The sequence below is a fragment of the Pseudomonas sp. efr-133-TYG-23 genome (genome assembly GCF_030209215.1).
In the GTDB taxonomy this organism is placed as follows: domain Bacteria; phylum Pseudomonadota; class Gammaproteobacteria; order Pseudomonadales; family Pseudomonadaceae; genus Aquipseudomonas; species Aquipseudomonas rhodesiae.
In genome coordinates this window covers 1-111,623 of sequence record NZ_JARVSL010000015.1, presented here as the reverse complement: position 1 = coordinate 111,623, position 111,623 = coordinate 1, and the positions used below count along the sequence as shown (strand labels likewise).

At 61.1% G+C, this 111,623-nt stretch carries 111 protein-coding genes and 1 riboswitch (1 of these 112 running past the window's edge); of the genes, 79 read left to right on the top strand and 32 right to left on the bottom strand.

The window, feature by feature from the left end:
- Positions 1 to 121, top strand: partial view of an FMN-dependent NADH-azoreductase gene (locus QRN41_RS10315; RefSeq protein ID WP_034114781.1) — the 3' portion only. Its footprint begins 479 nt before the window's first position; only the last 121 of its 600 coding nucleotides appear in the window; its start codon lies beyond the left edge, outside the window; the stop codon is at positions 119 to 121.
- Between the two features lie 202 nt (positions 122 to 323).
- The gene (locus tag QRN41_RS10310; protein ID WP_285421524.1) at positions 324 to 1,193 is read left to right on the top strand and encodes a carboxylate/amino acid/amine transporter; all 870 of its coding nucleotides are present in this window, start codon (positions 324 to 326) and stop codon (positions 1,191 to 1,193) included.
- On the opposite strand, the gene QRN41_RS10305 is transcribed toward QRN41_RS10310, so the two are convergent.
- Positions 1,190 to 2,488, bottom strand: coding sequence for a mechanosensitive ion channel family protein (locus QRN41_RS10305; protein ID WP_285421523.1), 1,299 nt, complete (start codon positions 2,486 to 2,488; stop codon positions 1,190 to 1,192). The two genes, QRN41_RS10310 and QRN41_RS10305, sit on opposite strands and share 4 nt — an antisense overlap.
- 193 nt (positions 2,489 to 2,681) lie before the next feature.
- Between QRN41_RS10305 and QRN41_RS10300 the strand changes: the two genes are divergently transcribed.
- A complete protein-coding gene (locus tag QRN41_RS10300) occupies positions 2,682 to 4,028 on the top strand; it encodes a DEAD/DEAH box helicase (RefSeq protein WP_016979359.1) in 1,347 nt (448 codons plus the stop codon).
- A 49-nt stretch (positions 4,029 to 4,077) separates the two neighbouring features.
- Here QRN41_RS10300 and QRN41_RS10295 read toward each other — a convergent pair whose 3' ends face one another.
- Complete coding sequence (locus tag QRN41_RS10295; RefSeq protein ID WP_285421522.1) at positions 4,078 to 4,353, bottom strand: hypothetical protein; 276 nt, start codon at positions 4,351 to 4,353, stop codon at positions 4,078 to 4,080.
- Between the two features lie 155 nt (positions 4,354 to 4,508).
- Here QRN41_RS10295 and QRN41_RS10290 point away from each other — a divergent pair, with 155 nt between their 5' ends.
- On the top strand, positions 4,509 to 4,910 hold the full coding sequence (locus QRN41_RS10290; RefSeq protein WP_034114778.1) for a hypothetical protein: 402 nt from the start codon (positions 4,509 to 4,511) through the stop codon (positions 4,908 to 4,910).
- Between the two features lie 33 nt (positions 4,911 to 4,943).
- Here the strand turns inward: QRN41_RS10290 and QRN41_RS10285 are convergent, their stop codons facing one another.
- The 3 genes from QRN41_RS10285 to QRN41_RS10275 form a co-directional block, all read right to left on the bottom strand.
- The gene (locus QRN41_RS10285) at positions 4,944 to 5,810 is read right to left on the bottom strand and encodes a DUF6279 family lipoprotein (protein WP_034099628.1); all 867 of its coding nucleotides are present in this window, start codon (positions 5,808 to 5,810) and stop codon (positions 4,944 to 4,946) included.
- 66 nt (positions 5,811 to 5,876) lie between these two features.
- The gene (locus tag QRN41_RS10280) at positions 5,877 to 6,599 is read right to left on the bottom strand and encodes a TorF family putative porin (protein WP_285421521.1); all 723 of its coding nucleotides are present in this window, start codon (positions 6,597 to 6,599) and stop codon (positions 5,877 to 5,879) included.
- A gap of 206 nt (positions 6,600 to 6,805) precedes the next feature.
- Positions 6,806 to 6,985, bottom strand: coding sequence for a PFL_1563 family small protein (locus tag QRN41_RS10275; protein ID WP_003193095.1), 180 nt, complete (start codon positions 6,983 to 6,985; stop codon positions 6,806 to 6,808).
- 322 nt (positions 6,986 to 7,307) lie between these two features.
- Between QRN41_RS10275 and QRN41_RS10270 the strand changes: the two genes are divergently transcribed.
- From QRN41_RS10270 to QRN41_RS10260, 3 genes are all read left to right on the top strand, one after another.
- On the top strand, positions 7,308 to 8,144 hold the full coding sequence (locus tag QRN41_RS10270; protein WP_285421520.1) for a CvfB family protein: 837 nt from the start codon (positions 7,308 to 7,310) through the stop codon (positions 8,142 to 8,144).
- Positions 8,145 to 8,196: 52 nt separating this feature from the next.
- Complete coding sequence (locus tag QRN41_RS10265; protein ID WP_034138904.1) at positions 8,197 to 8,595, top strand: DUF2177 family protein; 399 nt, start codon at positions 8,197 to 8,199, stop codon at positions 8,593 to 8,595.
- Positions 8,596 to 8,790: 195 nt separating this feature from the next.
- On the top strand, positions 8,791 to 10,233 hold the full coding sequence (locus QRN41_RS10260; RefSeq protein ID WP_285421519.1) for an NCS1 family nucleobase:cation symporter-1: 1,443 nt from the start codon (positions 8,791 to 8,793) through the stop codon (positions 10,231 to 10,233).
- On the opposite strand, the gene QRN41_RS10255 is transcribed toward QRN41_RS10260, so the two are convergent.
- Entirely contained in the window at positions 10,145 to 11,350 is a 1,206-nt protein-coding gene (locus QRN41_RS10255) for an MFS transporter (RefSeq protein WP_285421518.1), read from the bottom strand. The two genes, QRN41_RS10260 and QRN41_RS10255, sit on opposite strands and share 89 nt — an antisense overlap.
- Before the next feature lie 104 nt (positions 11,351 to 11,454).
- Here QRN41_RS10255 and ptrR point away from each other — a divergent pair, with 104 nt between their 5' ends.
- From ptrR to QRN41_RS10240, 3 genes are all read left to right on the top strand, one after another.
- Positions 11,455 to 12,348: a putrescine utilization regulator PtrR gene (ptrR, locus tag QRN41_RS10250; protein WP_094064969.1), complete on the top strand. Its 894-nt coding sequence runs from the start codon at positions 11,455 to 11,457 to the stop codon at positions 12,346 to 12,348.
- Positions 12,349 to 12,507: 159 nt separating this feature from the next.
- Positions 12,508 to 12,630, top strand: coding sequence for a PA1414 family protein (locus QRN41_RS10245; RefSeq protein WP_003193089.1), 123 nt, complete (start codon positions 12,508 to 12,510; stop codon positions 12,628 to 12,630).
- 220 nt (positions 12,631 to 12,850) lie between these two features.
- A complete protein-coding gene (locus QRN41_RS10240) occupies positions 12,851 to 14,422 on the top strand; it encodes a Rossmann-fold NAD(P)-binding domain-containing protein (RefSeq protein WP_285421517.1) in 1,572 nt (523 codons plus the stop codon).
- A 51-nt stretch (positions 14,423 to 14,473) separates the two neighbouring features.
- Here the strand turns inward: QRN41_RS10240 and QRN41_RS10235 are convergent, their stop codons facing one another.
- From QRN41_RS10235 to speB, 4 genes are read right to left on the bottom strand one after another with little or no spacing between them, the layout of a single operon-like run.
- Positions 14,474 to 15,856, bottom strand: a complete 1,383-nt coding sequence (locus QRN41_RS10235) for a sodium:solute symporter family protein (RefSeq protein WP_034138900.1) — start codon at positions 15,854 to 15,856, stop codon at positions 14,474 to 14,476.
- Positions 15,857 to 15,880: 24 nt separating this feature from the next.
- A complete protein-coding gene (locus QRN41_RS10230) occupies positions 15,881 to 17,377 on the bottom strand; it encodes a purine-cytosine permease family protein (RefSeq protein WP_285421516.1) in 1,497 nt (498 codons plus the stop codon).
- A 21-nt stretch (positions 17,378 to 17,398) separates the two neighbouring features.
- Positions 17,399 to 17,821: a YybH family protein gene (locus QRN41_RS10225; protein ID WP_034099612.1), complete on the bottom strand. Its 423-nt coding sequence runs from the start codon at positions 17,819 to 17,821 to the stop codon at positions 17,399 to 17,401.
- The gene (gene speB / locus QRN41_RS10220) at positions 17,821 to 18,771 is read right to left on the bottom strand and encodes an agmatinase (protein ID WP_034099610.1); all 951 of its coding nucleotides are present in this window, start codon (positions 18,769 to 18,771) and stop codon (positions 17,821 to 17,823) included. Before speB ends, QRN41_RS10225 begins: the two co-directional genes overlap by 1 nt.
- A 149-nt stretch (positions 18,772 to 18,920) precedes the next feature.
- Between speB and QRN41_RS10215 the strand changes: the two genes are divergently transcribed.
- The 7 genes from QRN41_RS10215 to QRN41_RS10185 all read left to right on the top strand — a co-directional run bounded on the left by QRN41_RS10215 (position 18,921) and on the right by QRN41_RS10185 (position 26,665).
- Complete coding sequence (locus tag QRN41_RS10215; protein ID WP_034099609.1) at positions 18,921 to 19,814, top strand: LysR family transcriptional regulator; 894 nt, start codon at positions 18,921 to 18,923, stop codon at positions 19,812 to 19,814.
- A 7-nt stretch (positions 19,815 to 19,821) separates the two neighbouring features.
- Complete coding sequence (locus tag QRN41_RS10210) at positions 19,822 to 20,427, top strand: tRNA-uridine aminocarboxypropyltransferase (protein WP_034138897.1); 606 nt, start codon at positions 19,822 to 19,824, stop codon at positions 20,425 to 20,427.
- A 184-nt stretch (positions 20,428 to 20,611) separates the two neighbouring features.
- Positions 20,612 to 21,514 (top strand): cysteine synthase CysM, encoded by a 903-nt coding sequence (cysM, locus tag QRN41_RS10205; RefSeq protein ID WP_034099607.1) that lies wholly within the window; start codon positions 20,612 to 20,614, stop codon positions 21,512 to 21,514.
- On the top strand, positions 21,514 to 22,866 hold the full coding sequence (gene rlmD / locus QRN41_RS10200; protein WP_285421515.1) for a 23S rRNA (uracil(1939)-C(5))-methyltransferase RlmD: 1,353 nt from the start codon (positions 21,514 to 21,516) through the stop codon (positions 22,864 to 22,866). The genes cysM and rlmD overlap by 1 nt, the downstream gene beginning before the upstream one ends.
- A 139-nt stretch (positions 22,867 to 23,005) precedes the next feature.
- Positions 23,006 to 25,252 carry a GTP diphosphokinase gene (relA, locus tag QRN41_RS10195; RefSeq protein ID WP_034099604.1) on the top strand — a complete coding sequence of 749 codons (2,247 nt, stop codon included), beginning with the start codon at positions 23,006 to 23,008 and terminating at the stop codon, positions 25,250 to 25,252.
- 8 nt (positions 25,253 to 25,260) lie between these two features.
- Entirely contained in the window at positions 25,261 to 26,094 is an 834-nt protein-coding gene (gene mazG, locus QRN41_RS10190; protein WP_034099603.1) for a nucleoside triphosphate pyrophosphohydrolase, read from the top strand.
- 25 nt (positions 26,095 to 26,119) lie between these two features.
- Positions 26,120 to 26,665, top strand: coding sequence for a DUF2058 domain-containing protein (locus QRN41_RS10185; RefSeq protein ID WP_034099601.1), 546 nt, complete (start codon positions 26,120 to 26,122; stop codon positions 26,663 to 26,665).
- Between the two features lie 87 nt (positions 26,666 to 26,752).
- Here QRN41_RS10185 and QRN41_RS10180 read toward each other — a convergent pair whose 3' ends face one another.
- The 7 genes from QRN41_RS10180 to purM form a co-directional block, all read right to left on the bottom strand.
- A complete protein-coding gene (locus QRN41_RS10180) occupies positions 26,753 to 28,873 on the bottom strand; it encodes a TonB-dependent receptor (protein ID WP_285421514.1) in 2,121 nt (706 codons plus the stop codon).
- Positions 28,870 to 30,096: an MFS transporter gene (locus tag QRN41_RS10175; RefSeq protein ID WP_285421513.1), complete on the bottom strand. Its 1,227-nt coding sequence runs from the start codon at positions 30,094 to 30,096 to the stop codon at positions 28,870 to 28,872. Before QRN41_RS10175 ends, QRN41_RS10180 begins: the two co-directional genes overlap by 4 nt.
- A complete protein-coding gene (locus tag QRN41_RS10170; protein ID WP_285421512.1) occupies positions 30,086 to 32,011 on the bottom strand; it encodes an IucA/IucC family protein in 1,926 nt (641 codons plus the stop codon). Before QRN41_RS10170 ends, QRN41_RS10175 begins: the two co-directional genes overlap by 11 nt.
- A gap of 371 nt (positions 32,012 to 32,382) precedes the next feature.
- Complete coding sequence (locus tag QRN41_RS10165) at positions 32,383 to 32,571, bottom strand: hypothetical protein (protein ID WP_034099600.1); 189 nt, start codon at positions 32,569 to 32,571, stop codon at positions 32,383 to 32,385.
- A gap of 275 nt (positions 32,572 to 32,846) precedes the next feature.
- Positions 32,847 to 33,560, bottom strand: a complete 714-nt coding sequence (locus QRN41_RS10160) for a DUF3108 domain-containing protein (RefSeq protein WP_034138891.1) — start codon at positions 33,558 to 33,560, stop codon at positions 32,847 to 32,849.
- An 8-nt stretch (positions 33,561 to 33,568) separates the two neighbouring features.
- Positions 33,569 to 34,219, bottom strand: a complete 651-nt coding sequence (purN, locus tag QRN41_RS10155) for a phosphoribosylglycinamide formyltransferase (protein WP_034099598.1) — start codon at positions 34,217 to 34,219, stop codon at positions 33,569 to 33,571.
- Positions 34,219 to 35,277, bottom strand: a complete 1,059-nt coding sequence (gene purM, locus QRN41_RS10150; protein WP_285421511.1) for a phosphoribosylformylglycinamidine cyclo-ligase — start codon at positions 35,275 to 35,277, stop codon at positions 34,219 to 34,221. The genes purN and purM overlap by 1 nt, the downstream gene beginning before the upstream one ends.
- A gap of 357 nt (positions 35,278 to 35,634) precedes the next feature.
- Here purM and QRN41_RS10145 point away from each other — a divergent pair, with 357 nt between their 5' ends.
- The 5 genes from QRN41_RS10145 to QRN41_RS10125 all read left to right on the top strand — a co-directional run bounded on the left by QRN41_RS10145 (position 35,635) and on the right by QRN41_RS10125 (position 40,216).
- Positions 35,635 to 36,666 (top strand): DUF2066 domain-containing protein, encoded by a 1,032-nt coding sequence (locus QRN41_RS10145; RefSeq protein ID WP_285421510.1) that lies wholly within the window; start codon positions 35,635 to 35,637, stop codon positions 36,664 to 36,666.
- A gap of 44 nt (positions 36,667 to 36,710) precedes the next feature.
- Positions 36,711 to 37,784 (top strand): AI-2E family transporter, encoded by a 1,074-nt coding sequence (locus QRN41_RS10140; protein ID WP_034099592.1) that lies wholly within the window; start codon positions 36,711 to 36,713, stop codon positions 37,782 to 37,784.
- Between the two features lie 204 nt (positions 37,785 to 37,988).
- The gene (hda, locus tag QRN41_RS10135) at positions 37,989 to 38,693 is read left to right on the top strand and encodes a DnaA regulatory inactivator Hda (protein ID WP_034099591.1); all 705 of its coding nucleotides are present in this window, start codon (positions 37,989 to 37,991) and stop codon (positions 38,691 to 38,693) included.
- Positions 38,694 to 38,902: 209 nt separating this feature from the next.
- Positions 38,903 to 39,532: a C40 family peptidase gene (locus tag QRN41_RS10130; protein WP_034099590.1), complete on the top strand. Its 630-nt coding sequence runs from the start codon at positions 38,903 to 38,905 to the stop codon at positions 39,530 to 39,532.
- Between the two features lie 144 nt (positions 39,533 to 39,676).
- Positions 39,677 to 40,216 carry a C40 family peptidase gene (locus QRN41_RS10125; RefSeq protein WP_034138887.1) on the top strand — a complete coding sequence of 180 codons (540 nt, stop codon included), beginning with the start codon at positions 39,677 to 39,679 and terminating at the stop codon, positions 40,214 to 40,216.
- A gap of 47 nt (positions 40,217 to 40,263) precedes the next feature.
- On the opposite strand, the gene QRN41_RS10120 is transcribed toward QRN41_RS10125, so the two are convergent.
- Positions 40,264 to 41,577 (bottom strand): PQQ-dependent sugar dehydrogenase, encoded by a 1,314-nt coding sequence (locus tag QRN41_RS10120; protein ID WP_285421509.1) that lies wholly within the window; start codon positions 41,575 to 41,577, stop codon positions 40,264 to 40,266.
- Between the two features lie 99 nt (positions 41,578 to 41,676).
- A riboswitch (cobalamin riboswitch) is annotated at positions 41,677 to 41,929 on the top strand.
- A 79-nt stretch (positions 41,930 to 42,008) separates the two neighbouring features.
- On the opposite strand from QRN41_RS10120, the gene cobO reads away from it, so the two are divergent.
- The 14 genes from cobO to QRN41_RS10050 are packed head-to-tail and all read left to right on the top strand — an operon-like array spanning position 42,009 to position 53,243.
- Positions 42,009 to 42,620: a cob(I)yrinic acid a,c-diamide adenosyltransferase gene (gene cobO, locus QRN41_RS10115; RefSeq protein WP_236216472.1), complete on the top strand. Its 612-nt coding sequence runs from the start codon at positions 42,009 to 42,011 to the stop codon at positions 42,618 to 42,620.
- Positions 42,617 to 43,966, top strand: coding sequence for a cobyrinic acid a,c-diamide synthase CobB (locus QRN41_RS10110; protein WP_285421508.1), 1,350 nt, complete (start codon positions 42,617 to 42,619; stop codon positions 43,964 to 43,966). Before cobO ends, QRN41_RS10110 begins: the two co-directional genes overlap by 4 nt.
- A complete protein-coding gene (bluB, locus tag QRN41_RS10105) occupies positions 43,963 to 44,613 on the top strand; it encodes a 5,6-dimethylbenzimidazole synthase (protein ID WP_034138883.1) in 651 nt (216 codons plus the stop codon). Before QRN41_RS10110 ends, bluB begins: the two co-directional genes overlap by 4 nt.
- Entirely contained in the window at positions 44,610 to 45,518 is a 909-nt protein-coding gene (gene cbiB, locus QRN41_RS10100) for an adenosylcobinamide-phosphate synthase CbiB (protein WP_094064960.1), read from the top strand. The genes bluB and cbiB overlap by 4 nt, the downstream gene beginning before the upstream one ends.
- Positions 45,511 to 46,500: a threonine-phosphate decarboxylase CobD gene (cobD, locus tag QRN41_RS10095; protein ID WP_034138881.1), complete on the top strand. Its 990-nt coding sequence runs from the start codon at positions 45,511 to 45,513 to the stop codon at positions 46,498 to 46,500. The genes cbiB and cobD overlap by 8 nt, the downstream gene beginning before the upstream one ends.
- Positions 46,497 to 47,963 carry a cobyric acid synthase gene (locus QRN41_RS10090; protein WP_285421507.1) on the top strand — a complete coding sequence of 489 codons (1,467 nt, stop codon included), beginning with the start codon at positions 46,497 to 46,499 and terminating at the stop codon, positions 47,961 to 47,963. The genes cobD and QRN41_RS10090 overlap by 4 nt, the downstream gene beginning before the upstream one ends.
- Positions 47,951 to 48,472 carry a bifunctional adenosylcobinamide kinase/adenosylcobinamide-phosphate guanylyltransferase gene (gene cobU / locus QRN41_RS10085; RefSeq protein ID WP_167416901.1) on the top strand — a complete coding sequence of 174 codons (522 nt, stop codon included), beginning with the start codon at positions 47,951 to 47,953 and terminating at the stop codon, positions 48,470 to 48,472. The genes QRN41_RS10090 and cobU overlap by 13 nt, the downstream gene beginning before the upstream one ends.
- Positions 48,469 to 49,524 carry a nicotinate-nucleotide--dimethylbenzimidazole phosphoribosyltransferase gene (gene cobT / locus QRN41_RS10080; protein ID WP_285421506.1) on the top strand — a complete coding sequence of 352 codons (1,056 nt, stop codon included), beginning with the start codon at positions 48,469 to 48,471 and terminating at the stop codon, positions 49,522 to 49,524. The genes cobU and cobT overlap by 4 nt, the downstream gene beginning before the upstream one ends.
- A complete protein-coding gene (cobC, locus tag QRN41_RS10075; RefSeq protein ID WP_034138877.1) occupies positions 49,521 to 50,096 on the top strand; it encodes an alpha-ribazole phosphatase family protein in 576 nt (191 codons plus the stop codon). The genes cobT and cobC overlap by 4 nt, the downstream gene beginning before the upstream one ends.
- Before the next feature lie 2 nt (positions 50,097 to 50,098).
- On the top strand, positions 50,099 to 50,827 hold the full coding sequence (locus QRN41_RS10070) for an adenosylcobinamide-GDP ribazoletransferase (protein ID WP_034138876.1): 729 nt from the start codon (positions 50,099 to 50,101) through the stop codon (positions 50,825 to 50,827).
- A 42-nt stretch (positions 50,828 to 50,869) separates the two neighbouring features.
- Positions 50,870 to 51,274, top strand: coding sequence for a MarR family winged helix-turn-helix transcriptional regulator (locus tag QRN41_RS10065; RefSeq protein WP_034138875.1), 405 nt, complete (start codon positions 50,870 to 50,872; stop codon positions 51,272 to 51,274).
- 54 nt (positions 51,275 to 51,328) lie between these two features.
- Positions 51,329 to 52,537: an MFS transporter gene (locus QRN41_RS10060; protein WP_034138874.1), complete on the top strand. Its 1,209-nt coding sequence runs from the start codon at positions 51,329 to 51,331 to the stop codon at positions 52,535 to 52,537.
- Positions 52,534 to 52,656, top strand: a complete 123-nt coding sequence (locus QRN41_RS10055) for a hypothetical protein (protein ID WP_259743746.1) — start codon at positions 52,534 to 52,536, stop codon at positions 52,654 to 52,656. The genes QRN41_RS10060 and QRN41_RS10055 overlap by 4 nt, the downstream gene beginning before the upstream one ends.
- 35 nt (positions 52,657 to 52,691) lie before the next feature.
- On the top strand, positions 52,692 to 53,243 hold the full coding sequence (locus tag QRN41_RS10050) for a glutathione peroxidase (protein WP_285421505.1): 552 nt from the start codon (positions 52,692 to 52,694) through the stop codon (positions 53,241 to 53,243).
- A gap of 66 nt (positions 53,244 to 53,309) precedes the next feature.
- On the opposite strand, the gene QRN41_RS10045 is transcribed toward QRN41_RS10050, so the two are convergent.
- From QRN41_RS10045 to QRN41_RS10030, 4 genes are all read right to left on the bottom strand, one after another.
- A complete protein-coding gene (locus QRN41_RS10045) occupies positions 53,310 to 54,590 on the bottom strand; it encodes an OmpP1/FadL family transporter (protein ID WP_034138873.1) in 1,281 nt (426 codons plus the stop codon).
- 146 nt (positions 54,591 to 54,736) lie between these two features.
- Positions 54,737 to 55,219 carry a hypothetical protein gene (locus QRN41_RS10040; RefSeq protein ID WP_034099561.1) on the bottom strand — a complete coding sequence of 161 codons (483 nt, stop codon included), beginning with the start codon at positions 55,217 to 55,219 and terminating at the stop codon, positions 54,737 to 54,739.
- A gap of 281 nt (positions 55,220 to 55,500) precedes the next feature.
- Positions 55,501 to 55,725 carry a hypothetical protein gene (locus QRN41_RS10035; RefSeq protein WP_007898912.1) on the bottom strand — a complete coding sequence of 75 codons (225 nt, stop codon included), beginning with the start codon at positions 55,723 to 55,725 and terminating at the stop codon, positions 55,501 to 55,503.
- Between the two features lie 441 nt (positions 55,726 to 56,166).
- Positions 56,167 to 56,472, bottom strand: a complete 306-nt coding sequence (locus tag QRN41_RS10030; RefSeq protein ID WP_034099558.1) for a hypothetical protein — start codon at positions 56,470 to 56,472, stop codon at positions 56,167 to 56,169.
- Positions 56,473 to 56,928: 456 nt separating this feature from the next.
- On the opposite strand from QRN41_RS10030, the gene QRN41_RS10025 reads away from it, so the two are divergent.
- Both QRN41_RS10025 and QRN41_RS10020 read left to right on the top strand, forming a co-directional pair.
- Complete coding sequence (locus QRN41_RS10025) at positions 56,929 to 57,252, top strand: SEL1-like repeat protein (RefSeq protein ID WP_034099557.1); 324 nt, start codon at positions 56,929 to 56,931, stop codon at positions 57,250 to 57,252.
- A 175-nt stretch (positions 57,253 to 57,427) separates the two neighbouring features.
- Positions 57,428 to 58,792: a DNA recombination protein RmuC gene (locus tag QRN41_RS10020; protein ID WP_285421554.1), complete on the top strand. Its 1,365-nt coding sequence runs from the start codon at positions 57,428 to 57,430 to the stop codon at positions 58,790 to 58,792.
- A 20-nt stretch (positions 58,793 to 58,812) separates the two neighbouring features.
- On the opposite strand, the gene QRN41_RS10015 is transcribed toward QRN41_RS10020, so the two are convergent.
- The 3 genes from QRN41_RS10015 to QRN41_RS10005 form a co-directional block, all read right to left on the bottom strand.
- Entirely contained in the window at positions 58,813 to 62,283 is a 3,471-nt protein-coding gene (locus tag QRN41_RS10015) for a hybrid sensor histidine kinase/response regulator (RefSeq protein WP_167416903.1), read from the bottom strand.
- Between the two features lie 119 nt (positions 62,284 to 62,402).
- A complete protein-coding gene (locus QRN41_RS10010; protein ID WP_034099551.1) occupies positions 62,403 to 62,786 on the bottom strand; it encodes a YbaN family protein in 384 nt (127 codons plus the stop codon).
- Between the two features lie 20 nt (positions 62,787 to 62,806).
- Complete coding sequence (locus QRN41_RS10005) at positions 62,807 to 63,394, bottom strand: UPF0149 family protein (RefSeq protein WP_034099550.1); 588 nt, start codon at positions 63,392 to 63,394, stop codon at positions 62,807 to 62,809.
- Positions 63,395 to 63,668: 274 nt separating this feature from the next.
- On the opposite strand from QRN41_RS10005, the gene recQ reads away from it, so the two are divergent.
- Both recQ and QRN41_RS09995 read left to right on the top strand, forming a co-directional pair.
- A complete protein-coding gene (gene recQ, locus QRN41_RS10000; RefSeq protein ID WP_034138868.1) occupies positions 63,669 to 65,795 on the top strand; it encodes a DNA helicase RecQ in 2,127 nt (708 codons plus the stop codon).
- A gap of 121 nt (positions 65,796 to 65,916) precedes the next feature.
- Entirely contained in the window at positions 65,917 to 66,351 is a 435-nt protein-coding gene (locus QRN41_RS09995; RefSeq protein ID WP_034099546.1) for a MarR family transcriptional regulator, read from the top strand.
- An 86-nt stretch (positions 66,352 to 66,437) separates the two neighbouring features.
- Here the strand turns inward: QRN41_RS09995 and QRN41_RS09990 are convergent, their stop codons facing one another.
- Positions 66,438 to 68,627, bottom strand: coding sequence for a patatin-like phospholipase family protein (locus tag QRN41_RS09990; RefSeq protein ID WP_285421504.1), 2,190 nt, complete (start codon positions 68,625 to 68,627; stop codon positions 66,438 to 66,440).
- An 84-nt stretch (positions 68,628 to 68,711) separates the two neighbouring features.
- On the opposite strand from QRN41_RS09990, the gene QRN41_RS09985 reads away from it, so the two are divergent.
- Complete coding sequence (locus QRN41_RS09985) at positions 68,712 to 68,999, top strand: Rdx family protein (protein WP_034099542.1); 288 nt, start codon at positions 68,712 to 68,714, stop codon at positions 68,997 to 68,999.
- Between the two features lie 36 nt (positions 69,000 to 69,035).
- Here QRN41_RS09985 and QRN41_RS09980 read toward each other — a convergent pair whose 3' ends face one another.
- From QRN41_RS09980 to QRN41_RS09970, 3 genes are all read right to left on the bottom strand, one after another.
- Positions 69,036 to 69,317, bottom strand: coding sequence for a hypothetical protein (locus QRN41_RS09980; protein ID WP_285421503.1), 282 nt, complete (start codon positions 69,315 to 69,317; stop codon positions 69,036 to 69,038).
- Positions 69,318 to 69,447: 130 nt separating this feature from the next.
- Positions 69,448 to 70,332, bottom strand: coding sequence for a DMT family transporter (locus tag QRN41_RS09975; protein WP_285421502.1), 885 nt, complete (start codon positions 70,330 to 70,332; stop codon positions 69,448 to 69,450).
- Between the two features lie 100 nt (positions 70,333 to 70,432).
- Entirely contained in the window at positions 70,433 to 71,182 is a 750-nt protein-coding gene (locus QRN41_RS09970; RefSeq protein ID WP_285421501.1) for a helix-turn-helix transcriptional regulator, read from the bottom strand.
- A gap of 137 nt (positions 71,183 to 71,319) precedes the next feature.
- On the opposite strand from QRN41_RS09970, the gene QRN41_RS09965 reads away from it, so the two are divergent.
- The gene (locus tag QRN41_RS09965) at positions 71,320 to 72,138 is read left to right on the top strand and encodes a UDP-2,3-diacylglucosamine diphosphatase (RefSeq protein ID WP_034099534.1); all 819 of its coding nucleotides are present in this window, start codon (positions 71,320 to 71,322) and stop codon (positions 72,136 to 72,138) included.
- A 120-nt stretch (positions 72,139 to 72,258) separates the two neighbouring features.
- On the opposite strand, the gene QRN41_RS09960 is transcribed toward QRN41_RS09965, so the two are convergent.
- The 3 genes from QRN41_RS09960 to phhA form a co-directional block, all read right to left on the bottom strand.
- Complete coding sequence (locus QRN41_RS09960) at positions 72,259 to 73,452, bottom strand: amino acid aminotransferase (RefSeq protein WP_285421500.1); 1,194 nt, start codon at positions 73,450 to 73,452, stop codon at positions 72,259 to 72,261.
- Positions 73,452 to 73,808 carry a 4a-hydroxytetrahydrobiopterin dehydratase gene (locus QRN41_RS09955; RefSeq protein WP_034099530.1) on the bottom strand — a complete coding sequence of 119 codons (357 nt, stop codon included), beginning with the start codon at positions 73,806 to 73,808 and terminating at the stop codon, positions 73,452 to 73,454. The genes QRN41_RS09960 and QRN41_RS09955 overlap by 1 nt, the downstream gene beginning before the upstream one ends.
- A 99-nt stretch (positions 73,809 to 73,907) precedes the next feature.
- Entirely contained in the window at positions 73,908 to 74,699 is a 792-nt protein-coding gene (gene phhA / locus QRN41_RS09950; RefSeq protein ID WP_285421499.1) for a phenylalanine 4-monooxygenase, read from the bottom strand.
- Positions 74,700 to 74,957: 258 nt separating this feature from the next.
- Between phhA and QRN41_RS09945 the strand changes: the two genes are divergently transcribed.
- From QRN41_RS09945 to QRN41_RS09765, 37 genes are all read left to right on the top strand, one after another.
- Positions 74,958 to 76,520 carry a sigma-54-dependent transcriptional regulator gene (locus QRN41_RS09945; protein ID WP_123478896.1) on the top strand — a complete coding sequence of 521 codons (1,563 nt, stop codon included), beginning with the start codon at positions 74,958 to 74,960 and terminating at the stop codon, positions 76,518 to 76,520.
- A gap of 415 nt (positions 76,521 to 76,935) precedes the next feature.
- Entirely contained in the window at positions 76,936 to 77,676 is a 741-nt protein-coding gene (locus QRN41_RS09940; RefSeq protein ID WP_034138859.1) for a flagellar basal body rod protein FlgF, read from the top strand.
- Between the two features lie 68 nt (positions 77,677 to 77,744).
- Positions 77,745 to 78,530: a flagellar basal-body rod protein FlgG gene (gene flgG / locus QRN41_RS09935; RefSeq protein WP_034099522.1), complete on the top strand. Its 786-nt coding sequence runs from the start codon at positions 77,745 to 77,747 to the stop codon at positions 78,528 to 78,530.
- Positions 78,531 to 78,582: 52 nt separating this feature from the next.
- Entirely contained in the window at positions 78,583 to 79,278 is a 696-nt protein-coding gene (gene flgH, locus QRN41_RS09930) for a flagellar basal body L-ring protein FlgH (protein WP_034099521.1), read from the top strand.
- A gap of 27 nt (positions 79,279 to 79,305) precedes the next feature.
- Positions 79,306 to 80,394: a flagellar basal body P-ring protein FlgI gene (locus QRN41_RS09925; protein WP_034139004.1), complete on the top strand. Its 1,089-nt coding sequence runs from the start codon at positions 79,306 to 79,308 to the stop codon at positions 80,392 to 80,394.
- A 4-nt stretch (positions 80,395 to 80,398) separates the two neighbouring features.
- Complete coding sequence (gene flgJ, locus QRN41_RS09920; protein ID WP_285421498.1) at positions 80,399 to 81,670, top strand: flagellar assembly peptidoglycan hydrolase FlgJ; 1,272 nt, start codon at positions 80,399 to 80,401, stop codon at positions 81,668 to 81,670.
- Between the two features lie 13 nt (positions 81,671 to 81,683).
- Positions 81,684 to 83,732 carry a flagellar hook-associated protein FlgK gene (gene flgK / locus QRN41_RS09915; RefSeq protein WP_285421497.1) on the top strand — a complete coding sequence of 683 codons (2,049 nt, stop codon included), beginning with the start codon at positions 81,684 to 81,686 and terminating at the stop codon, positions 83,730 to 83,732.
- Positions 83,733 to 83,746: 14 nt separating this feature from the next.
- Positions 83,747 to 85,351 (top strand): flagellar hook-associated protein 3, encoded by a 1,605-nt coding sequence (locus tag QRN41_RS09910; protein WP_167416911.1) that lies wholly within the window; start codon positions 83,747 to 83,749, stop codon positions 85,349 to 85,351.
- A 280-nt stretch (positions 85,352 to 85,631) separates the two neighbouring features.
- Positions 85,632 to 86,561 (top strand): ketoacyl-ACP synthase III, encoded by a 930-nt coding sequence (locus QRN41_RS09905; protein WP_034138855.1) that lies wholly within the window; start codon positions 85,632 to 85,634, stop codon positions 86,559 to 86,561.
- Between the two features lie 275 nt (positions 86,562 to 86,836).
- Entirely contained in the window at positions 86,837 to 88,252 is a 1,416-nt protein-coding gene (locus QRN41_RS09900) for a flagellin N-terminal helical domain-containing protein (protein ID WP_167416912.1), read from the top strand.
- Between the two features lie 74 nt (positions 88,253 to 88,326).
- The gene (locus QRN41_RS09895; RefSeq protein ID WP_034138853.1) at positions 88,327 to 88,677 is read left to right on the top strand and encodes a flagellar protein FlaG; all 351 of its coding nucleotides are present in this window, start codon (positions 88,327 to 88,329) and stop codon (positions 88,675 to 88,677) included.
- 81 nt (positions 88,678 to 88,758) lie between these two features.
- Positions 88,759 to 90,165 carry a flagellar filament capping protein FliD gene (gene fliD, locus QRN41_RS09890; RefSeq protein ID WP_285421496.1) on the top strand — a complete coding sequence of 469 codons (1,407 nt, stop codon included), beginning with the start codon at positions 88,759 to 88,761 and terminating at the stop codon, positions 90,163 to 90,165.
- Positions 90,166 to 90,305: 140 nt separating this feature from the next.
- Positions 90,306 to 90,710, top strand: coding sequence for a flagellar export chaperone FliS (gene fliS, locus QRN41_RS09885; RefSeq protein ID WP_034138851.1), 405 nt, complete (start codon positions 90,306 to 90,308; stop codon positions 90,708 to 90,710).
- A gap of 25 nt (positions 90,711 to 90,735) precedes the next feature.
- Positions 90,736 to 91,032: a flagellar protein FliT gene (gene fliT / locus QRN41_RS09880; RefSeq protein WP_167416913.1), complete on the top strand. Its 297-nt coding sequence runs from the start codon at positions 90,736 to 90,738 to the stop codon at positions 91,030 to 91,032.
- A 169-nt stretch (positions 91,033 to 91,201) separates the two neighbouring features.
- Positions 91,202 to 92,677 carry a sigma-54 dependent transcriptional regulator gene (locus QRN41_RS09875; RefSeq protein ID WP_034099504.1) on the top strand — a complete coding sequence of 492 codons (1,476 nt, stop codon included), beginning with the start codon at positions 91,202 to 91,204 and terminating at the stop codon, positions 92,675 to 92,677.
- 110 nt (positions 92,678 to 92,787) lie between these two features.
- Positions 92,788 to 93,999 carry a sensor histidine kinase gene (locus QRN41_RS09870; protein ID WP_169902456.1) on the top strand — a complete coding sequence of 404 codons (1,212 nt, stop codon included), beginning with the start codon at positions 92,788 to 92,790 and terminating at the stop codon, positions 93,997 to 93,999.
- 6 nt (positions 94,000 to 94,005) lie between these two features.
- Complete coding sequence (locus QRN41_RS09865) at positions 94,006 to 95,382, top strand: sigma-54-dependent transcriptional regulator (protein ID WP_034099501.1); 1,377 nt, start codon at positions 94,006 to 94,008, stop codon at positions 95,380 to 95,382.
- 128 nt (positions 95,383 to 95,510) lie between these two features.
- Positions 95,511 to 95,840, top strand: coding sequence for a flagellar hook-basal body complex protein FliE (gene fliE / locus QRN41_RS09860; RefSeq protein ID WP_034099500.1), 330 nt, complete (start codon positions 95,511 to 95,513; stop codon positions 95,838 to 95,840).
- Between the two features lie 16 nt (positions 95,841 to 95,856).
- Complete coding sequence (fliF, locus tag QRN41_RS09855) at positions 95,857 to 97,635, top strand: flagellar basal-body MS-ring/collar protein FliF (protein ID WP_167416914.1); 1,779 nt, start codon at positions 95,857 to 95,859, stop codon at positions 97,633 to 97,635.
- Positions 97,628 to 98,647 carry a flagellar motor switch protein FliG gene (gene fliG, locus QRN41_RS09850; protein WP_034099497.1) on the top strand — a complete coding sequence of 340 codons (1,020 nt, stop codon included), beginning with the start codon at positions 97,628 to 97,630 and terminating at the stop codon, positions 98,645 to 98,647. Before fliF ends, fliG begins: the two co-directional genes overlap by 8 nt.
- A 10-nt stretch (positions 98,648 to 98,657) precedes the next feature.
- On the top strand, positions 98,658 to 99,422 hold the full coding sequence (fliH, locus tag QRN41_RS09845; RefSeq protein WP_083377786.1) for a flagellar assembly protein FliH: 765 nt from the start codon (positions 98,658 to 98,660) through the stop codon (positions 99,420 to 99,422).
- The gene (fliI, locus tag QRN41_RS09840) at positions 99,412 to 100,770 is read left to right on the top strand and encodes a flagellar protein export ATPase FliI (protein WP_034099493.1); all 1,359 of its coding nucleotides are present in this window, start codon (positions 99,412 to 99,414) and stop codon (positions 100,768 to 100,770) included. The genes fliH and fliI overlap by 11 nt, the downstream gene beginning before the upstream one ends.
- A gap of 3 nt (positions 100,771 to 100,773) precedes the next feature.
- Positions 100,774 to 101,223, top strand: a complete 450-nt coding sequence (gene fliJ / locus QRN41_RS09835) for a flagellar export protein FliJ (RefSeq protein ID WP_034099491.1) — start codon at positions 100,774 to 100,776, stop codon at positions 101,221 to 101,223.
- A gap of 78 nt (positions 101,224 to 101,301) precedes the next feature.
- Entirely contained in the window at positions 101,302 to 101,607 is a 306-nt protein-coding gene (locus QRN41_RS09830) for an STAS domain-containing protein (RefSeq protein WP_094064935.1), read from the top strand.
- A complete protein-coding gene (locus QRN41_RS09825; protein WP_167416915.1) occupies positions 101,604 to 103,322 on the top strand; it encodes an ATP-binding SpoIIE family protein phosphatase in 1,719 nt (572 codons plus the stop codon). Before QRN41_RS09830 ends, QRN41_RS09825 begins: the two co-directional genes overlap by 4 nt.
- A gap of 30 nt (positions 103,323 to 103,352) precedes the next feature.
- Entirely contained in the window at positions 103,353 to 103,697 is a 345-nt protein-coding gene (locus QRN41_RS09820) for an Hpt domain-containing protein (RefSeq protein WP_034138843.1), read from the top strand.
- A 102-nt stretch (positions 103,698 to 103,799) separates the two neighbouring features.
- On the top strand, positions 103,800 to 105,137 hold the full coding sequence (locus QRN41_RS09815; RefSeq protein ID WP_285421495.1) for a flagellar hook-length control protein FliK: 1,338 nt from the start codon (positions 103,800 to 103,802) through the stop codon (positions 105,135 to 105,137).
- Positions 105,138 to 105,467: 330 nt separating this feature from the next.
- Positions 105,468 to 105,971, top strand: a complete 504-nt coding sequence (gene fliL, locus QRN41_RS09810) for a flagellar basal body-associated protein FliL (RefSeq protein ID WP_034099481.1) — start codon at positions 105,468 to 105,470, stop codon at positions 105,969 to 105,971.
- A gap of 9 nt (positions 105,972 to 105,980) precedes the next feature.
- On the top strand, positions 105,981 to 106,949 hold the full coding sequence (gene fliM, locus QRN41_RS09805; RefSeq protein WP_034138840.1) for a flagellar motor switch protein FliM: 969 nt from the start codon (positions 105,981 to 105,983) through the stop codon (positions 106,947 to 106,949).
- Positions 106,950 to 106,988: 39 nt separating this feature from the next.
- A complete protein-coding gene (gene fliN, locus QRN41_RS09800) occupies positions 106,989 to 107,456 on the top strand; it encodes a flagellar motor switch protein FliN (RefSeq protein WP_034138839.1) in 468 nt (155 codons plus the stop codon).
- A gap of 1 nt (position 107,457) precedes the next feature.
- On the top strand, positions 107,458 to 107,892 hold the full coding sequence (gene fliO / locus QRN41_RS09795) for a flagellar biosynthetic protein FliO (protein WP_034099475.1): 435 nt from the start codon (positions 107,458 to 107,460) through the stop codon (positions 107,890 to 107,892).
- Positions 107,892 to 108,635, top strand: coding sequence for a flagellar type III secretion system pore protein FliP (gene fliP, locus QRN41_RS09790; RefSeq protein WP_034138838.1), 744 nt, complete (start codon positions 107,892 to 107,894; stop codon positions 108,633 to 108,635). The genes fliO and fliP overlap by 1 nt, the downstream gene beginning before the upstream one ends.
- 4 nt (positions 108,636 to 108,639) lie before the next feature.
- A complete protein-coding gene (gene fliQ, locus QRN41_RS09785; RefSeq protein WP_034099472.1) occupies positions 108,640 to 108,909 on the top strand; it encodes a flagellar biosynthesis protein FliQ in 270 nt (89 codons plus the stop codon).
- 4 nt (positions 108,910 to 108,913) lie between these two features.
- On the top strand, positions 108,914 to 109,699 hold the full coding sequence (gene fliR / locus QRN41_RS09780; protein ID WP_034114727.1) for a flagellar biosynthetic protein FliR: 786 nt from the start codon (positions 108,914 to 108,916) through the stop codon (positions 109,697 to 109,699).
- Positions 109,700 to 109,702: 3 nt separating this feature from the next.
- A complete protein-coding gene (flhB, locus tag QRN41_RS09775; RefSeq protein ID WP_034099468.1) occupies positions 109,703 to 110,839 on the top strand; it encodes a flagellar biosynthesis protein FlhB in 1,137 nt (378 codons plus the stop codon).
- Between the two features lie 163 nt (positions 110,840 to 111,002).
- Positions 111,003 to 111,203 carry a S1 domain-containing protein gene (locus QRN41_RS09770; protein WP_034138836.1) on the top strand — a complete coding sequence of 67 codons (201 nt, stop codon included), beginning with the start codon at positions 111,003 to 111,005 and terminating at the stop codon, positions 111,201 to 111,203.
- Positions 111,204 to 111,233: 30 nt separating this feature from the next.
- On the top strand, positions 111,234 to 111,434 hold the full coding sequence (locus tag QRN41_RS09765; RefSeq protein WP_034138835.1) for a cold-shock protein: 201 nt from the start codon (positions 111,234 to 111,236) through the stop codon (positions 111,432 to 111,434).
- Positions 111,435 to 111,623: the final 189 nt, after the last annotated feature.

Genomic DNA, 111,623 nt, shown 5'->3' with positions numbered 1-111,623 from the left:
CATGGGCTTTATCGGGATTCATGAGGTCGCTTTTATTCATGCCGAAGGGGTGAACCTGAGCGGTGACTTCCAGGAAAAAGGCATCAATCACGCCAAGGCCCAGCTGGCCCAGGTGGTGTGAAGCTTTAATCGCCAGATAATCCCGCGGTGTTTATATCGCTGCACGCCAACCCTTCAAGTACGCGTAACGAACCTCCCTTTGCACTTGTGCTCCTGAGTGCTCCTGCCCGACTGACGCTTTAGCGAGGTCGGGTTTTTTTTGCCCCGAGTTTCGTCCTGCGACGAAAAGCTTTAATGTCCCGCCCATTCGAAACGAGGCGCGCATGGGCTATCTACTGGTTGTCACCCTGATTCAGGCATTTTCCTTCAGCTTGATCGGCGAATACCTCGCCGGTCACGTCGACAGCTACTTCGCGGTGCTGGTGCGCGTGGTGCTGGCCGGGCTGGTGTTTATCCCGCTGACGCGCTGGCGTTCGGTGGAGCCGACGTTCATGCGCGGCATGCTGGTGATCGGCGCGCTGCAGTTCGGCGTGACCTACGTGTGCCTGTACCTGAGCTTTCGCGTGCTTACCGTGCCGGAGGTGCTGCTGTTCACCATCCTCACGCCACTGCATGTGACCCTGATCGAAGATGCTCTCAACCGCCGCTTTAATCCCTGGGCATTGCTGGCTGCCCTGGTGGCGGTGGCGGGTGCGGCAGTGATTCGCTTCGACCAGGTCACCCCGCACTTCCTGATGGGCTTTTTGCTACTGCAATTGGCCAACTTCACCTATGCCGCCGGGCAGGTCATGTACAAGCACCTGGTGGCGCGCTACCCGAGCGACCTGCCGCACTACCGACGCTTCGGCTATTTCTACCTCGGCGCATTGCTGGTGGTGTTGCCGGCGTTCCTGTTGTTCGGCAAAGCTGATTTTCTGCCGCAAGCGCCGCTGCAATGGGGTGTGCTGGTGTTCCTCGGCCTGGTCAGCACGGCATTTGGCCTGTACTGGTGGAACAAGGGCGCATGCCTGGTCAACGGCGGCACTCTGGCGGTGATGAATAACTTGCACGTACCGGTTGGGTTGTTGCTCAACCTGTTGATCTGGAACCAGCACGAGCCGCTGGGTCGGTTGGCCTTGGGCGGGCTGGTGATTGTGGGGGCGGTTTGGATCAGTCGGTTGGGCGTCAAGGCGCCCAACCGCTCGCTGGCTTAAACCGCCGGGTAATCCGGGGCTGCTAAATGACTGGCGCCCGCCACCGCCGGTAGCATCCCCGCCCGCAGATCGTTGCCACTGGGTTGCTGGTACAGGCTCAGGCCGAACTCCGGCAACACCGCCAGCAGGTAATCGAAGATATCGCCCTGGATTCGTTCGTAATCGGCCCACGCCGTGGTGCGGGTAAAGCAGTAGATTTCCAGCGGCACGCCTTGGGCGGTGGTCTGCATCTGGCGGACCATGCAGGTCATGTTCGGCTGGATGTCCGGGTGGCTTTTCAGGTAGGCCAGCGCGTAGGCGCGGAAGGTGCCGAGGTTGGTCATGCGCCGGCGGTTGGCCGACAACTGCGCGCTGTGACCCTGGGCTTGGTTCCAGGCCCTGAGTTCGGCTTGCTTGCGGCTGATGTAATCGGTGAGCAGGTGCACCTGGGTCATGCGCACTTCTTCGTCGTCACGCAGGAAGCGCACGCCGCTGGCATCGATGAACAAGCTGCGCTTGATACGCCGCCCGCCCGAGGCCTGCATGCCGCGCCAGTTTTTGAACGATTCGGACATCAAGCGCCAGGTGGGGATGGAGACGATGGTTTTATCGAAGTTCTGCACTTTCACCGTGTGCAAGGTGATGTCCACTACATCGCCGTCGGCGCCGACCTGGGGCATTTCGATCCAGTCGCCGACCCGCAGCATGTCGTTGCTGGTCAACTGCACGCTGGCGACGAACGACAGCAGCGTGTCCTTGTAGACCAACAGGATCACCGCCGACATTGCACCCAGGCCGGACAACAGTAACAGCGGCGACCGGTCGATCAGGGTGGCAACGATGATGATCGCGCCGAACACAAACAGCACCATCTTGGCCAATTGCACATAGCCCTTGATCGAACGGGTGCGTGCGTGTTCGGTGCGGGCGTAGATGTCCAGCAGGGCGTTGAGCAGGGCGCTTATGGCCAGCACCAGGAACAGGATGGTGAACGCCAGGGCCACGTTGCCGATGAACAACGTGGCGGCCTTGCTCAGGTCGGGCACCAGGTACAGGCCGAACTGAATCACCAGAGACGGTGTCATCTGCGCCAGACGATGGAAAACCTTGTTGTGCCGCAGGTCGTTGAGCCAGTGCAGGGCCGGTTGGCGCCCGAGCAGTTTGACCGCGTGCAGGATCAGGTAGCGCGCCACCCGACCCAACACCAGGGCCACCACCAGCAATACCAGCAAGCCCAGGCCCGCATGCAGCATGGGATGTTGGTCGAGTGCGTCCCAAAGGTCTTGGACGTTGCGCCAGAGCTGTTTGATATCCATGAATAAAGCAATTCCTCGGTAAGACAAGTCGGGGGCGATTAGAGCACCTGAGTGCGCCAAAGTTGACGTCGCCGACACAATCAAGCACAAAAAAACGCCTGATTGGGCCCGTTCGCGTAAAGAAACTCGGTTTGGACGCCCGAAACCGTTACCCTATGCAGCTGATATTTTGCATTTCTTCGAGGTAGCACCCGTGTTTTCCCAATTCGCCCTGCACGAACGCCTGCTCAAAGCCGTGGCCGAGCTTAAATTTGTCGAGCCTACGCCTGTGCAAGCCGCGGCCATCCCGCTCGCGCTCGAGGGGCGTGACCTACGGGTGACAGCGCAAACCGGTAGCGGCAAGACCGCCGCTTTCGTCCTGCCGGTCCTGAATCGTTTGATTGGCCCGGCCAAGGTCCGCGTCAGCATCAAGACCCTGATCCTGCTGCCGACCCGCGAGCTGGCCCAGCAGACCCTGAAGGAAGTCGAACGCTTCTCGCAGTTCACCTTCATCAAGTCCGGCATCATCACCGGCGGTGAAGACTTCAAGGTGCAGGCCGCCATGCTGCGCAAGGTGCCGGACATTCTGATCGGCACGCCAGGGCGCATGATCGAGCAACTCAACGCCGGCAACCTGGACCTCAAGGAAGTCGAAGTGCTGGTGCTCGACGAAGCCGACCGCATGCTCGACATGGGCTTTGCCGACGACGTGCAGCGCCTGGTGGGCGAGTGCGTCAACCGTCAGCAGACCATGTTGTTCTCCGCTACCACTGGCGGTTCGACCCTGCGCGACATGGTCGCCAAGGTGCTGAACAACCCGGAACACCTGCAGGTCAACAACGTCAGCGACCTCAACGCCACCACGCGTCAGCAGATCGTCACCGCCGACCACAATGTGCACAAAGAACAGATCCTCAACTGGCTGCTGGCCAACGAGACCTATCAGAAAGCCATTGTGTTCACCAACACCCGCGCCGCCGCCGACCGCATCTACGGCCGCCTGGTCGCCCAGGAATACAAGGCGTTCGTGCTGCACGGCGAGAAAGACCAGAAAGATCGCAAGCTCGCCATCGACCGCCTCAAGGCCGGCGGTGTGAAGATCCTGGTGGCCACCGACGTGGCCGCCCGTGGCCTGGATGTGGACGGCCTCGACCTGGTGATCAACTTCGACATGCCGCGCAGCGGCGACGAATACGTGCACCGTATCGGCCGCACCGGGCGGGCCGGTAACGATGGCCTGGCCATCTCGCTGATCTGCCACGGCGACTGGAACCTGATGTCGAGTATCGAACGCTACCTCAAGCAGTCGTTCGAGCGCCGCACCATCAAGGAAGTCAAAGGCACCTACACCGGGCCGAAGAAGGTCAAGGCGTCGGGCAAGGCCGTCGGCGTGAAGAAGAAAAAGACCGACGCCAAGGGCGACAAGAAGAAAACCGGCGCCAAGTCGCCGACCAAACGCAAGATCGCCAACCGCCCGAAGACCGACAACCTGTCGTTGGTAAGCAAGGACGGCATGGCCCCGCTCAAGCGCCGCAAACCCGAAGCGCCAGCTGCTGAATAAGCCTGGGGCGATATAAAAAAACCGGACGATGTCCGGTTTTTTTATGGGCTCAGTTTTCGGTCTTGGCGGCGGCCTCTTTCAGTTCTTTGAGGCGCGCGTCGATCAACTGGCATTTGTCGGGGAACTCCGCGCTCTCGGTGTCCAGGTCCATTTTCTGCAGTTCGTCGTTCATCTCCTTGGCCTTGGCTGGGTTCTGTTCGGTGAGCCGGGTCACTTGCTTGGCCAGCTCCTCGCGCTTGGCGGTGGCTTCTTCCGGCGTACAGGCCCAGGTCGGCAGGGCGGTGAGCAGAGCGGCGGCGACGGTCAGATTCATCAGGGTTTTCATGGGGCGACCTCCTTGGCGTTGGTACGCAGTTGAGGGGGCGAACGTCTGGAAAGTTCAGAGAAATGACGCCCGTCCATTCGGCTGAACGGCTGCCGACGTGACAGGTCACACCTGCTGACGGGCCACTTTTGCTCACGCCCGCAGGAGGAATCAGGATGACGACTTACAACTGGGATTTGATCGAACGTTTGCTGCACGAAGTGCAGAACGGCGAGGGCAGCTTCGCCCCACGCAAATATGCGGAGCAGGAAGCCGCCGACAAGGCCACGGCCGGTGAGTCCATTGGCAACCTGGATGCGCTGAAAAAGACCGCTGCCGACTATGAAGCGCTGCTGTTCAAGCGCGGCTTTATCGAATCGCGCCCGGAAGAACAGGGCGGTAACGGCGAGAATTTCATTTTGACCCCACGGGGAGCGAGCCTGCTGTCCCTGATTGACAGCTCCATTCCTGGCAACGCTCATCCGCGTCAGGTCATGGACGAGCAGGAAGACGCATTGGACCCTGAAACCTTTGATCGCGTGGCTTCCGAAGCGGCGATTGCAGGCGGCGCGATCTAGGATCGTTGTCGAGTTGCGATGGCAGCCCGCATTTCAACGGGCAGCGGCCTTGAGGCACTTGAGTGCCTTGAAGTCGCTGCGCACGCCGTCGATTTTCTGGGTGAGTTTTAACCGCTGTTGCGGCGTGCTATCGGCCATCAAGTCGACGATCAGGCTTCGCGCTTGCGCTTCAGTCTGGGCGTAGGCGGCGCGGTACTGCGGGGTCCATAGGCTTTCACGGTCCACCAGCAGTTGCTGCATCTTTTGCGGGAAATCGGCACTGCGGCGTTGCTGGACCGCGTCGATAAACTGCGCCTGCCAATGGGCGCGGTTGCCGATCCACTGCTCGTTCTGCTCACCCAGCGCGACCGACCAGGCCAGGACGCGGGCTTGCTGGCTGGGGCTGAGCGGGCCCATCCAGCTGTCCAGGCGCTTGCGCATGCGTTCGGCGCGCTCCTTGATCTGCTGTTGCAGCGGGGGCTTGAGGTATTCGTCCTGACGCTTGCGCAAGTCTTTGGCCAACGCGGCGTTCATGTCCTCGACCTGCTCATCGTCCAGCCCTTGCAGCAGCTCGATGGCCGACGGGGTGATTTCTCGTGCTACTTCGGCAATCGCTTGTTTGGCCTCGACGGTGCGGGTTTGCAGCGCGGCGTCCGTGACTTGATTGGCGTCGACCATCTGTTGCAGGCGGTCCAGCCAGTCCAGGTAACCCGGCAGTTGCGTGGTGCAATGCCAGGCCAGGTGTTCTTTGAGTGTGTCGTTGAACCAGCTCTTCTGCCCGGCGTTCATGTCCAGGTAGTCATTGAGGGTCCAGGGGATGATCACGTCCAGATTGCGATAGGCCAGGCCCACGCGATTGCAGCCGGCGAGCACCAGGCTCAGGGTCAGTACTACCACCAATAGTTTGAGCCGACGCAGCATGAGCGGATCCTTGCACAGAGGGGACTTGTGCATGTGAACCCTGGCCGGGTCCGACAGTTCAGCCCATCAATAAAACGAGCGCACGGCCTTGAGAGTCAGCAGGCCATCGCATTGCGCGTTGTGCCCGGAGTAGGCGGAGCAATTGCCGCCGCTGAGGCTGGAATCGCTGTAGATCAGGTCCAGGTCGATGCCCTTCCAGGCGCGGGAAAACTGCACCGACCAGTCGCTGAAACTGCTGATAGAGCCGCCATTCACCGAAACCGGCGAGCCCAACTGATGGGTGGTGTACTTCATGCTTACCCCGATCCCGAACGGCTGTGTGCCGCTGAGATCGGCAAAGAGGGTACTGTCCTGGCGGTCCGGGTCGTTGCTGAAGGAAGCGCCGAAACGATTGCCGAGCAGGTTCAGACCTCCGTAGAACTCCTGGCTGTTGAGCGGGCTGAGGGTGGGGTAGCTGTAGTGGATCAAGCCGACTTCGTAGCCCAGGGTCTGATCGAAAGGGTGTTTGAAGCCCATATAGGAATCGATTTCGAGGTTGCTGGAGGAGGATAGCCCCATGTTCGGCGAGAACTGGCCGAAATACAGGCCGCTGTCGTGGCTCAGATCCAGGCCGCCATGGAACGAATCACTGCCTGGCGACGTCGGCTTGACCAGGCCCTGAGCCATGCTGCGGCTGGGGGTTGTACCCAGTTTCAGGTCGAAGTCGCCCAATTCGCGTTGGAAGATTTGCGCTTCGGCCAGAGGGCTGGCGACCAGGGCAGTGATCAGGAATATGCAGGGTTTAAACATGCTTCACTCCATGAAAAGCGAGGAGCAGTGACGGAAAAATCGGGCAGATGCCCGCGCTAGACGCGTGCAAGGATACCGGCGAATAGCGGTCGGTGAGGCCCGTTCGTCGATTAGGGTGCTATTGAATGCAATGGGAGGGTGGTACTGACGCTAGTCCTAGCGCCTTGAAGGCAAGGCGCTTAGGGACCAGGTGTGTTGCGGGAGTGTTACTTCTTGCCCAGGCTGATCTGCTTGGACGGGCCGAAAGTCTGGCCGCTTACGCCCTTGGCAATTTGCTGGATTTCGCCACCGGATTTAAGGAACGCAGCAATCTGGCTGTTGATCGATTCGCTGGTTTCAACGGCGGGAGCTGGCTTTGCTTTGCTGTTGGATGCTTTTACACGCATGGCGGCCACTAACCTGTAGAGAATTAACTTGGCCAGGCATCGTACATGAAATACTTGACAATTGCTTGGTAAATATCCCTTGAGAATAAATCGCCAGGTTGAGAATAGGCAAAGTTGGGCCGATGAATAACCCGCTAACTTACTGTTTTAACTGGAAAGCCCTGGAACGACTGGCCTGGCGCTCCGGGCAAAATTCATCGGGATGATCTGACGAGCGGGGCAGGGCCAGTAGAAAGCCACGCAACCCCTGGATTTTTCAGGCGTGCGCGCGTGGCGCGCACAACTCGGGTAGAATGCCGCCCACGTAACGAGGGGTTTGGAAATGGCTTTAGTCGGGCGCTACAACAGCTTGCAAGTGGTTAAACACACTAACTTTGGTTTGTACCTCGATGGTGCGCAAGACGGTGAAATCCTCTTGCCTAATCGGTATATCCCCAAAGATATTCCCAGTGAAGATGAAGACTGGCTTAACGTTTTTATTTATCTGGACAGCGATGACAAACTTATCGCTACAACTGAAAAGCCCAAAGTTCAAGTGGGCGAGTTCGCCAGTTTGAAAGTAGTGGAAGTCAACAGCATTGGTGTATTCCTCGATTGGGGGCTGCCCAAAGATTTGTTGCTGCCTTACTCGGAAGAAAAGCGTCAGTTGAGCGCGGGTGAGTATTGCGTGGTGCATGTCTATCTCGACAAGCACACCAAGCGCATCACCGCCACCGCGCGCCTCGACCGTTACCTGGACAAGACACCCGCCAACTACCAGGTGGGCCAGGAAGTCGATCTGCTGGTGGCCGAAGCCACCGATATGGGTTTCAAGGCGATCATCAACAACAAGCACTGGGGCTTGATCCACAAGAACGAAGTGTTCAAATTCCTGCGACCCGGCAAGGAAGAGAAAGGCTTTATCAAGGAGATCCGCGCCGACGGCAACATCAGCCTGAGCCTGCAACCGGTCGGTCAGGAAGCAGCCTCCAGCCTGAACTCGAAGATCCTCGCCAAGTTGCGCGAAAACAACGGCACCTTGCCGGTCAGCGATAAAAGCGACCCGACGGTGATCAGCAACTTATTCGGCGTGAGCAAAGGCAACTTCAAGAAAGCCATCGGCGCGCTCTACAAACAGGGCCAGATCGTGATTCATGCCGATCGCATTGAACTAAGCTGAGGGTGTTTTGCTCTTCTGTAGGCGCTGATTGGCGCCTACAGAGGCTGTTTCCATGACCAAGAAAACCCTGTTTGCCTACCTGGGCACGTTGCTCGCCTTTTTGATTCTGGACGGCCTCTGGCTCGGCGTCCTTATGGGCCCCACCTACAAATCCCTGCTGGGCCCTCTGATGCTCGATCAACCTCGGCTGTTGCCCGCAGTGCTCTTCTATCTCTTGTATGTGCTCGGCTGCGTGGTGTTCGTGGTGCTGCCCAGTGTCAGTTGGCAGCGCGCGGCGCGCCTGGGCGCGTTGTTGGGCCTGGTGGCGTATGGCACCTATGATCTGAGCAACTGGGCCACGTTGCAGGGTTGGTCCGCTCAACTGGCAGTGATGGACATGGCTTGGGGCACCTTCCTCACGGCGGCCTGCTGCACGGTGGGTTACGTGTGTGCACATCGGGTGCACCGATGATTGTGTACAGGATAAATCTGCACCGTTGCTGAGCGAAGTGTCGCTGACTAAGGTTCGCTGATCCTCTTGGAGTGCTGTACCACAGGGATTGTGTGCCATTGGCACGTATTCTGCTGATGATCTCGTATACAAACCATGCCGCCTCCCGTATGCACCCGCTACGGCAGCGCAGGCCGGTATGACGAGGAGCCAGCGATGACCGAACAATTGCCCAACGGCTACAGCCCACGCCTATACAACCAGGACCTTGGTCCACTCCCGCAAAAGTGGACCTGGTACAACATCTTCGCCTTCTGGATGAGTGACGTGCACAGCGTCGGCGGCTACGTGTTCGCCGCCAGCCTGTTCGCGCTGGGGCTGGCCAGTTGGCAGGTGTTGATCGCCTTGCTCGCCGGCATCTGTATCGTGCAATTGATCGCCAATCTGGTGGCCAAGCCCAGCCAGCAAGCGGCAGTGCCTTACCCGGTGATCTGCCGGCTGGCGTTCGGGGTGTTCGGTGCGAATATTCCCGCGGTGATTCGCGGCCTGATCGCCGTGGCGTGGTACGGCATTCAGACCTACTTGGCGTCGAGTGCCTTGATCATCGTGGTACTGCGATTCTTCCCACAAATGGCGGTCTATGCCGAGCTGCATTTCGCGGGCCTCTCCTACCTGGGCTGGTTTGGTTTTTTCAGCCTATGGGTACTGCAAGCCGCCGTGTTCTGGGCCGGGATGGAATCCATTCGCCGTTTTATCGATTGGGCGGGCCCTGTGGTGTACGCCGTGATGTTTATCCTGGCCGGCTGGATTGTGTGGAAGGCGGGTTGGGCGAATATCAGTTTCACCCTGGCGGAAAAATCCCTGTCGGGTTGGCAGGCGTTTGGCCAGGTGATCGTCGCCACGGCGTTGGTGGTGTCGTACTTTTCTGGGCCCACCCTGAATTTCGGCGATTTCAGCCGCTACTGCCGCAGCATGCAGGACGTGCGACGCGGTAATTTCTGGGGCCTGCCGGTGAATTTTCTGGCGTTTTCCCTGGTCACCGTGGTGATTGTTTCAGGCACCTTACCGGTGTTTGGCGAGATGCTGCATGACCCCATAGCCACCGTCTCGCGGATCGATAACAGCATGGCTGTTCTGCTCGGTGCCTTTGCATTTGTAACCGCCACCATCGGCATCAATATCGTCGCCAACTTCGTGTCCCCGGCGTTCGACTTCGCCAACGTCGCGCCGAGCAAAATCAGCTGGCGCGCCGGGGGCATGATCGCGGCGGTGGCCTCGATCTTCATCACCCCGTGGAACCTGTTCAATAACCCGCTGATGATCCACTACACCCTGGATATTCTCGCGGCGTTCATCGGGCCGCTGTTCGGCATCCTGCTGGTGGACTTCTACCTGATCAAAAAACAACGGATCGATGTGGATGCGCTGTTCGATGACAGCCCGAGCGGGCGCTATTACTTCGACGGAGGTGTGAACTGGACAGCCGTCAAGGCCTTGGTGCCCGCCACGCTGGTGGGCGTTGCGATCACCTTCACCCCGGCATTGCAGGGCCTGGCCAACTTCGCTTGGTTCACTGGATGTTTGCTGGGCGGCCTGTTCTTTCTGGTGCTGGCGCGACGCGAGCAGGGTCGCGTGCCGGTGCCGTTGGTTGCGAGCTGAGGACGATCCCGCCCGCCACTAACAGACCTGCACCGGCGATTACCAACGCTGGCTGCAAACCGCCGCTCACATGGCTGCTGATCGAGGCCAGCAACGGGCCGCTCAATTGCCCGATGGCGAAGCTGGCGGTGAGCAGCCCAGTGTTGCGCTGGTAGCCGTGGGGCGCGATCTCTCGCAGACGCGCCATCACCAGCTGCATGCAGGCCAGGAACGGCCCGCCGCACAGCAGCACGCCCAAGGCCAGGCCCCAGCCATTGCCCAGCAGGCAGGCGAACACCCCGGCCGCTTGCAGCCACAAGGTCGTCATCAGCCAACGGCGGGTAGTGTGCGCATCCGTGCGGCGCAGGCTCGCGGCCACCACGCCAAGGGCCGATGCCAGGCCAAAGCAGGGCCAGAACAGATCGGCCTGCCAGGCGCCCTTCAATTGTGCACTGGCCATTTGCGACAGAAAGGTCGCCGGGATGATGTAGCCCACGCCGTACAGCACGTAAACCCAGCACAGATGCGTGATGCTGCCATTGCGGCCAGCGCTGACTTCGGCCCCTGGCGCGGCGGTTGCCTTGACCGGCGGCAGGAACGGCAGAATCGCCAGCAGCATCACCAATGCCACGCCGCCATACACCCGCCACAGTGTTGCGCTACTTTGCCCCACTTGGTTGGCGACCAGTGCCAGCACCCCCGTCAGCAGAATTCCCAGCCCCGGTCCGGCAAATACCAGTGCCCCCAAGCGCGGGCGGCCGGCGGCAAGCGCCAGGGGCTGGCTCAGGCTGGTGATCATCACCAACGCCCACGCGCTCGCCACTCCCGTGCCGAATCGGAGTAACAAATGCGCCCAAAAGCCATGGGCCCAAGATGAGGCCACGGTCAGCAGCACACACAGCCATAAGCCGCCGTACAGACGGCCGCGAATATGCTGATGGCTGCGGGCGAACATCGAATCCACCGCGCCGACGAAATAGCCCAGGTAGTTGGCGGCCGCGATCAGGCCGGCGTCGGTCAGATTGATCTGGCCTTCATTCAGTAGGTGGGGCAGTTGCGGAGTGAGCGCGAAACGGCCAATGCCCATAGCCATCATCAAGGCGATGAAGCTGGCGAGTAAGCGGATTAACGGCGACATGGTCAGGGGTTCCTGCAAGAAACGTATGACGGTCAGCCTAAGGTGCATTGACTTTCTGCAAAAATGAATAATAGTGAGCAACTTGTTCAGTTTTGGAGAAAGGTATGGAGTTCAGTCAATTGCGCATCTTCCAGGCGGTGGCCGAAGAGGGCTCCATCACTCGCGCGGCCGAGCGCCTGCACCGCGTGCCGTCGAACCTGTCGACACGCCTCAAGCAGATGGAGGAACAGCTCGGCGTCGAATTGTTCGTGCGCGAACGTCAACGCTTGCAGTTGTCCCCGGCAGGCAAGGTGCTGCTGGACTACAGCACGCGCCTGTTGGCCTTGCATGACGAAGCCCACGGCGCGGTGCAAGGCGGCCAGCCGGCTGGGGATTTTGTGCTGGGCAGCATGTACAGCACCGCGGCGATTCACCTGCCGACCTTGCTGGCGCGTTATCACAAGGCTTATCCGCAGGTGAACTTGCAGGTGCAGTCGGCGCCCAGCGGCGAATTGCTTGAAGGCCTGATCACCGGGCGCCTTGACGCGGCCTTGGTGGATGGCCCGCTGACCATCGCCTCTTTGGATGGCATCCCGTTGTGTGAAGAGCGCTTGGTGCTGATCTGTGAAGCGGACCATGCGCCAGTGCGCGGGCCTCAGGACGTGGCTGGTCGCGCAGTGTTCACCTTTCGCCGCAGCTGCGCTTATCGCGCGCGTCTGGAAAGCTGGTTTGCCCAGGATCGTGTGGCCATGGGGCGCGCTATTGAGATCGAGTCGTATCAGGGCATGCTCGCCTGTGTGATTGCCGGTTCGGGAGTGGCGTTGATGTCCGAATCCATGCTTGCCAGCCTGCCGGGCAGGGACAGTGTGTCCGTTCATCCGCTGATAGGGCAATTTGCCACTGCGACCACCTGGTTGATGTGGCGAAAGGGTATGCTCGGCGCTAACCTCAACGCATGGATAGACCTGCAGCAAACAGGCAAGGCCGAGTTGCTGTCAGACACCCGCGCCATCGCTTGAGCGATCCGTCAGGATTCAGACCTATTCGGTAATAGTTCGTTGTGCTTTGCCGCAAGCAATACGTAGTACTTAGGGCTATTATCAGTAGGAAGCGGCGATATTTTATGTAGGGCAATTCAGCTTCCGCCGATCCGCATTACCCTCAAAGGGGGCACCACCATGAAAGAGAAAATTCAAAACTGGCTCCATGATCTCGGCGTCGCCCTGGGCTTGATCGAGCCACCGCTGCAGCCGGTGCCGATTCGCACGGATGACGAACAGCGTCGCCCACGTCGCCGGTGAGCCGCGATTGAGGGAACATTGAGGATTTCGCAACTGTAGTAGCAGGCTTGCTAGGGCAAGTCTGCCACCACAGGTGTCTTAGCATGCCCTGTGTCACACGTTCGTCTCTGAGCATCGGAATCGGACTACTTGTTTGTCAGATTCGGCTGGCTTAGTTAATCCGAAAAATCAGCGTAGAAAAAATCTCCAGCGCCTACATGAATCTGCTGGAGATAAGCCCATGACGCTCTCATGTGTCCCGCCCGTCGCCGCTTCACTGATCGCCACCCTCGACACGGTTTTACACATCGCCCCTGTCTCTAGACGCTGGAGGGCCGACGCCCCCGGCAACGTCGTGTTTCTTCCCCCCACCCTGACCAAGCAGACACTGCTGTTGCATATCGCACTGTTGCGGCCGTCCGCGTTGATTATCGCGGACCAAGTCATCGATGCCGAAATCATTGAGCGGTGGCGCTCAGCCCACCCATTTGGCGATCTGTGTCTGATTCGTAGAGGCACGAGCCTGGATAAAGTACGACTGGACTTGTGCGAAGCGAACGATATTCGAGTAATCAATACCCCGGGCGTCAACGCGCCCCATGTGGCGGCGTATATGGTGCGTTGGCTGACGCTTGGCGAGGGGGCCTTGCCCTCTGAAGTGGGCGTAGTTGGCTACGGGAATGTGGGCAAGGCGCTTGTCAGATTGTTGCTTGAGCGTGACCCCCATGTGCGAATCAAGGTGCTGGGTGAGTATCAGTCCCAAGAGACCACCGACAGCAGAGTGACATTTGCGGTGGACCGGTTCGAAGCGCTGACGGGGGCCCATGCTGTCGCCCTATGCCCGACCCGGAATGACGAAACCATGCCCCGCATCGATGGGGCGTTGATTGAGTGTCTGCACCCACACGCCCGTCTGGTTTGCGTCGTCGAGCCAGACGTGTTCAGCGACGATGCGGTCCAGGCCCTGGCAGTGGCTGAACACCTTCAATTGGTGCTGGGCTGCGGGTCCGTCACATTGGGTGAGTTTCGTTCGCGCGCTCAACTGCTTGGCTGCAGTCTCGATACATGGCGCAAGCCGGTGACCTTCACCATTCAAGCCACCTCCAGCGATGCCTGCCATGGCGACCTTGACCACGCCGTCTGCGTTCAGCAGAGCCTAATAGCCGTGCGCGGCCTGCTCAAGCGGTCCCTTGCCAAATCTTTCACTATCCCGACCGTGCAAACTGATGCCGCCGCGCCATGTGTGTCGATCGTCGGCAGGGGGATCAATAGCCTGTTTCAAGCCGTGATGTTCCGCTTGGCCAACTATCAGGTCACGGTGTACGGAACCGAACGACACAGCGATGATACCCGCCTTAAGCACGTCAATACGTGGCCCATGTCAACAACGCAGCCGACGGCGGAACCAGAGCCCGACCACCGCTTGCCCGTTGAGTGTCACCGCGCAGGGCTTGAGCTGTTCGAAAAGCTGCTGGCGGACAACCCTTCGTTGGCACGATTCGCACACGGGCAGGCGACCACTGCGTTGTGGGATGAACTTGAGGCGCTCTTGGGTGCCTCTGGGGTCCGGTTTCTGCCCCAGCAGTTGAGTCCGGCTCAAACTGCCGCACTGAGTAGGCGGCACTGCGTTGTGTCGGTCTTGGAGGGTGATGATCTCGAAGAGCTATCCATCGTGTACCGCTGCGCCCACAACCGCATCGTCGCCGGCGGAACCTATGCCGCGGGCACCACGCAGGGGTTGCTGTGGGCTTCTCTGGTGCAGGAAATCATCCAAGCCAAAGCGCCTATGGTTTTGGCCATGAACGCCCAATAAAAAAGCGGGTGCGACCTCCGACGTCGCACCCGCTGAAGAAACCGCTTTGTCTCACACCGCCCGAGCTGTCACGCCTTGTGGCTTGCGCGACAGCAGGCTCACCGCGACAAAGCTCACCAGCCCCACCGCCAGGCTGTAGTAGATCGGTGTGTTCGCATCCAGGCCATCCTTGAGCATGAACACCAGCGCCGTCACAAAGCCCAGGGCCATGGAGGCGATCGCGCCGGGTGTGCTGGCGCGTTTCCAGAAGATTGCGCCGATCAGCGGGATCAACATACCGCCTACCAGCAGGTTGTAGGCCAGGGTCAGAGCGCTGATTACGTCGTTGACCACCAACGCAATGCCCAGCACTGTCGCGCCGGTCAGCAGGGTGAACAAGCGGTTGAGGCTCAGGCTCGACTGCTTGCCGCCGCGCAGGCGCGGCAGCAGGTCTTCGGTCAGTACTGTCGAGGCCGCCAGCAAACCGGCGCTGGCGGTGGACATCATCGCTGCCAGCGCTGCGGCGATCACCAGGCCGCGAATGCCGTCTGGCAGCGACAGTTTCACGATAGCGGCGAAGGCGTTGTTGACGTTGTCCAAGTCCGGGATCAGCACATGGGCCGCCATGCCGATCAATGCACAGGCCAGCCCGTAGAGCACGCAGTAGAAACCGGCGAAGGTTCCGGCATACTGCGCGACTTTTTCATCACGGGCGGTGAACACCCGCTGCCAGATGTCCTGGCCGATCAAGATGCCGAAGAAGTAGATCATGAAGTAGGTGATGATGGTGTCCCAGCCGATCGCGGTGAAGCTAAAACTCGACGCAGGCAGCTTGGCCACCAGTTCATCCCAGCCACCGACGCGGTACAGGCAGATCGGCAGCAGGATAAACATCAGGCCGACGGTCTTGATCACGAACTGCACGATGTCGGTAAGGGTCAGCGACCACATGCCGCCGATGGTCGAATACACCACCACCACGCCGCCGCCCAGTAGCACCGACACCCAGAACGGCAGGCCGAACAGCACTTGCAGCACGGTGCCGATGGCCAGGATCGAGGTGACGCCGATCATCAGCGCATACGCCAGCATGATCACCGCGCTGGCTTGGCGCGCCATGGGGTTGTAGCGTTTTTCCAACACCTGGGTGACGGTGAAGATCTTGAGCTTGAGCAGCGGCTTGGCCAGAAACAGATTCAGCGCAATGATCCCCATGCCCAGCGCCGCGCATAGCCAAAAGCCCGAGATACCATGCACATAACCCAGGCGCACCGTGCCGACGGTGGACGCGCCACCCAGTACCGTGGCGGCCATGGTGCCCATGTACAGCGACGGGCCCAGGTTGCGGCCGGCCACCAGGTAATCTTCGTGGGTCTTGGCGCGGCGCATGCCGTAATAGCCGAGCACCAGCATGCCGGCGGCGTAGATGAGTACGACGAATAAATCCAAAGCCATGACGGCGAGTCTCCGATTATTGTTTTAGGCGGTTTGCACGCGGGTAGTGGCCAAAGCCCTGGCCGACTCGGTCGGCCCATACACCGACGCCGGCTCCGGGAACACCCGCAACAGCGTCAGGTACACCACCGAAGCCAGCCCCAGGGTCACCGGCAGGCTGATGTCGATGCCGTCGGCCTGGTTGCCCAGCGGCCCGACGAATTGCCCCGGCAGGTTGACGAAGCACAACCCCACCAGCGCGCTGGGAATCCATGCCCCCAAACCGCGCCAGTTCCAGCCGTGGCTGAACCAGTAACGCCCGCCGGTCTCGCCGCGGGTGAACACTTGCAGGTCATCCGGGCAATAGAAACCGCGGCGTACGATCAGGCCGATGATCATCATCACCATCCACGGCGTGGTGCAGGTGATGATCAGCACGGCGAAGGTCGACACGCTCTGCACCAGGTTGGCGGCGAAACGTCCGATAAAGATGAAGGCAATCGACATCACGCCGATCAGCAATGTCGCCCTGACCCGAGAGAGCACGCGCGGGAATACGCTGGACATGTCCAAGCCGGTGCCATACAGCGAGGTGGTGCCGGTGGACATGCCGCCGATCACCGCGATCAGGCACACGGGCAAGAAGAACCACGTCGGCGCCACCGCCAGCAGGCCGCCGACATAGTTGTTGGCCGCGATGTAATCCGGCGCCTTGACCGCCACGATGGTCGCGGTGGCCAGGCCGAACAGAAACGGAATCAGCGTGGCGATCTGCGCGGCGATCACCGCCAGCATGATGCGCAGTTTCGGCGTCTCGCGCGGGATGTAGCGCGACCAGTCCCCCAGGAACGCACCGAAGGAAATCGGGTTGCTCATGGCCACCAGTGCCGCGCCGATAAAGGCCGCCCAGAAGCCGCTCTGGCCGAGGGCCAAGCTGCCGGCGAAATGGCTGTCGAAGGTCGGTGCGAAGGCAAAGATGCCCAGCAGGAACAGCAGGCTGGCCGCCCACACGGCAATACGGTTGACCCACAGCATGAAACGAAAGCCATAGATGCACACCGTCAGCACCAGCAGGGCAAACATGCCATAGGCCAGGCCCAGGGTCAGGTCGGTTTCCGGCAGGCCGATCAGACGTTTCGCTCCGCCGACCAGTGCATCCCCCGAACTCCACACCGACAGGGAGAAGAAGGCAATCGCCGTCAGCAATGACAGAAACGAGCCGACAATCCGCCCATGCACACCGAAATGCGCGCCGGACGACACTGCGTTGTTGGTGCCGTTGAGCGGCCCGAACAGGCCCATGGGCGCCAGGATCAGCGCGCCCACCAGCACACCCAGCACAATCGCCCACACACCGGCCTGGAATGACAGGCCGAACAGTACGGGGAAGGAGCCCAAAACGGCGGTGGCAAAGGTATTGGCACCGCCGAAGATCAGTCGGAACAGATCCTTGGGGCTGGCGGTGCGCTCGTGGTCCGGGATCTGTTCGACCCCGTTGGTTTCTATGGTGCGAATACTTTTTTGGTTGTTTTTATTATTCATGATCAGCTCCGATCATATTGGCTAAGGGGGCGGCAGCCCTTCCGGCATAGCGGACAAATGTTCGTGACAGGCCAGCCACAGGCCTTGTTTTTGTTGTGTGCCAGACCCTTGCCGAATAAACACAATGGTCTCGCGTTCCTGGCTGGAGCAGTGCTCCCCATGCATGCGCAACTCGGTGGCCACGTCATGCATAAAAATCGCCACATCCCCGTGCAGGCTGACGTGGGCATTACTCGACGTGCAGGACAGCACCTCGAATCCTTCGTCCCTGCGCCAGCTGTCCCACAACGTCTGGTACGCGTCGCGACTCAGCAACGGCTCGGGCAGGGTATAAAACACAAAGCTGGCATCGGCGGTGAATGCGTCGAAGTAGGCGGCGCGGTCATTGCGTGCGAACGCGGCCACCAGGTCGGCGGCCGCTTGCAGCACCTCGTGCGCGCTCATCAACGGTGCGCCACGCCAGGCAGCACGCAGAGCATTTCGTACAGCAGATTCGCGCCCAGCAGGGAGGTATTTCCGGTGGTGTCGTAGGGCGGCGACACTTCCACCAGGTCGCAACCCACCAAGTCCAGGCCCTGGCAACCGCGGATGATTTCGATCGCCTGAATGGTGGTCAACCCGCCGATTTCCGGGGTGCCGGTGCCGGGTGCCCAGGCCGGGTCGATGCCGTCGATATCGAAGCTCAGATACACCGGGCCGCCGCCGACTTTTTCCCGCACTTCGGCCATCAGAGGGGCGAGAGAGTGGTGCCAGCATTCTTCGGCCTGGACTACGCGAAAGCCCTGCTTGCGGCTCCAGTTGAAGTCTTCGGCGGTGTAGCCCTGCGCGCGCAGACCGATCTGCACCACGCGGTCGCAATCGAGCAGACCTTCTTCCACCGCGCGGCGGAACGTGGTGCCGTGGGCGATTTTCTCGCCGAACATATGGTCGTTGACGTCGGCGTGGGCATCGATGTGCACCAGTCCGACCTTGCCGTGTTTCTTGTGGATCGCCCGCAGGATCGGCAGGGTAATAGTGTGGTCGCCGCCCAGGGTCAAGGGGATCACGTCGTGTTCGAGGATCTCGTGATACGCCTCTTCGATAATGCGCACGGCATCCAGCAGGTTGAAGGTGTTGATTGCCACGTCACCGATGTCCGCCACCGACAGCGAGTCGAACGGTGCGGCGCCGGTGGCCATGTTGTAAGGGCGGATCATTACCGATTCGGCGCGGATTTCGCGGGGCCCAAAGCGGGTGCCGGCGCGCAGTGAGGTGCCGATGTCCAAGGGCACCCCGATAAACGCGGCGTCCAGGCCCTTGGCCGTTGGCAGGTGGGGCAGGCGCATCATGGTGGCGATGCCGGCAAAGCGCGGCATTTCATTGCCGCCCAGTGGTTGGTGAAAAATCTTGTCCACGGGAGTGCCTCATCGTTGTTTTGGTTGTCAGGGGCCGATTCTGCGAAAAGCGCGGCGTCGGACAAATCGGCTGTGGCAAATACTTAGTTCAGATTTTTCTAAACTAAAGCAGGCAGGTAGACTGCCGCTCTCAACCCTCGGAGCCGACCATGGCCAACGCCTTGCCCGACCTGAAACTCCTGCGCATCTTCGTCAGCGTCGTGCGACACCAGGGGTTCGCCAATGCCCAGCACGAACTCAACCTGTCGACATCGGCTATCAGCACCTATATGAGTCAGCTGGAATCGGCGCTCGGCCTGGTGCTGTGTCATCGGGGGCGCGGCGGCTTCAGCCTGACCAGCAAGGGCGAGTTGTTCCATCAGGAAACCCTGCGCTTGCTGGCCGAGCTGGAAGGCTTCGAGCAGTACGCCGCCGCGCTCAAAGGGGAATTGCGCGGTACCCTCAAGCTCGGCGTGCTGGACTCCACGGTCAGCGACAAGGCGCTGCCGTTCGCTGAAGTGATCGGCGCCTACAGCCAGGAACACCCGGCGGTGCACCTGCATCTGTCGGTCATGAGTCCCTACGAATTGCAGCTAGGCGTCCAGGACAATCGCCTGGACTTGGCGATTGGCGCCTTTTCCAATCGCATGAGCGGGTTGATCTATATGCCGCTGTACCGCGAGCAGCACTGGCTGTATTGCAGCTCGCGGCATCCGCTGTTCGGCGAGCGGCGTATTCCGGAACAGGTGATTACCCAGCAGCGCATGGTTGGACGCGGCTATTGGAGCCAGGCGGAACTGGCGCGCCATGGTTTTAAACACAGCGCGGCGACCGTGGAAAGTATGGAGGCACAGTTGATCCTGGTGCTGTCCGGCGCCTATATCGGTTACCTGCCGGAACACTACGCCCAGGCCTGGGCCGACAAAGGCGATCTACGGGTATTGTTGCCCGCCACTTTTGGTTATCAGGCACCGTTTTCGATGATCATGCGCCGGGGCCGCAGCCGCGAACCGTTGATCCAGACTTTCCGCGACTTACTTAAAGCTCAGCTCAATCAGGCCTGATACCAGCATGTCCAGACCCCAATGTTCCCGTTGCCTGAGGCCCGCCGCCCATTGCTTGTGTGCGCTGATTCCCCGTCTGGATAGCCGCACTCGGGTGTTGCTGTTGCAGCATCCGAGCGAGGTCAACCATGCGCTCAATACCGCGCGCCTGGCGGCATTAGGTTTGAACAATGCGCAACTGGTGGTGGGCGAGGTGTTCGATGATCTGCCGACCTTGTTGAACCCTCCCGGCTATCAGGCACGGCTGTTGTTTCCCGCTGACGACGCCCAGCCATTGCACGCCTACGGGCCCGACGACCAACCGCTGTTGCTGGTGGTCCCCGACGGCACCTGGCGAAAAGCACGTAAATTGCTGCACCTGAATCCGTTGTTGGCGGCGTTGCCACGGGTGTCGCTGGCCGAGGGCGGTGTGTCGCGCTATCGGCTGCGCAAGGCGCCAGGGCCGGGAGCCTTGTCGACGGTTGAAGCAATTGCGCAGGCATTGCAGGTGCTGGAGGCACCCACTTCTTTCGAGCCGCTGCTCAAACCTTTTGAAGCATTGATCGACGGGCAGATTGCGGCGATGGGGGACGAGGTTTTCCAGAAGAATCATGGCGGCGGGCATTGGGAGTAGGCAGGGGCGTTGCAGCATGAAAATGCGCTCGCATGTGGGAGGGGCCCGCCCCCAATAGGGCCCTCACAGCTGCCCATTTCCCTCGCTTATTCCCATAAGCCATAAGTACCGCACTTTGCGTGATATGGCCCGCCGACCTTTCCCGGTATGATGTGCGCCCCGCAGTCTGGATTGCGAATACGCCATGACCTTGCAGTACCCCACTATCGCCGATTGCGTCGGCAACACGCCCCTGGTCCGCTTGCAACGCATGGCGGGTGAAACCAGCAATACCCTGTTGCTCAAGCTCGAAGGGAACAACCCGGCCGGCTCGGTAAAAGACCGCCCGGCGCTGTCGATGATCACCCGCGCCGAGTTGCGCGGGCAGATCAAACCGGGTGACACCCTGATCGAAGCCACCTCGGGCAACACCGGGATCGCCCTGGCCATGGCCGCCGCGATCAAGGGTTACAAAATGATCCTGATCATGCCCGACAACGGCAGCGCCGAGCGCAAGGCGGCAATGACCGCCTATGGCGCCGAGTTGGTGCTGGTGACCCAGGAAGAAGGCATGGAAGGTGCCCGCGACCTCGCCGAGCGCATGGCCGCCGCAGGCCGTGGCCTGGTGCTCGACCAGTTCGCCAACGGGGATAACCCTGAGGCGCACTACACCAGCACCGGCCCGGAAATCTGGCGCCAGACCCAGGGCACCATCACCCATTTCGTCAGTTCCATGGGCACCACCGGCACCATCATGGGCAACTCGCGTTACCTCAAGGAGCAGAACCCGGCGATCCAGATCGTCGGCCTGCAACCGATGGAAGGCGCGGCCATCCCCGGCATTCGCCGCTGGCCAGAAGCCTATCTGCCGAAGATCTACAACGCCTCGCGGGTCGATCGCATCATCGACATGGCCCAGCGCGAAGCCGAAGACACCACCCGCCGCCTGGCCCGTGAAGAAGGCATCTTCTGCGGCGTTTCCTCCGGCGGTGCAGTGGCCGGCATGCTGCGGCTGTCGAAAGAAGTCGAAAACGCGGTGATCGTCGCGATCATCTGTGACCGAGGCGACCGTTACCTGTCGACCGGCATTTTCGACGAACCCAACTGATGGCCAAGCACGACAGAGGCCTGCGCTTCCAACCGACGGGCGGCAGCCGGGCCCCACAAATTCCCGTGGGCAAGAAACAGCGCCTGACCATTGAGCGCCTGGCCAACGACGGCCGCGGTATCGTGTTCTTCGAAGGACGCACCTGGTTCGTCAATGGCGCCCTGGCCGGTGAAGAGGTCGAAGCGCGGGTGTTGGGCACCCACGGCAAAGTGGTCGAAGCTCGCACCGAGCGGGTGTTCAGCGCCAGCGAACTGCGCCGCCCTGCACCTTGCGCGCATTTCGGCCGCTGCGGCGGCTGCAGCGTGCAGCATCTGGCGCATGACGAACAACTCGCCCTGAAACAGCGCATGCTCGCCGAGCAACTGTCCCGTGTGGCCGGTATCGAGCCATCGGAATGGGCGGCGCCGTTGAGTGGCCCGGAATTCGGCTACCGTCGCCGCGCCCGCGTGGCCGTGCGCTGGGACGCCAAGGCCAAGACCCTTGAAGTGGGTTTTCGCACGGTGGCCAGCCAGGACATTGTTGCCATCGATGAATGCCCGGTGCTGGTACAGGCCTTGCAACCGATCATGCAGCGCCTGCCGAACATGCTGCGCCGCTTGAGCAAACCTCAAGCCCTGGGGCATGTGGAGTTGTTCAGCGGGTCGTCCATCGCTATGTTGTTGCGGCATATGGCGCCGTTGTCCGAAGCGGACCTGCTGGTGTTGAAAGAATTCTGCGCGTTCCATAACGCTCAATTGTGGCTCCAGGGGGAGGGGCAACCGGCACCGGTGGAGCCCGATCTGACCCTGGGATTTGGCTTGGAAGCCTGGGATCTGGAGCTGGCGTATCGGCCAGGGGATTTTGTTCAGGTCAACGCCGGGGTCAATGAGGCGATGGTGGCCCAGGCCCTGGAATGGCTGGCGCCGCAACCCGACGAGCGGGTGCTGGATCTGTTTTGCGGTCTGGGCAACTTCGCCTTGCCATTGGCGCGCCAGGTGCGTGAAGTGGTCGCGGTAGAAGGTGTGCAGACCATGGTGGACCGGGCGGCGCTCAACGCCGTCAGCAACAATTTGCATAATGCGCGGTTTTTTCAGGCCGATTTGTCTCAGCCTTTGACTGACGCAGAATGGGCCAAGCAGGGCTTTTCTGCGGTACTCTTGGACCCACCTCGCGACGGTGCTCAGGAGGTGGTGCGCAAGCTCGCCACCCTGGGGGCCAAGCGTCTGGTGTATGTGTCCTGCAACCCGGCGACGCTGGCGCGGGACACGGTTGAGTTGGTCAAGCAAGGCTACCGGCTAAAACGTGCCGGGATCCTCGATATGTTTCCGCAGACAGCGCATGTCGAGGCCATGGCGTTATTTGAAGCGGGCTAGGATGCCCGTTTAATCCGACTGGCCTGCATTCTCCAGGGCCGTGATCCGCCAGGGAATCTGCAGGGTGAGCTTTAGTGATAAAGCAGGTTGGCGATGATTTTTGACGCATCGAAGGTGCGTCGTAGGGAAGGTAAGCAAGATGGTACAGGTGAGAGCACACCAGCCGATCAACACTGACGGCAGTATCAATCTCGAGGCATGGCTGGATCATGCGGTCAGTGTCGATCCGGCACTGGACCGTGAAGCCTTGAAGGCCGCCTGCGAGTTCGCCCGTGAGTCTGAGCAACAGGACAACGCGGCGAAGAACCTGTGGGCCGAAGGCACTTCAAGTTTTCGCACCGGCCTTGAGATCGCCGAGATCCTCGCCGATCTCAAGCTGGACCAGGATTCGCTGATCGCCGCCGTGCTCTATCGCGGCGTGCGCGAAGGGCATATTCCGTTGCCAACGGTCAGCCAGCGCTTCGGTGCAGTGGTGGCCAAACTGATCGACGGCGTGCTGCGCATGGCCGCCATCAGCGCCAGCCTCAGCCCGCGGCAGTCCATGGTGCTGGGTACCCAGGGCCAGGTCGAGAACCTGCGCAAGATGCTGGTGGCGATGGTCGACGATGTGCGCGTGGCCCTGATCAAGCTGGCCGAACGCACCTGTGCGATCCGTGCGGTCAAGAACGCCGACGACGAGAAACGCAACCGCGTCGCCCGCGAGGTCTTCGATATCTACGCGCCCCTGGCGCACCGCCTGGGTATCGGCCATATCAAGTGGGAGTTGGAGGACCTGTCCTTTCGCTACCTGGAGCCCGATCAATACAAACAGATCGCCACGCTCTTGCACGAGCGCAGGCTGGATCGCGAGCGCTTCATCACCGATGTGATGAACCAACTGCGTTCCGAGCTGCAGGCCACCGGGGTCGAGGCTGACATCAGTGGCCGCGCCAAACACATCTATTCCATCTGGCGCAAAATGCAGCGCAAGGGCCTGGCTTTCAGCCAGATCTACGACGTGCGTGCGGTGCGCGTGCTGGTGCCGGAAATGCGCGACTGCTACACCGCGCTGGGCATCGTCCACACCCTGTGGCGGCACATTCCCAAGGAATTCGACGACTACATTGCCAACCCCAAGGAAAACGGCTACCGCTCGCTGCACACTGCGGTGATCGGCCCCGAGGGCAAGGTCCTGGAAGTGCAGATCCGCACCCATGCCATGCACGAAGAGGCAGAGCTGGGGGTGTGTGCGCACTGGCGCTACAAGGGCACCGACGTCAAGGCTGGCTCCAATCAGTACGAGGAGAAAATCTCCTGGCTGCGCCAAGTGCTGGAATGGCACGAAGAACTCGGCGACATCGGCGGCCTGGCCGAACAACTGCGGGTCGATATCGAACCGGACCGGGTCTACATCTTTACCCCGGACGGCCACGCCATCGACTTGCCCAAGGGTGCCACGCCGTTGGACTTCGCTTACCGCGTGCACACCGAGATTGGCCACAACTGCCGGGGCGCCAAGATCAACGGGCGCATCGTGCCGCTCAACTACAGCCTGCAGACCGGTGAACAGGTCGAGATCATCACCAGCAAACACGGCACCCCCAGCCGCGACTGGCTGAATCCGAACCTGGGTTACATCACCACATCGCGGGCGCGGGCCAAGATCGTCCACTGGTTCAAACTGCAGGCCCGCGACCAGAACGTCGCCGCCGGCAAGACCCTGATCGAACGCGAACTGGCCCGCCTGGGGCTGCCCCAGGTGGACTTCGACAAGCTGGCCGAAAAGGCCAATATGAAGATTGCCGAGGACATGTTCGCCGCCCTCGGTGCCGGCGACCTGCGCCTTGCGCAGTTGGTCAACCTGGCCCAGCAACTGGTGGAGCCGGAGCGCGGCAACGAACAACTGGAACTGATCCCACGCAAAGCCACCGGCTACAAACCTGGCAAGCGCGGCGATATTCAGATCCAGGGCGTGGGCAACCTGATGACGCAGATGGCCGGTTGCTGCCAGCCGCTGCCGGGCGATGCCATCGTCGGCTACATCACCCAGGGTCGTGGCGTGAGCATTCACCGTCAGGACTGCGCTTCGGTGTTGCAGCTGGCCGGGCGTGAGCCGGAGCGCATCATTCAGGTCAGTTGGGGGCCGGTACCGGTGCTCACCTATCCGGTGGACATCATCATCCGCGCCTACGACCGTTCGGGGTTGCTGCGCGACGTCTCGCAAGTGTTGCTCAACGAGCGGATCAACGTGTTGGCGGTCAACACCCGCTCGAATAAAGAGGACAACACCGCGTTGATGTCACTGACCATCGAGATTCCCGGGCTGGATGCGCTGGGGCGGTTGCTGGGGCGGATTTCCCAGTTGCCGAACATCATCGAGACGCGGCGTAATCGCACGCCATCATGAGTAGCCCGATGTACAGCCTCGAAGACCTGCTGCACCTGATGAATCGCCTGCGGGACCCGCAATACGGGTGCCCGTGGGACATCAAGCAAACCTACGCGAGCATCGTCCCGCACACCCTCGAAGAAGCCTACGAGGTGGCCGATGCCATCGAGCGTGGCGACTTCGATCACTTGCAGGGCGAGCTCGGCGATTTGCTCTTTCAGGTGGTGTATTACAGCCAGCTGGCGCGGGAAGAAGGGCGCTTTGAATTTGCCGGGGTGGTCGACAGCATTACTCGCAAGCTGATTCGGCGTCACCCCCATGTGTTCCCGACCGGCGATCTGTATGCGCCGCTGGATGTCCCGCGACTCAGCGAAGAACACGTCAAGGAACGCTGGGAGCAGATCAAGGCCGAGGAGCGCGCGGAAAAGTCCGACGCACCGCAGCAGCTTTCGCTGCTCGACGATGTGCCCAGCGCCTTGCCGTCCCTGTCCCGTGCCGCCAAGTTGCAGAAACGCGCCAGCCAGGTCGGTTTCGACTGGCCATCGGCCTTGCCGGTGGTGGACAACGTGCGCGAAGAGTTGGATGAAGTCCTCGAAGCCATGGCCGATAACGACCCGGCGGCCATTGCCGATGAAGTCGGCGACCTGCTGTTCGCGGCGGTCAACCTGGCCCGTCACCTTAAGGTCGACCCCGAAACCGCGCTGCGTGGCGCCAATGCCAAATTCGAACGACGCTTCCGATTTATCGAACAGGCATTGCGCGAGACCCAGCGTCCCATGGAAGATTGCACCCTCGAAGAGTTGGACGCCCTGTGGGGCGAAGCCAAACGTCAGGAAAAGAACGTGTCCAGCTGCGGTTGAGCAGTTGCCTAAGTGAGTAAGCACCATGAGCCTTTCCCTTCGCGACCAGTTGCTCAAAGCAGGTCTGGTCAATCAAAAGCAGGCCAAGCAGGTCGGCAAAGAGAAACAGAAGCAGCAACGTCTGGTCCACAAAGGCCAGGCCGAAGCCGATGACACCCAGGCGCGCCTGGCCCTTGAGGCCAAGGCCGAAAAGATCAAGCGCGACCAGGAACTGAACCGCCAGCAGCAGGAAAAAGCCGAGGCCAAGGCCCGTGCGGCCCAGGTCAAGCAACTGATCGAAACCTCGCGTCTGCCCAAGCTGACCACCGAGGACTACTACAACTTCGTGGATGACAAAAAGGTCAAGCGCCTGTCAGTCAACACGTTGATGCGCAACAAACTGAGCAACGGCTCCCTGGCGATCGTGCATCACGGCGGCGGTTACGAAGTGATCCCACGGGAGGCCGCGTTGAAGATCCAGGAGCGCGCACCCGAGCGCATCGTACAGCTCAATATCCTCACCGAGAGCCAGGTGCCGGACGAGGATGATCCATACGCGGCTTACCAGATCCCTGACGACCTGATGTGGTAAGCGGCGCATCGTGCTGCAAATAACAAACCCCGCTCAATGGCGGGGTTTGTTTTTCTTGTTGAAGCGCTTCTACGAGGGGAGTTTCCCTCACCAATCCACGGCGTAACTCAAGCTGAAGGTGCGCCCCTCTGCGTTCGGATAGGGCGCGCGCGCATTTGCCTGAGCAAACATGTTCTGGTAGTTGCGATTAGTCAGGTTGTAGACCGCGCCTTCGAGGCGCCCCACCGGCAACCGCACCGATCCCAGCAGATCGGCCAACGTATAGCCCTTGATATCGCGACCGTTATTGTCCTTGAACGCGACGTCGTAGTCGGCCAGGCGCATACCTTGCAGGCGCAGGCTGTAGTCGCCGCGGTCATAGCCAATAAAGGCGGTAGTCTTGGCTGGCGCGATGCGCGTGGCCGGAAGGTCGATCCATTGGCCGTTCTGGCGCGTCTCGCCCTTGGCGTAGGCGTAGGTTCCGCCGACTGACCACTCATCGGTAACGTTATACGTCAGGCTGGTTTCGATACCGCGCACGCGTTCTTTCTGGCTGACCAGGCGCAGCACGCGGTCGTTGGCATCGTAGAACTGTGTGACGTCCGAGGTGTTTTCATACGCGGTGACATTGGCCAGCCACTTGTCCCAATTGCCACGCCAGCCCAGCTCGTAGCTATCGACTTTCAGCGCCTGGGCATTAAGGTTCTGGATATCGTATCGACTGCTCACGTCACGCAGAAAACGCTGGATATCCGGTAGGGAAAACCCCTGGCTGAAATTGACGAACACATCCTGGTTTTCGCTCAGGTGGTACACCGCGCCCAGGTTGTAGAGGGTGTCGTCATACTTGAGGGTGCCCCCCGGCAGCGTCGCGCGATTGCCGGTCTGCACGATTTCCCCGTAGGCGATGCTGTCGTCCACGTCGCTTTCGATCCATTCGCGGCGCACACCACCGCGTAGGGTCCAGTCATCAATGTCGTAGGACAGCTGCCCGAAGATGGCTTTGGTAGTGGTCTGGATGTCCGGGCCCAACTCGAAGGTAGTGCCGGTCTTGGTGTAGGTCAGGCCATTGACCCGGTACTGGTCACCGCGTTGGCGGGATGTCTCGTGATCGTAATCCGCGCCCCACACCAGGTTGCCGGTGGCGCGGCCGATGTCCGGCATTTGCGTGTCGATGGCGGCACGTAGGCCGTACACGTCCTGCACGCTGTTATTGTCCGACACCCCGGCGCGGCCCCGAGACAGGTCCGGGAAGAACAGCGCGTCGGCGCGGCGCCAGTAACTTTCCACCTGCAGGCCCTGACCGTAGAAGTCCCGGTCGGTGTAGTTGAGGTTGACGGCCTGGTTATGGGTGGACGGCTGGTCGTCCAGGTCCAGGCCTTTGACCGCAACAGCAGCGCTGGTGATGCGTGGGTTCTTGGTGTAGCGGGTATCTTGTTCGTCCTTGTAGTCCTGCAGCGACAGGCTGATCTTTTTATCGTCATCCAACTCGTAGCCGAAACGGCCTTGCAGGTCGTAGGTGTCGGTGTCCATGTTGCTGCCCTGGGACGTGTCCTGGGGGATGCGCTTGCCGTTGCCGTCGAACTGGTCGTTGCGTTGCACGGTATTGGCCGACACATACCAATCCACCGGGCCCTGGCGGCCGGTGGCGCTCTGGAATGCCTCGTAGGCAAAGCCTTTATGGTTGAAATTGTTGCCGGAGGTCATGCCGATCTTGCTGCTGAACGCCAGGTCCTCACCTTTGTTGCGCTTGGTGATGATGTTGATGATGCCGCCGGAGGCACCCGCACCGTAGACACTGCTGGCGCCGGAAATTACTTCGATGCGCTCGATGCTCTCCGGCGCCACGCTGTTGAGCTGGCGGAAGTTGTCGCGCGTGGCGTTCTGGGACACGCCGTCGATCAGGATCAGCGTATTGCGCCCGCGCAGGGTCTGGCCGAAGTTACTCATTCCGCCGCTGGAAGGGGCGATGCCCGGCACCAACTGCCCGAGGATGTCCGCGACCCGGCGCCCCGCGCCCGTTTGCTGGCGGATCTGGGCTTCGTCGATGACCTGCACCGAACCCGGGATCGCCGCGATGCTGGTTTCATTGCGCGTGGCCGAGACCACGGTTGCCTGCAACTGCAGGTTAGTGGGAGCTTCCTGGGTTTGCTCCGCGGTATCGGCCCAGGCAGCATTGCTGAGTGAGCCGAGGAAGGGCAGTAGAAGTGCCAAGTGTGTTTTGCTCATGACCTTGCCTTTGAGTTATTAGAAGTATTGACAGAAAAATCGGACGGCTCAGGCGCGCGCGCCAGCCCGCGGATCCCCCGGATGCCCACGGCCGCCACGGCATAGGTGAGCGCGACCAGCCAGAAGCTGTGCGCCAGGCCCACCATCCCCATGCCGATACCGCCAATCAACGCGCCACATAGCGCGCCGGCCTTGGCGGCGCTATTACCCAATCCAAGGGCAAACCCTTGCTGGCTGGGGGGCACGGTGCTGGCGATCAACGTATAAGCGACAGGCAGCAATGCGCCTTGCCATACGCCCCACAGCAGCCGACTGGCGAGGAACCCCAGCCACTCGCTGGCCATGGCGGTGAATGCCAGCGTCAGGGCGCAGGCCCATGTGACCCATTCGATGATGCGCAGCGTATGCGTCGGTGGGTGCCGGTCGAACAGGCGACCCCACAGCGGCGCGGAAAGCGCCAGAGTGAGCGCGCTGGCGGCATAGCTGGCGCCAATCAACCACGCCGGCGCGTGCAGCACATCGGCCACGTACAGCGCGTAGAACGGCTGCGGCATCATTTTGGCTGCCTGGATCAACACGATGATGCCAAGCATCGCGCCGAGCCAGCCCTTGGGCAGCGCGGCGCGGGTCGCGTTGCGCGCCGGTCGTGCGCGCGGTGCATCGCTGGGCAGCCACAGGCTGAGCGCTGCGCAGAGCAGGCAGACCGCAGTGGCGCTGTAGCACAGCAGGGCGAAACCCGAGACGTCCATCAGCCAGCCGCCCAATACCGGGCCTGCCAGGGAACCCACGGCGGTCGCCGATTGCAGCCGCGCGAGGATGTGCCCGCGTCCGCCGTCGCCGCAGCACGCCAGAGCGTAGGCCTGGGCCGCTGCGATAAAGCCCGCCAACGCGCCTTGCACCACCCTGATTGCCACCAGCAACCAAGGATCCTGTGCGATCGCTGCCAGCGCCTGGCACACCGCCAGCGCCAGTAGTGCGCGCAGGATCATCGGCTTGTGACCGGTGCGGTCACCCAGGCGGCCCCACATCGGTGTCAGGAGCATCGCCGCCATCATCGGCCCGGCGTACACCAGAGCTGACAGCAGCCCAGTGTAATGAGCATTGGCAACGCCGAGCAGTTTCTGGATTTGCAACGGCCAGAAAGGCCCGCTCATTTCCATGGCGCCCATCGACACCAACTGAATCATCACCAGCAACCGCAACGCCGTACGGTCAGAGCTCATTGGCGGCGGCACTCAGCGGGTTGGGCAGCCGCCCGACAATATCGGCGTGACTTTCCAACAGGCGCATGCGCATAAACGATTTGGCCGGCCATGCCTGCTCCAGCAGTGCGGCGCGTTCGGTCCGCCAGCGTTGGGGCTCGACCTGGTCGCGCAGCGCGTCGAAACACTGGCTGACCTGGGCTGACAGTTCATCCCACAGCTGCGCCTCGGGCATTTCGAAATGACGCGCGCTGAGCAGTACCAGCTCGCCCAAATGACACATGAAAACCGTGTGCAGCAACTTGTCGCGTACAAAGCTGGCGTCGTCGTACAAGGTCATTTTCGGGTCGTGCAGCTCAATGTCCAGACCCTGGGCATGCAAGGTCTTGCGGTCGATACGGATATCGCCGAAGTCGCGCAGCAACAGGCGGCTCAGTTGCCCGTCGTCGCTCATGACCATAAAGGAATTCTGCTGATGGGCCTCGAACGCGACGCCGTAGCGCAGGTACATGCCCAACAGCGCCGGCACCGTGATCGCGGCGTAATCACGGAAAAACGCGCGCATGCCTTGGGCATCGTCCCGGCCCTGGCTCAGGCGTACCCAGTGTCGCAGCAGCGGTTCGCCGTGCTGGTCGAGGGCGAACAGGCTGCCGACCGGCACAGCCATTTCCCCCGATTGCAGCTGGCTCAGCGGGTTATCGCGGTACAGCACGGCGAGGTGACGGGAATGTTCGTCGTTGGCCGGTTGCGGCTTGAAGTGCACGCCGATTCGCTCCGGTACGATGCTAAGCCGCTTGGAGATACCCGGCTCACGAGAAAGAATGCTCAACAATAGCTCGCTGATACGCGGCCCCATACGCGCCGAACGTGGTGAAACGGTACGCTGCACGCTGGTCAGGCGCAGCGAGACTGGCAGCTTGACCATCGGTGCATCGCAGCGGCCGTCCGGCAATACGGTGCGAAAAGACATGGTGGGGTGGGCTGTAAACGCGACAATCTCGGTGAGTACCAGCAGCCGGTCGCTGATCTCATTGGCGAACAGCTGTGGCAACTCCTGGCGAGCCTGCCAGGGGTGAGCGGGCAGCGGTAGATAGTCGGCGGGTGCAAGGCCTTGCGCGGTCAGCACGTCGGCCAATTCCCGGGCGGCCTGGGGAAAATGCTGTTGCCACCACGGCCAGTAATCCGCAGAACCGGCCAGCGTTTCAACGTGTGCGTATTGACGGTGCAAGGCGCACAGCAACACCGGGAAGCGCGCTTCGAACTCCGGCGAGAACGCGATCACCTGCTCGGTGCTCAAGCCCAGTTTAGTTTTGTAGTTGGGGTGCCAGGGATGGCCCAGCGTGCCCCATTGCTCCAACACGCAGGTCGGGTTGGCGACCTGTGGGTCCTGCTTGAGATAGCTGAGCAGGTTGCCCGCGTGGGCAGCTGGCATGGAGGCCTGAAGCTTCAGCGTCCAATGCGCGTGAAAGGCCAGGCACAGCGTGTCGTTCACGAAGCTGTCGTCGATTTCAGTGTTCAGACGATTCAGTACATCCGGCGCGGCAGGGGTTTGAAGCGTACTGTTGAGCAGCGTCAGCAATTGCGAGGGGAATTGCAGTTTGAGCGCCGGCTGACCCTCGCGCACATGCACGACGCGCCCGCGCAGGTCCCAACTGGCCATACGGCCTGGACGCAGATGCTCGAAGCACAGGCGCGACTGGTCCGGCAACACCAGCCAGCAATGGCCATGATCGTCGTAGGTACAGGTGTCGGGAGCCAGCAGCGCTTCGCGCAGCAGTGCCTGGAGCAGCCGTTGGAAGCTACGTTCAGCGGCGGGTTGCAAGGTGTCGGCAAGGTCTTCGAGGGTGATGTGATTCGCCTGGAAGGGCGAAGTGGCCAGTGCTTCGCTCCAACGTGCGAGCAGGGACGATTCAGGCGTCATGCTGTTTCCGTACATCGAGTCGAATTCCTTATCCTGGGTACTGAGTCGAAGGCGGCGCGATAGTATCGAGAACCATTATCAAATGTCTATTTTTTGTTACTCGAATAGGCGCCCACGTTTATTCGCGCTTGGCTGGGGCGGGGTGTCTCAAGGCAATTGTGTCGCTTTGGAGGCGGGAAGGCGGGCTTGGGAGGCTCTGGAATGGGCCCGTTCAGGGTTTTCAACGCAGCCCGTAGTACGCAGATGCAACTTTTGTAAGACGTGTCTGGTTTCTTACGGTGATTTAAAAAGTACCGTCTTGACCACGCAAAACCCCGCTCGAAGGCGGGGTTTTGTTTCGCAGGTGCTCCGTGTCGTGGACGCAGCGCCTGCGCACTATCAGCGCTTCAGGCGCTTTCTGCCTGGCGTCTCATCTCAAGCATTTCAAGCTCGTTCTTATAGTTCTGAGCGTCGCTTTCGTTATGAAACATGCCGACCAGCAGGTCTTGTTGGTGTACATCCCAGATGTGAATCCCATGGCCCAACGCTTCATGGGACATATGTGCATCGTCGCGTTCAGTTACTTTTACAGTCATCTGCTTGCTCCAATCTCTGGTGGATCTGCGGCAAGTCGTCGCAGGCCTTTGTTATATGTTTTGTTAGCTTGCTAAGTAAACCGCTTTTGCCTGCAACAATTCATTGCATGAAACGCAACAGTGCTGCAGGCCCCGTAAACCGCGACATTGCGCCGCAGAGCCGTGGGTTTGATGACAAAAGTTTCATGTGAAAGGGCTTGCTGCACCCTGTGCGAGCGAGAAAAACAGACGAAAAAAAGCCCCGCATTCGCGAGGCTTTCAGTCGTATCGATCGATCAGCTGCCTTTGACCGCGTTACCGTCAACGGTGCCGTCTTGCAGCATGATGTTGTATTCCTTGCCGTCGGTCTCGACCTGGCGCAGGGCTACCAGAATGCCGCCCTGGTCCTTGGCAAACCACATCTGTGTGATGCGCTTGCTTTGCGTCGGATCACGTACCCGCTCGACCTTGATGGCGTCGATGGAGCCGACCTTGGTCTGGACCTTTTCCGGGCCGATCACGCGGAAGTCGTAGGTGTCGACATCGGTGCCTTCCACCACGTTGTAGCTCATGCTCTTTTTGCCGGCCGCGACATCGCGCTGCAGGGCCAACTGGTAGGTCGACTTATCGAGCATGCCGCTTTGCAGGGGTACATTCACGGCATCTTTGTTTTCGAAACCGGTGACTTTCTTGGCTGCCTGATCGAAGTCCAGGTTGATTTTCTTGGCTTTGCCCAGGCCGCCGCGTTCGAAGGTGTAGCTCTTCGGTTGCAGGCTGTCCTTGTCAAACAGGATCACGCTGGTTTCGGTCAGGCTGGCAATCATCATGGAAGCCTTGAAGTTCAAGGTCCACGTGCCGTCGCTATTCTTGGTCAGGCTGCGTTCGGCCGAACCACTCATGGGCAACTGTTTCCAGTCGGCGGTGTAGCTTACGGAGAAGGGATGAAGGTCTGCCGCTTGCACCGCAGGCAAGGCGAACAGCGCAAAAGCGAAGAGCAAGGCACGACGCATAAAATCTCCTAGGTTCGAATCAAGTGGCCGCTGGCCGCGAGTAACTGGCCGTCCAATAATGCACCCTGGTCACCGAGAATCAACCGCCCCTCGGCAAACCAGCGAACCGCCAGCGGGTAAATCCTGTGTTCCTGGGTGTGAACCCGTTGCGCAAGCGTCTGCGCCGAGTCATCCGACTCTACCGGAACCACTGCCTGTACGACCAGAGGCCCGCCATCGAGTTCCTCGGTGACGAAGTGCACGCTGCAGCCATGCTCGCGGTCACCGGCATCAATGGCACGTTGGTGCGTGTGCATGCCCTTGTATTTGGGTAGCAGGGAAGGGTGGATATTCAGCAGACGCCCGGCGTAATGACGCACGAAGTCAGCGCTGAGGATGCGCATGAAACCGGCCAGTACCACGAGCTTGGGATCGAAGGCGTCGATCAGTTCCACCAGGGCGCGATCAAAAGCCTCGCGGCCGTCGAACGCCTTGTGATCCAGGGAGCGGGTTTCGATTCCCGCGTCCCTGGCGCGCTGCAGCCCATAGGCGTCGCTGCGGTTGGAGATCACCGCAGCGATGCGCACCGGGCTGTCGCCGGTGCGCGTGCTGTCGATCAGGGCCTGCAAGTTACTGCCGGTGCCGGAGAGCAGCACCACGACATCACAGGTTGCCGGCATCAGTGCGCCTTAAGGTTCTTCAGTTCAACCTGGGCCGCGCCTTCCGGAGCGGTGGCGATCTGGCCGATGACCCAAGGCTGCTCGCCGGCTTCGCGCAATACGTTCAGCGCGGTTTCCACATGTTCCTGCGCCACGCAGATGACCATGCCCACGCCGCAGTTCAGCACACGGTGCATTTCGGTTTCGTTGACGTTGCCTTGTTCCTGCAACCAATTGAACACCGCAGGACGCTGCCAGCTGGCGACGTCGACAATAGCCTGAGCGCCTTTTGGCAGGACGCGCGGGATGTTGTCCAGCAGGCCGCCACCGGTGATGTGGGCCATGGCCTTCACGGCGCCGGTGTCCTTGATCAGCTTGAGCAACGGCTTGACGTAGATGCGGGTCGGCGCCATCAGCAGGTCGGTCAGTGGCTTGCCGTCGAGCTGGGTGTTTTCGATGTCGGCACCCGACACTTCGATGATTTTGCGGATCAGCGAGTAGCCGTTGGAGTGCGGACCGGAGGATGGCAGGGCGAGCAGGGCGTCACCAGCGGCCACTTTGGAGCCGTCGATGATGTCGGCTTTTTCTACAACGCCGACGCAGAAGCCGGCCAGGTCGTAGTCTTCGCCTTCGTACATGCCGGGCATTTCAGCGGTTTCGCCGCCTACCAGGGAGCAACCCGACAGTTCGCAGCCAGCGCCGATACCGGTAACCACTTGTGCGGCGGTGTCCACGTTCAGCTTGCCGGTGGCGTAGTAGTCGAGGAAGAACAGCGGCTCGGCGCCACATACCACCAGGTCGTTGACGCACATGGCCACCAGGTCGATGCCGATGCTGTCGTGCTTGTTCAGGTTCAGGGCCAGGCGCAGCTTGGTGCCCACGCCGTCGGTGCCGGACACCAGGACTGGCTGATTGTAGCCGGCCGGGATCTCGCAGAGGGCGCCAAAACCGCCCAGGCCGCCCATGACTTCGGGGCGCGCAGTGCGCTTGGCGACGCTCTTGATGCGTTCGACCAATGCTTCACCGGCGTCGATGTCTACACCGGCGTCCTTGTAGCTCAGGGAGGGTTGCTTGCTCATGATCCAGGCCTTTAGGGGGGATTTCTGGGTAACGACCGAGCGGGCGGGGGCTTTTGTAAAAAGGCCCAGCCGTTGACGGTCTGCGAAGGCGCGCGATTTTATCAGGCTTGAGGGGCAGCGGCCATCCTCGGGCCGACGGGCAGGGCCATATCGGCTAAAAAAGGCGATTAAAAAAATGCTAATCGACTCGGCTTCAGCGCCTATTAAGGTATAGCCTTGAACCCGCTAGTACTGTGACAGTACGAAAACTTACCGAGACCCCGTGAATGTTTTACCGGTCGCCGTGGTCCCAGCCCAGGCGAAACCGAGTTCGCGCGGTCTGTTCCAGCCGCTAAATCTGTCGTTCGGGAATCTTTCATGCGTCTGTGTAATGTGTTTTTTGTGGGCTGTTTGTCGTTGGTCAGCCTGGCGAGTCATGCCGAAACCCTCAACGGCCTTTATCAAGTACTTGAACCGGTCAGCAGCCAGTCGCCCCAGGAGCGCGACCAAGCCACCCAGCGCGCGGTGCAGACCCTGGTGATCCGCCTGACCGGCGATGCCAAGGCCGCCGAAGGTCAGGGCCTGGCGGCGGTACGCAAAGACCCGCAGCAGATCATCAGCCAGTATGGCTACGACGCCGGCCCGCCGGAAAGCCTGCAAGTGGATTTCGACCCGGTGAGCACCGATCGCGCATTGCGTGACGCCGGGTTGTCTATCTGGGGCAGCAATCGGCCCTCGATCCTGGGCTGGTGGCTGAACGATTCCACCGAGGGCAGCAGCCTGGTGGGCGACGGCCAGTCCGTCGCCCAAGCGCTGCGTCGTGCGGCGCAACACCGTGGCTTGCCGCTGCGTCTGCCATTGGGCGATCTGGAAGAGCAAGTGGTGGCCACCGCGCCGAACCTGGAGAGCGCCGATTCCACGCCGCTGCGGGCTGCGTCCGAACGCTACGGCGCCGACGCGTTGCTGGCGGTGCATGCGCGTCAGGAAGGTAATCAGTGGCAGGCCAAATGGCGCCTTTGGATGGGCGACAAGGCTGATCAAGGCACCGCCGAGGGCACCGACACCGCAGCGCTGGCGGACGCGGTGATGTTGGCCGTCAGCCAGAAGCTGGCGCCGCGTTTTGCGGTCAAGCCGGGCGTCAGCACCGAGCAGTTGCTGGAAGTGCAGGGCATGAATCTGGAGCGCTACGCAACGCTTGGGCATCTGCTTGAGCCGTTTGGCGGTCAACCGCTGCTGGTCGATGGCGACCGCATTGTGTATCGCGTGAACGGCAGCGCCGAGCAATTGCGTACCCAGTTGAACCTGGCCAAGTTGCAGGAGGTTCCAGCGGCTGAAGCCCAGCCGGTGACCGACGGAACGCCACCGGCCGCTGCCCCCGAACCCCAGGCGCAACTGCGTTTTCGCTGGTAAACGTTCTTCCTTATATAGATAGAAGCAAACAGATGGAGTGGTTTATGGCGGATACGCGTCGTTGGGTGTGGCTAGGCGGGATTGTCCTGCTGTGCGTTTTTGTGTTCTTGCTGCATTCGATCCTGACGCCGTTCCTGGTCGCGTTGCTGTTGGCCTACCTATTCGATCCCGTGGTGGATCGTCTGGAAAAGGCCGGACTTTCGCGAACCTTGGGCGTGGTAACGGTGTTCGCGCTGTTCACCTTGATCGTCACGGCCCTGGTCCTGGTACTGGTGCCGATGCTGGTCAAGCAGTTGTATCGATTGTATGAGCTGGCGCCGCAAATGCTCGACTGGCTGCAGCACACGGCGATGCCGTGGGCTCAGTCCAAACTGGGGCTGTCGGATGGCTTCTGGAAGTTCGACAAGGTTAAGGCGGCCATCAGTGAGCACATGGGCCAGACCACCGATATCGTCGGTGTGGTGCTTAGCCAGGCCACCGCTTCCGGGCTCGCGCTGATCGGTTGGTTGACCAACTTGGTGCTGATCCCGGTGGTGGCGTTTTACCTGCTGCGCGACTGGGACATCATGATGGCCAAGATCCGCAGCCTGCTGCCGCGTGACCGCGAAGAGCGCATTGTGTCCCTGGCCGAAGAGTGCCATGAAGTGCTGGGCGCATTCGTGCGTGGCCAGTTGCTGGTGATGCTGGCCTTGGGTGTTATCTATGCCGCCGGGTTGATGGCCATCGGCCTGGAGCTGGGCCTGTTGATCGGGCTGATTGCCGGTTTGGCCGCGATCGTGCCGTACATGGGGTTTGTGATCGGGATCGGCGCGGCGTTGGTGGCGGGGCTGTTTCAGTTCGGCGGCGATCTTTACCCGATGCTGGGTATCGTTGCAGTGTTTATGGTCGGCCAGGCGCTGGAAGGCATGGTGCTCACGCCGCTGCTGGTGGGGGATCGCATCGGTCTGCACCCGGTGGCCGTGATCTTTGCGATCCTGGCGGGCGGGGAGTTGTTCGGTTTTACCGGCATCCTGCTGGCCCTGCCGGTGGCTGCAGTGATCATGGTGCTGGTGCGCCATGTGCATGATCTGTACAAGGATTCGGATGTCTACACGGGGGTCGAAGACCCCGACCTGTAATCGCAGTGTCACAAGCCCGGCGCAACGCCGGGTTTGTTGTTTATTCAGGCGTGGCGTCAAACAATTCGCGTAAAACCAACAAGTTAACGCAAACCTTTGATTTTGCTTGAGGTCTGCTGCATTGTGCGCCCGACGTCACGGGTATAAACTTCGCAAACTTTTCACAGAGGCCACTAACGGTTCGATGGGAGCCGTTCAGTCAGCATGAAACCGATTCAGCTGCCCTTGGGTGTGCGTCTGCGTGACGACGCCACCTTCATCAATTACTACCCAGGCGCCAACGCCGCTGCACTCGGCTATGTCGAGCGGCTCTGCGAAGCCGACGCCGGGTGGACTGAAAGCCTGATCTATCTGTGGGGCAAGCATGGCGTGGGGCGTACCCACCTGTTGCAGGCCGCGTGCCTGCGCTTCGAACAGATGGGCGAACCGGCGGTGTACCTGCCGTTGGCTGAGTTGATGGATCGCGGCGTCGGCATTTTCGACCACCTTGAGCAATACGAGCTGGTCTGCCTCGACGACCTGCAGGCCATCGCCGGCAAGGCTGACTGGGAAGAAGCGCTGTTCCATCTGTTCAACCGCCTGCGTGACAGTGGCCGACGCCTGTTGATTGCGGCCTCCACATCGCCGCGGGAATTGCCGGTCAAGCTGGCGGACCTTAAATCGCGCCTGACCCTGGCGTTGATCTTCCAGATGCGCCCCTTGTCCGACGAAGACAAATTGCGCGCCCTTCAATTACGAGCCTCCCGGCGCGGCCTGCACCTCACCGATGAGGTCGGGCATTTCATCCTGACCCGTGGCACTCGCAGCATGAGCGCATTGTTCGATCTGCTTGAACAGCTCGATCAAGCTTCCTTGCAGGCGCAAAGAAAATTGACGATCCCTTTTCTCAAAGAGACTTTGGGCTGGTAACACGTTGATTTTCAATGTTTCGACACTTTTCAGGCGCCAGAAAACCTGCGTTTGAGCCCGGCGAGCTACGCATTTTTGTCGATAAATGGAATTACGGCTTAGATGTCAGGGTCGAATCGGGAAGTCACAAAAGGCACGATTGAATTTGCAAATCGATGTGATAGAGGGCATAGTCGCGGCTTCTAAATCTATCAGCCACGGTCGTGCCCATGCTAAATCGCTTCGCACCCCTCGTGCCTCTCGCACTCGTTACCCTGTTGTTTGGTTGCGCGTCCCACCCTCAACAAGTGGCAGAACAGCAAAAACCACAGGTTCAAAACCAGGCAAAATTCGTCGCGGCGCAATCTTCCACTGTTTATGAGGAAGAAGTGGCGACCGAAAAAGAGCTGGCCGACTTCTCCGGCAGCAAGCCTTATCAACTCCCAGTGCTGGCCGACAGCATTCTTGAACGCGGCATGTCCCTGATCGGTACCCGTTACCGTTTCGGCGGTACCTCCGAGGCCGGTTTCGATTGCAGCGGCTTTATCGGCTACCTGTTTCGTGAAGAGGCCGGGATGAATCTGCCGCGTTCGACGCGCGAAATGATCAACGTTAATGCACCGTTGGTCGCGCGCAACAACCTCAAGCCCGGCGATCTGCTTTTCTTCAGTACCAGTGGCCGTGGGCGCGTCAGCCACGCCGGTATCTACTTGGGCGATAACCAGTTTATCCACTCCAGCAGCCGTCGCAGCGGCGGTGTTCGAGTCGACAATCTGGGCGACAGCTACTGGAGCAAAACCTTCATCGAAGCCAAGCGTGCCTTGGCGATGGCTCCGACTACCGTTACCGCCAGCAAGTAAAGTTAAAGTGATACTTGAAGTTTGACGTGTAAGCGCTAGAATCCCTGGACATTGTTGTAATCGGTACGCGCGAGCTTTGCTTGCGCGTTCTGGTTTTCAGCGTTCGGCAGCGAAAGCCGCATCCAGACCAGGATTGTTCTGCACATGTCGACCTCGGCCCGCCTGATTCTTATCCTCTGCGCCGCGCTTATCAGCGCCTGCGCCAGCCGCCCACAGCCCGCGCCCGTCGCGGTCAAGCCCAAGCCGGTGTTCAACTATTCCACGCAAAGTTTCTCGCCTGCCGCCGAAGACGTGCTGTTTCGCGCGCTCGGCCTGGTCGGCACGCCTTATCGCTGGGGCGGCAACACCCCGGACTCTGGGTTTGATTGCAGTGGCCTGATCGGGTTTGTGTTCCGCGATGCCGCCGGCATTTCGTTGCCGCGCACCACCCGTGAGCTGATCGTGATGCGTGCCCAAGATGTGAGCGAGCAGAACCTGCAGACCGGCGACCTGTTGTTCTTCGCCACCGGCGGCGGCTCTCAAGTCAGTCACGCCGGCATCTACGTGGGTGAAGGCCGCTTTGTACACGCACCGCAAACCGGCGGTACGGTGAAGCTGGACACCTTGTCCAAAGCCTATTGGCAGAATGCCTACCTGAGCGCAAAGCGCGTGTTGCCGGCTGAGCATTTGGCACGCAATCCTTAATCCAATGTGGGAGGGAGCAATTCCCTCCCACATGGTTTTTGCGGTGTTTATTTAGCGGCCGACACCCGCCACACCTTGTTCCCCACATCATCGGCCACCAGCAAATCGCCTTGCTGATCAATCACCACGCCCACCGGCCGGCCCATGGCTTTTTCATCTTGATCGAGGAATCCGGTCAGCACATCCATCGGTTGCCCTTTCGGCTGGCCACCCTCGAACGGTACGAAGATCACTTTGTAGCCACTGTGTGGCTTGCGGTTCCACGAGCCGTGCTGGCCGATAAACGCGCCGTTGCTGAAGGCGGTTGGCAATTTGCTCCCTTGCGCAAACGTCAGGCCCAGGGAAGCGGTATGGGGCCCCACTGCATAGTCCGGGGCAATGGCCTTGGCCACCAGGTCCGGGTTCTGCGGCGTGACGCGTTCATCCACATGCTGGCCGTAGAAGCTGAAGGGCCATCCATAGAAAGCGCCGTCTTTGACCGACGTGATGTAATCCGGCACCAAATCGCTGCCGATCTCGTCGCGTTCGTTCACTGCGGTCCACAGTTTGCCGCTCTGGGGTTCCCAGGCCATACCGTTGGGGTTGCGCAAGCCTGAGGCGAAGATGCGGTGCTGGCCGCTGGCGCGGTCCACTTCCCAGATCGCAGCGCGGCCTTGTTCGGCCTCCAGGCCATTTTCACCGACGTTGCTGTTGGAGCCGACGCTCACGTACAGCTTGCTGCCGTCCGGGCTGGCGGTCACGTTTTTGGTCCAGTGGTGGTTCAGCGGTCCGCCCGGCAGCTCGACCACCGTGGTGCCTGCGGTCTTGATTGCAGTGGCACCCGGTTGATAGGCAAAGCGCAGCAGCTTGTCCGAATCGGCGACATAGAGGTCGTTGCCCACCAGTGTCATGCCGAACGGCGAGTTGAGATTTTCCAGGAACACCGTGCGGGTTTCCGCCACACCGTCGTGGTCGGCATCGCGCAACAGGGTGATGCGGTTCGGGCTGGGTACGCCGGCGCCAGCGCGGTCCATGACCTTTTCCATTACCCAACCACGAATGCCTTTGGCGTCATCCGGCTTGGGCGGCGCGTTGGTTTCCGCCACCAGCACGTCGCCATTGGGCAAAACGTACAGCCAGCGCGGGTGATCCAGGCCTTCGGCAAAAGCGCTCACCTGCAAGCCCGGCGCTGCCGTGGGCTTGGCGCCGTCGGGCCAGCCGATGGCCGGGGCGATGTTGACGGTGGGGATCAGGGTCTTGTTCGGTTGCGGTAAACGCGGCGATGGCCCCGTGCCGTCGCTGATCTGCAACGTGGAGCTTTCACCGCAGGCGGCGAGGCTGCCGGCGAGCATGATCAGTAAGGCGAGTCTGGTTTTATGCATGGTGTTCTCCTTGATACCTGTAGGGATAGAGGAGGGCGCGGGTGCGATGGTTCAAGAACAAGGCCGGCTTTAATTGACGCTCCACCCCCAACCCACTAACCTTCGCGGCTTGTTTCAGGTGCTCTGTGACCCACGGGTCGACGGAGTGAAACAGGGAAGCCGGTGAGTGAGCGCACTTGTACACAGTGTGGCCGCGATCCCGGCGCTGCCCCCGCAACGGTAAATGAGTCAAGACGCTGCCTTTGGCCACTGTATCCCAGCGATACGGGAAGGCGCAGCGTCGGTCTGTTCCTGGTTCGCCGGGAGCGGTCCACTTATGAGCCCGGAGACCGGCCTGGATCATTCAACAGCATCACGGTGGGCGATGCTTGGCTGTCTGATTGTGTTTTTCCCTGCCCGCCGTTTTTGTCCAGCCCCAACGGAGAGCTGCCATGACCGATTCCCCCGACCGCGACGAACGCCACCTGGCGCGCATGCTGCGCAAAAAAGCCGTGATCGACGAGCGCATCGCCAATTCCCCCAATCAGTGCGGTTTGCTGCTGGTGCTGACCGGCAACGGCAAAGGCAAGAGCAGCTCGGCCTTCGGCATGCTGGCCCGGGCCATGGGCCACGGGATGCAGTGCGGTGTGGTGCAGTTCATCAAGGGCCGCCACAGCACCGGCGAAGAGCTGTTCTTCCGGCGCTTCCCCGAACAAGTGCGCTTTCATGTCATGGGCGAAGGCTTCACCTGGGAAACCCAGGACCGCCAACGCGACATCGCCGCCGCCGAAGCCGCCTGGGCTGTGTCCCGCGCGATGCTGCAAGACCCGACTATCGGCCTGGTGGTGCTGGACGAACTGAATATCGCCCTCAAGCACGGCTACCTCGATCTGGATCAAGTGCTCGGCGACCTGCAAGCCCGCCCACCGATGCAGCATGTGGTGGTCACCGGCCGTGGCGCCAAGCCCGAAATGATCGAGATGGGCGACACCGTCACCGAAATGGGCATGCTAAAGCACGCTTTCCAGGCCGGTATCAAGGCACAGAAAGGCGTCGAACTTTGAATCAGCCTCGTCATTGCCCGGCCGTCCTGATCGCCGCACCGGCGTCCGGCCAGGGCAAAACCACCGTCACTGCCGCGCTGGCCCGCTTGCATCGCAACCTGGGACGCAAGGTACGGGTGTTCAAATGCGGCCCGGACTTTCTGGACCCGATGATCCACGAGCGCGCCAGCGGTGCGCCGGTGTATCAACTGGACATGTGGATGGTGGGCGAGCAGGAGAGTCGCCGTCTATTGTGGGAAGCTGCCGGCGAGGCCGATCTGATTCTGATCGAAGGCGTAATGGGCCTGTTCGACGGCACGCCTTCCAGCGCCGACTTGGCGCGGCATTTCGGCGTGCCGGTGCTGGGCGTGATCGACGGCACCGCCATGGCCCAAACCTTCGGTGCCCTGGCCTTGGGCCTGGCGCGTTACCAGCCGGACCTGCCGTTCGCCGGGGTGCTGGCCAACCGTGTCGGTACGCTGCGTCATGCGCAACTGCTCGAAGGCAGCCTCACCGAGGGCCTGCGCTGGTATGGCGCGCTGTCCCGCGAAACCGGGATCGAGTTGCCCAGCCGCCACCTGGGCCTGGTGCAGGCCAGTGAGCTGAATGACCTGGACCTGCGCCTGGACGCCGCCGCCCAAGCCTTGGGCAGCAGTTGCGAAGTGGCGGTGCCGCCGCCGGTCACGTTCGCCGCGCCGACAATCATCGAAGCCGAACCGCTGCTGGCCGGTGTGCGCATCGCGGTGGCCCGCGACGAAGCCTTCGCGTTTACCTACGGCGCCAGCCTCGACCTCCTACGGGCTATGGGCGCCGAGTTGCACTTCTTCTCACCGATCCACGACCGCGAACTGCCCGACGCCGACAGCCTCTACCTGCCCGGCGGCTATCCGGAGCTGCATCACCAGGCCCTGGCGCAAAACACTACGATGCTGGCCGCCATCCGCGCCCATCACGCGGCCGGCAAACCGTTGCTCGCCGAGTGCGGCGGCATGCTCTACCTGCTGGACTCGCTCACCGATGTCGACGGCAACCGTGCCGAACTGGTGGGCCTGTTGCAGGGCGATGCGGTGATGCAGAAGAAACTCGCCGCCCTGGCCCTGCAAAGCGTCGAATTGCCCGAAGGCGTGCTGCGCGGCCATACCTACCATCATTCCCTGACCAGTACCGAGTGGCAGCCGATTGCCCGTGGCCAAAGCCCTAACGGTGGGCGCGGTGCCGAGGCAGTCTTCCGACAGGGGCGGATGACTGCCTCTTACGTACACTTCTATTTCCCATCGAATCCGACGGCGGTCGCCGCCTTGTTTGCCCCGGACCGAGCTGAAACCCCCTCTACTGTGGGAGGGGGCTTGCCCCCGATAGGGCTATGACCGACAACGCTTTCCCCCAGGCCGACCGCGACGCCGTCTACCGCGCCATCGCCGAACGCCGCGATATGCGCCACTTCAGCGGCGGCAGCGTCGCTTGCGAGGTCTTGCAGCGCCTGCTCCAGGCTGCGCATCAGGCGCCGAGTGTCGGCCTGATGCAGCCGTGGCGCTTTATCCGCATCAGCGACCGCGTCTTGCGTGGGCAAATTCAACAACTGGTGGAAGAGGAGCGCGTGCGCACCGCCGAGGCGCTTGGCGAGCGCTCTGACGAATTTATGAAGCTTAAGGTCGAAGGCATCCACGACTGCGCCGAAGTCCTGGTGGCGGCGCTGATGGACGATCGCGAGCGGCATATTTTCGGGCGCCGTACGCTGCCGGAGATGGACATGGCGTCGCTGTCCTGTGCGATCCAGAACCTGTGGCTGGCGGCCCGCGTCGAAGGGCTGGGCATGGGCTGGGTCTCGTTGTTCGAACCCCAGGCCCTGGCCGACCTGTTGGGGTTGCCTGCCGGTGCCAAGCCGCTGGCGGTGTTATGTCTGGGCCCGGTGGCCGAGTTTTACCCGGCACCGATGTTGCAACTCGAAGGCTGGGCCGAACCTCGGCCGCTGAGTGACATGCTGTATGAAAATGTGTGGGGAGTGAGTCGATGAGTGTGGCCTTGCTGTGTGTCGCCGCCGTGGCGCTGGATGCGCTGCTGGGCGAGCCCAAGCGTTGGCATCCGCTGGTGGCGTTCGGCAATTTCGCCGGGCGCATCGAGCAGCGTTTCAACAGCGGCGGGCGCGGCTGGCGCAGCCATGGCGTCACCGCCTGGTTTATCGCGGTGGTGCCGCTGACGCTGCTGGCCACCGCTTTATCGTGGGCGCCCTATATCGGTTGGGTGCTGGAGATTCTCGCGCTGTACTGCGCCCTCGGTATGCGCAGCCTCGGCGAGCATGTGTTGCCGGTTGCCCAGGCATTGCGCGGGGATGACCTTGATGAGGCGCGCAAACGCGTGAGTTATCTGGTAAGCCGCCAGACCAGCGAACTGGACCGCACCGAAGTCGCCCGCGCCGCCACTGAGTCGGTCCTGGAAAACGGCAGCGACGCGGTGTTTGCCGCGCTGTTCTGGTTTGTGATCGCCGGTGTGCCCGGTGTGGTGCTGTACCGCCTCAGCAATACCCTGGACGCCATGTGGGGCTATCGCAACGAACGCTTCGAACGGTTCGGCTGGGCGGCGGCAAAAATCGACGATGTACTCAACTACATTCCCGCGCGTCTGGTGGCGTTGACCTACGCCGTACTCGGCAAAACCGGCCTGGCCCTCAAATGCTGGCGCACCCAGGGCCCGACTTGGGACAGCCCCAACGCCGGCCCGGTCATGGCGTCCGGTGCCGGTGCCTTGGGCGTCGAGTTGGGCGGTGCAGCGATCTATCACGGTGAACTGCACCAACGTCCGCCACTGGGCGAAGGCCCGGCGGCGGATGCGGACGCCATCGAGCGGGGCTGGCAACTGGTGCAGCGCGGCGTATGGTTGTGGCTGCTGATCCTATGCGCGGGGGCGCAATTCTATGCTTGAACATGGCGGGCGACTGCGTAAGGCATCCATTCAATATGGGATCGCCGAAGCCAATTGGTTGGACCTGTCCAGCGGCCTCGCGCCCTGGCCTTGGCCGATCCCCGAAATCCCGCTGCGGGCCTGGGCACGCCTGCCGGAAACCGACGACGGCCTGGAGCAGGCCGCCAGCGAGTATTACGGCGCGCCCCACCTGTTGCCGGTGCCTGGCTCCCAGGCCGCGATCCAGTTGCTGCCGCGTCTGCGCCGCGCCGGCAAAGTCGGCGTGGTGTCGCCGTGCTACGCCGAACATGCCGAAGCCTGGCGCCGCGCCGGTTATGTGGTGCGCGAGGTCCAGGAGCAGGAAGTGGACTTTTTCCTCGACGGCCTCGACGTGCTGGTGGTGGTCAACCCCAACAACCCCACCGGCCTGAGCTTGAGCCCCCAACGCTTGCTGGACTGGCACGCGCGCCTGGCCCAGCGGGGCGGCTGGCTGGTGGTGGACGAAGCCTTTATGGATGTCACGCCGCATTTGAGCCTGGCGGGTCAGGCCCATCTCGTCGGCTTGATCGTATTGCGTTCGTTCGGCAAGTTTTTCGGCCTGGCTGGAGTGCGCTTGGGCTTTGTCCTGGCCGACCGTAAGTTGCTCAAGCTGCTCGCCGATCAGGTCGGGCCATGGGCGGTCAGCGGGCCGACGCGGGTGTTGGGCCAAGTCTGCCTGCGCGATGCCGAAGGGCAGGCACGCCAGCGTGCGCGTTGCCTGGAGGCCGGCGCGCGTTTGTATGCGTTGCTTGAACAGCGGGGGTTCCAGCCACAAGGCGGCTGCGCGCTGTTCCAATGGCTGATCACGCCGCATGCCGAACGCATGCATGAGTTCATGGCCCAGCGGGGCATCCTGCTGCGCTTGTTCGTTCACAACAGCAGCCTGCGCTTCGGCCTGCCGGACACCGAGGCCGATTGGCTGCGCCTCGACGAAGCCCTGGTCGCCTATAAGGACGCCACATGAGCACGCTGATGGTGCAAGGCACCACCTCCGACGCCGGCAAAAGTACTCTGGTAACCGCGCTGTGCCGTTGGCTGATTCGTCAGGGCGTTGCCGTTGCACCGTTCAAACCGCAGAACATGGCGCTCAACAGCGCCGTGACCGCCGAAGGCGGCGAGATCGGCCGCGCCCAGGCCGTGCAGGCCCAAGCCGCGCGGCTGGCGCCCCACACCGACATGAACCCGGTGCTGCTCAAACCCAACAGTGACACCGGCTCCCAGGTGATCATCCATGGCCGCGCCGTGACCAGCATGAACGCCGTGGCCTATCACGATTACAAAGCCATCGCCATGCAGGCCGTGCTGGCCTCCCATGCGCGACTGAGCGCGGCCTACCCAGTGGTCATGGTCGAAGGGGCGGGATCCCCGGCGGAGATCAACCTGCGCGCCAACGACATCGCCAACATGGGCTTTGCTGAAGCGGTGGACTGCCCAGTGCTGCTGATCGCCGATATCAATCGCGGCGGTGTGTTCGCTCACTTGGTGGGCACTTTGGAATTGCTCTCGCCCAGCGAGCAGGCGCGGGTCAAGGGCTTCATCATCAACCGCTTTCGCGGCGATATTGCGCTGTTGCAGCCAGGCCTGGATTGGCTTGAGGCACGCACCGGTAAGCCGGTGGTGGGGGTTCTGCCCTATGTGATGGATTTGCACCTGGAGGCCGAAGACGGCATCGACCGGCGCCAGATCGACAAAGCCGCCCAGGTCCTCAAGGTGGTGGTGCCGGTGCTGCCGCGCATCAGCAACCATACGGATTTCGACCCGCTGCGCCTGCACCCCCAGGTGGACTTGCAATTTATCGGCCCGGGCCAAGCGATCCCGGCCGCCGACCTGATTATCCTGCCGGGCTCTAAAAGCGTACGCAGCGACCTCGCCTACCTGCGCGCCAATGGCTGGGACAGTGCCGTGGCGCGGCACTTGCGCTACGGCGGCAAGGTGCTGGGTATTTGCGGCGGCCTGCAGATGCTCGGCGAGCAGGTGCACGACCCCCTGGGTCTGGAAGGACCATCCGGTTCCAGCGATGGCCTGGGGCTGCTGGCCTTCAGCACGACCCTGGAGGAAGAGAAGCAATTGCGCAATGTGCGCGGCCGTTTGCTGCTGGAAGACGTCGAGGTCAGCGGTTATGAAATCCATGCGGGGGTAACGTCCGGCCAGGCTCTGGCGAGCCCAGCCGTGCGCCTGGACGACGGCCGCCATGACGGCGCGCGCAGTGTCGACGGGCAGATCCTCGGCACCTACCTGCACGGCCTGTTCGAAACGCCGGCCGCATGTAGCGCGCTGTTGCGCTGGGCGGGGCTGGCGGATGTGCAGGAGGTGGACTATCACGCCCTGCGCGAGCGCGATATCGAGCGTTTGGCGGATCTGGTGGAGCAGCATTTGGATACCGATTTATTGCGCAGCCTGTGTGGAGTAGCCCCATGCACCAACTGATCCTCGGCGGCGCCCGCTCCGGCAAGAGTCGCCTGGCGGAAACGCTCGCGGTGGACACGGCGTTGCCGGTCATTTATGTCGCCACCAGCCAACCCCAGGACGGCGAGATGAACGCACGGGTGGCCTTGCATCGCCAGCGTCGACCGGGGCACTGGGGCTTGATCGAAGAACCGATCGAGCTGGCGCGGGTGCTGCGTGAACACGCCGCCGCCGACCGCTGCCTGCTGGTGGATTGCCTGACCCTGTGGCTGACCAACCTGCTGATGCTCGAAGATCCGCAGCGCCTGGCGCTGGAGCGCGACCACTTGCTGGAGACCCTGGCCACGCTGCCGGGGGAGATTATTTTTGTCAGCAACGAGACCGGTCTGGGTGTCGTGCCGCTGGGCGAATTGACTCGCCGCTACGTGGATGAAGCCGGTTGGCTGCATCAAGCCTTGGCCGAGCGGTGTCAGCGCGTGGTGCTGACGGTCGCCGGACTGCCCCTGACATTGAAAGGTACTGCGTTATGACTGACACCTGGTGGCTCAACCCCTGTAAGCCTGTCGACACCGAGGCGTACGAAAACGCCTTGGCACGCCAGCAGCAATTGACCAAACCCGCCGGCTCCCTCGGCCAGCTGGAAGCGTTGGCGGTGCAACTGGCCGGCTTGCAGGGGAGAGTCAAGCCTGCGGTGGATCAGCTGTGGATCGCGATCTTTGCCGGCGATCACGGCGTGGTGGCCGAAGGGGTGTCGGCGTTTCCCCAGGCGGTGACCGGGCAGATGCTGCACAACTTTGTCAGTGGCGGGGCCGCCATCAGCGTGCTTGCCCGGCAATTGGAGGCGCGTCTGGAAGTGGTCGACCTGGGCACGGTGACACCGTCCCTGGACCTGCCGGGTGTGCGTCACCTGAATATCGGCGCGGGTACGGCCAACTTCGTCGACGGCCCGGCGATGAGCGTCGCTCAGGGGCGGTTGGCGTTGCAGGCCGGACGTGACAGCGCACAGCGCGCATTGGAACATGGCACGCAGCTGTTTATTGGCGGCGAAATGGGCATCGGCAACACCACGGCGGCGAGCGCGCTGGCCTGTGCCTTGCTTGATTGCCGAGTCAGCGACCTCACCGGTCCGGGCACCGGCTTGAATGCCCAGGGCGTCAGTCACAAGGTAACGGTGATTGAGCGTGCGTTGGCACGGCATGCTGCCGAGCGCGGCGATGTGTTGCAGACGCTGTTCAACCTGGGCGGCTTTGAAATCGCCGCGTTGGTGGGCGCCTACCTCGCCTGCGCCCAGGCCGGCATCGTGGTGCTGGTGGACGGGTTTATCTGCAGCGTCGCCGCATTGGTGGCCACGCGTTTGAATCCGGCCAGTCGCCCGTGGCTGCTGTTTGGCCATCGCGGCGCCGAGCCGGGCCACCGTCATGTGCTGCAACACCTGGACGCGCAACCGTTGCTGGACATGGGCCTGCGCCTGGGCGAAGGCAGCGGCGCGGCGCTGGCGGTGCCGTTGCTGCGCTTGGCCTGTGCGCTGCACGGGCAGATGGCGACCTTCGCCGAAGCCGCCGTGGCAGATCGCCCGGCATGACCTTGCACCTGGACCTGCTGCGCCACGGTGAAACCGAGCTGGGCGGCGGCCTGCGCGGCAGCCTGGACGACGCGCTTACCGCCAACGGTTGGGCGCAGATGCGCGCCGCCGTGGCGCAACAAGGCCCGTGGGACCGGCTGATCAGTTCGCCCCTGCAACGCTGCGCGCGGTTTGCCGACGAGCTGGGGGCCCGGCTCAATGTGCCGGTGAGTCTGGAAAAAGATTTGCAGGAATTGCACTTCGGCGCGTGGGAAGGGCAGAGCGCAGCGGCGTTGATGCAAACAGATGCCGAGGGGTTGGGACGCTTCTGGGCCGATCCCTACCGCTTCACGCCGCCCGAGGGCGAGCCGGTTGAGGATTTTTCCCAGCGGGTTCTGGGTGCTGTCGCACGCCTGCATCAGGCGTATGCCGGTGAGCGCGTCCTGTTGATCAGTCATGGCGGGGTGATGCGTCTGTTGCTGGCCCGCGCGAGGGGGTTGCCTCGTGAGCACTTATTGAATGTCGAAGTCGGCCACGGTGGGTTGTTCAGCCTGCGTGTCGCCGCCGATGGCGCGTTGTGGGAAGGAAGCTGACGATGTTGCCGTTCTGGATCGCCTTGCAATTTCTGAGCAGCCTGCCGATTCGCCTGCCAGGCATGCCGCAGCCGCAGGAAATGGGACGCTCGTTACTGTTTTACCCGGCGGTCGGTGGGGTGTTCGGTGTGCTGTTGTGGGGGCTGAGTATCGCATTGACGGGCGCGCCGTTGCTGCTGCACGCGGCGCTGCTGCTGACGGCCTGGGTCTTGCTCAGCGGCGGCTTGCACCTGGACGGTCTGGCGGACAGCGCTGACGCCTGGCTGGGTGGCTTCGGTGATCGCGAACGCACCCTCACTATCATGAAAGATCCGCGCAGTGGGCCGATTGCCGTGGTGACGTTGGGCCTGGTGTTGCTGCTCAAATTCAGCGCGTTGGTTGCCTTGATCGAACAGCACAACACCGCGGCATTGATCCTCGCGCCGTTGATCGGCCGGGCGTCGATGCTCGCGTTGTTCCTGAGTACGCGTTATGTGCGTGCCGGCGGCTTGGGTCAGGCATTGTCGGAGCATTTACCAAGGGCTGTGGGGCAGCAGGTGCTGATCCTCAGCGGTCTGGCGTGCCTGCTAATCGGTGGGTTCGGCGGCGGGGTTGCGGTGCTGCTGGCGGCTATCGCCTTTGTAGGCCTGCGCCAATTGATGATCAATCGCCTCGGCGGCACCACCGGCGACACCGCCGGTGCGCTGCTGGAGCTGCTGGAAGTCGTGGTATTGGTCGGCTTGGCGCTGTAACACTTTCTTGCATTTGCTCAATCGCGGGTATATACACGTTCCATGCTTGCCTCCCAATGTTTATGCACCAACCTGCGACGTGCCGCCCGTGGCGTCAGCAGGCATTACGACGGCGCCCTCGATGGCTTCGGGATCAACGTTGCCCAGTATTCTTTGTTGAGCAACCTGCAACGCCTGGATCAACCGAGTATCTCCAGCCTGGCCGATGCGATGGGGCTGGATCGCAGTACCCTGGGCCGCAACCTACGGGTGCTGGAGGGTGAAGGGCTGGTCAAACTGGTGGAAGGCGATGATTTGCGCAATCGCCTGGTGCAGCTCACCGCAACCGGTGAAGCACGCCTGGCCGCCGCGTTGCCGGCCTGGGAAGCGGCACAGCGGAAACTGATCGATAAATTGGGCGCGCAAAAACGTGAAACCCTGTTGGCCTTGCTGGATGAACTCGCCTGAACGCGGGTTTGTTCGATGATAAGCGGGTATATACCCGCGAACGGAGAATAAGAAATGACCTCGATGTGGCGCACCAGTGGCTGGGTTCTTTTGGGGAGTGCGCTGATCCTGGCGTTATCGTTGGGCGTGCGGCACGGGTTCGGCCTGTTTCTCGCGCCGATGAGTACCGAATTCGGCTGGGGCCGTGAAACCTTCGCCTTTGCCATCGCCTTGCAGAACCTGATCTGGGGCCTGGCGCAGCCGTTCACCGGCGCGTTGGCGGACCGCTTCGGCGCCACCAAAGCGGTGTTTGTCGGCGGTGTTTTATACGCGGCGGGCCTGGTGCTGATGGGCATGTCCGATTCAGCGTGGTCGCTGTCGTTAAGCGCGGGCTTGCTGATCGGAATGGGCCTGTCGGGCACTTCATTCTCGGTGATCCTGGGGGTGGTGGGCCGCGCCGTGGCTCCGGAAAAACGCAGCATGGCCATGGGCATCGCCAGCGCTGCCGGGTCGTTCGGCCAGTTCGCCATGGTTCCGGGCACCTTGGGCCTGATCGGTTGGTTGGGCTGGTCCGCCGCATTGTTGGCGCTGGGCTTGATGGTGGCGTTGATTCTGCCGCTGGTCAGCATGCTCAAGGATCGGCCGCTGCCGGTCATGGCCGGCCAGCAGACCCTGGGTGAAGCGCTCAAGGAAGCCTGCGCTCACTCCGGGTTCTGGTTGCTGGCCTTTGGGTTTTTTGTGTGCGGTTTCCAAGTGGTATTTATCGGCGTGCACCTGCCGGCCTATCTGGTGGACCAGCACCTGCCGGCAACCGTCGGCACCACGGTGCTGGCGCTGATTGGTCTGTTCAATATTTTCGGCACCTATACCGCCGGTTGGCTTGGCGGGCGCATGTCCAAGCCGCGCCTGCTGACGGCTTTGTACCTGCTGCGGGCGGTGGTGATCGTTCTGTTTCTGTGGGCGCCGGTCACAGAGATGTCGGCGTACCTGTTCGGCATGGCCATGGGCTTCTTATGGCTGTCCACCGTGCCGCTGACCAACGGCACCGTCGCGACGCTGTTTGGTGTACGAAACCTGTCCATGCTCGGTGGCATCGTATTTCTGTTCCACCAACTCGGTTCATTCCTCGGTGGGTGGTTGGGCGGGGTGGTCTATGATCGAACCGGCAACTACGATTTGATCTGGCAGATGGCAATTCTATTGAGCCTGCTCGCCGCGGCCCTGAATTGGCCGGTGCGCGAGCGGCCGGTGGCGCGTTTGCAGGCGCAGATGGAGGTGGCATGAGTTCGACCTGGTATTGGCTCGGCGGCGCAGCAGCCACGGCGCTGCTGCTGGCGCTGGCCTGGTGGGGTTGGCAGCGCGGCGGTCTGGCATTGATGCAACTGGGCATGTCGATCTGTTAAGTTCGATCCCTGAATTCTTAAAAGGATATTTCCCCATGCAGATGCGCTGGTTTGCAGTACCCGTGCTGATGGCGGCCTTTGGCGGTGTGGCGATGGCCGCCGACTGCCCACCCTTGCTGGAGGGGCAATTGCCGAAGTTGCGCGCCAAGGAGACCATCGATCTGTGCCAGCGCTTTGTCGGCAAGCCGCTGGTGATCGTCAATACCGCGAGCTTCTGTGGTTTCGCCCCGCAGTTCAAAGGTCTTGAGGCACTGTACCAACGCTACAAGGACCAGGGCTTGGAAGTGATCGGCGTGCCCTCCGATGATTTCAAGCAGGAAGCCAAGACCGGCGAAGAGACGGCCAAGGTCTGCTACGTCAACTACGGCGTGACCTTCACCATGACCGAACCGCAGAAGGTCAAAGGCCCGGACGCGGTGCATTTGTTCAAAGTGCTGGCGCAGCAGAGCAATGCGCCGAAGTGGAATTTCTACAAGTACGTGGTTGACCGTCAGGGCAAAGTCATTGCCGATTTTTCCAGCCTGACCAAGCCGGACAGTCCGGATCTGATCGAGGCGGTGGAGCAGGCGCTGGCCTCCAAACCCTGATCGACACCCATTGAAAAGCCCCGCCTCCTTTGCAGGAGAGCGGGGCTTTTTTACGCCTCGGTGAAATCAGAAGCGATAGGTCATGCCCAGGCCGAAACCATTGGCGCTGTTTTCGTACTTGGCGTTGTAGCTGGCCAATTGGTTGGAGCGCGCAATCTTGACGTCTTCTTCCTTCAGGTAGGAGTAGGCCACGTCGACCGTCATGTTTGGCATGACCTCGTAACCCAGGCCCAGGCTGAAGATGGTGCGATCACCGGTAGGAATACGCGGCGAACGGTCAGTGTTGTTGGTCGGCGACTGGTCGAACGTCAAGCCGGTACGCAGTACCACCTGCTTGGTCAACTGATACGACGTGCCCAGGGCGTAGGCCCAGGTATCGTGCCAGTTCTGTTCTTCTTTGATGGTGCCGACCAGAGCGGGGGCCAGCGCGCCGCCCGTTGCGCCACCCACGACGCCTTCGTTCTTGACTGTGATGTCTTTCAGGCGGCTCCAGCGGGTCCAGGTGGCACCGGCATAAAGTTTCCAGGCGTCGGTCAGGTCCTGAGTCACCGACAGGTCGTAGGACTCAGGGGTGTCGATCTTCAGGGACGCGTCGTAGCGGTTGCTACGCAACAGGCCCGAAGTAGCGGCGGGTGCGCTCACCTCAGTGTGGCCGTCCAGCTTGTAGCTGACTTTGGAGTGGTAGGTCAGGCCCACGCGAGTGGTGTCGGTGGCTTGTACCAGTACGCCGACGTTGAAGCCCAGCGCGGTGTCATCACCTTTGATCTTGATGTTGGTGTCTGGCGCCGCTGGGTTGAACGACAGGTCCGATTCCAGGGTACCGGCGATGCGGTTGATGGTCGGGCCGAAACCGACCGAAACGCGATCATTGAAGGCGTAGCTGACAGTCGGTTGGAAAGTGATGACTTTCACTTCGCTGTTGCTGCCGAAGCTACGGCCCTGGAAGCCTTTCTCGTAGTCGGTCACCAGGCCAAACGGTGCGTACACGCCAAAACCGACAGCCCACTGGTCGTTGAGTTTATTGGTGTAGAAACCGAAAGGCACGGCAGTAAAAGGCACCATATCGCCTTTGTTGCTGCCGCGAGAGCGGCCGCTGACGTCGCTGATATCGGTGGAGGCATCAATGGCTGCTACGCCGCCAGTGATTTGCTGGCCATTCAGGCGAGCCATACCGGCAGGGTTGCCGTAAACAGTGCTTGCATCATCGGCAGTGGACGAGCGACCTGCGAAACCCGTACCCATCCCGCTGACACTCTGTTCGTTGAGTGCGAAACCGCTTGCGAACAGTTGGGAGGAGGCCATGGCAACGGCGAGGCTAAGTGTGGTCTTGAGCATTACTTTTTTCATTATTAGAACTCCGTGGTGATCACCGCTGCGGAAAGTATCAATAAATTACACAACGCGCTACAGGCTGTAATGCTGGAGATAGAGCGGTTTTGTAGGACAATCCGACCAAAATTCGCGTTTTTTGCCGAATCTTGCAAATTGCCCGGTCAACAGGCCATGTGTTTCTTGGGCGAAACACAGGTTTGCCAGGCTTGGGTGAAATCTCGCAGTCTCCCTTGAGGATGAAATATTTCTTTCCAGATGCGCGCCATGCCTAAAACATCGCCGGGCGGTGGCAGGGCGGCGGCATGTTGTTCCACCAGAAGCCAAGCGATGGCAGTGGCGTAACGCAGGTTGACGGTGAGTTCAAGCTGAGGAGCGCTGAGAAACGCGTGCTGGCTGGCCAAGCCGCGCACCAGGCTGGCCCGGTCCGGGTCCAGCGCCAGGTAGGTGTCCCACAGGGTGCGATGGCACGGTTCAGTGATGCTGTATAGGCCATGACCGCGCCGATCATGCAACGCAGAGCCCAATTCGGATTGGCTGGCAGCGATACCCAGCAGCAGGGACTCCGCGTTCGGGTCGTGACGGCCGAGGTACATCAAGGTCGGCCGGATCACATATCGACACAATTCGCTGGCAGCGATACCCATAAGCGTCTCAATCCATAAAAAAGGGTAGGCGAGACCTGAGACAGTGGGGCTTGGCAGCGGTGGATCGGATCTCAGGCTCGCCGGAAGCGGATCATGCCGCTTGAGTTGAAGTGTAGTGTCATATTCGTGATGTAAAGGACTGTTTTTAAAACATCTTATTCATTTAGTTATATCGTTTATATCTAATTGAACTTAACCGAAATCGGTAGAACATTTATTTCGGGCAATAAAAAACCCTGTGGGTTAAACAGGGTTTTTTGTGTTTCAGCGACTCGGGTCGATCAGGCAACCAGTGCCTGGCGGGTACGCTCGATCACGGCCTGCAGCGGTTCTGCGCTGGAGTATTGATCGGGGTACAGGCGTTCGCTATGACGGGCGATGCCATGTTCGTTGACCAGGGTGAAGCTGAAGCAGCCTTTGCGAGCGGCCATGATCAGGCAGTTCATTGGAGCAAAAGCGTTGGTAAGGGTGCGAATGGCATCCTGAGTATGGATTTGAGTGGACATATTATTGGTGTTCCTACAAATGACACGGTTAAGAACCGTGCAACGTTAAAACGTTCCAGTGACGTTGATCACCATTGATCAAACGAAGAACCCGACTGGAACAAAGCAGCCAGTTTGAAGCGCTATTCAATAAGGCGCGCTTGGGCTGGCAGGTAGGTACTTAGGAGGGCAGGCAACACGACAAGGGCAAAGGTTCTGGGCCCGGGGTGAAGATCCTGATCAATTTGCAGGTTGGTTCGGTCAGAGTATTGAGACTTCGCGGCACCCTTTGCTTGTTCAAAGGCGGTGTCGTCGCAAGTGATACCTGGAAACCATCGAGGTGGTCGATCCCGTGTTTTCAGGGGATTTGTTCGACCAGAATTGACTTTCAGCTTGGTACTAACGCCGCGGATAGTAACGGATTGAAACAGGTAAGGGAAGTGTGTTCGCCAAAAAAATCAGTCAGCCTCCAAGCAGGCCGCGATAGACCAGCACCGTGGCGGCCGCCGCCAAGGAGCAGCCCAACGCGTAGGCGGCCAGGGTCAGACGCAAGGATTGGCCGGTTTCTACCACCGTAACCAGGTCGCTCATGTCGTTGATGCGTCCATCTCCCAGCTCAATGCACAAACTAACCGCAGTGAACGTGGCTGACAGCAGAATGGCGATGGCAAACAAGGCTCCGTCTGGAGAAGGTAAGGCGGCATTGATGCCCAGGGAGATGGCGCAGATGGCCAGTAACAACACAGCGAACAACAGCATTCCCTTCATCGACCCACCCAGCGTTGCATTGCAGGTCCGGCAGTGTGGACAGCCTGGGAGGATTTGAAAAGTCCTTAATGGGATAGGGCGGTAACATTTCTGACGCTTGTCGCTTAAAAAGTCTCGGCGATATAACCGGCACCTGGGTACTTGTGCACATTAGTTGCGGCATGTGTAACCAAGCTGTCAACTTCTGCCAAAAGCCGCCATTTGCCTGCAATGGAAATTTAAGTCAATGAAAAATCTGGCTTTTTTTTATTGGTGAAAAAATCGTCAGTTTGACTGCGAGCCCCGTTCCATGGGGCTTTGCGCCAGTTGAGGGCGGGTTGTCCACTGAGTTATCCACAGCTTCTGTGGATTGTCCCAAGCGCTTGCTCTAGCACGGGCGTGCACGGTTTTTTCAGCTTTACCTGTGCGAAAAAAAGAGTAGAGTGGCGCGCCTTCCGTTCTGTCCCACAGTGCTTTATGAAGTTTCGCTCAGTATCACCTGCTGTTACCGATACCCTCCAAACTGTTACCGCACCCAAGCGTTTTTCCTTGAAAGTCGCGCTGTGGCTGCTCGACAGCCCACGCCTGGGGCACAGCGCCAATGTCAAACATTTCGCCGGGCGCTTGCTCAAGCAGCCTGCCCGGGAAGGTGTAGTCGCTGCTCAGAGCCGTCTGGGTCAATTGATGTGCCGCGAGTGCGGCAATGCCCGCGACCGTCGCATCGGCCATGATCTGCTGCGCCAGGCGGCCCGTGCCGGCGACGTGCGGGCCCAGCGCGAATTGCGCCAGGTCGAAGACTGAGCTGTCCTCTGACCCTGTGCTTGGTTAACCTTGCTCTTTTTCGGTGATGGCAGACATGGCGATGGCTTTTGACTGGACCAGTATTGCCCTGGGCCTTGCAGGCGCCGCAGTGCCGCTGTTGGCAGTGTGCTGGCAGCTTCAGCGGCGACTGAGCGCGCGTATGGCCGGCTGGGAAGTGCTCGAAGAACGCTTGGCCAACGCGCAGTTGGCCCAGGAAGGTCTCGCCGCGCAACTGGATGCCAGTCGCGATGAAATCAGCGACCTGAGCCAGGCCAACACCGCCAAGCAGGCCGATCTGGCGGCGCTGCGCCGCGAAGTCGAACTGTTGCAGATCGACCGCGACAATGCCCGCGATGCCGCCCACGCCTGGAACCTCGACCGCAGCGCCAAGGAGGCCGAATTGCGTCGTCTCGATGCGTTGGCGGCCGCGCTGAGCGCTGAACTGCGCGAGCAACAGGACAGCCATCAGCAACGCTTGGCCGATCTGCAGGGCTCGCGCGATGAGTTGCGTGCGCAGTTCGCCGAGTTGGCCGGCAAGATCTTCGATGAGCGTGAGCAGCGTTTCGCCGAGACCAGCCAGGAACGCCTGGGCCAGTTGCTCGATCCGCTGAAAGAGCGCATTCAGTCCTTCGAAAAACGTGTGGAAGAAAGCTATCAGAACGAAGCGCGCGAGCGTTTCTCTCTGGCCAAGGAGCTCGAACGCCTGCAGCAACTGAACCTACGTCTATCGGACGAAGCCACCAACCTGACCCGTGCGCTGAAGGGCCAGAAAACCCAGGGCAACTGGGGCGAACTGATTCTTGAGCGGGTGCTGGAGCACGCGGGCCTGGAGAAAGGCCGCGAATACCAAACCCAGGTCAGCCTCAAAGGCCCGGACGGCGAGCGCTTCCAACCGGATGTGCTGATCATGCTGCCCGGTGACAAGCAAGTGGTGGTGGATTCCAAGGTCAGCCTGACCGCGTACCAGCAGTTCGTCGCGGCCGAAGATCAGGTGATCGGCCAGGCGGCGTTGAAACAGCATGTGCTGTCCCTGCGCAATCACGTCAAAGGCTTGGCCAGCAAAGACTACAAGCGCCTGGAAGGTCTGCACAGTCTGGATTTCGTGTTGTTGTTCGTGCCGATCGAAGCGGCTTTTTCCGCCGCGCTGCAGGCTGAGCCGAACCTGTTTCAGGAGGCCTTCGACCGGCATATCGTCATCGTCAGCCCCACCACGTTATTGGCCACGCTGCGGGTGATCGACAGCCTGTGGAAGCAGGAGCGCCAAAGCCAGAACGCCCGTGAAATCGCCGAACGTGCTGGCTGGTTGTACGACAAGTTCGTGCTGTTTATCCAAGACCTGGATGAAGTGGGCAACCGTCTACAGCAATTGGATAAAGCTTACAGCGCCGCGCGAAACAAGCTGACAGATGGACGCGGCAACCTGGTCAGCCGCACCGAGCAGCTCCGATTGCTCGGGGCGCGTGCCAGCAAAAGCCTGCCGGCGGATCTGTTGGAGCGGGCGATGACCGATGCGGACGGCATGGCGCATCTGCCTGAATAATCGCCCCGCACACACTTGCCCTACAACGGCAGATGCCGACTCAACAGCGCCCGCAACGCCGCCGGCTTGACGGGTTTGGCCAAATAATCCAAGCCCGCCGCATGCACTTCGGCCACGCTCTCCGGGCGCCCGTCGGCGCTGATGACTACGCCGGGAATCGGTTCGGCCAACTGCGTGCGCAGCCAGCCCATCAATTCCGTGCCGGTTTCGCCATGGTCCAGGTGGTAATCCACCAGCGCCAGTTGTGGGCGTACCCCCTCGGCCAGCAGCGCCGCGCATTCAGCTTGATCCCTGGCCGTCCACACTTCGCAGCCCCAACGGGTTAATAGGCTGCGCATGCCGATCAGGATGCTCTCTTCGTTATCCACGCACAGCACCTGCGCGCCGCTGAGGGGCAAGCCGTTTTCCTGTGCTGGCTTGGGTTGCGAGCTGGCCTGGTTGCGCGCCAGCGGCACACTCACGCTGAACACGCTGCCCTTGCCGGGCCATGAGCGCACACTCAGGCGGTGACCCAGCACGCGGCATAGGCCGTCGGCAATCGCCAAGCCCAGGCCCAGGCCCTTTTCCGCGCGGGTCTGGTGGCTGTCCAGGCGTTTGAACTCTTCGAAGATCACCTTTTGCTTATCCGGCGGGATACCGGGGCCGCGGTCCCACACTTCCAGGCAGAGTTCGCCCCCGCGACGCCTTACGCCGAGCAGCACCGGGCCGTCGGCATAACGGAAGGCATTGGTGAGAAAATTCTGCAAGATGCGCCTTAGCAACTTGATGTCGCTGTCCACCCGTAAACGGCTGCCGCGCAGGCGGAAGCGCAAGCCTTGCTCCTGGGCCAGGGCCTTGAATTCGGCGCCCAGGGTGTCGAACAGCTCGTTGAGAGCGAACGGCTGGCGTTGCGGGTTGATCTTGCCGTTTTCCAGGCGAGAAATGTCAAGCAGATCGCTTATCAGGTCTTCGGCCGAGCGCAGCGAACTGTCCAGATGCTGCACCAATTGCCGTGCCTCGTCGGAGAGTCCGTCGCTTTGGTGGGAGAGGGCGGCGGAGAACAGGCGCGCGGCGTTCAACGGCTGCATCAAGTCATGGCTGACCGCCGCCAGAAAGCGGGTTTTCGACTGGCTGGCGGTTTCGGCCACGCTCTTGGCGTCGGTGAGGGCCAGGTTAAGCTGCGACAGTTCATGGGTGCGTTCGGTAACCCGTTGTTCCAGGCCCTCGTTGGCCTCGGTCAGGGCCTGTTCGGCTTCACGGAACGCGGTGATGTCAGTGAAGCTCATGACAAAGCCACCGCCAGGCATCGGGTTGCCGATCAGTTCGATCACGCGGCCATTGGGAAACAAGCGCTCGGACGTGTGCGCACGGCCCTGGCGCATCCAGTGCAGGCGCCGCGCCACATGCACCTCGGCTTCGCCGGGCCCGCACAGGCCACGCTCGGCGTTGTACCGGATGATGTCGGCAATCGGCCGGCCCACGCTGATCAGCCCCTCCGGGTAATTGAACAACTCCAGATAACGCCGGTTCCAGGCCACCAGTTTGAGAGACTGGTCCACCACGCTGATGCCCTGGGTGATGTTCTCGATGGCGCCTTGCAGCAAGGCGCGGTTGAACTGCAGCACTTCCGAGGCTTCGTCGGCGATGCGTACTACGTCCTCCAGTTGCATGTCCCGACCTTCAATTGCGGCTTTTACCACCGCGCGCGTCGAAGAAGCGCCGAGCACGCCGGCCAGCAGGCGTTCGGTGTGGGCGATCCAGTCGTTGTCGGCATTCTGGTTGGGGTTGAAGCCTTTGCCCTGGCGATAGGCAAAACGGATAAAGCTTTGCTGCGCGCGCTCTTCACCCACAAAACGCGCGGCCAGGCTGAGCAGGTCGTTGATCTGCACCGACAGCATCGAACGGGCGCTGGCGCGTTGGCTGATTTCCTGGCCGATAAAGCGCCCGGCTTGCCAGTGCTCGGACACCCTTGTGCGCGACAGCATCGACACCCACACGAACAGCGTGAAGTTGCCCGCCAGGGAGAACACCGTGCCCAGGGTCAGCGAAGTCACGGACAGCCCCAGCGGGTGGGAATGCATCCACGTCAGCCCTGGGAACAGGCTTAGCGACCATCCCAGACTTTTCGCGGTAACCGGTAGGACCAAGGTGTAGAACCACAGGAACGTGCCTGCGGCGAGACCGGCAAACACTCCGCGCCGGTTTGCCTGCTTCCAATACAGCGCGCCGAGCATCGCCGGCGCCAATTGGGTCACGGCGGCGAAGGCGATCTGGCCGATGGTCGCCAGGCTCGCCGTGGAGCCCAGCAGGCGGTAACTGACGTACGCCAGCAACAGGATGATCACGATGCTCACCCGACGCACCGACAGCATCCAGTGGCGGAACACCTCGAACGGCCGCTCGGCGCTGGAGCGGCGCAACAGCCATGGCAGCAACATGTCGTTGGACACCATGGTGGATAACGCGATGCTCGCCACGATCACCATGCCGGTAGCCGCCGACGCGCCACCGATAAACGCCAGTACCGCCAGCGCTGGATGGGCTTCGGCCATGGGCAGGCTGATCACGTAAGAGTCCGGCAGCACCGATGCCGGCAGCAGCATCTTGCCGCCGAGGGCAATGGGGATCACAAACAGCGCGGCCAGCACCAGATAGGCCGGAAACACCCACTTGGCCAGGCGCAGGTCCTGAGGCTCGATATTTTCCACCACGGTCACATGAAACTGCCGGGGCAGGCAGATGATCGCCATCATGGCCACCCCGGTCTGCACTACCATGGATGGCCAGTTAACGGTCTCTTGCCAGTATTCCTCCAGGCGAGGGGTGAGCATCGCTTGGTCGAGCAGGTCGCCGAAACCGTCGTACAGGCCGTAGGTCACGAACGCACCCACCGCGAGAAAAGCGAACAGCTTGACCAGGGACTCAAAGGCAATGGCCAACACCATGCCGCGATGGTGTTCGGTGGCATCGAGGTTGCGCGTACCAAACACGATGGTGAACAACGCCAGTACCAGCGACACGATCAGCGCGGTGTCCTGAGCGCGCGTGCCGGTGGTGTCGGCCCCGGCGCCGATCAACAGGTTGACCCCCAGCACAATGCCTTTGAGCTGCAGGGCGATATACGGCAGCACGCCCACCAGGCAGATCAACGCCACCACCACCGCCAGGGATTGGGATTTGCCATACCGCGCGGCGATAAAGTCGGCGATGGAAGTGATGTTTTCCTGCTTGCTGATCAGTACCATCTTTTGCAGGACCCAAGGTGCCAGTACCAGCAACAGCACCGGTCCCAGGTAGATCGGTATAAATGCCCACAACTGTTCGGCAGCTTGGCCGACAGCGCCGAAGAAGGTCCAACTGGTGCAGTAAACCGCCAGCGAAAGACTGTACACCCAGGCACGCATGCGCGGCGGCAGTGGCGCATGGCGACGGTCGCCGTAGAAAGCGATGGCAAACATAATGGCCATATAGGCCAGGGCGACGGTGGCGATCAGCCCACTGGACAGCGTCATGGGAACTCCGAACAAAAGAACGCCCAGGCATTCCAGGCCCGGTGGGACAGTCTCGCACGATGCCCGGGGTTAGTCAGTGTCGACCAAGGTCGTGTGGGATCTTATGTCGCACACGGCGTTCAGCGCGGCGGCAGGGTTTTCTGGCGCAGGATATAGACAGTCACCAGCACGGCGCTGGTCAGCATGAACCCGCGTGCCCAAGGTAGTGGCACCAGATAGCAGGAAATACCGATGCTCAGCCACATCAGGCCGATGGCGTAGACCTTGCCCTTGAGCGGGATGCCATTGCCATCCAGATAGTCACGAATCCATGGGCCCAGGCGCGGGTGTTCCACCAGCCACTGGTAGAACCGCGGGGAGCTTCGCGCGAAGCAGGCGGCGGCGAGCAAGAGGAAGGGGGTGGTGGGCAGCACCGGTAGGAAAATACCGATCACGCCCAGGGCCACGCTCAGCCAGCCGATGGCCAGCAGTGCGTAGCGCAGCAGCGGCGAACGCTTGCCCATGGGTGTCACGGGCGAGCGACTCAGTGGTGACGTGGCTTGAGGATCGCCGGTTTTTCATCAGGGGCGTTGCACAGCAGGTACAGGGCGGTCAGGGCTTCCGGGATCTGTACGATCATGTCGTCCATCAGATTGGCGTCGGAAGCGATGTCGGAAAATTCCGCCTCTTCCTCGAACAGGCCCGAACCGACCATGATCGGCAGCAGCATTTCGCTGACCTCTTCCTCGGCGGTTTCGAACCAGGCCGCTTCACGCAGGAACACGCCTTCCATAAAGCCGATGCACCAGCCGCGCAGGTCGGAGTCGTCCGGGTCATCGCCCAAGTCCAGCTCGCACGGCAGCTCGAATTCCTCGTCGGATGCCAGTTGGCGACCGATATGGGCCTTGAGGGCCACCAGGGTGGACTCGATTTCTTCGCGCTGGGCGGCGTCGGCGTAGTGGGGTTCTTCGGCGAACAGCGCGTCGATCCATTCGCGGTCGGGCACGACCTCGGAGCAGATGGACAGTGCGGTCAGGTAGCCGTGGGCGGCCACATAGTCCAGCGCCTCCTCATGCAGCTCATCGGCGTCGAGGAAGGCTTGCAGGCGGGTTAGTTGCTCAGCGAAGGACATGAAGGACTACCTTGGGGATAAACGATGCTGAATTCTAGGCGTTCTTGCGTCCACAGGCCAGCCGCCATGCACATTTGCCCGGTTTTAAAGACGGGCTGCAATTCGTCAGTGGCGCCCTTTGCCGGATGACGCTCGGGTATACTGCCGCGTTTTGTGATGCCCCTACCGGCCAGGAGCCCGCCCGAGAAAACTTCGCTTACGGATTATTTTCCGAGGCCGCGTTTTTTTTCGGCCAGCCTATACGGAGGGTTTCGGCACTTTTTTGGAGTTCTACATGCTCGAGCAGGCTCAACGCGTCCTCAAGGACATCTTCGGCTACGACAGTTTTCGTGGCCGTCAGGGTGCGATCATTGAGCGCGTGGCCAGTGGCGGCGATGCCCTGGTGCTGATGCCTACCGGCGGCGGCAAGTCGTTGTGCTTCCAGGTGCCGGCGCTGTTGCGCAACGGGTTGGCGGTGGTGGTATCGCCGTTGATCGCTTTGATGGACGACCAGGTGGCAACCCTTGAGGAACTCGGCGTGGCCGCTGCTTCCCTGAACTCCACCCTCAGCGCCGAGCAGCAACGCGACCTGGCCGCGCGGATCAAACGCGGTGAAGTCAAAATGCTCTACCTCGCCCCGGAGCGGCTGGTGCAGCCGCGCATGCTGGCGTTCCTGCAGGGACTGGAAATTGCCCTGTTCGCGATTGATGAGGCGCACTGCGTCTCGCAATGGGGCCACGATTTCCGGCGCGAATATCTGCAACTGGGCCAACTGGCGGAACTGTTTCCCGACGTGCCGCGCATTGCGCTGACCGCCACGGCCGACAAACGTACCCGCGAAGAAATCGTCGAACGCCTGCATTTGCAGAACGCCGAGCGCTTCCTGTCGAGCTTTGACCGGCCGAATATTTTTTACCGCATCGTGCCCAAGGAGCAGCCGCGCAAGCAGCTGTTGGCGTTCCTGTCCGAGCGGCGCAGCGATGCGGGCATTGTCTATTGCCTGTCGCGCAAGAAAGTCGACGAAGTGGCCGCGTTCCTGTGTGAACAGGGTTACCCAGCCTTGCCTTACCACGCCGGCCTGCCGAACGACCTGCGCGCCTATCACCAGAAGCGCTTCCTCAACGAGGAAGGCTTGATCATGGTGGCGACCATTGCGTTTGGTATGGGCATCGACAAATCCAACGTGCGCTTTGTCGCCCACATGGACCTGCCCAAGTCGTTGGAAGCTTATTACCAGGAAACCGGACGTGCCGGCCGTGATGGTCTGCCGGCGGATGCGTGGATGGTCTACGGCCTGCAGGACGTGGTGATGCTCAAGCAAATGCTGCAGAACTCCGAAGGCGATGAGCGCCACAAGCGCCTGGAACAGCACAAGCTCGATGCCATGCTCTCGCTGTGCGAAGAGACCCGTTGCCGCCGTCAGACGCTGCTTGCCTATTTCGACGAAGACATGCCCGAGCCCTGCGGGCATTGCGACAACTGCGTGGACGGCGTGCAGACCTGGGACGCCACCGAACCGGCGCGCCAGGGGTTGTCGGCGATCTACCGAACCGGTCAGCGTTACGGCGTGGGTCATCTAGTGGATGTGTTGCTGGGCAAGGACAACGAAAAAGTTCGCAGCTTTGGCCACGAAAAACTCTCGGTTTACGGCGTCGGCAAGGCCCGCGCCGAAGGCGAGTGGCGCTCGTTGTTCCGACAAATGGTGGCTCGCGGCCTGGTGGACATCGACCTTGAAGGGTACGGCGGGCTGCGCCTTAACGACAGTTGCCGGCCACTGCTCAAGGGTGAAGTGAGCCTGGAACTGCGCCGCGATCTCAAGCCGCAGACCACCGCCAAAAGCAGCACCAGCCAGGCCAGCCAACTTGTGCGCGGGGAAGAGCGCGAGCAGTGGGAAGCCTTGCGTGCCCTGCGGCGCAAACTGGCACAGGAACACAGTGTGCCGCCGTACGTTATCTTTCCGGACTCCACCTTGCTGGAGATGCTGCGCGAGCAACCCGCCACCCTGGCGGAAATGGCCCGCGTCAGCGGCGTGGGCGCGCGCAAGCTGGAGCGCTATGGCCAGGCCTTTCTCGAAGTGCTCGGTGGTCAGGCCGAGGCGCCCAGGGAAGTGGCCGACATTCGCCACGAATTGATCAGCCTGGCCCGCGCCGGCATGACCCCGATCCAGATCGCCGGCCAACTGCAATGCTCGGAAAAAAACGTCTACACCTTGCTTGCCGAATCCATCGGCAAGCAACAGTTGTCGTTGGAGCAAGCACTGGATTTACCGGAAGATTTGCTGGGTGAGATCCAGGACGCTTTCCTCGACGGCGAAGGCGAATTGCCAGCTGTCGCCGAGATCGCACCGTTGTTTACCGGGCGTGTGCCGGAGGGGGTTCTGTACTGCGTGCGGGCCGCTTTGCAGTCAGAATTCGAAATTTAATGTGTCAATTACGACAATGTCACAGATCAGTACTGAGCGGCGCTTGCCTAAGGGCAAGGCTCATGCTTAGCTGACTAATAATTAGCCACATTTTATTTTCAGTCTAAAACATGAGTTTTTTATGCCGTTAACCGATCAACACCGTTTTGGCATGCAGCTGGCGCAAATGTCCCGAGGTTGGCGCGCCGAGCTGGACCGCCGTTTGGCGGGGCTGGGCCTGTCCCAGGCGCGTTGGCTGGTGCTGTTGCACCTGGCCCGTTTCGAAGAAGCCCCTACTCAGCGTGAGCTGGCCCAGAGCGTCGGGGTAGAGGGGCCGACCCTCGCAAGGCTGCTCGACAGCCTTGAAGGCCAGGGCCTGGTGCAACGCCAGGCGGTGCTCGAAGACCGTCGCGCCAAGCGCATCTTGCTCTGCGACAGCGCCCGTCCTCTGATCGATCAAATTGAAACCATTGCCACCGAGTTGCGTCACGAGCTGTTTGCCGGCGTAAACGAGGCGGACCTGCGTGTGTGCATGCGGGTGCATGCGCACATTCTGGCGAATCTGGAAAAGTCCTGAGCCGCGCAGATGGCTGAGCCTGTTGTGATGGGCAGGCTCACCCTATCTTGAAAACCTGCCGCATTGACCCTATGCGCGCAGGCTTCCTAGAAAGTCTGCCCCAGGTTCAGGTACACCGCCTTCTGGTTGTCATCGTTGAATCCATAACTGAAATTCAGCGGCCCCAGTGGTGTGTCGAACCCGAGGAAAACACTCGCGGCGTTGATATAGCCGCTGTCGAATTCATTGTCGTTGTTCCACGCCCGCCCACGTTCCAGAGACGCGCCCAGGTACAGCGGGAAATCCAGCGGCAAGTACGAACGCGGCGTCAGTCGGCGGTAGTACACGGCGCGCATCAGGCTGATGTTTTGCCCCGAGATCGCGTCCTGGCGAAAGCCTGACAGCTGTCTGGCACCGCCGAGCAGGAAGCTGGAAATCACCACGTCCGAATCGTCCAGGGTGCGCCCGTAACGTCCGCCCAGCACCAGAGTGTCCGGGCCGTGGCTCATGGCTTTGTCGAGTTTGAACTCCCATTGACGGTAGCGTTGATCCGAGCCTAACCCCGGTTCGAATTCGCGATAAGCCAGACCGATGTCTTCACCGGAGTGGGGGAAGTACACGTTGTCCAGAGAGTCGAAGGAGTATTTCAGCTCATAGAAGCCTTCGCTGAAGCTCACGCTCGGCAGGTCGCGGTCGCCGATGCGTACGTCCGCCTGGCCCCAGGCTTCGCCGACACCGAAGCGAATCTCGCCGCTATTGCCGATCTGCCGCCCCACATTCAGGCCGAAGCCGTAACGTTCCAGGCGGTATTCGGAGATGGGGTCGTTATCCAGGATCAGCTCGACGTTCTGTGCCTGGGCGCTGATATAGGGCGCGACGAAGTAACGCGAACCAGCGTCCATCGGCTGGTAGAACTCGCTGTACAGCTCTTGGCGGTCGCCGATCTGCACGCGCGTCAGCCATTCCGCGCCAAGGCGGTTGATGCCGTTGATGCGGTAGCTGGCACCCAGGTTGAAGGCACTGTCGCCGCGCATGTCATCCGACAGGTTCAGCCCCAGGCGCAGGTAGTCGGTGCCGCTGCGTTTGCCGCGGGCGCTGATTACGAGGGTGTTGTCCTGGCCTTTCTTGATCACGCGGTATTGCACCTGATCGAAGTAGTCCAGGCCATACAAGGTGCCCATGTCGGTTTGCAAGCGACCCAGATTGAGCGGTTCGCCCAAGGGTTGGCGGATGTAGTAGCGGATCACGTCGTCGCTGACTTTCGAGTCGTTCTCCACGGTGATGGCGGTGATGACCGGGGTGCGTTCGCCCGGCGTGCGCGCGGCCACCAGTTGCGGGTCGATCGGCGCAGCCGGACGCAGGTGCGCCAGGCGCACGTCGAGGGCGCGGGTGGCGCGGTAGCCGGCGTCGATCATGTCCTTGGCGCGGCCGAAATCGGTCACGCCATAGGCTGCCAGCGGCGGCTGGATCAGCACGTCCCTGGGTTGCAGGGCTTTGAGTTGCTCTTCGGAATTGCGCCGGGTCATCAGGGTGATGGACTGGTTGAGTACGTCCACCACCGTGGCCAGTTGTTTGCGCGAGCGTAGCGGGGTGCCGATGTCCACCACGATGGCGATATCCACGCCCATCTCCCGCGCGACATCCAGCGGGATGTTATCGGTCATGCCGCCGTCCACCAGCAGCCGGCCGTCCAGTTCCACCGGGGCGAACACGGCTGGGATCGACATACTCGCGCGGATCACCTTGGGCAAGTGGCCCTTGCGGAACACAACTTTTTCACCGGTGGTGATATCGGTGGCCACCGCGCGGAAAGGGATCGGCAGTTTGTCGAAATCGCGGGTATTGCTGCTGTGGGCGAACATGCTTTCCAGCAGCAGCGCCAGGTTCTGGCCCTGGATCACCCCCAGCGGCAGGCCGAGGCTGCCGTCATCGCGGAAACTGAACTTCTGTTTGACCAGGAAGTCCCGGTCATCCTGCTTGCGGCGAAACGGCACGTCTTCGCGCGGCGGTGCGTCGGAGAGCGCCTGTTGCCAATCGATGTTCAATGCGAGTTTTTCCAACTCGTCGATCTTGTAGCCGGAGGCATACAGCCCACCAATCACCGCGCCCATGCTGGTGCCGGCGATCGCATCGATCTGGATGCCTTGCTCTTCCAACGCCTTGAGCACCCCGATATGGGCCAGGCCCCGGGCGGCGCCGCCAGACAGCACCAGGCCGACCTTCGGGCGCGGAGCGTCCACGGCTTGGGCAAGGAAGGGGAGTAGGCACAAAAACAGGCAGGACAGCAGGCGGCGCATCTTGAATCTCGGAGCTGGGCGATAAAGGCCGCTATTATAGCCACCCGATCCTCCGCGCCCGTTATGCCAGGAACCTGTCAAATTATGTCGTCGATTAAACCCGAGGTCGTCATCACCTATTGCACCCAATGCCAGTGGCTGCTGCGTGCCGCGTGGCTGGCCCAGGAACTGCTGAGCACGTTTGCCGACGACCTGGGTAAGGTCTCACTGGTGCCGGCTACCGGTGGCACGTTCCATATCACCTGTGACGGTGTGCAGATTTGGGAGCGCAAGGCCGACGGCGGTTTCCCCGAGGCCAAGGTGCTCAAGCAGCGGGTGCGCGACCAGATCGACCCGGCGCGCGATCTGGGGCACAACGACCGACCCCAATGACGTCACCGCCCCGTGCAAGGGGCGGTGAACTGAGCGCTACTTGGCGTCCAACTTCTGTTTGATGAATCCGACAACCCAGGTCAACACCGCACCGCCCACGCCGCCGCCGAGGATATTGCCGCCAACGGCCGCCACATCCAGCGCTTCGCCGCCTGGAGTACCGGTCAGCGCTGAAAGAAGCTGGCCCAGAACCAGCCCGCCGACACCGCCCAGCAGTGTGTTAAGCCCGGTACCCAGGCTTTGTTTGGTCATGCCGGCTACATTCCCGCCCACGGCACCGCTGATGATCTGAACCAACACGTTAATGAGCATTTCCATGATCAAGTCCTGCATAGCGTTAAGGGAGTGACCACTCGCTTGCAGCAACTGCGGAAAATGCTCTGGCTGTCGTCGAGGAGCCATTATCCGTTGAACGACGACAGACTGTTGCGGATGCCCGGAGTATAGATCAGGCCGTTGCGGTCGGTTGTTTGGCCGGGCCGGCGCTGCTCATCAGGCCGGAAATCACGATGGCGACGATGATCAAGGCGCCCCCCAGCAGCATGCGCAGGGTCGGCGTTTCGGCAAACAGCAGCCACGCCACGGTGATGCCGTAGACCGGCTCCATGGCAAACACCACCGACGCCGTACGCGCCTTGATCACCGCCAGGCTGGCGACAAACAGGCTGTGGGCCAGGCCGGTGCAGAACACGCCGAGCAGGCCGATCCACAACCAGTCCAGCGCTCGCACATGCGCCAGGCCCGGTGCGGCCACCGGCAACAGGCACGCCGCGACTACCAGGTTCTGGCACAGCGCCGCCTGCACCGCCGGAATGCGCCCGGAGCCGGCGCGGTTGTTCAGGGACAACAGGGAAAACAACAAGCCTGAAAGGATGCCCCAGAGCAGGCCGCCGGTGGCTTCACTGGCCAGGTTGAAGTCGGGGGTCACCAGCACCAGGCCGACCGTGACCAGTACCACCAGCAGTACTTCGTTGGCGCGAATACGCTCGCGGAATATCAGCCCTTCCAGAATGACCGTAAACGCCGGGAACGCCGTGAACCCCAGGGTCGCGACCGCCACACCGGCCACCTTGACCGCAAGAAAAAATGTCACCCAGTGCGCCGCCAGCAACACGCCGCTGACCAGCAGCCGACGCCAGTCGCGCCGCTCCAGGTGCTTCCACGGAGCGCGGCTGGCGAACCGGGCGAACACCGCCAGGGCGAGCACGGCAAACACGGCGCGACCAAACACGATGATGGCCGGCGAAGCGGCCGCCAGTTTGCCGAATACGCCGGTAAGACCAAACATCAGTGCGCCGATATGCAGGGCGCCGAGGGCTGTGCGGGGAGTCATTGCGTTCCTTCAAACCACGAGAGTGACAGGCTCGCAGTCTAGTGGCTTGGGATGGCTGGCGTCTGTCGTGAGGCTCGCGCGTTTTAGCGCAGGACTCGCCCTAAGGCGAGCGCCGCAACGCGCCGGGAGACGCGCCGAACTCACGGGATATAGCGGCGGCAAATGCGCTCTGGGAGCTATAGCCGACCCGCTCGGCGACTTCGCCGATGGGCAGGGCGGTATCGCGCAGCAGACTCAGGGCTTTATGCAGGCGTCGGCTGCGGATGTAGTCCATCGGCGTCTGTCCGCACTCGACGACGAACCGCGCGTGCAGACGCGCCACCGACAGCCCGGCGATGCGCGCCAGATCGGCCACCTGCAAGGGGTGCGCCACGTGCCGTTCGATATGGGCATTGAAGGCCGGATAGGGCAAGCGTCGACCTGGCACGGGCTGGGGTTGCGCAGAATTGAGGCTGGCCAGCAGCAACACCGAACCTTGCTGCACGATCAGCGGGTCGTCCACCGGGCTGTGGGCCAGCCACTGCACCAACTGGTGCTGACGTGCATCCAGGGCCAGGCGCGCGGGTTGGTCGAGCAGGCGTCGGCTCGCGTCGGCATGTTCGCCCAGGGACTGCAGCAGCCAATGTTCGGTGGGTACGTCCAGCACCAGGCAGCGGCTGCCATCGCGACTGCCGCAGGCGTGATGGGCAGAGAAGGGCAGTACCATCACGCTGCTTTCGCGCACTTGGCTGCCACGGCCATCGACCTCCAGATCCAGATGCCCGGACAGGCCGAACACCAACTGCGCATGCGCATGGCTGTGGGCGATGGGCGCTTCGAGGTAGTGGCGAAGGGTGAGGGACGGTCTCATCACGGTCTCCTGGACGGCGAGGCGCCAGTCTACAACGCATCGTGGGCGCCGGTCGCTGTCATCAGACTGACCCACACTTGTCATGGGCCATTAACCGCCATGGCGCAAGCTCGCGAAAACACCGTCGAGGGATGCCCATGACCAGTGCCGAGTTCGCCAAGCCCAGCCGCAAACAACGGGTGCGTACCCTGTGGATTTCCGATGTGCACCTGGGCACCCGGGATTGCCAGGCCGACCATCTTTCGCAGTTCCTCAAGGGCTATCACGCCGATAAGGTCTACCTGGTGGGCGACATTATCGACGGCTGGAAAATGCGCGGCGGCATGTACTGGCCCCAGGCGCACACCAACGTGATCCGCCGCCTGTTGACCATGGCCAAGCGCGGCACCGAGGTGATCTATGTCACCGGCAACCACGATGAATTCCTGCGCCGTTATTCCAAGCTGATCCTGGGCAATATCCAGTTGGTCGACGAAGCCGTGCATGTGACCGCTGACGGTCGCCACCTGCTGGTGATCCACGGCGATCAGTTTGACGTGATTACCCGTTATCACCGCTGGCTGGCGTTTCTTGGCGACTCGGCCTACGAGTTCACCCTGACCTTGAACCGCTGGTTGAACCACTGGCGTGCGCGCTATGGCTATGGTTACTGGTCGCTGTCGGCGTACCTCAAGCACAAGGTCAAGACGGCGGTCAGTTTTATCAGCGATTTTGAAGAAGCGATCGCCCACGAAGTGACCCGGCGTGAATTGCATGGGGTGGTGTGCGGGCATATTCACCATGCGGAGATTCGCAAGGTGGGCGAGGTGGATTACCTCAACTGCGGGGACTGGGTGGAGTCTTGCACGGCGCTGATCGAGCACTGGGATGGCAGTATCGAGTTGTATCGGCTGGCGGATGCCCAGGCCAAAGAAGCGCAACTGAAGGCCGAGGTGGCTCAGGCACACCTTCTGTAACTTCAGATCGCCATCGGGGGCAAGCCCCCTCCCACATTGGAATGCGACCAAATGTGGGAGGGGGCTTGCCCCCGATAGCGGTGTATCAGTCAACCAGTGACTGACTTAGATATGCAGTGTTCAGTTGCAGACGTCGGCAATAGCTTCGGCCAGCAACGCCAAGCGTGTCGCATCAATCCCCGCCACATTGGCCCGCCCCGAACTGACCATATACACACTGTGCTTCTCGCGCAGTTGCTTGACCTGCTCGGCACTCAGGCCGGTGTAGGAGAACATCCCACGTTGCACGCTAATGTGTGCGAATCGCTCGGATAAGCCATGGGGCGCCAGGGCCTCCACCAGCCCGGAACGCAACTGCGCGATGCGCCCACGCATGGCTTCGACTTCTGCGCTCCACTGCTGTTTGAGCTGGGCATCGCCGAGGATGGTCGCCACCACGGCCGCGCCGTGATCCGGCGGGGTCGACCACAGGTTGCGGGCCACATTCGCCAATTGGCTACGCACATCCGTCAGCTTCTCGGCATCCGCCGCGCACACGATCAATGCGCCGACGCGGTCGCGGTATAAACCGAAGTTCTTCGAGCACGAACTGGTGATCAGTACTTCCGGCAATTCGGCGGCAAACAGGCGTACGGCCCAGGCGTCCTGTTCCAGGCCATCGCCGAAGCCCTGGTAGGCGAAGTCGATCAGCGGAAGCAGGTGGCGTTCGCGCACGATCTGCAGCACCTGGCGCCAATCGTCGTGGGACAGATCGAAGCCGGTCGGGTTATGACAGCAGGCATGCAGCAACACCACATCGCCTTCCGGCACGGTGGCGAGGGTCGCCAGCATCGCCGCCACATCCAGGCGGTTATCGGCGCCCACGTAGGGGTAATGGCTGACCTTCAGCCCGGCCTTGGCGAAGATGGTTTCGTGGATCGGCCAGGTCGGGTTGCTCAGCCAGATACCACGGCCTGGCAAGTTGGCAGCGATAAAATCGGCGCTCAAGCGCAGCGCGCCGGTCCCGCCCGGGGTCTGGGTGGCGCCGGCACGACGCCCGTGCAACAGCGCGGAGTCGGCGCCCAGCACCAGTTCGCTGATCAGTTGGCCGAACGCGGCGTCGCCATGACCGCCGATGTAAGTCTTGGTGGTTTGCTGGTCTACCAGGCGCTGTTCGGCGAGCTTCACCGACGGCGGAATCGGCGTCAGGCCCTGGTCGTCCTTGTAGACGCCTACGCCCAGGTCGAACTTTTGCGGGTTGGCATCCTGGGCGTACAGGTCCATCAACCCGAGGATCGGGTCGCCGGGCACGCGGCCAATGGCATCGAAATGCATTACTTGCGGCCCTCGGCGGTCTTGGCCACTTCGTCGGTGCGCGCGGCCATGATGAAGTCGTTGCGGTGCAGGCCCTTGATGGAGTGGCTCCACCAGGTCACGGTGACTTTGCCCCATTCGGTGAGCAGGCCCGGGTGATGGCCTTCGGCTTCGGAAATCTCACCCACGGCATTGGTGAAGGCCAGGGCGAATTTGAAATTCTTGAACAGGAAAACCTTTTCCAGCTGCATCACGCCGTCGCGCACTTCGATGTTCCAGTCAGGGATCTGCTTGATCAGTACCGGCAGTTCTTCATCGCTGACTTGCGGGGCATCGGCGCGGCAGGCTTCGCAGTGGGCTTGGTTCAAGGTGGTCATGTGGAAATGTCCTGAATTCGAATAAGTGAAGGTCAGTGGCGTCACCCTAAAGCAACGCGGCGCCAGGGAACAGACTCACCTGGCCTTAAAAGGCACGGTTCAAGCAGCCTTTGGTTTGGGCGGGAATTTCGGCGCGTGCAGACCCAGCTGCATGCCACGCTCGACCATGCCCATGATGTCTTCCTGCGCCACCTCGAACAGACGCTTGAGGTCGGGCAGCACGAAGTACAGCGGTTGCAGGATGTCGATGCGGTACGGCGTGCGCATCGCTTCCAGCGGGTCGAAGGCTTGATGCTCGGGCTCGGAGGACAGGCTGTATACCGTCTCTTTGGGCGACGACAGAATCCCGCCGCCGTAGATGCGCAGACCGGCCGGCGTGTCCACCAGGCCGAACTCGATGGTCATCCAATACAGGCGCGCCAAGTAGACCCGTTGCTCTTTGGTCGCCGCCAGCCCGAGTTTGCCGTAGGTGTGGGTGAATTCAGCGAACCAAGGGTTGGTCAGCAGCGGGCAGTGGCCGAAGATCTCGTGGAAAATATCCGGCTCTTGCAAGTAGTCCAGTTCTTCGCGGGTGCGGATAAACGTCGCCACTGGAAACTGCTTGCTGGCGAGTAATTCAAAGAAGGTCTGGAAGGGGATCAGCGCCGGCACGCGAGCGACTTGCCAACCGGTGGTCTCGGCCAGCACTTGGTTGATCTCGCCCAGTTGCGGGATGCGGTCCAGGGGCAAGCCCAACTTGTCGATGCCGTCCAGGTATTCCTGGCAGGCGCGACCTTCGATCACTTTCAACTGGCGCGTGATCAGGGTGTTCCATACCGCATGTTCTTCCGGCGGATAGTGGATAAACCCTTGCGCATCGGGCTCGCGGGCCACGTAGTGCGTCTGCTTCATACGGCTCTCCTGCTAGGCATTCGTTCTTGTTATGTCCTGCGATAGGCCTATTGATAACCCGATGGCGTGCGGATGCCAGCCACCTGTGGCAGTGCCACGTAGGAAAATTTACCGTTTTTTGTAAAGTATTCGTTACGAGTGGGGGCCTGCTCTTGGTGTTGGGCTGGGAAAAGCAGTCCGGCTGTCACATAATCTTGACGACTTTCTGCGCCCAGCGACAAAAAGACGCGGCGCCTTCCCTCTTTTCGGGCCTTATTCATGCGTATCAAAGTGCATTGCCAGAACCGCATCGGCATCCTGCGGGACATTCTCAACCTGCTGGTGGAGTACGGCGTCAACGTTGCCAAAGGCGAGGTGGGCGGTGAGCACGGCAATGCTATCTACCTGTTTTGTCCGAACCTGGTGAATATGCAATTCCAGGCGTTGCGCCCGCAGTTCGAGGCGATTGCCGGGGTGTTTGGGGTCAAGCGGGTAGGGCTGATGCCCAGCGAGCGGCGACACATGGAACTCAATGCCTTGCTGGGCGCCCTGGAGTTTCCGGTGCTGTCCATCGACATGGGCGGCTCCATCGTCGCCGCCAACCGTGCGGCGGCGCAGTTGCTGGGGGTGCGGGTGGACGAGGTGCCGGGCATTCCGTTGTCACGCTACGCCGAGGATTTCGATTTGCCGGAACTGGTGCGCGCCAGCAAGTCGCGGATCAACGGCCTGCGGGTCAAGGTCAAGGGCGACGTGTTCCTGGCGGATATCGCGCCGCTGCAATCCTCCGAACACGATGACAGTGAGGCCATGGCCGGCGCCGTGCTGACGTTGCATCGTGCGGACCGGGTCGGCGAGCGCATCTACAACGTGCGCAAGCAGGAACTGCGCGGCTTTGACAGCATCTTCCAAAGCTCCAAGGTGATGGCCGCCGTGGTGCGTGAAGCACGGCGCATGGCCCCGTTGGACGCGCCGCTATTAATAGAAGGCGAGACCGGCACCGGCAAAGAACTGTTGGCGCGCGCCTGCCACTTGGCCAGTCCGCGCGGGCAGTCGCCGCTGATGGCCCTCAACTGCGCCGGCCTGCCGGAGTCGATGGCCGAGACCGAGCTGTTCGGCTACGGCCCCGGCGCGTTCGAAGGCGCCCGGGCGGAAGGCAAGTTGGGGCTGCTGGAGCTGACTGCGGGCGGTACGTTGTTTCTCGACGGTGTGGGCGAAATGAGCGCGCGCCTGCAGGTGAAATTGCTGCGCTTCTTGCAGGACGGTTGTTTCCGCCGCGTCGGCAGTGACGAAGAGGTGTACCTGGATGTGCGGGTGATTTGCGCGACTCAGGTGGATCTGTCCGAACTCTGCGCGCGCGGCGAATTCCGCCAGGACCTCTATCACCGCCTCAATGTGCTGTCCCTACATATCCCACCCCTGCGCGAATGCCTGGATGGCCTGGCGCCGCTGGTGGAGCATTTTCTTGACCAGGCCAGCCGACAGATCGGCTGCCCGTTGCCCACGTTGGCACCGGCGGCGATGGAGCGCCTCAGCCATTATCACTGGCCGGGGAATGTGCGGCAGTTGGAAAACGTGCTGTTCCAGGCAGTGTCTTTGTGCGACGGCGGCACGGTGAAGGTCGAGCATATTCGTCTGCCGGATTACGGCGTGCGTCAGCCCCTTGGCGATTTTTCCCTGGACGGCGGTTTGGAGGCGATTGTCGGGCGCTTCGAGAAAGCGGTGTTGGAAAGCCTGTATGTCGAACATCCCAGCAGTCGACAGCTGGGCAAGCGCCTGGGCGTGTCGCACACCACCATCGCCAATAAATTGCGCGATTACGAAATCCTCAAGACCGATAAATAATCAACTGGCACAACGGTGGCAAAAATGTAGGAGGGGCGGTGCGACGATTCGACTTGCCCCCGATGGCAGTAGGGCAGTCAGCCCAACTGTCACTGACGCATCGCTATCGGGGGCAAGCCCCCTCCCACTTTTGATAGTCATTGCCTGGGCTGGATCAACTGAGTCCTGAACTGACTGGCATTAGGGCTTGCCCGCTCCCGGATGGGTTCTCTGTCACCCGTAAGACGGCCCTTGCCGTAAGCGGCAGTAGTCCGCCGTTTTTTCGACTCTCTCCTTTCCTGAAAAATGTGAAGGCAGCCCGCAAACCCCCGTCCCGCCTGGACTTTCCTGACTTTTTGAAAGTTGGTTCGCTAATTGCTTAAGCCTCATCAGTACAGCGGTGGGCGGCAAGCGTCCGTCATAAAGAGGAAAGAGCGTGGACAAGTACCTTTATGTGGCAATGACCGGCGCCAGCCAGAATGCGCTGGCGCAGAAGGCCCATGCCAACAACCTGGCGAACATTTCCACCAACGGTTTCCAACGCGACCTGGAACAGGCGCGTTCGATGCCGGTGTTCGGTGACAGCTTTCCGGCGCGGGCCTTCGCCATGACTGAGCGTCCCGCCACCGACTTCACGCCTGGCGCGATGATCGAAACCGGCCGCGACCTGGACGTGGCTGTCAACGGCGACGGCTGGCTGGCCGTGCAAACCCCGGATGGCGGCGAAGCCTACGTGCGCAGCGCCAGCATGAACGTGGACGCCCTGGGCGTGCTGCGTGCCGGCAACGGTATGCCGATCATGGGCAACGGTGGCCCTATCGCGGTGCCGCCGCAGCAGAAGATCGAAGTGGGCGCCGACGGCACCATCAGCATCCGTGCCATGGGCGAAGGCCCACGGGTGATGGCCGAAGTGGACCGCATCAAGCTGGTTCAGCCGGACCTGAAGAACATGAATAAGGGCCTGGATGGCACCATCCACACCAAGGACGGCCAGCCGGCTCAGGCCGACGCAGGCGTCAGGCTGACCTCAGGGTTCCTGCAGGCGAGCAACGTCAATGCCGTGGAAGAAATGACGGCGGTGCTGGCGCTTTCCAAGCAGTTCGAGCTGCACATCAAAATGATGAACAGCGCCAAGGAAGACGACCAGGCCATGACACGCGTCATGCAGATGAGCTGATCGCGGTTTCACTGAACTACTAATTTCGCAGCGCAGCGCCAACAAACAGGCGCACGAAGGAGAACAGCATGCTTCCGGCTCTATGGGTTGCCAAAACCGGTCTGTCCGCCCAGGACACCAACCTGACTACCATTTCCAACAACTTGGCCAACGTATCGACCACGGGTTTCAAACGTGACCGCGCCGAGTTCCAGGACTTGCTCTATCAGATCAAGAAACAGCCGGGCGCTCAGTCGACCCAGGACAGCGAACTGCCGTCGGGCCTGCAATTGGGTACCGGTGTGCAGATCGTCGGCACTCAGAAGAACTTCAGCGCCGGTAACCTGCAACAAACCGGTCAGCCGCTGGACATGGCCATCAACGGCCGTGGCTTCTTCCAGATCCTGCAACCGGACGGCACTACGTCCTACACCCGCGACGGTACATTCCACCTGGACTCCAACGGCCAGATCGTCACCGCCAACGGTTTTGCCCTGGAACCGGCGATTGTAGTGCCAGCCGATGCCAAGACCTTCACCGTCGGCAACGACGGCACCGTGTCCATCACCGTGGCCGGCAACCCGGCCTCGCAAGTGATCGGCAACCTGCAGACCGCCGACTTCATCAACCCGGCCGGCTTGCAGGCCATGGGCAACAACCTGTTCCTGGAAACCGCCTCCAGCGGCGCGCCACAGATCGGCACCCCTGGTCTGAACGGTTTCGGCACCACGCTGCAAAGCACCCTGGAAACCTCCAACGTCAGCACCGTGGAAGAGATGGTCAACATGATCACCACTCAGCGCGCTTACGAGATGAACTCCAAGGTGATCTCCACCGCCGACCAGATGCTCTCGTTCGTAACGCAGAATCTGTAATCAAGTCTATGGGGCGCCCTGAAAGCGTCTGCAACACCGTGAGGTAAGGGTCATGAATCGCTATGTTTCCGTTCTGGCATTGAGTGGGATTGCCGTACTCGCGGGCTGTGTCGCCCCGACGCCAAAACCCAATGACCCGTACTACGCGCCGGTGTTGCCACGCACGCCGCTGCCGGCGGCGGCCAACAATGGCTCGATCTACCAGGCCGGCTTCGAACAGAACCTGTACAGCGACCGCAAGGCCTTCCGGGTCGGTGACATCATCACCATCACCCTGAACGAGAAGACCCAGGCCAGCAAGAACGCCAACTCCCAGGTCGGCAAGACCAGCAAGGCAGGCATTGGCCTGACCTCGTTGTTCGGTGCCGTACCTAACACCAACAACCCGTTGGGTGACGGCGATTTGAGCCTCAACGCTGGCTATAGCGGCGACCGTGCGACCAGTGGCAAAAGTGCGGCGGGGCAGGGCAACAGCCTGACCGGTTCGATCACCGTGACCGTGGCCGATGTATTGCCCAACGGCATCATCGCCGTGCGCGGTGAGAAGTGGATGACCCTCAACACTGGCGACGAGCTGGTGCGAATTGCCGGCATGGTGCGCGCCGACGATATCTCTACCGACAACACTGTTTCGTCGACGCGAATCGCCGATGCACGCATTACTTACTCGGGGACGGGTTCGTTTGCCGATGCTAGCCAGCCGGGTTGGTTCGACCGTTTCTTCCTCAGCCCGCTGTTCCCTTTCTAGGTGGCCACTTTGAAACTCAAACAGCTGATGGCGGCGGCCCTGTTGCTTTCCTTGAGCGCCGTCGTCCAGGCCGAACGCTTGAAGGACATCGCCAGCATTTCCGGCGTGCGCTCCAACCAGTTGATCGGCTATGGCCTGGTGGTGGGGCTCAACGGTACGGGTGACCAGACCACCCAGACCCCGTTCACCCTGCAAACCTTCAACAACATGCTCTCGCAGTTCGGCATCAAAGTGCCGCCGGGGTCGGGCAACGTGCAGCTTAAAAACGTCGCGGCGGTGTCGATCAGTGCCGACTTGCCGGCGTTCTCCAAGCCAGGCCAGGTGGTGGACATCACCGTGTCGTCCATCGGTAACTCCAAGAGCCTGCGTGGCGGCACGTTGCTGATGACGCCCCTCAAAGGTATCGACGGTAACGTTTACGCCATTGCCCAGGGCAACCTGGTGGTGGGCGGGTTCGACGCCGAAGGCCGCGACGGTTCCAAGATCACCGTCAACGTGCCGTCGGCCGGTCGCATCCCTGGCGGGGCCACGGTGGAACGCACCGTGCCCAGCGGTTTCAACCAGGGCAACAGCCTGACCTTGAACCTTAACCGCTCGGACTTCACCACCGCCAAGCGCGTGGTCGACAAGGTCAACGACATGCTCGGCCCAGGCGTGGCCCAGGCCATCGACGGCGGTTCGATCCGTGTGACCGCGCCGCTGGACCCCAGCCAGCGCGTCGATTACCTGTCGATCCTGGAAAACCTGGAAGTCGACCCGGGCCAGGCAGTGGCCAAAGTCATCATCAACTCGCGCACCGGTACCATCGTGATCGGCCAGAACGTCAAAGTCTCGCCGGCGGCGGTGACCCACGGCAGCCTGACGGTGACCATCACCGAAGACCCGATCGTCAGCCAGCCTGGGCCGTTGTCCAACGGCCAGACGGCGGTGGTGCCACGCTCGCGGGTTAACGCTCAGCAAGAAGCCAAGCCGATGTTCAAATTCGGCCCCGGTACCACCTTGGACGAGATTGTCCGCGCGGTGAACCAGGTGGGCGCAGCGCCCGGCGACTTGATGGCGATCCTTGAAGCATTGAAACAGGCCGGCGCCTTGCAAGCCGACCTGATCGTGATCTGAGGCCATGGTCATGGATATGCACAAAAGCGGCATTGTCAGTTCGGCGGACTCGGGGTCTTACTCCGACTTGAACCGGCTTAACCAGCTCAAGGTCGGTGCTGACAAAAACAGCGAAGGCAACATGCGCAAAGTGGCGCAGGAGTTTGAGTCGCTGTTTTTGAGCGAGATGCTCAAGTCCATGCGTTCGGCCACCGAGGCGCTGGGCAAAGATAACCCGATGAACACCCCGGCGGCCAAGCAGTACCAGGAAATGTACGACCAGCAATTGGCGGTCTCGCTGTCCCGCGAGGGCGGCGGCATTGGCCTGGCCGACGTGCTGATGCGCCAGATGCAGAAGAACAAGCCGGTGGACGCACAGGCGGCCACTTTGCAGGGCCCGGCGGCGGCCGAGGCGGTCAAGAAAGTCGATGTGCCGACCGAGATCGCCGCCGGCACCCAGGCCGATGGCCCGTTGGGGCGCTCCAATGGTCAGCGTCCGTTGTGGGCGTTCCGTGTCGCCGAGCCTCAAGCCGGCGCCGCCGCTACCCACAGCAACGACATGGAGTTGATGAACCAGCGCCGTATCGCCTTGCCGAGCAAGCTGACCGATCGCCTGCTGGCCGGCATCGTGCCGAGCACCCAGGTCGTCACCGAGGCCAAGGCTGCGCCGCTGCGCAACAGCGCACTGCAAGACAACGTGATCAACAGCAGCGCACGCAGTGTTGCCGCGGCCAATGGCAGCATGCAGGTCTATGGCCGCGCCGTGGCCCAGCCACCATTGGCGCCGGCCAAGAAAGCCTTCAGCTCCCAGGACGAATTTATCGCCACCATGCTGCCGATGGCCGAAGCGGCCGCCAAGCGTATCGGCATCGATCCGAAGTACCTGGTGGCCCAGGCCGCCTTGGAAACCGGTTGGGGCAAATCGGTGATGCGCGCCGAAGACGGCAGCAGCAGCCACAACCTGTTCGGCATCAAGGCCGGCAAGAGCTGGCAGGGCGGCCAGGCCCGCGCGATCACCAGCGAGTTCCGCGACGGGGCGATGGTCAAGGAGACGGCGCAGTTCCGTTCCTATGACTCTTACCAGGACAGCTTCCACGACTTGGTGACGTTGCTGCAAAGCAACGATCGCTATAAAGACGTGGTGAAATCGGCCGATAACCCAGAACGCTTTGTACGCGAGTTGCAAAAAGCCGGTTACGCCACCGACCCGAACTACGCCAACAAGATCTCGCAGATCGCCAATTCGATGAACAGTTACCAGAACTATGCCGCCGCGGGCGCGACCACTCTTTTATAAGGTCTGAACCACCATGAGTTTGCTCAATATAGGGATGTCGGGGCTTAACGCCGCTCAAGGATCGTTGTCGGTCTTGAGTAACAACATCGCCAACGCCAATACCGCGGGTTATTCGCGTCAGCAGACCACGCAAACCGCGAATGCCGTGAACCAATTTGGCGGCGTGTACATCGGCAGCGGCACGACCCTGGCCGATGTGCGCCGGGTGTACAACGAATTCCTCGACACGGCTTATCAGAACAGCACTGCGCTTAATGCCGACGCCAAGGCTTATCAGGATCAGGTCAGTGCCGTCGATAAGACCTTGTCGGACAAGACCACGGGCATGTCCGCAGTGCTCAGTTCGTTTTTTGCGGCGGTGCAGACGGCGGCGAGCAACCCGAGCGACGTGACTGCGCGCCAAGTGATGGTCACCAATGCTCAGACGTTGAGTAACCGCTTCAACGCGATTTCCTCGCAGTTGAGCCAGCAGAAAGAAACCATCAATGGCCAATTGAGCTCGATGAGCGATCAGGTCAACCAACTGACGGCGTCGATTGCTTCGCTCAACAAGCAGATCAATCAGGTGCAGGGTTCGACCAATACCACTCCGGCCAACCTGCTTGATTCGCGCGCCGAGGCTGTGCGTTCGCTCAATGAGCTGATCGGCGTGACCGCGGTCGAAAAGAATGGCGTGTTCAGTGTCAGCACCGGCAGTGGCCAGTCCTTGGTGCTGGGCGATCAGTTCAGCACCATTTCCGCCGTGCCGAGCAAAGGCGACACCAGCCAGTACACCATTGAGCTGAATGCCCCCGGCGGCACCAAGCTCGACCTGGGGAATGTGATCAGCGGCGGCAGCATCGGTGGCCTGTTGCGTTATCGCAGCGACGCGCTGATCCCGGCGATCAATGACCTGGGGCGCATTGCCGTGGCGACGGCTGATGTGGTCAACAGCCAATTGGGTCAGGGCCTGGACCTCAACGGCGAGTTCGGTTCTTCGTTGTTCACGGACATCAACAGTGCCTCGGCCGTTGCCCTGCGCAGCCAGGCTGCACAAGGCAACCTCGGGGATGGTGCCTTGGGCGTAACGATCAAAGACACCAGCAAGCTGACCAATTACGATTACAAGGTTTCTTTCAACGACAGCACCGATCTCACCAAGGCGACCGTGCTGCGTTCCGACGGCAAGGCCATGGGGGTTTACGACCTCAGCGCCACGCCGCCGCCGGTCATCGACGGGTTCACCCTGGCGGTCAAAAGCGGTGCGGTCCAGGCCGGTGACAGTTTCAAGGTCAGCCCCACTGCCAACGGTGCCAAGGAAATCGGTACGGTCCTCACCGACCCCACCAAGCTCGCCTTTGCAGCGCCGCTGTTGGGTGAAGCCAGCAAGACCAACCAGGGCACCGGCAACTTCACGCCGCCGGCGCTTACCGTACCTTTGGATATTCAGGGCGGCGCCGCCACCGCTCAGTTGCGCGTCGGGATTGAAAACTCGATGCCAGTGAAGATGGTGTTCGGCAAGCCCGCGGCAGATGGCACCCAGCCGTATACGCTCAATGATTCCCAGGGCAACCCGATCGGCACCGGCACCATCGTCCCGGGGCAGGGCAACAAGGTCACCATTAACGTGCCGATGCGCGATGCCAGCGGTGCCTTGGTGGTGCCGGCCACCAGTTTCAGCTTCGACACCACGGTGGGTGGTGTGCCAGCTGATGGTGACAGCACCTCTTTCTCGTTCAATGCCGGCGGAAAGTCCGACAACCGCAATGCTTTGCAGCTATTGAATCTGCAAACCAAGGCGACCATTGGCACGGCGGCCGATGGCACGGGCGGCACCAGCCTGGTGGGCGCCAACAGCAAACTGGTATCGACCGTCGGTGCCAAGGCCGCCGCGGCCGGCACCGATACCACTGCCACTGGCGCGCTGTTGAGCGCCAATAAGAACGCGCGTAACTCGGTGTCCCAGGTCAACCTGGATGAAGAAGCGGGTGACATGATCAAGTTCCAGCAGTACTACACCGCCTCGTCGCAGATCATCAAAGCTGCGCAAGAAACCTTCAGCACGCTGATTAGCAGTCTTTAAGGGAGCCAGGGACGATGCGCATTTCTACGCAGCAATATTTCGAGACCAGTTCCACCAAGTACTCGAACAACTATTCGGGCGTGGTGAAAGCTCAAGACCAGGCGAGCAGCGGCGTGCGCGTGCAAACCGCTGCGGATGATCCGGTGGCGGCGGCACGTTTATTGATGCTTCAGCAGCAGAAAGACATGCTGACTCAGTACAACGGCAACATCACCAGCCTGAAGGACAAGCTGACCAACGAAGAGAGCGTGCTGACCGCAATCAGCGATGCCATGCAGCGCGCCACCGAGTTGGCGCTGCGTGCCGGTGGTTCGATCAGCGATGCGGATCGGCGCTCGATCGCCAGCGAAGTCGGCGCGATCGAGGATCAGGTGCTGGGTTTGCTCAACAGCAAGGACTCTTCGGGCAACTATCTGTTTTCGGGCTCCAAGACCCAAACCCCGCCTTATGCGCGTAATAACGATGGCACCTACAGCTACCAGGGTGATGAAACGCCGCTGAGCCTGCAGGTTTCCAACACGCTGACAATCAATGCCGGCGATACCGGCAAGACCGTACTGGAAGGTGCTGCCAACTCGGGCCGCACCCAGGCCCCGTGGCTGGCGCCGGTTCCGCAGACAGTGCCGCCGACCGTCAACGACAACAAGGTGGCGTTGTCCGCCGGCCTGGTCACGTCCAGCGCTGACTATTCGGGTAAATTTGCCGACGGCCAGCCGTACAAGCTCACCTTCACCAGCAGTACGCAATATAAGGTGGAGGACAAGAACGGTACCGACATCACCTCCGAGATCCCTGGCAACGGCACGTTCGATGCCACCAAGGAAGGCAGCTCCAGCATTGCGCTACGTGGTGTGAAGTTCGACATCACCCTGAAGCTGGGCGACGATGTCGCGCCTGGCGCGCCGTCCGATGCGCTGGTCAAGGACCGTACTTTCAGCCTGGAATCCAAGCCCGATACGTTCAGCGTCTCGCGTACCCCGAGCAACGCCTCAAGCGCGCAGTTGACGGGGGCTCAGGTGTCAAGCCAGGCGGACTATGCCAGCACCTTCCCGACCAACAGCGGCGCGATCATCAAGTTCACCAGTGCCACGGCCTATGAGGTCTATGCCCAGCCGTACACCACCGACAGCAAGGCCATTGCCACCGGTGATACCGGTGGCGGTACCACGGTGACAGCGGCTGGCGTGACATTCGATGTGAGTGCCGGGCCACCGCAGCCGGGTGATCAGTTCTCCGTCGGGGCCAACACCCAGAAGACCCAGAATGCGCTGGATACCTTGGGTCAGTTGCGTCGAGCCCTGGAGTTGCCGGCCGACGGCAACCCGGCAGCGACCGTCAAATTGAAGGATGTACTGGATACGTCGATCGCCAACCTGGCCAACTCGACGTCCCAGATCGTCAATGTGCGCGGCTCCATCGGTGCGCGCGGCCAGGCCCTGACGATCCAGTCCGATGAAAATGCCAGCATCGGCATCGCCAACACCAGCACCATGAGCGACTTGGCCAATATCGACATGGGCGAGGCGGCAATCAACCTGTCGCTGCAACAAACCATGCTGCAAGCCTCGCAGCTGGCCTTTGTGAAGATTTCGCAGTTGAGCTTGTTCAACAAGATGTGATTTCACCGCGTCAGCACAGCGGCCCCGCCTGGAAACAGGCGGGGCCGCTGTCGTTTCAGGGGGCTCAATTGTTTAAAGGTTTTGCATAAACCGCAGAAAATTGAGTGACCTGTGAGTCATAAAGCGCATCTTCACTGTATCGTGTGAAAAGGATAAGTCGTCACAGGGTCCTTGCGGGGCGGCTTTCAGCGAGATTTTTATGGGGTTACCCCCTTTATTGTCAGCACTCCAGGCGTCGGCCGTGGGGTGTTCTCCAGCTATTTAGTATTGGGAAGCCACAATGATTGGCATAAAAAGCATCGCCAGTTACGTGCCGGCGGACGGTATCGATAACTACGCCCAGGGTGCCAAATTCGCCAAGGATGAAGAGTTCATCATTGGCAAGATCGGTTCGGCGTTCCTGCCGCGCAAGGAAGCTGCGCAGGAAACCTCCGATCTGTGTGTCGAAGCGGTCAACGCCTTGTTTGCCAACAACCCGGATCTCAAGCGCGAATCGATTGACGCGCTGATCGTCGTGACCCAGAACGGTGACGAAGAGGGCTTGCCCCATACAGCCGCCATCGTCCAGGACAAACTGGGGCTGCCGACCCATGTCGCCGCGTTTGATATTTCCCTGGGCTGCTCCGGTTACGTCTACGGCATCTACGCGATGAAGGGCTTTATGGAAGCCGCCGGCCTGAAAAATGGCCTGTTGATCACCGCCGACCCGTACTCCAAGATCGTCGACCCGGAAGATCGCAACACCACCATGCTGTTCGGCGACGCCGCCACCGCGACCTGGATGGGCGAAGATGCCTCGTGGCTGCTGGGCAAGTCCAAGTTCGGCACCGACGGTTCCGGCGCACCGCACCTGAAGGTCAGCGATGGCGTGTTCTTTATGAACGGTCGCCAGGTGTTCAATTTTGCCTTGCTCAAAGTGCCGGCGCATTTGCACGAGCTGCTCAATGAGTCGGACCTCAAGGCCGATGACATCGATGCGTTCTGCATTCACCAGGGCAGTGCGGCGATTGTCGACGCCGTGGCCCGTCGCTTCGAAGAGGCGCCGGTGGACAAGTTCATCAAGGACATGGTCGAGACCGGCAACACCGTGTCGTCGAGCATTCCATTGCTGCTGGAAAAGCATGTGATGGACGCCACCTGGAAACGCGTGGCGATCAGTGGATTCGGTGTGGGCCTGTCGTGGGGCTCGGCGATTCTGCATCGTCCGTGACGCGTCGGTAGACTGCGTACACCGCAAAAGCAAACGCCGATGATCGAAAGATCATCGGCGTTTTTTATTTGGCGCCAAAAAAACCGCTGAAATCGCGGCTTGGCGTATGCCTAAACCCTTGAATTACAAGGGGTGGCACGGCGCCAGTAAAAAAAATCAAAAAAACCCTCAAGCAACCGGCTACCACGACGATAACTATTACGTAGGTTCTCTAGGCCACACCCGGCAGTTGCCAGGGCCGGAAGCCGCAGTATCCATCCAACGAGGATTTCGTCATGGCTTTAACAGTAAACACCAACATTGCTTCGGTCTCCACTCAGGGCAACCTGAACAAAGCTGGCACCGCCCTGGCCACTTCCATGCAGCGCCTGTCTTCCGGCCTGCGTATCAACAGCGCTAAAGACGACGCTGCCGGCCTGGGTATTGCTACCCGTATGACCAGCCAGATCAACGGCCTGGGTCAAGCAGTAAAGAACGCCAACGATGGTATCTCCATCGCGCAGACCGCTGAAGGCGCAATGCAGGCTTCGACCGACATTCTGCAAAAAATGCGTACCCTGGCTCTGTCCTCGGCTACCGGCTCCCTGAGCAACGACGACCGTAAGTCGAACAACGACGAATACCAGGCTCTGACTTCGGAACTGACCCGTATCTCGCAAACCACCACTTTCGGTGGCCAGAAACTGCTGGACGGTTCGTACGGTACCAAAGCCATCCAGGTTGGCGCCAACGCTAACGAAACCATCAACGTCAGCCTGGAAAACGTTGCGGCCAACAACATTGGTTCGCAGCAAGTCAAGAGCATTGGCATCACCCCTGGTGCCGGTGTTGTCGGCGGCGCAATCGCTGTAACCGGTAACGGTCAGACTAACAGCGTCACCGTAGCGGCTGCTGCTTCGGCCAAAACCATCGCTGCCCAACTGAACGGCGCCATCGGTGGCCTGGGCGCTACCGCCAGCACAGAAGCTCAGTTCGTGGTCGGCGCTGCTGCTGCTACCGCTCCGGCTTCGTTCACCATGACTGTTGGCGGCCAAGCCACCAGCTTCGTCGGTGTGACCGATACCGCCAGCCTGGCTGAGGCGCTGAAGTCCAACTCCGCCAAACTGGGTATCAGCGTTAACTACGATGAGTCCAAAGGCACTCTGTCGGTTAAATCCGATACCGGTGAAAACCTGGCCTTCAGCGCTTCGACCAATGCCGGCAGCATCACTGTCGCCACCAAAGACGGTTCGGGTACCTACGGCACTGCTACCGCCCTGGCTGACGGCATCATCGCTACCGGTGCTGTAAACCTGGACTCCTCCAAGGGCTACTCCCTGGAAGGCGCTGGTGTGACTGGTATCTTCGGTGCCGGTACTTCGGCTGCTTCGGCCAAGACCACCGTGTCGCAGACCGACGTGACCGACGCCACCAAGGCGCAGAACGCTGTGGCTGTGATCGACCAGGCTATCGCTTCCATCTCCAGCGCCCGTTCGGGTCTGGGTGCTGTTCAGAACCGTCTGACCAGCACTGTGGACAACCTGACCAACATCCAGAAAAACACCACTGCTGCCCGTAGTACTGTTCAGGACGTCGACTTCGCTTCCGAGGCCGCTGAACTGACCAAGCAGCAAACCCTGCAGTCGGCTTCGACCGCGATCCTGTCTCAGGCCAACCAACTGCCATCCGCTGTACTGAAGCTGCTTCAGTAATACAAGCGCTTGGTAGCTGACGGAAGGGCGCGTTTACGTGCCCTTTCGTCTTTTCCAATCAGAGGAGATTGGGCATGGACATGAATGTGAATTTGAACTTGTCTTATCCGTCGCTGGCCCCGCAAGGCGCGGTGGCCCCTGTGGTTGTGGATAAAGACAAGAGCAAAGTTGAAGCGGTTGCGCCAACCCCGGATAAAGCCAAACCTGGCGATCTGGAAAAAGCGGTCACCGATATTAAAGAATTCGTACAAGCGGCCCAGCGCAATCTGGATTTTTCCATTGATGATTCCACTCACAGGGTCGTGGTCAAGGTCATTGCCACCGACACCGGTGAAGTGATCCGCCAGATCCCATCGGAAACGGCCTTGAAATTGGCGCAAAGCTTGTCCAGCGCCAGTCATGTGCTGTTTGACGACAAGGCTTGATCTGGCATGAAACTTGTTGCTGCTACTGTCTGATGCGTAATTCGTCAAGATAACGGCAGCCACCGGACTAGGAGAAAGATGATGGCGGGTACAACGATTACTGGCGTGGGGTCTGGTTTCGACACCCAGGCAATTGTGAAATCCCTGGTGGATGCCGAACGCGCGCCGAAACAGGCGCAGATCAACGCACAATCGCAAAAGGCCACGACCCAGCTGTCGTCGATCGGCAAAATCCAGGCGGCCCTGGATGCGTTCCGTGGCGCGTTGGACAGCATGGTCACCGACAATAGCTTCAGTGGCTTGACCGGTACGTCCTCGGATGAAAAAGTCGCCACCATGACGGCTAACCAGGGCGCGGCCAACGGTAGTTTCTCGCTGGTCGTCAACCAGCTTGCCAAGCCCTCAAAGCTGTCGACCATCAGTTTTGCCGGTGGCCAATCCACGGTCGTCAACAACACGGGCAAAGCGACGACGCTGACCATCACTCAGTCGGGTAAGAACTTCGACCTGAGTGTTCCGGCCGGGGCCACCTTGCAACAGGTACGCGATTCGATCAACTCGCAGTTCGGCACTGCCGGTCTGAGTGCCAACATTCTCACCGACTCCAACGGTTCGCGTCTGATCCTGACGTCCACCAATGGCGGGGTAGGGTCTGACTTGACCATGTCGGGTAACTCCGGGATCGACACAGGCTACAAGGTGGTCGATGTGCCGCAGAATGCCAAGTACACCATCGATGGCATTGCGGCGGAATCGAAGTCCAACAGCATCAGTGATGCGGTGAGTGGTGTCAGTATCAAATTGCTGGCCGTGTCGCCTACGCTCGTTGCTAACGATCCGAATACTACTGATCCGGTTCGTACCGCCCTGACCATCTCGGTAAGCACTAGCACTACCGCACTGAAGTCCGGGGTCAAGGGGTTTGTCGACACCTACAATGCTCTGCTCAAGGCGATGAACGCCGAGACCAAAGTGACCAAGGACGCCGCCGGTAACTCGGTCGCGGCAACGCTGACCGGCGACTCGACCATGCGCACCCTGCAATCGGCGATCCGCAACGAGTTCAATATGTTGTCCGGCAACGGCACCTTGAAGTCTCTGGCGCAGTTCGGTGTGACTAGCGACCAAGACACGGGAGCGCTGAGTATCGACGCCAAGCAGTGGGACAAAGCCGTGCTGAGCAATCCGGCGGATATCAACAGCATCTTCAGTGGCAAGACAGGTCTGTTGGCGCGTCTTAAGACGGCGACCGAGCCCTATGCCAAGGCCTCCACTGGCATTCTGGCCACGCGCACCGCGTCGTTGTCCGAAAGCCTTAAAGACCTGAACAAAGACCAGATCAGCCTGGATGAGCGTTTGACCACCATGCAGGACGCCCTGACTCGCAAGTACACCGCCATGGACACCCTGGTAGCGCAGTTGCGGCAGCAGAGCAACAGCATTCTCGGCACGCTCAGTGCGATCAGTAATTCCAAAAGCGATAGCTGATCGAACGGTCGAAAAAAAGCCCAGGTTCATTGACCTGGGCTTTGTTTTTCAAGCGGCCGACGGGTTAAAGTTTTGCGCAATCCAGTCGATATATTGGTTAATGAAATCCTTCTCGCTGTTGCTTGTCACGAGGTAGAAACATGAATCCCATGAGAGCCCTTCGCCAATACCAGAAGGTCAATTCCCACGCCCAGATCTCCGAAGCCAGCCCGCACCGCCTGGTGCAGATGCTGCTCGAAGGCGGCCTTGACCGTATTGCGCAAGCCAAAGGGGCCCTGGCGCGCGGTGACATTGCTCAGAAGGGCCTGATGCTGGGCAAGGCCACGGACATCATTATCGGCCTTCGTGATGGCCTGAATGCGGAAAAAAGCGACAACAAGGAATACGTCCAGCGCCTGGAAGGCCTGTATGTGTACATGAGCAACCGTCTGATGGAAGCCAATCTGCACAACGACGCCGACATGCTCGACGAGGTCGCGCAATTGCTGATTACCGTGAAAGAAGGCTGGGATGCCATCGGGGCGCCACAGGGCGTCGCACAATAAGGCCACAGGCCTTGAGGAACACATCATGAGCCACGCACTGCAACGCATTGATGAAACCCGCGAAGCCCTGATCGGCGCGCTGGCGGAACGCAACTGGGAGGCTGTTGGCGAGTTGGATCTGGGTTGTCGTGCGGTGATTGATGAGGTGCTCAGCGAAGTCCCTGTGGATGAAAATGCGCTGCGTGAAAAGCTTGAGAGCCTGCTGGCGGTCTACCAGCAACTGCTTGAGGTGACGACGGGCGAGCGCCAGGCGATTTTCGAAGAGATGTCGCAGATCAACCAAGCGAAGAATGCGTCAAAGGTCTACCATCTGTTCGGCTGAACAGACGCAGTTAATCCGACCGGCGCGTCATAAATTTGACCGTGCCAGCTTTTTTGACTTAACTAGTGCTGTTTTCAGAGTTCAGACGTCTATAGAGTAAGAAGTCCTACAGCCGTCTCGATTGCCCCTACATTTGGGCAGGAAGTTTTACTAGGGAAGTTGCTATTGCATGTGGCGTGAAACCAAAATTCTGCTGATTGATGACGATAGCGTCCGTCGCCGCGATTTGGCGGTGATTTTGAATTTTCTCGGCGAAGAAAATTTGCCCTGCGGCAGCCACGATTGGCAGCAGGCGGTCAGCTCGTTGTCGTCGAGCCGTGAAGTCATTTGTGTGCTGATCGGGACGGTAAACGCTCCTGGCGCTGTTTTGGGCTTGTTAAAGACACTGTCTACCTGGGATGAGTTCCTTCCCGTGTTGCTAATGGGCGAAAATTCTTCGCTCGACCTGCCCGAAGACCAGCGCCGGCGTGTCCTTTCCACCCTGGAAATGCCGCCCAGCTACAGCAAATTGCTCGATTCCCTGCACCGTGCCCAGGTCTATCGCGAGATGTACGACCAGGCTCGCGAGCGCGGTCGTCATCGCGAACCCAACCTGTTCCGTAGCCTGGTCGGCACCAGCCGCGCCATCCAGCATGTGCGCCAGATGATGCAGCAAGTGGCCGACACTGACGCCAGCGTGCTGATCCTCGGCGAGTCGGGCACCGGCAAGGAAGTGGTCGCGCGCAACCTGCATTACCATTCCAAGCGCCGCGACGGGCCCTTTGTACCGGTCAACTGCGGGGCGATTCCGGCAGAGCTGCTGGAAAGCGAGCTGTTCGGTCACGAGAAGGGCGCCTTTACCGGCGCCATCACCAGCCGTGCCGGGCGTTTCGAGCTGGCCAACGGCGGCACTCTGTTCCTCGACGAAATCGGCGACATGCCGCTGCCGATGCAGGTTAAGCTGCTGCGTGTGTTGCAGGAGCGCACATTCGAGCGCGTGGGCAGCAACAAGACCCAGAGCGTGGACGTGCGCATCATCGCCGCGACCCACAAGAACCTCGAAAGCATGATCGAGATCGGCAGCTTCCGCGAAGACCTCTACTATCGCCTCAACGTATTCCCCATTGAGATGGCCCCGCTGCGTGAGCGCGTGGAAGACATCCCGCTGCTGATGAACGAACTGATCTCGCGCATGGAACACGAAAAGCGTGGCTCGATTCGCTTCAATTCCGCCGCAATCATGTCCCTGTGCCGCCACGGCTGGCCGGGCAACGTGCGTGAGCTGGCCAACCTGGTGGAGCGCATGGCGATCATGCACCCCTACGGTGTGATCGGCGTGGTCGAGCTGCCGAAGAAATTCCGCTATGTCGATGACGAAGATGAGCAATTGGTCGACAGTCTGCGCAGTGACATGGAAGAACGGGTCGCCATCAACGGCCACACCCCGGATTTTGGTTCCACCGCCATGCTGCCGCCGGAGGGCCTGGACCTGAAGGACTACCTCGGCAATCTGGAGCAGGGCCTGATCCAACAAGCCCTGGACGATGCCGGTGGCATTGTCGCCCGTGCCGCCGAGCGCCTGCGCATTCGTCGTACCACCCTGGTGGAGAAGATGCGCAAGTACGGTATGAGCCGCCGCGAAGGTGACGAACAGGCGGATGATTGACGCCTGTTTTTCAACTGACTGAAAACTAAGCCTATTTTTTTAGGCACGGGTATTGCTACAGCCCTCGCAACGTTCCGTTTAACTGACGGTCAGCCAAGCGAGAGAGCATCATGCCCCACGCCGCCCAATTAGCCTCAGCCCCTGCCATCCAGGGGCTTGTTCCCTCCGCAGAGCCGCTCGCCCGACAGGGCCTTGAACATGCGTTCTCGCAGTTCAACCAGATGTCGAGCCAACTGAGCGACTCCTACAGTCTGCTGGAAGCCCGGGTCTCGGAGCTTAAAGGCGAGCTGGCGGTGGTCAGTGCTCAGCGTATGCAGGAGCTGGCCGAGAAAGAGCGCCTGGCCAACCGCTTGCAAAACCTGCTCGACCTGTTGCCCGGCGGCGTGATCGTGATTGACGACCAGGGCCGCGTGCGCGAAGCCAACCCGGCCGCCTGCGACCTGCTGGGACTGCCGCTGGAAGGCGAGCTGTGGCGCCACGTCATCACCCGCTGCTTCGCCCCGCGCGAAGATGATGGTCATGAAATTTCCCTCAAGGATGGGCGTCGCCTGTCGATTTCCACCCGTTCCCTGGACGCCGAGCCCGGCCAGTTGGTGCTGCTCAACGACCTGACTGAAACCCGCCACTTGCAAGACCAGTTGGCGCGCCATGAGCGCTTGTCGTCTCTGGGGCGCATGGTCGCTTCTCTGGCGCATCAAATCCGTACGCCCTTGTCGGCGGCGTTGATCTACGCCAGTCATTTGACTGACGAGCAGTTGCCGGCCGCGACCCATCAGCGTTTTGCTGGGCGCCTAAAAGAGCGTCTGCACGAATTGGAGCATCAGGTACGCGACATGCTGGTGTTCGCTCGCGGCGAACTGCCGTTGACCGACCGCATCACTCCGGCCGAGTTGATGCAGACCCTGCAGGCGGCGGCCGCCACTCACATTCAAGACGCGCAGGTGCGCTGGCAGTGCGACAGCCACCAAGGCGAGTTGCTGTGCAATCGCGACACCTTGGTGGGATCGCTGCTCAACCTGATCGAAAACGCCACCCAGGCCAGCGGCCCCGGCGCGCGGCTCAAGGTGCATCTATATCGCCGTCAAGATTCGCTGCGCCTGTGCATCAGCGACAACGGCAGTGGCATCGACCCGCAGGTGCTGCGGCGTCTGGGCGAACCCTTTTTTACCACCAAGACCAACGGAACTGGCCTGGGCCTGACGGTGGTCAAGGCCGTGGCGCGCGCCCATCAGGGAGAATTGCAGCTGCGTTCCCGGTTGGGGCGCGGCACCTGTGCATTGATGAGCTTGCCGCTGTTTTCAGGCGCGGCAAGCGCGGAGTAAAGAGTCATGGCTATCAAGGTTTTACTGGTGGAAGACGATCGCGCCCTGCGTGAAGCATTGGCTGACACGCTGCTGTTGGCGGGCCATGACTACCAGGCGGTCGGGTCTGCCGAAGAGGCCTTGGACGCGGTGGCACAGGAGGCGTTCAGCCTGGTGGTCAGCGACGTCAATATGCCCGGCATGGACGGTCACCAACTGCTGGCCCTGTTGCGCGCCCGCCAGCCGCAACTGCCGGTGTTGTTGATGACTGCCCACGGTGCCGTGGAGCGCGCGGTGGATGCGATGCGCCAGGGCGCGGCGGATTACCTGGTCAAGCCCTTTGAGCCCAAGGCCTTGATCGAGTTGGTAGCGCGCCACGCTCTGGGCGTGATCTCGGCGCACGAAGGCGAGGGGCCGATTGCCATCGAGCCAGCCAGCGCCCAGTTGCTGGAATTGGCGGCCCGCGTGGCGCGCAGCGATTCCACGGTGCTGATTTCCGGTGAGTCCGGTACGGGTAAGGAAGTGCTGGCGCGTTACATTCACCAGCAGTCGACCCGCGCCAAGCAGCCGTTCATCGCCATCAACTGCGCGGCGATCCCCGACAACATGCTGGAAGCCACGCTGTTCGGTCATGAAAAGGGCTCGTTCACCGGTGCTATTGCGGCGCAAGCCGGCAAGTTCGAGCAGGCCGACGGCGGCACGATCCTGCTCGACGAGATTTCCGAGATGCCTTTGGGCCTGCAAGCCAAGTTGCTGCGTGTGTTGCAGGAGCGCGAAGTGGAGCGCGTCGGCGCGCGCAAACCGATCCAGTTGGATATCCGAGTAGTGGCCACCACCAACCGCGATCTCGCCGGCGAAGTGGCGGCGGGGCGCTTCCGTGAAGACTTGTTCTATCGCCTGTCGGTGTTTCCGCTGGCCTGGCGCCCTTTGCGCGAGCGTCCGGCGGATATCGTGCCCTTGGCCGAGCGCCTGCTGAACAACCACGTCAAAAAAATGAAGCACGCCCAGGCGCGGCTTTCGGCCGAGGCGCAGGCATGCCTGATCGCCTATCCATGGCCGGGCAATGTGCGGGAACTGGACAACGCGATCCAACGTGCCCTGATCTTGCAGCAGGGCGGTTTGATTCAGCCCCAGGATTTCTGTCTGGCCATGGGCAGTGGCGCGGCGCCGCTGCCGACACTGGCCCCCGCACCGTTGGTCGCCGAGGTGGAAACCGCCAGCGCTTTGGGCGATGACCTGCGTCGCCGCGAATTCCAGATGATCATCGATACCCTGCGCGCCGAGCGCGGCCGCCGCAAAGAGGCCGCCGAGCGCCTGGGCATCAGCCCGCGCACCTTGCGCTACAAGTTGGCGCAGATGCGCGACGCCGGCATGGATGTGGAAGCGTATCTTTTCGCCACCTGAAAATAGCCAAGGCGTACAAGGTTTGTCGCCTTTTCTTACGAGTCGCCACGGATCTGGCACCCTTGTTGCTACCTCCCCTAGTAACTGCAGCGTAGTGTCAAATTTTTGCGGGTCGGAGAGAGAAGGTCATGAGCCAGGGTATTGAGTTCAATCGGTTGATGTTGGATATGCGCTCCATGCAGATGGATGCCATGGCTCAACCGAAATCCGTCGCGCCAGCGCCGGAGTTGGGCCAAAGCAGTTTTGCCGACATGCTCGGTCAGGCCATCAACAAAGTCAGCGACACCCAGCAAGCCTCCAGCCAGTTGGCCAGCGCGTTCGAGATCGGCAAGAGCGGTGTGGACCTCACCGACGTGATGATCGCTTCGCAAAAAGCCAGCGTTTCCTTTCAGGCTCTGACCCAAGTGCGTAACAAGCTGGTTCAGGCCTATCAAGACATCATGCAGATGCCGGTTTAAGGGCGAGATTTAAGTCATGGCAGAAGCAGTCGTGGACAACGTACCCGCCAAGGCAGAAGGCAAGCCGCCGCTGTTTGGCCTGTCGTTCCTGGAAAACCTTTCGGAAATGACCATGTTGCGTCAGGTTGGCCTGTTGGTCGGCCTGGCTGCCAGCGTGGCGATTGGTTTTGCCGTGGTGTTGTGGTCGCAGCAACCCGATTACCGGCCATTGTATGGCAGCCTGGCTGGCCTGGATTCCAAACAGATCATGGAAACCCTGGCCGCCGCTGACATCGCCTACACCGTGGAGCCCAACTCCGGGGCTCTGCTGGTCAAGGCCGATGACGTCGCCCGTGCGCGCATGAAGCTGGCCGCTGCCGGTGTGACGCCGTCCGACAGCAATATCGGGTTTGAGATCCTCGACAAGGACCAGGGCCTGGGCACCAGTCAGTTCATGGAGGCCACCCGTTATCGGCGCGGTCTGGAAGGCGAACTGGCGCGTACCATCTCCAGCCTCAATAACGTCAAGGGTGCCCGCGTGCACCTGGCCATTCCGAAAAGCTCGGTTTTTGTGCGTGATGAGCGCAAGCCCAGCGCCTCGGTACTGGTTGAGCTGTTCGCCGGTCGCTCCCTGGAACCCGGTCAGGTCAATGCCATCGTCAACCTGGTGGCTACCAGCGTTCCCGAACTGAGCAAATCCCAGATCACCGTGGTGGATCAAAAGGGCAACCTGCTCTCCGACCAAGCCGAGAACTCCGCGCTGACCCAGGCCGGCAAGCAGTTCGATTACAGCCGCCGCGTGGAAAGCATGCTGACCCAGCGCGTGCACAACATCCTGCAACCGGTGTTGGGCAATGACCGCTATAAAGCCGAAGTCTCCGCCGATGTGGATTTCAGCGCTGTGGAGTCCACCTCCGAGCAGTTCAACCCGGACCAGCCGGCCCTGCGCAGCGAGCAGTCCACCAGCGAACAACGTACCGCCAGCAATGGCCCGCAAGGTGTGCCGGGGGCCCTGAGCAACCAGCCGCCATCGCCAGCCTCGGCCCCGCAAACCACCGGTGGCGCCGCCGCTACCGCCGGCGCGATCCAGCCTGGGCAACCGCTGCTGGACGCCAACGGTCAGCAGATCATGGACCCGGCCACCGGCCAGCCGATGCTCGCCCCGTACCCGGCGGACAAGCGTAACCAGTCCACCAAGAACTTCGAGCTGGACCGTTCCATCAGCCACACCAAGCAGCAGCAGGGCCGTGTCAATCGCCTGTCGGTGTCGGTGGTGGTCGACGATCAGGTAAAGGTCAATGCCGCAGACGGCGCGGTCACCCGTGCCCCGTGGAGCGCCGACGAATTGGCGCGTTTCACCCGCCTGGTGCAGGACGCCGTCGGCTTCGACGCCAGCCGTGGCGACAGCGTGAGCGTGATCAACATGCCGTTCTCCGCTGAGCGTGGCGAAGTGATTGCCGAGCCTGCGTTCTACTCGCAGCCGTGGTTCTGGGACATCGTCAAGCAAGTGCTGGGTGTGCTGTTCATCCTGGTGCTGGTGTTCGGCGTGCTGCGCCCGGTGCTCAACAACATCACCGGCAACGGCAAGAAACAACTGGCCCTGGCCGGCGGCAGCGATGTCGAGTTGGGTGGCATGGGCGGCCTGGACGGCGAACTGGCCAACGACCGCGTCAGCCTCGGCGGCCCGCAAAGCATCCTGTTGCCAAGCCCGAGCGAAGGCTATGACGCGCAGTTGAACGCAATCAAAAGTCTGGTAGCAGAAGACCCGGGCCGTGTGGCTCAGGTCGTGAAAGAGTGGATTAACGCAGATGAGTGATAATCGAGCCGCTGTTGCCAAGCTCTCCCGGGTCGACAAAGCCGCAGTCCTGTTGCTGTCGCTGGGGGAAACCGACGCCGCCCAAGTGCTGCGCCATATGGGGCCCAAAGAGGTTCAACGGGTGGGCGTGGCCATGGCGCAAATGCGCAATGTGCACCGCGAGCAAGTCGAACAGGTGATGAGCGAGTTCGTCGAGATTGTCGGCGATCAGACCAGCCTGGGCGTCGGCTCCGACAGCTACATCCGCAAGATGCTCACCTCGGCCCTGGGCGAAGACAAGGCCAACGGCTTGATCGACCGCATCCTGCTGGGTGGCAATACCAGCGGCCTGGACAGCCTCAAGTGGATGGAACCGCGCGCCGTGGCCGATGTGATCCGCTACGAGCACCCGCAGATTCAGGCCATCGTGGTGGCGTACCTCGACCCCGACCAGGCTGGTGAAGTGCTGGGCCACTTCGACCATAAGGTGCGCCTGGACATCATCCTGCGCGTGTCGTCGCTCAACACCGTGCAGCCGGCCGCCCTGAAAGAACTGAACACCATCCTGGAGAAGCAGTTCTCGGGCAACTCCAATGCCTCGCGTACCACTCTGGGTGGTATCAAGCGCGCGGCGGACATCATGAACTTCCTCGACAGCTCGGTCGAAGGCCAGTTGATGGACTCGATCCGCGAGATCGACGACACCCTGTCCGGCCAGATCGAAGACCTTATGTTCGTGTTCAACAACCTCTCCGATGTCGACGACCGTGGCATCCAGGCGTTGCTGCGCGAAGTGTCCTCCGACGTGTTGGTACTGGCACTCAAAGGCTCCGACGACGGCGTCAAGGAAAAGATCTTCAAGAACATGTCCAAGCGCGCGTCCGAACTGTTGCGCGACGACCTGGAAGCCAAGGGCCCGGTGCGCGTCAGCGACGTCGAAACCGCGCAGAAAGAAATCCTCACCATTGCCCGCCGTATGGCCGAAGCCGGAGAAATCGTTCTCGGTGGGAAGGGCGGCGAAGAAATGATCTAAGGCGTTGTCCATGTCGAGCAAAGATGAGGCACCCAGCGATCTGATTCGCGCACGGGATGTCGGCGGGTTCGACATCTGGTCGCTGCCCAGTTTCGACCCGCATGTGCCTGAGCCCGAGCCGGAACCGGTGGAAGAGCCGCCGGTGGAAATGGAAGAGGTGCCGCTGGAAGAAGTCCAGCCACTGACCCTGGAAGAGCTGGAAAGCATCCGTCAGGAGGCTTACAACGAGGGCTTCACTGCCGGTGAGAAAGACGGTTTTCGCAGCACCACCCTCAAGGTGCGCCAGGAAGCCGAGGCCGCGCTGGCGGTGAAACTGGCCAGCCTGGAGCGCTTGATGGGTAGCTTGTTCGAGCCTATCGCCGAACAGGACACCCAGATCGAAAAAGCCATGGTGCGCCTGGTGGAGCACATGACGCGTCAGGTGATTCAGCGTGAGTTGGCGCTGGACTCCAGCCAGATCGAAAGCGTCATGCGCGAAGCCCTCAAGCTGCTGCCCCTGGGCGTCGGCAATGTGCGGCTGTACATCAACCCGCAGGATTTCGAACAGGTCAAAGCCCTGCGCGAGCGCCATGAAGAAACCTGGCGCATCGTCGAAGACGCCGCGTTGCAGCCCGGCGGTTGCCGCGTCGAGACCGAGCACAGCCGCATCGATGCCACGGTGGAAACCCGCATCAGCCAGATCATGGCCAAGTTGCTCGATCAACAGCACGAGCAGGTGCTGAACCCGGCCGAACCTGACCTGAGCATCGACCTGGACGCCCCCGATGCGCCTTGATCGCACCAGCTTCACCAAGCGCTTGAGCGCTTACACCGAAGCCACCGAATTGCCCGGCCAGCCGATCCTGGAAGGGCGGCTGTTGCGCATGGTTGGCCTGACCCTCGAAGCCGAAGGTTTGCGCGCCGCCATGGGCAGCCGCTGCATGGTGATCAACGACGACAGTTATCACCCGGTGCAGGTCGAAGCCGAGGTCATGGGGTTTTCCGGCAGCAAGATTTTCCTGATGCCCGTGGGCAGCCTGGCGGGCATCGCCCCCGGTGCCCGCGTGGTGCCCCTGGCCGATACCGGCCGCCTGCCCATGGGCATGAGCATGCTCGGTCGCGTGCTCGACGGCGCCGGTCGCGCGCTGGACGGCAAGGGCGGTATGAAGGCCGAAGATTGGGTGCCGATGGACGGCCCCACCATCAACCCGCTCAACCGTAACCCCATCAGCGTGCCGCTGGACGTGGGGATTCGCAGCATCAACGGTTTATTGACGGTCGGTCGCGGCCAGCGTCTGGGCTTGTTCGCCGGTACCGGCGTGGGTAAGTCGGTGTTGCTGGGCATGATGACGCGCTTTACCGAGGCCGACATCATCGTGGTTGGGCTGATCGGCGAGCGGGGCCGGGAGGTGAAGGAGTTCATTGAGCACAGCCTCGGCGAGGAAGGTCTCAAACGCTCGGTGGTGGTTGCATCCCCTGCCGACGATGCGCCGCTGATGCGATTGCGCGCCGCGATGTATTGCACGCGCATCGCCGAATACTTTCGCGACAAGGGCAAGAACGTCCTGTTGCTGATGGACTCGCTCACCCGTTTCGCCCAGGCCCAGCGGGAAATCGCCCTGGCCATCGGTGAGCCGCCGGCCACCAAGGGTTACCCGCCGTCGGTGTTCGCCAAGCTGCCTAAGCTGGTGGAGCGCGCCGGTAACGCCGAGGCCGGTGGGGGCTCGATCACCGCGTTCTACACGGTGCTGTCCGAAGGCGACGACCAGCAGGACCCCATCGCCGACTCGGCCCGGGGCGTACTCGACGGCCATATCGTGTTGTCGCGGCGCCTGGCGGAGGAGGGGCACTACCCGGCCATCGACATCGAAGCATCCATCAGCCGGGTGATGCCGGCGGTGGTCACGCCCGAGCACATGACCCGTGCGCAGCAGTTCAAGCAGCTGTGGTCGCGTTATCAGCAGAGTCGCGACCTGATCAGCGTCGGCGCCTATGTGGCCGGCGGCGATCGCGATACCGACCTGGCCATCGCCCTGCAACCGCAGTTGGTGACGTACCTGCGCCAGGGCCTCAACGACAAGATCAGCATGGGCGAAAGCGAAGCGCACTTGCAGTCGATCTTCGCCCCGGCGCCAGGCGGCTAAGCCATGGCCAGCAGTCGCGCGTCACGCTTGGCCCCGGTGGTGGACATGGCCGAAAAGGCCGAAAAAACCGCGGTGCAGCGCCTGGGGTATTTCCAGGGCCAAGTGCGCTTGGCCGAAAGCAAGCTGGGCGACCTGGAGCGCTTTCGCGGCGAGTACCAGCAGCAGTGGATCGAGCGCGGCGCCAAAGGCGTATCGGGCCAATGGCTGATGGGCTATCAGGGCTTTCTCAACCAGTTGGAAACCGCCGTCGGCCAGCAGCGTCAAAGCCTGGCCTGGCACCAGAACAACCTCGACAAGGCCCGTGAGAGCTGGCAGCAGGCATTCGCCCGCGTCGAAGGTCTGCGCAAACTGGTGCAGCGCTATATCGATGAAGCGCGGGCGATTGAAGACAAGCGCGAGCAGAAGTTGCTGGATGAACTGTCCCAACGCCTGCCGCGTCCGGAACAGTTCTAAATGACGGGCTGTGTTGCCCGTACTCGGTTCAACTGCTAAACCTTGTGTGTACGCCCCCTACGACAAGGAAGCAGTCATATGTCAGTCGAGTCAGTTGTATCCCCGGACGGGAAGAAGTTGACCATCGTTATCAAAGGCCGCTTCGATTTCAGCAGCCACCAGCTCTTTCGTGACGCTTACGAGCGGTTCTACAAGGCACCGGATACCTATATCGTCGACCTCAAAGACACTACCTATTTGGACAGTTCCGCTCTGGGCATGCTGCTGTTGCTGCGGGACCACGCGGGGGGCGACGAATCTGAGGTCAGGGTCATCAACAGCAACTCTGACGTGCGCAAAATCCTCGCCATCTCCAACTTCGACAAGCTGTTCGACATCAATTGAGCGCCCTGGCCCCCGCCCATGAGGCGCTTACGATCCTGATCGCCGATGACAGCGCCACTGACTTGCTCTTGCTGTCGACCATTGTGCGACGTCAGGGGCATCAAGTGCTCACCGCCGCCAATGGGCGCGAAGCGGTCGAGGTATTCACGCGCGCGCGTCCGCAATTGGTGTTGATGGATGCGCTGATGCCGGTGATGGACGGCTTCGAAGCCGCGCGCTGGATCAAGCAGCTGTCCGGCGAAGCCCTGGTGCCTATCATCTTCCTCACCTCCCTGACCGACAGCGCCGACCTGGCCGAGTGCCTGGACGCCGGCGGCGATGACTTCCTGGCCAAGCCCTACAACCCCTTGCTCCTGGCCGCGAAGATCAACGCCATGGACCGCCTGCGCCGCCTGCAAGCCACGGTCTTGCAGCAGCGCGACCTGATCGCCAAGCACAATGACTACCTGCTGCACGAGCAACGGGTGGCCAAGGCAGTGTTCGACAAGGTCGCGCATTCGGGCTGTATCAATGCCGCGCCAAATATCCGCTACCTGCAATCGCCCTATGCGTTGTTCAACGGGGACTTGCTGCTGGCGGCCTACACGCCTTCGGGTGATATGCATGTGCTGCTCGGCGATTTCACCGGTCACGGTTTGCCGGCAGCGGTGGGGGCCATGCCCCTGGCGGAAGTGTTCTACGGCATGACCGCCAAAGGCTACGGCCTGACGCAGATTTTGCGCGAGATGAACGCCAAGCTTAAACGCATCCTGCCGGTGGACATGTTCTGCTGCGCCACCCTGTTGTGCCTGAGTACCGATCGACGCGTGGTCGAGGTGTGGAACGGTGGCATGCCCGAGGGTTACGTGCTTGAAGTGACCACCGGCAAGCGCACGCCATTGGCGTCGCGGCATTTGCCGCTGGGGGTACTGTCGGCGGAACTGTTCGACGACCGCACTGAAGTCTGGCCCGTGGCCCTGGGCGATCGGGTGTTTCTGCTGTCCGATGGGGTGTTGGAAACCGCCGACGCCAATGATCGATTGTTCGGGGTCGAGCGTCTGCAGGAGGTATTCGACACCAACCGCGAGCCCGATCGTCTGTTCGACGACATCGAGCAGGCGCTGGTCGCGTTTCGCGGTGAAGCCCGTGATGACGTGAGCATGGTGGAGATCACCTTGCGGTCGGGTCTGGCGACGCGCGCCACCGGGCCGTTGTATGCCGACAGCGGCCAGTCGTGCCCACGGGATTGGTCGGTGAATTTCGAATTTCGAGCCGAAACCCTCAAGCGCTACAACCCGTTGCCCTACCTGTTGCAACTGCTGTTGGAGATCCACGGCCTGCGTGCACAGAGCGGCGCGCTCTACAGCGTGATGGCCGAGCTGTACTCCAACGCGCTGGAGCACGGCGTACTCGGCCTGGACTCTTTGCTCAAACGCGATGCCCAGGGCTTTGCCGAATATTATCGCCAGCGCAACGAGCGTCTGGCGCAACTGGACAGTGGTTACGTGCGGGTGCAGGTGCAGGTGGTGCCCAATGGAGCGGGCGGGACGATGACCTTGCGGATCGAAGACAGCGGCCCCGGGTTTGACGTGGAAAAAGTGCTGGCGCAGCCAATGGATATCGATCGTCTGTCCGGTCGGGGCTTGGGCCTGGTGCGTCAGCTCAGCCGCGACATACGCTGGTCCGATGGCGGGCGCTGTGTCTGCGTGGAGTTTTCCTGGGAGGCTCTGGCATAATCCGCCGATTCTTGATCAAGGAGCGAGCAAGTGGTCGATGTTCATCTGGACCCTGACGTGTTGTCGGGTTTGCAGGAAGTGATGGAAGGCGAGTACCCCAAGCTGCTCGAAACCTTTCTCGACGATTCGCAAAAACGCATCGAAGCGCTGCGCACGGCGCGGGATGACGCCAAGGCATTAGGCAAGATCGCCCACAGCTTCAAGGGCAGCAGCGGCAACCTGGGGGCTGTACGTCTGGCGCAGTTGTGCGAGCGGCTGGAGCTGGAATCCGGCGAGCCGACCGCGAATCTGGAGGCGCTGGTGGATCAGATCGATCATGAGTTTGCGGTGGTCAAGCCGCTGTATGAGTCGGAGCGTCAGCGCTTTCAGGTGTAGCGGTCAACCCGCAGTCCGAAGGCAGAAACCATACTTGGCCCGACTCTTGCTGTAGCTCTCGATACTGCATCCCTCGATCCCCATGCAGTGGAGACCTTTATCATGCCAGTCGCCACGAATTCGCTTCTTCAGGCTGCCCCCGCAGCCAAGGCCCAAGCGCCCGCCGCCAACCCGCCGGCGGTGGCGGCGGAGCCACGGGACAAGGGCCCTGGCTTCGCTCAAGTGTTCGCCAGCCAGGGTTCCAAGCCCAGCCTCAAGGGCGATGACAACAGCGTCAAACCCTCTCGCGACAAGTCCGCCGATTCCAGCGCCAAACCTGCCGCCGGGGGTGATCAGCCTGCCGCCAAGACACCGGCGGTTGCCGATAGCGGCAATACCTTGCCTGCCGCTAATCCACCGGCCAAAGCCGATGATGATGCCGCTCCGGACGACGCCGCCGCAGCCGACCCGAGCCTGGCGCAGCAGCCTGCGGTTGACCCCGCGTTGATCGCCGCTGTCGTGCCGGTCGCGGTGCCTGTGCCGGTGGAAACCCCGGCTCCGGTCGTTGACACTGCCGATGATAAGACGCAGCCGCCGGTTGCCGCGCCGCTCGCGTCGGTGGCGGCCAGTGAAGAGGTCAAGCCCACTTTCGACCCCGAGGCCGACCCTCTGGATGCAATGCCGGCCGTGCGCCTGGCCATGGAGCAGGGCGGTCATGTGTCCGCCAGCAGCCAGGCCCAGGCAAAAACCGCCCCGGCACCAACCCAGGACCAACCCACCGCCGCGCAGAACTTCGCTGCCGGCCTGGCCAATATGGTCGACCAGCAAGCCACCAAGGACAGCACTGACCAAGGCGGCGATAAGGCTTTCAGCGGCTTGATCGACGAGGGGCTGAAGGATCTCAAGAGCGCTAGCAGCGACACCCGGGTCGATGACTTCGCCAACCGCCTCGCCGCCCTGACCCAGGCCGCTACGCCGAAAACCGCCAATGCCTTGCCGCCCGTCGCGAATGCGCCGCTGGCCATGCACCAGAGCGGCTGGACCGACGAGATCGTCAACCGCGTCATGTACCTCTCCAGCGCCAACCTCAAGTCGGCGGAGATCCAGTTGCAGCCGGCCGAACTTGGACGCCTGGATATCAAGGTCAACATGACCGCCGACCAGCAGGCCCAGGTCAACTTTATGAGCGCCCACCCGGTGGTGCGCGAAGCGTTGGAAAACCAGTCCGGGCGTTTGCGTGAGATGTTTGCCCAACAGGGCATGGGGCAGGTGGACGTCAACGTCTCCGACCAGTCCCGTGGCCAGGAGCAGCAACAGCAGCAGGCGCAGACCCGCAGTGTGAGCAGTGGCGGTGGGCGTGGTGACATCGGCGACAGCGGTGGTCACGTTGATGTGGCTGAAGCTGTGGCGCCCGTGACGTCGACAGTGATCGGCTCCAGTGCCGTCGATTACTACGCCTGATGTGAGGGGCTTGCCTCGATAACGCTGTATCGACCCGCCGATGTATAAGCTGACAGACCCTTATCGGGGGCAAGCCCCCTCCCACTCGAATCGCATTCCAGCTTGAGTGGCAATTGACGAAACGAGATCAAAATGTGGGAGGGGGCTTGCCCCCGATGAGGGTGTGTCAGTTCATAGATAAGTTGACTGATACGCCGCTATCCGGGGTCAAGCCCACCCCCACACTTTATGGTGTTCCTTTGTCTGTGTTCAGCCAGACAACTCTGGCATAACACTTGCTCTTGCCTTCCCGTAGATCTATGAATCCCCGAATAGTGACGGATTATTGGCATGGCGAAGAGCGACGACGCAGCAGCAAAAGCACCCGCAGGCAAAGGTAAGCTCAAGCTTATTCTGTTGATAGTCGTGGGCCTGCTCCTGGCCATCGGCGCCTCGGTGGGTGGCACCTGGTACATCATGCACAGCAGTGCAAGCAAGCCGGCACCCGCCGCCGAAACCGCCACCAACGTCAAGCAACCGGCAATCTTCGAGCCGATGCTTCCGGCCTTTGTCGCCAACTTCAACCAGAACGGTCGTCAGCGCTACCTGCAGGTGAGCATCACCTTGCTGGCGCGCAACCAGTCGGACCTGGAGGCACTCAAGGTGCATATGCCGGTGATCCGCAACAACCTGGTGATGCTGTTCTCCAGCCAGAGTTTCGACACCCTGGCCACGCCGGTCGGCCAGGAAATGCTGCGCCAGAAGGTCACTGCCAGCGTGCAGGAAGTGGCCCAGAAAGAGCTGGGCAAAACGGTGGTCGAACAGGCGCTCTTCACTAACTTCGTATTGCAGTAGGATCACGACATGGCCGTGCAGGACCTGCTGTCCCAGGATGAAATCGATGCGCTGTTGCATGGCGTCGACGATGGTCTGGTACAGACCGAAATGGCTGCCGAGCCCGGCAGTGTCAAAAGTTATGACCTGACCAGCCAGGATCGCATCGTCCGTGGACGCATGCCGACCCTGGAAATGATCAACGAACGTTTCGCCCGTTACACCCGTATCAGCATGTTCAACATGCTGCGCCGCTCGGCGGACGTGGCGGTGGGCGGCGTGCAGGTGATGAAGTTCGGCGAGTACGTGCACTCGCTGTACGTGCCCACGAGCCTCAACCTGGTCAAGATCAAGCCTTTGCGCGGCACCGCGCTGTTCATCCTCGACGCCAAATTGGTGTTCAAGCTGGTGGACAATTTCTTCGGCGGCGACGGCCGCCACGCCAAGATCGAAGGCCGTGAATTCACCCCCACCGAGTTGCGGGTGGTGCGCATGGTGTTGGAGCAGGCGTTCATCGACTTGAAGGAAGCCTGGCAGGCGATCATGGAAGTCAATTTCGAGTACATCAACTCGGAAGTGAACCCGGCCATGGCCAACATCGTCGGTCCCAGCGAAGCCATCGTGGTGTCCACCTTCCATATCGAACTCGACGGCGGTGGTGGCGACCTGCACGTGACCATGCCGTACTCGATGATCGAACCGGTGCGCGAGATGCTCGACGCCGGCTTCCAGTCCGACCTGGACGACCAGGACGAGCGTTGGGTCAAGGCGCTGCGCGAAGACTTGCTGGACGTCGACGTGCCGCTGAGCGCCACCGTGGCCCGCCGTCAGTTGCGCCTGCGCGACATCCTGCACATGCAGCCGGGGGACATCATCCCGGTGGAATTGCCGGAACAAATGGTCATGCGCGCCAATGGCGTGCCGTCGTTCAAGGTCAAGCTCGGTTCCCACAAGGGCAACCTAGCATTGCAAGTGGTTGAGCCGATCAACCGTCGCTGATCCCTAATTTATGAATGTTTGCTTCGCCGAGGACATGTAATGGCTACCGAACACGAAAACACTTCCGCCGAAGACCAGGCCCTGGCCGACGAATGGGCGGCTGCTCTGGAAGAGACCGGCGATGTCGGTCAGGACGATATCGATGCGCTGTTGGCCGCTGACGCCGCCACCGCGCCGGCCGGCAATCGCCTGCCGATGGAAGAATTCGGCAGCGTGCCGAAGAACAACGACCCGGTGTCCCTCGACGGTCCGAACCTGGATGTGATTCTGGATATTCCTGTGTCGATTTCCATGGAAGTGGGCAGCACCGACATCAACATCCGCAACCTGCTGCAGCTCAACCAGGGCTCGGTGATCGAGCTGGACCGCCTGGCCGGTGAGCCGCTGGACGTGCTGGTCAACGGCACGCTGATCGCCCATGGCGAGGTGGTGGTGGTCAACGAAAAGTTCGGCATCCGCCTGACAGACGTGATCAGCCCAAGCGAACGCATCAAGAAGTTGCGCTGATATGAAGCGGCTGATGGTGGGGCTGTTGATCGCGTTGGCGCTGCCCGTGTGGGCGGCGGAGCCGGTGGCCCAGGCCGCTGCGGCGCCGGTGGTCGGCAGTGTCGGCGGGCAGTTGACCCAACTGGTGCTCGGCCTGCTGCTGGTGGTGGGCTTGATCTTCGTACTGGCCTGGCTGATGCGCCGGGTGCAGCGCGTAGGCCCTGGCAATGGCCAGGTGATCGAAATGATCGGTGCCCGCGCCCTCGGCCCGCGCGATCGGCTGGTGCTGGTGCAGGTGGGGGAGGAGCAGATTCTGCTGGGCATTACGCCAGGTCGCATCACCCCGCTGCACGTACTCAAGACACCGGTGAATGTGGAGCAGACCCAGTCCGCCACGCCCGAATTCGCCCAGCGCCTGATGGAATTGCTGGGCAAGGATCAGAAGGATAAGAAGTAATGCGCGTTTTATTGACGCTCATGCTGTTGCTGGCCGCGCCCTTGGCGCTGGCTGCCGACCCGTTGTCGATCCCGGCCATTACGCTGGGGACCAATGCGGCGGGCGCGCAAGAGTATTCGGTGAGCCTGCAGATCCTGCTGATCATGACCGCGCTGAGCTTTATCCCAGCGTTCGTCATGCTGATGACCAGTTTCACGCGGATCATCATCGTCTTTTCGATCCTGCGTCAGGCGTTGGGCCTGCAGCAGACCCCGTCGAACCAGATCCTCACCGGCATGGCGCTGTTCTTGACGCTGTTCATCATGGCGCCGGTATTCGACAAGGTGAACACGCAAGCCCTGCAACCCTACCTGGCGGAAAAAATGACCGCCCAGGATGCCATCGACAAGGCCCAGGGCCCGATCAAGGATTTTATGCTGTCGCAAACCCGCTCCAGCGACCTTGAGCTGTTCATGCGCCTGTCCAAGCGCACCGACATCGCCAGCCCCGACCAGGCGCCGTTGACCATTCTGGTGCCGGCATTTGTCACCTCCGAATTGAAGACCGCGTTCCAGATCGGCTTCATGATCTTTATTCCGTTCCTGATCATCGACCTGGTGGTGGCGAGCGTGCTGATGGCCATGGGTATGATGATGCTGTCGCCGCTGATCATCTCGTTGCCGTTCAAGATCATGCTGTTTGTGCTGGTGGATGGCTGGGCGCTGATTATCGGCACCTTGGCTGGCAGTTTCGGAGGGGTATAGCGCTATGACGCCAGAAGTCGCCGTCGACCTGTTCCGTGAAGCGCTGTGGCTGACCACCGTGATGGTCGCCGTGCTGGTGGTGCCCAGCCTGTTGGTGGGCTTGCTGGTGGCGATGTTCCAGGCCGCGACCCAGATCAACGAACAAACCTTGAGCTTCCTGCCGCGCCTGTTGGTGATGCTGGTTACCCTGATCGTCGCCGGGCCGTGGCTGGTGCAGTCTTTCATGGAATACATCCTGCAGTTGTACGGCAGTATTCCGCAGTTGATCGGCTGACCCGATGCAATCCTTGCTGGCCTTGACCGACACCCAGATCAGTACCTGGGTGGCGTCTTTCATCCTGCCGCTGTTTCGCGTGACGGCGATGTTGATGGCCATGCCGGTGTTCGGCACGACCCTGGTGCCACGGCGGGTGCGCTTGTATTTCGCTGTGGCGATCACGGTGGTGATCGTGCCTGGGCTGCCGCCGATGCCGCCGGTGAATGCGCTGGACCTGAGTGCGCTGCTGCTGATCGCCGAACAGATCCTGATCGGCGCCTTGATGGGCTTTTCCCTGACGTTGTTCTTTCAGGCTTTCGTGATTGCCGGGCAAATCATCTCGGTGCAGATGGGCATGGGCTTCGCCTCCATGGTCGACCCCACCAACGGCGTGTCGGCCGCTGTGATCGGGCAGTTCCTGACCATGCTGGTGACCTTGTTGTTCCTGGCCATGAACGGCCACTTGGTGGCGTTCGAGGTGATGACCGAGAGCTTTACCACCTTGCCGGTGGGCTCGGGGCTGGTGGTCAACCATTTCTGGGAAATTGTCGGGCGCCTCGGCTGGGTGATGGGGGCGGCGCTGTTGCTGGTGTTGCCGGCAATCACGGCCTTGCTGGTGGTCAACATTGCGTTTGGCGTGATGACCCGCGCGGCGCCGCAACTGAACATTTTCTCCATCGGTTTCCCATTGACCCTGGTGTTGGGCATGGGGATTTTCTGGGTCGGCCTGGCCGACATTCTCAATCAGTATCAACCGCTGGCGACCGACGCCTTGCAGTTCTTACGTGATCTGGCACGGGCGCGCTGAACCATGGCCGAGAGCGAGAGTGGTCAGGACAAAACAGAAGACCCCACGGAGAAACGCAAAAAGGACTCCAGGGAGAAGGGCGAGATCGCCCGTTCCAAAGAGCTCAATACCGTTGCGACCATGATGGCCGGTTCCGGGGCCCTGTTGATCTACGGCGGCGGTCTGGCGCTGGATCTGATGGAGCTGATGAAGCACAACTTCAGCTTGCCCCGCGAAGTGCTGCTCAGCCCCGGCGCCATGGGCCAGTATTTGCTGCATTCGGGCCAGATTGCGATCCTGGCCGTGCAGCCGATCCTGATTACCTTACTGCTGGCTGCGCTGATCGGCCCCGTGTCCCTTGGCGGCTGGTTGTTCGCCGCCAGCAGCATGGCGCCCAAGTTCAGCCGCATGAACCCGGCCGCGGGGCTCAAACGCATGTTTTCGGCCAAGGCGCTGGTCGAGCTGCTCAAGGCCCTGGCCAAGTTCATCCTGATTCTGTTCGTGGCCATTTCGGTGTTGTCGTCCGACATCGATGACTTGCTGCGCATCGCCCATGAGCCCCTGGAGTCGGCGATTATCCACAGCGTGCAGGTGGTGGGCTGGAGTGCGCTATGGATGGCGGCTGGGCTAATCCTGATCGCGGCGGTGGATGCGCCGATCCAGCTGTGGGAAAGCCACAAGAAGCTGCTGATGACCAAGCAGGAAGTGCGTGACGAGCACAAGGATCAGGAAGGTCGGCCCGAGGTCAAACAGCGCATCCGCCAGCTGCAGCGCGAGATGTCCCAACGCAAGATGATGGCCTCGGTGCCGGATGCCGACGTGGTTATCACCAACCCGACCCACTACGCCGTGGCCCTGAAATACGACCCGGAAAAGGGTGGAGCGCCAATGCTGCTGGCCAAGGGTAGCGATTTCACCGCGTTGAAAATCCGCGAAATCGCCGTGGCCAACGACATCCTGCTGCTGGAGTCGCCGGCATTGGCGCGCTCGATTTTTTACTCCACTGACCTCGATCAGGAAATCCCTGCAGGGTTGTACCTGGCCGTGGCCCAGGTGCTGGCCTATGTCTATCAGATTCGCCAGTACCGCGCCGGCAAAGGCAAGCGGCCCGATCCGCTCAAAGACCTGCCCATCCCGCCGGACCTGCGCCGCGACTCCTGATCGCCACGCCTGTACTGAGCAGGCTTGACGTCTACTACCCTCCACGCCCGTTACCACTCGTCGCGCGATCTCGTCTACCTGTCAACTTTGACAGTAGCCAGTGTCGCGTTCTCGCGGTTCCATAGCCTTAGTGACTGCGCCTCAAGATGCAGGGAGTGGGTTAATGCAGGTGTTTACAGGCAAGGTTCAAACGTATGACCCACAGACCGGCAAGGGTTTGATTGCGCCGGAGGGGTGGGGTGAGGTGGTGGCGGTCGATTTGCTCAGCTCAGATGGTCGCTTGCTTTCGCAAGGACAGAGAGTGGTGTTCCGGAAGATCCATCGCCCTGATGGTGTTTACGCGTGCGAGATCAAGTTGATCTGAGTGTTTTATTGAAGTGTATGGAGAACGGCAATGGCGACGGGCACAGTTAAGTGGTTCAACGCGGAGAAGGGCTTTGGGTTTATCACTCAGGACGGTGGGGTGGATCTATTTGTTCACTACTCCGCCATTAAGGGCGACGGATTCAAAACGCTTGAAGAGGGGCAAAAAGTAGAGTTCGAGGTTACCCAGGGGCCCAAAGGTGCTCAGGCTGAGAACGTCCGCGTGCTTTGAGCTTCAGTTCTTCGGTGTGGGACCAGAGAGCGGGGCCTCCTAGAGACGATCCCCACTCCTTGCCATAAATTTCCTTAGCAGCACTGGATGTACACAGCTCAAATGTGGGAGGGGGCTTGCCCCCGATGGTGGTGTGAAGTGCGCCCCAAAAGTTGGACAGTAATTGTCTAGGCTACAGCGGAACGGGCT

Excerpts from the sequence above, each read along its gene's own strand:
- QRN41_RS10310 (WP_285421524.1), top strand. The coding sequence starts at position 324 with ATGGGCTATCTACTGGTTGTCACCCTGATTCAGGCATTTTCCTTCAGC.
- QRN41_RS10305 (WP_285421523.1), bottom strand. The coding sequence starts at position 2,488 with ATGGATATCAAACAGCTCTGGCGCAACGTCCAAGACCTTTGGGACGCA.
- QRN41_RS10295 (WP_285421522.1), bottom strand. The coding sequence starts at position 4,353 with ATGAAAACCCTGATGAATCTGACCGTCGCCGCCGCTCTGCTCACCGCC.
- QRN41_RS10290 (WP_034114778.1), top strand. The coding sequence starts at position 4,509 with ATGACGACTTACAACTGGGATTTGATCGAACGTTTGCTGCACGAAGTG.
- QRN41_RS10285 (WP_034099628.1), bottom strand. The coding sequence starts at position 5,810 with ATGCTGCGTCGGCTCAAACTATTGGTGGTAGTACTGACCCTGAGCCTG.
- QRN41_RS10280 (WP_285421521.1), bottom strand. The coding sequence starts at position 6,599 with ATGTTTAAACCCTGCATATTCCTGATCACTGCCCTGGTCGCCAGCCCT.
- QRN41_RS10275 (WP_003193095.1), bottom strand. The coding sequence starts at position 6,985 with ATGCGTGTAAAAGCATCCAACAGCAAAGCAAAGCCAGCTCCCGCCGTT.
- QRN41_RS10270 (WP_285421520.1), top strand. The coding sequence starts at position 7,308 with ATGGCTTTAGTCGGGCGCTACAACAGCTTGCAAGTGGTTAAACACACT.
- QRN41_RS10265 (WP_034138904.1), top strand. The coding sequence starts at position 8,197 with ATGACCAAGAAAACCCTGTTTGCCTACCTGGGCACGTTGCTCGCCTTT.
- QRN41_RS10260 (WP_285421519.1), top strand. The coding sequence starts at position 8,791 with ATGACCGAACAATTGCCCAACGGCTACAGCCCACGCCTATACAACCAG.
- QRN41_RS10255 (WP_285421518.1), bottom strand. The coding sequence starts at position 11,350 with ATGTCGCCGTTAATCCGCTTACTCGCCAGCTTCATCGCCTTGATGATG.
- ptrR (WP_094064969.1), top strand. The coding sequence starts at position 11,455 with ATGGAGTTCAGTCAATTGCGCATCTTCCAGGCGGTGGCCGAAGAGGGC.
- QRN41_RS10245 (WP_003193089.1), top strand. The coding sequence starts at position 12,508 with ATGAAAGAGAAAATTCAAAACTGGCTCCATGATCTCGGCGTCGCCCTG.
- QRN41_RS10240 (WP_285421517.1), top strand. The coding sequence starts at position 12,851 with ATGACGCTCTCATGTGTCCCGCCCGTCGCCGCTTCACTGATCGCCACC.
- QRN41_RS10235 (WP_034138900.1), bottom strand. The coding sequence starts at position 15,856 with ATGGCTTTGGATTTATTCGTCGTACTCATCTACGCCGCCGGCATGCTG.
- QRN41_RS10230 (WP_285421516.1), bottom strand. The coding sequence starts at position 17,377 with ATGAATAATAAAAACAACCAAAAAAGTATTCGCACCATAGAAACCAAC.
- QRN41_RS10225 (WP_034099612.1), bottom strand. The coding sequence starts at position 17,821 with ATGAGCGCGCACGAGGTGCTGCAAGCGGCCGCCGACCTGGTGGCCGCG.
- QRN41_RS10215 (WP_034099609.1), top strand. The coding sequence starts at position 18,921 with ATGGCCAACGCCTTGCCCGACCTGAAACTCCTGCGCATCTTCGTCAGC.
- QRN41_RS10210 (WP_034138897.1), top strand. The coding sequence starts at position 19,822 with ATGTCCAGACCCCAATGTTCCCGTTGCCTGAGGCCCGCCGCCCATTGC.
- cysM (WP_034099607.1), top strand. The coding sequence starts at position 20,612 with ATGACCTTGCAGTACCCCACTATCGCCGATTGCGTCGGCAACACGCCC.
- rlmD (WP_285421515.1), top strand. The coding sequence starts at position 21,514 with ATGGCCAAGCACGACAGAGGCCTGCGCTTCCAACCGACGGGCGGCAGC.
- relA (WP_034099604.1), top strand. The coding sequence starts at position 23,006 with ATGGTACAGGTGAGAGCACACCAGCCGATCAACACTGACGGCAGTATC.
- mazG (WP_034099603.1), top strand. The coding sequence starts at position 25,261 with ATGTACAGCCTCGAAGACCTGCTGCACCTGATGAATCGCCTGCGGGAC.
- QRN41_RS10185 (WP_034099601.1), top strand. The coding sequence starts at position 26,120 with ATGAGCCTTTCCCTTCGCGACCAGTTGCTCAAAGCAGGTCTGGTCAAT.
- QRN41_RS10180 (WP_285421514.1), bottom strand. The coding sequence starts at position 28,873 with ATGAGCAAAACACACTTGGCACTTCTACTGCCCTTCCTCGGCTCACTC.
- QRN41_RS10175 (WP_285421513.1), bottom strand. The coding sequence starts at position 30,096 with ATGAGCTCTGACCGTACGGCGTTGCGGTTGCTGGTGATGATTCAGTTG.
- QRN41_RS10170 (WP_285421512.1), bottom strand. The coding sequence starts at position 32,011 with ATGTACGGAAACAGCATGACGCCTGAATCGTCCCTGCTCGCACGTTGG.
- QRN41_RS10165 (WP_034099600.1), bottom strand. The coding sequence starts at position 32,571 with ATGACTGTAAAAGTAACTGAACGCGACGATGCACATATGTCCCATGAA.
- QRN41_RS10160 (WP_034138891.1), bottom strand. The coding sequence starts at position 33,560 with ATGCGTCGTGCCTTGCTCTTCGCTTTTGCGCTGTTCGCCTTGCCTGCG.
- purN (WP_034099598.1), bottom strand. The coding sequence starts at position 34,219 with ATGCCGGCAACCTGTGATGTCGTGGTGCTGCTCTCCGGCACCGGCAGT.
- purM (WP_285421511.1), bottom strand. The coding sequence starts at position 35,277 with ATGAGCAAGCAACCCTCCCTGAGCTACAAGGACGCCGGTGTAGACATC.
- QRN41_RS10145 (WP_285421510.1), top strand. The coding sequence starts at position 35,635 with ATGCGTCTGTGTAATGTGTTTTTTGTGGGCTGTTTGTCGTTGGTCAGC.
- QRN41_RS10140 (WP_034099592.1), top strand. The coding sequence starts at position 36,711 with ATGGCGGATACGCGTCGTTGGGTGTGGCTAGGCGGGATTGTCCTGCTG.
- hda (WP_034099591.1), top strand. The coding sequence starts at position 37,989 with ATGAAACCGATTCAGCTGCCCTTGGGTGTGCGTCTGCGTGACGACGCC.
- QRN41_RS10130 (WP_034099590.1), top strand. The coding sequence starts at position 38,903 with ATGCTAAATCGCTTCGCACCCCTCGTGCCTCTCGCACTCGTTACCCTG.
- QRN41_RS10125 (WP_034138887.1), top strand. The coding sequence starts at position 39,677 with ATGTCGACCTCGGCCCGCCTGATTCTTATCCTCTGCGCCGCGCTTATC.
- QRN41_RS10120 (WP_285421509.1), bottom strand. The coding sequence starts at position 41,577 with ATGCATAAAACCAGACTCGCCTTACTGATCATGCTCGCCGGCAGCCTC.
- cobO (WP_236216472.1), top strand. The coding sequence starts at position 42,009 with ATGACCGATTCCCCCGACCGCGACGAACGCCACCTGGCGCGCATGCTG.
- bluB (WP_034138883.1), top strand. The coding sequence starts at position 43,963 with ATGACCGACAACGCTTTCCCCCAGGCCGACCGCGACGCCGTCTACCGC.
- cbiB (WP_094064960.1), top strand. The coding sequence starts at position 44,610 with ATGAGTGTGGCCTTGCTGTGTGTCGCCGCCGTGGCGCTGGATGCGCTG.
- cobD (WP_034138881.1), top strand. The coding sequence starts at position 45,511 with ATGCTTGAACATGGCGGGCGACTGCGTAAGGCATCCATTCAATATGGG.
- QRN41_RS10090 (WP_285421507.1), top strand. The coding sequence starts at position 46,497 with ATGAGCACGCTGATGGTGCAAGGCACCACCTCCGACGCCGGCAAAAGT.
- cobU (WP_167416901.1), top strand. The coding sequence starts at position 47,951 with ATGCACCAACTGATCCTCGGCGGCGCCCGCTCCGGCAAGAGTCGCCTG.
- cobT (WP_285421506.1), top strand. The coding sequence starts at position 48,469 with ATGACTGACACCTGGTGGCTCAACCCCTGTAAGCCTGTCGACACCGAG.
- cobC (WP_034138877.1), top strand. The coding sequence starts at position 49,521 with ATGACCTTGCACCTGGACCTGCTGCGCCACGGTGAAACCGAGCTGGGC.
- QRN41_RS10070 (WP_034138876.1), top strand. The coding sequence starts at position 50,099 with ATGTTGCCGTTCTGGATCGCCTTGCAATTTCTGAGCAGCCTGCCGATT.
- QRN41_RS10065 (WP_034138875.1), top strand. The coding sequence starts at position 50,870 with ATGCTTGCCTCCCAATGTTTATGCACCAACCTGCGACGTGCCGCCCGT.
- QRN41_RS10060 (WP_034138874.1), top strand. The coding sequence starts at position 51,329 with ATGACCTCGATGTGGCGCACCAGTGGCTGGGTTCTTTTGGGGAGTGCG.
- QRN41_RS10055 (WP_259743746.1), top strand. The coding sequence starts at position 52,534 with ATGAGTTCGACCTGGTATTGGCTCGGCGGCGCAGCAGCCACGGCGCTG.
- QRN41_RS10050 (WP_285421505.1), top strand. The coding sequence starts at position 52,692 with ATGCAGATGCGCTGGTTTGCAGTACCCGTGCTGATGGCGGCCTTTGGC.
- QRN41_RS10045 (WP_034138873.1), bottom strand. The coding sequence starts at position 54,590 with ATGAAAAAAGTAATGCTCAAGACCACACTTAGCCTCGCCGTTGCCATG.
- QRN41_RS10040 (WP_034099561.1), bottom strand. The coding sequence starts at position 55,219 with ATGGGTATCGCTGCCAGCGAATTGTGTCGATATGTGATCCGGCCGACC.
- QRN41_RS10035 (WP_007898912.1), bottom strand. The coding sequence starts at position 55,725 with ATGTCCACTCAAATCCATACTCAGGATGCCATTCGCACCCTTACCAAC.
- QRN41_RS10030 (WP_034099558.1), bottom strand. The coding sequence starts at position 56,472 with ATGAAGGGAATGCTGTTGTTCGCTGTGTTGTTACTGGCCATCTGCGCC.
- QRN41_RS10025 (WP_034099557.1), top strand. The coding sequence starts at position 56,929 with ATGAAGTTTCGCTCAGTATCACCTGCTGTTACCGATACCCTCCAAACT.
- QRN41_RS10015 (WP_167416903.1), bottom strand. The coding sequence starts at position 62,283 with ATGACGCTGTCCAGTGGGCTGATCGCCACCGTCGCCCTGGCCTATATG.
- QRN41_RS10010 (WP_034099551.1), bottom strand. The coding sequence starts at position 62,786 with ATGGGCAAGCGTTCGCCGCTGCTGCGCTACGCACTGCTGGCCATCGGC.
- QRN41_RS10005 (WP_034099550.1), bottom strand. The coding sequence starts at position 63,394 with ATGTCCTTCGCTGAGCAACTAACCCGCCTGCAAGCCTTCCTCGACGCC.
- recQ (WP_034138868.1), top strand. The coding sequence starts at position 63,669 with ATGCTCGAGCAGGCTCAACGCGTCCTCAAGGACATCTTCGGCTACGAC.
- QRN41_RS09995 (WP_034099546.1), top strand. The coding sequence starts at position 65,917 with ATGCCGTTAACCGATCAACACCGTTTTGGCATGCAGCTGGCGCAAATG.
- QRN41_RS09990 (WP_285421504.1), bottom strand. The coding sequence starts at position 68,627 with ATGCGCCGCCTGCTGTCCTGCCTGTTTTTGTGCCTACTCCCCTTCCTT.
- QRN41_RS09985 (WP_034099542.1), top strand. The coding sequence starts at position 68,712 with ATGTCGTCGATTAAACCCGAGGTCGTCATCACCTATTGCACCCAATGC.
- QRN41_RS09980 (WP_285421503.1), bottom strand. The coding sequence starts at position 69,317 with ATGGAAATGCTCATTAACGTGTTGGTTCAGATCATCAGCGGTGCCGTG.
- QRN41_RS09975 (WP_285421502.1), bottom strand. The coding sequence starts at position 70,332 with ATGACTCCCCGCACAGCCCTCGGCGCCCTGCATATCGGCGCACTGATG.
- QRN41_RS09970 (WP_285421501.1), bottom strand. The coding sequence starts at position 71,182 with ATGAGACCGTCCCTCACCCTTCGCCACTACCTCGAAGCGCCCATCGCC.
- QRN41_RS09965 (WP_034099534.1), top strand. The coding sequence starts at position 71,320 with ATGACCAGTGCCGAGTTCGCCAAGCCCAGCCGCAAACAACGGGTGCGT.
- QRN41_RS09960 (WP_285421500.1), bottom strand. The coding sequence starts at position 73,452 with ATGCATTTCGATGCCATTGGCCGCGTGCCCGGCGACCCGATCCTCGGG.
- QRN41_RS09955 (WP_034099530.1), bottom strand. The coding sequence starts at position 73,808 with ATGACCACCTTGAACCAAGCCCACTGCGAAGCCTGCCGCGCCGATGCC.
- phhA (WP_285421499.1), bottom strand. The coding sequence starts at position 74,699 with ATGAAGCAGACGCACTACGTGGCCCGCGAGCCCGATGCGCAAGGGTTT.
- QRN41_RS09945 (WP_123478896.1), top strand. The coding sequence starts at position 74,958 with ATGCGTATCAAAGTGCATTGCCAGAACCGCATCGGCATCCTGCGGGAC.
- flgG (WP_034099522.1), top strand. The coding sequence starts at position 77,745 with ATGCTTCCGGCTCTATGGGTTGCCAAAACCGGTCTGTCCGCCCAGGAC.
- flgH (WP_034099521.1), top strand. The coding sequence starts at position 78,583 with ATGAATCGCTATGTTTCCGTTCTGGCATTGAGTGGGATTGCCGTACTC.
- QRN41_RS09925 (WP_034139004.1), top strand. The coding sequence starts at position 79,306 with ATGGCGGCGGCCCTGTTGCTTTCCTTGAGCGCCGTCGTCCAGGCCGAA.
- flgJ (WP_285421498.1), top strand. The coding sequence starts at position 80,399 with ATGGTCATGGATATGCACAAAAGCGGCATTGTCAGTTCGGCGGACTCG.
- flgK (WP_285421497.1), top strand. The coding sequence starts at position 81,684 with ATGAGTTTGCTCAATATAGGGATGTCGGGGCTTAACGCCGCTCAAGGA.
- QRN41_RS09910 (WP_167416911.1), top strand. The coding sequence starts at position 83,747 with ATGCGCATTTCTACGCAGCAATATTTCGAGACCAGTTCCACCAAGTAC.
- QRN41_RS09905 (WP_034138855.1), top strand. The coding sequence starts at position 85,632 with ATGATTGGCATAAAAAGCATCGCCAGTTACGTGCCGGCGGACGGTATC.
- QRN41_RS09900 (WP_167416912.1), top strand. The coding sequence starts at position 86,837 with ATGGCTTTAACAGTAAACACCAACATTGCTTCGGTCTCCACTCAGGGC.
- QRN41_RS09895 (WP_034138853.1), top strand. The coding sequence starts at position 88,327 with ATGGACATGAATGTGAATTTGAACTTGTCTTATCCGTCGCTGGCCCCG.
- fliD (WP_285421496.1), top strand. The coding sequence starts at position 88,759 with ATGGCGGGTACAACGATTACTGGCGTGGGGTCTGGTTTCGACACCCAG.
- fliS (WP_034138851.1), top strand. The coding sequence starts at position 90,306 with ATGAATCCCATGAGAGCCCTTCGCCAATACCAGAAGGTCAATTCCCAC.
- fliT (WP_167416913.1), top strand. The coding sequence starts at position 90,736 with ATGAGCCACGCACTGCAACGCATTGATGAAACCCGCGAAGCCCTGATC.
- QRN41_RS09875 (WP_034099504.1), top strand. The coding sequence starts at position 91,202 with ATGTGGCGTGAAACCAAAATTCTGCTGATTGATGACGATAGCGTCCGT.
- QRN41_RS09870 (WP_169902456.1), top strand. The coding sequence starts at position 92,788 with ATGCCCCACGCCGCCCAATTAGCCTCAGCCCCTGCCATCCAGGGGCTT.
- QRN41_RS09865 (WP_034099501.1), top strand. The coding sequence starts at position 94,006 with ATGGCTATCAAGGTTTTACTGGTGGAAGACGATCGCGCCCTGCGTGAA.
- fliE (WP_034099500.1), top strand. The coding sequence starts at position 95,511 with ATGAGCCAGGGTATTGAGTTCAATCGGTTGATGTTGGATATGCGCTCC.
- fliF (WP_167416914.1), top strand. The coding sequence starts at position 95,857 with ATGGCAGAAGCAGTCGTGGACAACGTACCCGCCAAGGCAGAAGGCAAG.
- fliG (WP_034099497.1), top strand. The coding sequence starts at position 97,628 with ATGAGTGATAATCGAGCCGCTGTTGCCAAGCTCTCCCGGGTCGACAAA.
- fliH (WP_083377786.1), top strand. The coding sequence starts at position 98,658 with ATGTCGAGCAAAGATGAGGCACCCAGCGATCTGATTCGCGCACGGGAT.
- fliI (WP_034099493.1), top strand. The coding sequence starts at position 99,412 with ATGCGCCTTGATCGCACCAGCTTCACCAAGCGCTTGAGCGCTTACACC.
- fliJ (WP_034099491.1), top strand. The coding sequence starts at position 100,774 with ATGGCCAGCAGTCGCGCGTCACGCTTGGCCCCGGTGGTGGACATGGCC.
- QRN41_RS09830 (WP_094064935.1), top strand. The coding sequence starts at position 101,302 with ATGTCAGTCGAGTCAGTTGTATCCCCGGACGGGAAGAAGTTGACCATC.
- QRN41_RS09815 (WP_285421495.1), top strand. The coding sequence starts at position 103,800 with ATGCCAGTCGCCACGAATTCGCTTCTTCAGGCTGCCCCCGCAGCCAAG.
- fliL (WP_034099481.1), top strand. The coding sequence starts at position 105,468 with ATGGCGAAGAGCGACGACGCAGCAGCAAAAGCACCCGCAGGCAAAGGT.
- fliM (WP_034138840.1), top strand. The coding sequence starts at position 105,981 with ATGGCCGTGCAGGACCTGCTGTCCCAGGATGAAATCGATGCGCTGTTG.
- fliN (WP_034138839.1), top strand. The coding sequence starts at position 106,989 with ATGGCTACCGAACACGAAAACACTTCCGCCGAAGACCAGGCCCTGGCC.
- fliO (WP_034099475.1), top strand. The coding sequence starts at position 107,458 with ATGAAGCGGCTGATGGTGGGGCTGTTGATCGCGTTGGCGCTGCCCGTG.
- fliP (WP_034138838.1), top strand. The coding sequence starts at position 107,892 with ATGCGCGTTTTATTGACGCTCATGCTGTTGCTGGCCGCGCCCTTGGCG.
- fliQ (WP_034099472.1), top strand. The coding sequence starts at position 108,640 with ATGACGCCAGAAGTCGCCGTCGACCTGTTCCGTGAAGCGCTGTGGCTG.
- fliR (WP_034114727.1), top strand. The coding sequence starts at position 108,914 with ATGCAATCCTTGCTGGCCTTGACCGACACCCAGATCAGTACCTGGGTG.
- flhB (WP_034099468.1), top strand. The coding sequence starts at position 109,703 with ATGGCCGAGAGCGAGAGTGGTCAGGACAAAACAGAAGACCCCACGGAG.
- QRN41_RS09770 (WP_034138836.1), top strand. The coding sequence starts at position 111,003 with ATGCAGGTGTTTACAGGCAAGGTTCAAACGTATGACCCACAGACCGGC.
- QRN41_RS09765 (WP_034138835.1), top strand. The coding sequence starts at position 111,234 with ATGGCGACGGGCACAGTTAAGTGGTTCAACGCGGAGAAGGGCTTTGGG.